The 115,343-nt window shown below is 43.7% G+C and carries 107 protein-coding genes, 1 tRNA gene, 2 pseudogenes and 2 riboswitches (2 of these 112 cut by a window edge); of the genes and pseudogenes, 67 read left to right on the top strand and 43 right to left on the bottom strand.

Going from position 1 to position 115,343, the window contains the following annotated elements:
• From BLW16_RS07805 to BLW16_RS07760, 10 genes are all read left to right on the top strand, one after another.
• Positions 1 to 623, top strand: partial view of a SusC/RagA family TonB-linked outer membrane protein gene (locus tag BLW16_RS07805; RefSeq protein ID WP_090555985.1) — the 3' end only. It extends 2,794 nt beyond the left edge of the window; the window shows 623 of its 3,417 coding nt (coding positions 2,795-3,417); its start codon lies off the left edge, out of view; its stop codon occupies positions 621 to 623.
• A 34-nt stretch (positions 624 to 657) separates the two neighbouring features.
• A complete protein-coding gene (locus BLW16_RS07800; RefSeq protein ID WP_175470509.1) occupies positions 658 to 2,259 on the top strand; it encodes a SusD/RagB family nutrient-binding outer membrane lipoprotein in 1,602 nt (533 codons plus the stop codon).
• A 413-nt stretch (positions 2,260 to 2,672) separates the two neighbouring features.
• Positions 2,673 to 4,388 carry a PQQ-dependent sugar dehydrogenase gene (locus BLW16_RS07795; protein ID WP_090555984.1) on the top strand — a complete coding sequence of 572 codons (1,716 nt, stop codon included), beginning with the start codon at positions 2,673 to 2,675 and terminating at the stop codon, positions 4,386 to 4,388.
• 17 nt (positions 4,389 to 4,405) lie between these two features.
• Positions 4,406 to 5,338 (top strand): SMP-30/gluconolactonase/LRE family protein, encoded by a 933-nt coding sequence (locus tag BLW16_RS07790; RefSeq protein ID WP_217631535.1) that lies wholly within the window; start codon positions 4,406 to 4,408, stop codon positions 5,336 to 5,338.
• A 30-nt stretch (positions 5,339 to 5,368) separates the two neighbouring features.
• The gene (locus tag BLW16_RS07785; RefSeq protein WP_090555982.1) at positions 5,369 to 5,842 is read left to right on the top strand and encodes a RidA family protein; all 474 of its coding nucleotides are present in this window, start codon (positions 5,369 to 5,371) and stop codon (positions 5,840 to 5,842) included.
• A 31-nt stretch (positions 5,843 to 5,873) separates the two neighbouring features.
• A complete protein-coding gene (locus tag BLW16_RS07780; protein ID WP_090555981.1) occupies positions 5,874 to 6,275 on the top strand; it encodes a c-type cytochrome in 402 nt (133 codons plus the stop codon).
• Positions 6,276 to 6,460: 185 nt separating this feature from the next.
• A complete protein-coding gene (locus BLW16_RS07775; RefSeq protein WP_139298282.1) occupies positions 6,461 to 6,703 on the top strand; it encodes a hypothetical protein in 243 nt (80 codons plus the stop codon).
• Positions 6,704 to 6,791: 88 nt separating this feature from the next.
• Positions 6,792 to 7,247: a hypothetical protein gene (locus tag BLW16_RS07770; RefSeq protein WP_090555979.1), complete on the top strand. Its 456-nt coding sequence runs from the start codon at positions 6,792 to 6,794 to the stop codon at positions 7,245 to 7,247.
• 127 nt (positions 7,248 to 7,374) lie between these two features.
• On the top strand, positions 7,375 to 8,547 hold the full coding sequence (locus BLW16_RS07765; RefSeq protein ID WP_090555978.1) for a DUF5009 domain-containing protein: 1,173 nt from the start codon (positions 7,375 to 7,377) through the stop codon (positions 8,545 to 8,547).
• A gap of 64 nt (positions 8,548 to 8,611) precedes the next feature.
• On the top strand, positions 8,612 to 9,757 hold the full coding sequence (locus BLW16_RS07760; protein ID WP_090555977.1) for a glycoside hydrolase family 18 protein: 1,146 nt from the start codon (positions 8,612 to 8,614) through the stop codon (positions 9,755 to 9,757).
• Between the two features lie 11 nt (positions 9,758 to 9,768).
• Here the strand turns inward: BLW16_RS07760 and BLW16_RS07755 are convergent, their stop codons facing one another.
• From BLW16_RS07755 to BLW16_RS07745, 4 genes and pseudogenes are all read right to left on the bottom strand, one after another.
• A complete protein-coding gene (locus tag BLW16_RS07755) occupies positions 9,769 to 10,533 on the bottom strand; it encodes a 6-phosphogluconolactonase (RefSeq protein ID WP_090556153.1) in 765 nt (254 codons plus the stop codon).
• Between the two features lie 263 nt (positions 10,534 to 10,796).
• A complete protein-coding gene (locus tag BLW16_RS07750) occupies positions 10,797 to 11,468 on the bottom strand; it encodes a helix-turn-helix transcriptional regulator (protein ID WP_139298281.1) in 672 nt (223 codons plus the stop codon).
• 9 nt (positions 11,469 to 11,477) lie between these two features.
• Positions 11,478 to 11,633 (bottom strand): annotated as a pseudogene (locus BLW16_RS24000) (triple tyrosine motif-containing protein); the annotation flags it as partial.
• Positions 11,634 to 11,708: 75 nt separating this feature from the next.
• Positions 11,709 to 13,718: a ligand-binding sensor domain-containing protein gene (locus BLW16_RS07745; RefSeq protein WP_090555975.1), complete on the bottom strand. Its 2,010-nt coding sequence runs from the start codon at positions 13,716 to 13,718 to the stop codon at positions 11,709 to 11,711.
• Positions 13,719 to 13,967: 249 nt separating this feature from the next.
• Between BLW16_RS07745 and BLW16_RS07740 the strand changes: the two genes are divergently transcribed.
• Positions 13,968 to 14,732: a ThuA domain-containing protein gene (locus BLW16_RS07740; RefSeq protein WP_090555974.1), complete on the top strand. Its 765-nt coding sequence runs from the start codon at positions 13,968 to 13,970 to the stop codon at positions 14,730 to 14,732.
• Between the two features lie 180 nt (positions 14,733 to 14,912).
• Here the strand turns inward: BLW16_RS07740 and BLW16_RS07735 are convergent, their stop codons facing one another.
• Complete coding sequence (locus BLW16_RS07735; protein ID WP_090555973.1) at positions 14,913 to 15,854, bottom strand: RpnC/YadD family protein; 942 nt, start codon at positions 15,852 to 15,854, stop codon at positions 14,913 to 14,915.
• A 121-nt stretch (positions 15,855 to 15,975) separates the two neighbouring features.
• Between BLW16_RS07735 and BLW16_RS07730 the strand changes: the two genes are divergently transcribed.
• A complete protein-coding gene (locus BLW16_RS07730; protein ID WP_090555972.1) occupies positions 15,976 to 17,331 on the top strand; it encodes a serine hydrolase domain-containing protein in 1,356 nt (451 codons plus the stop codon).
• Between the two features lie 65 nt (positions 17,332 to 17,396).
• Here the strand turns inward: BLW16_RS07730 and BLW16_RS07725 are convergent, their stop codons facing one another.
• The 5 genes from BLW16_RS07725 to thiM all read right to left on the bottom strand — a co-directional run bounded on the left by BLW16_RS07725 (position 17,397) and on the right by thiM (position 21,204).
• The gene (locus tag BLW16_RS07725; protein ID WP_090555971.1) at positions 17,397 to 18,227 is read right to left on the bottom strand and encodes an alpha/beta fold hydrolase; all 831 of its coding nucleotides are present in this window, start codon (positions 18,225 to 18,227) and stop codon (positions 17,397 to 17,399) included.
• 78 nt (positions 18,228 to 18,305) lie between these two features.
• Complete coding sequence (gene tenA, locus BLW16_RS07720; RefSeq protein WP_090555970.1) at positions 18,306 to 18,959, bottom strand: thiaminase II; 654 nt, start codon at positions 18,957 to 18,959, stop codon at positions 18,306 to 18,308.
• On the bottom strand, positions 18,946 to 19,779 hold the full coding sequence (thiD, locus tag BLW16_RS07715) for a bifunctional hydroxymethylpyrimidine kinase/phosphomethylpyrimidine kinase (RefSeq protein ID WP_090555969.1): 834 nt from the start codon (positions 19,777 to 19,779) through the stop codon (positions 18,946 to 18,948). Before thiD ends, tenA begins: the two co-directional genes overlap by 14 nt.
• On the bottom strand, positions 19,776 to 20,405 hold the full coding sequence (thiE, locus tag BLW16_RS07710; protein ID WP_090555968.1) for a thiamine phosphate synthase: 630 nt from the start codon (positions 20,403 to 20,405) through the stop codon (positions 19,776 to 19,778). Before thiE ends, thiD begins: the two co-directional genes overlap by 4 nt.
• Positions 20,392 to 21,204, bottom strand: a complete 813-nt coding sequence (gene thiM / locus BLW16_RS07705; RefSeq protein WP_090555967.1) for a hydroxyethylthiazole kinase — start codon at positions 21,202 to 21,204, stop codon at positions 20,392 to 20,394. Before thiM ends, thiE begins: the two co-directional genes overlap by 14 nt.
• Before the next feature lie 43 nt (positions 21,205 to 21,247).
• Positions 21,248 to 21,340: riboswitch (TPP riboswitch) on the bottom strand.
• An 18-nt stretch (positions 21,341 to 21,358) separates the two neighbouring features.
• Between thiM and BLW16_RS23855 the strand changes: the two genes are divergently transcribed.
• A complete protein-coding gene (locus BLW16_RS23855; RefSeq protein ID WP_262497152.1) occupies positions 21,359 to 21,490 on the top strand; it encodes a hypothetical protein in 132 nt (43 codons plus the stop codon).
• A gap of 102 nt (positions 21,491 to 21,592) precedes the next feature.
• On the opposite strand, the gene BLW16_RS07700 is transcribed toward BLW16_RS23855, so the two are convergent.
• Positions 21,593 to 21,883, bottom strand: a complete 291-nt coding sequence (locus tag BLW16_RS07700; RefSeq protein WP_139298280.1) for a hypothetical protein — start codon at positions 21,881 to 21,883, stop codon at positions 21,593 to 21,595.
• 251 nt (positions 21,884 to 22,134) lie between these two features.
• Positions 22,135 to 22,830, bottom strand: a complete 696-nt coding sequence (locus BLW16_RS07690; protein WP_090556152.1) for a pseudouridine synthase — start codon at positions 22,828 to 22,830, stop codon at positions 22,135 to 22,137.
• Between the two features lie 308 nt (positions 22,831 to 23,138).
• Here BLW16_RS07690 and BLW16_RS07685 point away from each other — a divergent pair, with 308 nt between their 5' ends.
• Both BLW16_RS07685 and BLW16_RS07680 read left to right on the top strand, forming a co-directional pair.
• Positions 23,139 to 24,638: an acyl-CoA dehydrogenase family protein gene (locus BLW16_RS07685; protein ID WP_090555964.1), complete on the top strand. Its 1,500-nt coding sequence runs from the start codon at positions 23,139 to 23,141 to the stop codon at positions 24,636 to 24,638.
• 219 nt (positions 24,639 to 24,857) lie between these two features.
• Positions 24,858 to 28,523 carry a CheR family methyltransferase gene (locus BLW16_RS07680; protein ID WP_090555963.1) on the top strand — a complete coding sequence of 1,222 codons (3,666 nt, stop codon included), beginning with the start codon at positions 24,858 to 24,860 and terminating at the stop codon, positions 28,521 to 28,523.
• A gap of 14 nt (positions 28,524 to 28,537) precedes the next feature.
• On the opposite strand, the gene BLW16_RS07675 is transcribed toward BLW16_RS07680, so the two are convergent.
• Together BLW16_RS07675 and BLW16_RS07670 are read right to left on the bottom strand one after the other, a co-directional pair.
• On the bottom strand, positions 28,538 to 28,945 hold the full coding sequence (locus BLW16_RS07675) for a Dabb family protein (RefSeq protein ID WP_090555962.1): 408 nt from the start codon (positions 28,943 to 28,945) through the stop codon (positions 28,538 to 28,540).
• 67 nt (positions 28,946 to 29,012) lie between these two features.
• Positions 29,013 to 30,563 carry a carboxylesterase/lipase family protein gene (locus BLW16_RS07670; RefSeq protein WP_090555961.1) on the bottom strand — a complete coding sequence of 517 codons (1,551 nt, stop codon included), beginning with the start codon at positions 30,561 to 30,563 and terminating at the stop codon, positions 29,013 to 29,015.
• A 101-nt stretch (positions 30,564 to 30,664) separates the two neighbouring features.
• Between BLW16_RS07670 and BLW16_RS07665 the strand changes: the two genes are divergently transcribed.
• Positions 30,665 to 33,247: a BamA/TamA family outer membrane protein gene (locus tag BLW16_RS07665; RefSeq protein ID WP_090555960.1), complete on the top strand. Its 2,583-nt coding sequence runs from the start codon at positions 30,665 to 30,667 to the stop codon at positions 33,245 to 33,247.
• A 5-nt stretch (positions 33,248 to 33,252) separates the two neighbouring features.
• Here BLW16_RS07665 and BLW16_RS07660 read toward each other — a convergent pair whose 3' ends face one another.
• Positions 33,253 to 34,629 (bottom strand): voltage-gated chloride channel family protein, encoded by a 1,377-nt coding sequence (locus tag BLW16_RS07660; RefSeq protein WP_090555959.1) that lies wholly within the window; start codon positions 34,627 to 34,629, stop codon positions 33,253 to 33,255.
• A 33-nt stretch (positions 34,630 to 34,662) separates the two neighbouring features.
• A riboswitch (Fluoride riboswitch) is annotated at positions 34,663 to 34,724 on the bottom strand.
• Between the two features lie 159 nt (positions 34,725 to 34,883).
• Here BLW16_RS07660 and BLW16_RS07655 point away from each other — a divergent pair.
• Both BLW16_RS07655 and BLW16_RS23210 read left to right on the top strand, forming a co-directional pair.
• A complete protein-coding gene (locus BLW16_RS07655) occupies positions 34,884 to 36,203 on the top strand; it encodes a sensor histidine kinase (RefSeq protein ID WP_245735170.1) in 1,320 nt (439 codons plus the stop codon).
• Positions 36,204 to 36,771: 568 nt separating this feature from the next.
• Positions 36,772 to 36,915: a hypothetical protein gene (locus BLW16_RS23210; RefSeq protein ID WP_175470507.1), complete on the top strand. Its 144-nt coding sequence runs from the start codon at positions 36,772 to 36,774 to the stop codon at positions 36,913 to 36,915.
• 407 nt (positions 36,916 to 37,322) lie between these two features.
• Here the strand turns inward: BLW16_RS23210 and BLW16_RS07650 are convergent, their stop codons facing one another.
• The gene (locus tag BLW16_RS07650) at positions 37,323 to 37,688 is read right to left on the bottom strand and encodes a response regulator transcription factor (RefSeq protein ID WP_090555958.1); all 366 of its coding nucleotides are present in this window, start codon (positions 37,686 to 37,688) and stop codon (positions 37,323 to 37,325) included.
• A gap of 114 nt (positions 37,689 to 37,802) precedes the next feature.
• Between BLW16_RS07650 and BLW16_RS07645 the strand changes: the two genes are divergently transcribed.
• Positions 37,803 to 38,498 (top strand): AcvB/VirJ family lysyl-phosphatidylglycerol hydrolase, encoded by a 696-nt coding sequence (locus BLW16_RS07645; RefSeq protein WP_175470506.1) that lies wholly within the window; start codon positions 37,803 to 37,805, stop codon positions 38,496 to 38,498.
• 110 nt (positions 38,499 to 38,608) lie between these two features.
• Here the strand turns inward: BLW16_RS07645 and BLW16_RS07640 are convergent, their stop codons facing one another.
• Together BLW16_RS07640 and BLW16_RS23205 are read right to left on the bottom strand one after the other, a co-directional pair.
• Complete coding sequence (locus tag BLW16_RS07640) at positions 38,609 to 39,097, bottom strand: PRC-barrel domain-containing protein (RefSeq protein ID WP_090555956.1); 489 nt, start codon at positions 39,095 to 39,097, stop codon at positions 38,609 to 38,611.
• Positions 39,098 to 39,108: 11 nt separating this feature from the next.
• Positions 39,109 to 39,270 (bottom strand): hypothetical protein, encoded by a 162-nt coding sequence (locus BLW16_RS23205; RefSeq protein WP_175470505.1) that lies wholly within the window; start codon positions 39,268 to 39,270, stop codon positions 39,109 to 39,111.
• A gap of 126 nt (positions 39,271 to 39,396) precedes the next feature.
• Between BLW16_RS23205 and BLW16_RS07635 the strand changes: the two genes are divergently transcribed.
• The gene (locus tag BLW16_RS07635; RefSeq protein WP_090555955.1) at positions 39,397 to 40,668 is read left to right on the top strand and encodes an ATP-binding protein; all 1,272 of its coding nucleotides are present in this window, start codon (positions 39,397 to 39,399) and stop codon (positions 40,666 to 40,668) included.
• A gap of 35 nt (positions 40,669 to 40,703) precedes the next feature.
• Here the strand turns inward: BLW16_RS07635 and BLW16_RS07630 are convergent, their stop codons facing one another.
• Entirely contained in the window at positions 40,704 to 41,366 is a 663-nt protein-coding gene (locus BLW16_RS07630; RefSeq protein ID WP_090555954.1) for a peptidylprolyl isomerase, read from the bottom strand.
• A 1-nt stretch (position 41,367) separates the two neighbouring features.
• Entirely contained in the window at positions 41,368 to 41,871 is a 504-nt protein-coding gene (gene lspA / locus BLW16_RS07625; protein ID WP_090555953.1) for a signal peptidase II, read from the bottom strand.
• A gap of 271 nt (positions 41,872 to 42,142) precedes the next feature.
• Here lspA and BLW16_RS07620 point away from each other — a divergent pair, with 271 nt between their 5' ends.
• Positions 42,143 to 42,616: a low affinity iron permease family protein gene (locus BLW16_RS07620; protein ID WP_090555952.1), complete on the top strand. Its 474-nt coding sequence runs from the start codon at positions 42,143 to 42,145 to the stop codon at positions 42,614 to 42,616.
• 95 nt (positions 42,617 to 42,711) lie between these two features.
• Here BLW16_RS07620 and BLW16_RS07615 read toward each other — a convergent pair whose 3' ends face one another.
• Both BLW16_RS07615 and BLW16_RS07610 read right to left on the bottom strand, forming a co-directional pair.
• Positions 42,712 to 43,290 (bottom strand): YciE/YciF ferroxidase family protein, encoded by a 579-nt coding sequence (locus tag BLW16_RS07615; protein ID WP_090555951.1) that lies wholly within the window; start codon positions 43,288 to 43,290, stop codon positions 42,712 to 42,714.
• Positions 43,291 to 43,357: 67 nt separating this feature from the next.
• A complete protein-coding gene (locus BLW16_RS07610; RefSeq protein WP_175470504.1) occupies positions 43,358 to 44,974 on the bottom strand; it encodes a L,D-transpeptidase family protein in 1,617 nt (538 codons plus the stop codon).
• Between the two features lie 250 nt (positions 44,975 to 45,224).
• Between BLW16_RS07610 and BLW16_RS07605 the strand changes: the two genes are divergently transcribed.
• From BLW16_RS07605 to fabV, 3 genes are read left to right on the top strand one after another with little or no spacing between them, the layout of a single operon-like run.
• Complete coding sequence (locus BLW16_RS07605; RefSeq protein ID WP_090555949.1) at positions 45,225 to 45,848, top strand: phosphatase PAP2-related protein; 624 nt, start codon at positions 45,225 to 45,227, stop codon at positions 45,846 to 45,848.
• A gap of 38 nt (positions 45,849 to 45,886) precedes the next feature.
• Complete coding sequence (locus tag BLW16_RS07600) at positions 45,887 to 47,347, top strand: aminoacyl-histidine dipeptidase (RefSeq protein WP_090555948.1); 1,461 nt, start codon at positions 45,887 to 45,889, stop codon at positions 47,345 to 47,347.
• A 38-nt stretch (positions 47,348 to 47,385) separates the two neighbouring features.
• Positions 47,386 to 48,585, top strand: coding sequence for an enoyl-ACP reductase FabV (gene fabV / locus BLW16_RS07595; protein WP_090555947.1), 1,200 nt, complete (start codon positions 47,386 to 47,388; stop codon positions 48,583 to 48,585).
• 104 nt (positions 48,586 to 48,689) lie between these two features.
• Here fabV and BLW16_RS07590 read toward each other — a convergent pair whose 3' ends face one another.
• Positions 48,690 to 49,145 carry a ferritin-like domain-containing protein gene (locus BLW16_RS07590; protein WP_090555946.1) on the bottom strand — a complete coding sequence of 152 codons (456 nt, stop codon included), beginning with the start codon at positions 49,143 to 49,145 and terminating at the stop codon, positions 48,690 to 48,692.
• Between the two features lie 148 nt (positions 49,146 to 49,293).
• Here BLW16_RS07590 and BLW16_RS07585 point away from each other — a divergent pair, with 148 nt between their 5' ends.
• The 3 genes from BLW16_RS07585 to BLW16_RS07575 all read left to right on the top strand — a co-directional run bounded on the left by BLW16_RS07585 (position 49,294) and on the right by BLW16_RS07575 (position 52,602).
• Positions 49,294 to 49,719, top strand: a complete 426-nt coding sequence (locus BLW16_RS07585; protein WP_217631534.1) for an organic hydroperoxide resistance protein — start codon at positions 49,294 to 49,296, stop codon at positions 49,717 to 49,719.
• A 331-nt stretch (positions 49,720 to 50,050) separates the two neighbouring features.
• Positions 50,051 to 51,481 carry a chromosomal replication initiator protein DnaA gene (gene dnaA, locus BLW16_RS07580; protein ID WP_090555945.1) on the top strand — a complete coding sequence of 477 codons (1,431 nt, stop codon included), beginning with the start codon at positions 50,051 to 50,053 and terminating at the stop codon, positions 51,479 to 51,481.
• A 137-nt stretch (positions 51,482 to 51,618) separates the two neighbouring features.
• Entirely contained in the window at positions 51,619 to 52,602 is a 984-nt protein-coding gene (locus BLW16_RS07575) for a 2-hydroxyacid dehydrogenase (RefSeq protein WP_317039945.1), read from the top strand.
• A 7-nt stretch (positions 52,603 to 52,609) separates the two neighbouring features.
• Here the strand turns inward: BLW16_RS07575 and BLW16_RS07570 are convergent, their stop codons facing one another.
• Positions 52,610 to 54,163, bottom strand: coding sequence for a protein adenylyltransferase SelO (locus tag BLW16_RS07570; RefSeq protein ID WP_090555943.1), 1,554 nt, complete (start codon positions 54,161 to 54,163; stop codon positions 52,610 to 52,612).
• Between the two features lie 319 nt (positions 54,164 to 54,482).
• Between BLW16_RS07570 and BLW16_RS07565 the strand changes: the two genes are divergently transcribed.
• Positions 54,483 to 55,079: an RNA polymerase sigma factor gene (locus BLW16_RS07565; protein WP_090555942.1), complete on the top strand. Its 597-nt coding sequence runs from the start codon at positions 54,483 to 54,485 to the stop codon at positions 55,077 to 55,079.
• Positions 55,080 to 55,103: 24 nt separating this feature from the next.
• On the opposite strand, the gene BLW16_RS07560 is transcribed toward BLW16_RS07565, so the two are convergent.
• Positions 55,104 to 56,963 (bottom strand): alpha-L-fucosidase, encoded by a 1,860-nt coding sequence (locus tag BLW16_RS07560; protein WP_090555941.1) that lies wholly within the window; start codon positions 56,961 to 56,963, stop codon positions 55,104 to 55,106.
• Between the two features lie 189 nt (positions 56,964 to 57,152).
• Here BLW16_RS07560 and BLW16_RS07555 point away from each other — a divergent pair, with 189 nt between their 5' ends.
• The 13 genes from BLW16_RS07555 (at position 57,153) to cysM (ending at position 71,455) form a co-directional block, all read left to right on the top strand.
• Positions 57,153 to 57,401, top strand: a complete 249-nt coding sequence (locus BLW16_RS07555) for a hypothetical protein (protein ID WP_090555940.1) — start codon at positions 57,153 to 57,155, stop codon at positions 57,399 to 57,401.
• A 104-nt stretch (positions 57,402 to 57,505) separates the two neighbouring features.
• On the top strand, positions 57,506 to 58,354 hold the full coding sequence (locus tag BLW16_RS07550; protein WP_262497151.1) for a DUF6515 family protein: 849 nt from the start codon (positions 57,506 to 57,508) through the stop codon (positions 58,352 to 58,354).
• A gap of 535 nt (positions 58,355 to 58,889) precedes the next feature.
• Positions 58,890 to 59,855, top strand: a complete 966-nt coding sequence (locus tag BLW16_RS07545) for a Gfo/Idh/MocA family protein (protein ID WP_090555939.1) — start codon at positions 58,890 to 58,892, stop codon at positions 59,853 to 59,855.
• A gap of 262 nt (positions 59,856 to 60,117) precedes the next feature.
• Positions 60,118 to 61,593 carry a SusC/RagA family TonB-linked outer membrane protein gene (locus tag BLW16_RS07540; RefSeq protein WP_317039947.1) on the top strand — a complete coding sequence of 492 codons (1,476 nt, stop codon included), beginning with the start codon at positions 60,118 to 60,120 and terminating at the stop codon, positions 61,591 to 61,593.
• A gap of 187 nt (positions 61,594 to 61,780) precedes the next feature.
• Positions 61,781 to 62,071, top strand: coding sequence for an L-rhamnose mutarotase (rhaM, locus tag BLW16_RS07535; RefSeq protein ID WP_245735169.1), 291 nt, complete (start codon positions 61,781 to 61,783; stop codon positions 62,069 to 62,071).
• Positions 62,072 to 62,107: 36 nt separating this feature from the next.
• Positions 62,108 to 64,891 (top strand): glycosyl hydrolase, encoded by a 2,784-nt coding sequence (locus BLW16_RS07530; protein ID WP_090555937.1) that lies wholly within the window; start codon positions 62,108 to 62,110, stop codon positions 64,889 to 64,891.
• 93 nt (positions 64,892 to 64,984) lie between these two features.
• A complete protein-coding gene (locus tag BLW16_RS07525) occupies positions 64,985 to 65,719 on the top strand; it encodes a GntR family transcriptional regulator (protein WP_317039944.1) in 735 nt (244 codons plus the stop codon).
• Positions 65,720 to 66,016: a hypothetical protein gene (locus BLW16_RS23940; protein WP_317039943.1), complete on the top strand. Its 297-nt coding sequence runs from the start codon at positions 65,720 to 65,722 to the stop codon at positions 66,014 to 66,016.
• 29 nt (positions 66,017 to 66,045) lie between these two features.
• Positions 66,046 to 67,953, top strand: a complete 1,908-nt coding sequence (locus BLW16_RS07520; RefSeq protein WP_090555936.1) for an AAA domain-containing protein — start codon at positions 66,046 to 66,048, stop codon at positions 67,951 to 67,953.
• A gap of 98 nt (positions 67,954 to 68,051) precedes the next feature.
• Positions 68,052 to 68,756: an SseB family protein gene (locus BLW16_RS07515; protein WP_090555935.1), complete on the top strand. Its 705-nt coding sequence runs from the start codon at positions 68,052 to 68,054 to the stop codon at positions 68,754 to 68,756.
• Positions 68,757 to 68,900: 144 nt separating this feature from the next.
• Complete coding sequence (locus BLW16_RS07510) at positions 68,901 to 69,731, top strand: mechanosensitive ion channel family protein (RefSeq protein WP_090555934.1); 831 nt, start codon at positions 68,901 to 68,903, stop codon at positions 69,729 to 69,731.
• Between the two features lie 25 nt (positions 69,732 to 69,756).
• Positions 69,757 to 70,569 carry a serine O-acetyltransferase EpsC gene (epsC, locus tag BLW16_RS07505; RefSeq protein ID WP_090555933.1) on the top strand — a complete coding sequence of 271 codons (813 nt, stop codon included), beginning with the start codon at positions 69,757 to 69,759 and terminating at the stop codon, positions 70,567 to 70,569.
• 4 nt (positions 70,570 to 70,573) lie between these two features.
• Positions 70,574 to 71,455 (top strand): cysteine synthase CysM, encoded by an 882-nt coding sequence (gene cysM / locus BLW16_RS07500; protein WP_090555932.1) that lies wholly within the window; start codon positions 70,574 to 70,576, stop codon positions 71,453 to 71,455.
• Positions 71,456 to 71,611: 156 nt separating this feature from the next.
• Here cysM and BLW16_RS07495 read toward each other — a convergent pair whose 3' ends face one another.
• Positions 71,612 to 73,894 (bottom strand): NADP-dependent malic enzyme, encoded by a 2,283-nt coding sequence (locus BLW16_RS07495; protein ID WP_090555931.1) that lies wholly within the window; start codon positions 73,892 to 73,894, stop codon positions 71,612 to 71,614.
• Between the two features lie 219 nt (positions 73,895 to 74,113).
• Here BLW16_RS07495 and BLW16_RS07490 point away from each other — a divergent pair, with 219 nt between their 5' ends.
• The 5 genes from BLW16_RS07490 to BLW16_RS07470 all read left to right on the top strand — a co-directional run bounded on the left by BLW16_RS07490 (position 74,114) and on the right by BLW16_RS07470 (position 79,059).
• Positions 74,114 to 75,130 carry a fatty acid desaturase gene (locus tag BLW16_RS07490; RefSeq protein ID WP_090555930.1) on the top strand — a complete coding sequence of 339 codons (1,017 nt, stop codon included), beginning with the start codon at positions 74,114 to 74,116 and terminating at the stop codon, positions 75,128 to 75,130.
• A 7-nt stretch (positions 75,131 to 75,137) separates the two neighbouring features.
• Positions 75,138 to 75,599, top strand: a complete 462-nt coding sequence (locus BLW16_RS07485) for a DUF4268 domain-containing protein (RefSeq protein WP_090556148.1) — start codon at positions 75,138 to 75,140, stop codon at positions 75,597 to 75,599.
• Between the two features lie 79 nt (positions 75,600 to 75,678).
• Complete coding sequence (locus BLW16_RS07480) at positions 75,679 to 76,554, top strand: PfkB family carbohydrate kinase (RefSeq protein WP_090555929.1); 876 nt, start codon at positions 75,679 to 75,681, stop codon at positions 76,552 to 76,554.
• A gap of 426 nt (positions 76,555 to 76,980) precedes the next feature.
• Positions 76,981 to 78,294, top strand: coding sequence for a DUF3887 domain-containing protein (locus BLW16_RS07475; RefSeq protein WP_090556147.1), 1,314 nt, complete (start codon positions 76,981 to 76,983; stop codon positions 78,292 to 78,294).
• 99 nt (positions 78,295 to 78,393) lie between these two features.
• Entirely contained in the window at positions 78,394 to 79,059 is a 666-nt protein-coding gene (locus BLW16_RS07470; RefSeq protein WP_090555928.1) for an HAD family hydrolase, read from the top strand.
• A 170-nt stretch (positions 79,060 to 79,229) separates the two neighbouring features.
• On the opposite strand, the gene BLW16_RS07465 is transcribed toward BLW16_RS07470, so the two are convergent.
• Positions 79,230 to 79,490, bottom strand: a complete 261-nt coding sequence (locus tag BLW16_RS07465; protein ID WP_090555927.1) for a hypothetical protein — start codon at positions 79,488 to 79,490, stop codon at positions 79,230 to 79,232.
• Between the two features lie 117 nt (positions 79,491 to 79,607).
• Here BLW16_RS07465 and BLW16_RS07460 point away from each other — a divergent pair, with 117 nt between their 5' ends.
• Positions 79,608 to 80,120 carry a DUF892 family protein gene (locus BLW16_RS07460; protein WP_090555926.1) on the top strand — a complete coding sequence of 171 codons (513 nt, stop codon included), beginning with the start codon at positions 79,608 to 79,610 and terminating at the stop codon, positions 80,118 to 80,120.
• Positions 80,121 to 80,153: 33 nt separating this feature from the next.
• Here the strand turns inward: BLW16_RS07460 and BLW16_RS07455 are convergent, their stop codons facing one another.
• Positions 80,154 to 80,504 carry a hypothetical protein gene (locus tag BLW16_RS07455; RefSeq protein WP_090555925.1) on the bottom strand — a complete coding sequence of 117 codons (351 nt, stop codon included), beginning with the start codon at positions 80,502 to 80,504 and terminating at the stop codon, positions 80,154 to 80,156.
• 562 nt (positions 80,505 to 81,066) lie between these two features.
• Here BLW16_RS07455 and BLW16_RS07450 point away from each other — a divergent pair.
• Together BLW16_RS07450 and BLW16_RS07445 are read left to right on the top strand one after the other, a co-directional pair.
• Complete coding sequence (locus BLW16_RS07450; RefSeq protein ID WP_139298279.1) at positions 81,067 to 81,741, top strand: hypothetical protein; 675 nt, start codon at positions 81,067 to 81,069, stop codon at positions 81,739 to 81,741.
• A gap of 177 nt (positions 81,742 to 81,918) precedes the next feature.
• Positions 81,919 to 82,857, top strand: coding sequence for a sulfite exporter TauE/SafE family protein (locus tag BLW16_RS07445; RefSeq protein ID WP_090556146.1), 939 nt, complete (start codon positions 81,919 to 81,921; stop codon positions 82,855 to 82,857).
• Between the two features lie 91 nt (positions 82,858 to 82,948).
• Here the strand turns inward: BLW16_RS07445 and BLW16_RS07440 are convergent.
• Positions 82,949 to 83,019, bottom strand: a tRNA-Cys gene (locus BLW16_RS07440).
• Between the two features lie 360 nt (positions 83,020 to 83,379).
• On the opposite strand from BLW16_RS07440, the gene BLW16_RS07430 reads away from it, so the two are divergent.
• Positions 83,380 to 83,664, top strand: coding sequence for a hypothetical protein (locus BLW16_RS07430; RefSeq protein WP_139298278.1), 285 nt, complete (start codon positions 83,380 to 83,382; stop codon positions 83,662 to 83,664).
• A 451-nt stretch (positions 83,665 to 84,115) separates the two neighbouring features.
• Here the strand turns inward: BLW16_RS07430 and BLW16_RS07425 are convergent, their stop codons facing one another.
• Positions 84,116 to 86,035 carry an ATP-dependent DNA helicase gene (locus tag BLW16_RS07425; protein ID WP_245735168.1) on the bottom strand — a complete coding sequence of 640 codons (1,920 nt, stop codon included), beginning with the start codon at positions 86,033 to 86,035 and terminating at the stop codon, positions 84,116 to 84,118.
• 295 nt (positions 86,036 to 86,330) lie between these two features.
• Here BLW16_RS07425 and BLW16_RS07420 point away from each other — a divergent pair, with 295 nt between their 5' ends.
• On the top strand, positions 86,331 to 87,440 hold the full coding sequence (locus BLW16_RS07420) for an AI-2E family transporter (RefSeq protein WP_090555920.1): 1,110 nt from the start codon (positions 86,331 to 86,333) through the stop codon (positions 87,438 to 87,440).
• A 309-nt stretch (positions 87,441 to 87,749) separates the two neighbouring features.
• Positions 87,750 to 87,929 carry a hypothetical protein gene (locus BLW16_RS07415; RefSeq protein ID WP_139298277.1) on the top strand — a complete coding sequence of 60 codons (180 nt, stop codon included), beginning with the start codon at positions 87,750 to 87,752 and terminating at the stop codon, positions 87,927 to 87,929.
• A 65-nt stretch (positions 87,930 to 87,994) separates the two neighbouring features.
• On the opposite strand, the gene BLW16_RS07410 is transcribed toward BLW16_RS07415, so the two are convergent.
• Both BLW16_RS07410 and BLW16_RS07405 read right to left on the bottom strand, forming a co-directional pair.
• Positions 87,995 to 88,273 carry a hypothetical protein gene (locus BLW16_RS07410; protein ID WP_090555918.1) on the bottom strand — a complete coding sequence of 93 codons (279 nt, stop codon included), beginning with the start codon at positions 88,271 to 88,273 and terminating at the stop codon, positions 87,995 to 87,997.
• 269 nt (positions 88,274 to 88,542) lie between these two features.
• Positions 88,543 to 88,902, bottom strand: a complete 360-nt coding sequence (locus BLW16_RS07405; protein WP_090555917.1) for an RNA recognition motif domain-containing protein — start codon at positions 88,900 to 88,902, stop codon at positions 88,543 to 88,545.
• A 199-nt stretch (positions 88,903 to 89,101) separates the two neighbouring features.
• Between BLW16_RS07405 and BLW16_RS07400 the strand changes: the two genes are divergently transcribed.
• Positions 89,102 to 89,938 carry a sulfurtransferase gene (locus BLW16_RS07400; protein ID WP_090555916.1) on the top strand — a complete coding sequence of 279 codons (837 nt, stop codon included), beginning with the start codon at positions 89,102 to 89,104 and terminating at the stop codon, positions 89,936 to 89,938.
• Between the two features lie 123 nt (positions 89,939 to 90,061).
• Here BLW16_RS07400 and BLW16_RS23665 read toward each other — a convergent pair whose 3' ends face one another.
• From BLW16_RS23665 to BLW16_RS07370, 7 genes are all read right to left on the bottom strand, one after another.
• On the bottom strand, positions 90,062 to 90,289 hold the full coding sequence (locus BLW16_RS23665; RefSeq protein WP_245735179.1) for a helix-turn-helix domain-containing protein: 228 nt from the start codon (positions 90,287 to 90,289) through the stop codon (positions 90,062 to 90,064).
• A complete protein-coding gene (locus tag BLW16_RS23660; RefSeq protein ID WP_245735167.1) occupies positions 90,271 to 90,555 on the bottom strand; it encodes a hypothetical protein in 285 nt (94 codons plus the stop codon). Before BLW16_RS23660 ends, BLW16_RS23665 begins: the two co-directional genes overlap by 19 nt.
• Positions 90,556 to 90,696: 141 nt before the next feature.
• On the bottom strand, positions 90,697 to 93,162 hold the full coding sequence (locus BLW16_RS07390; RefSeq protein WP_217631533.1) for a TonB-dependent receptor: 2,466 nt from the start codon (positions 93,160 to 93,162) through the stop codon (positions 90,697 to 90,699).
• A 425-nt stretch (positions 93,163 to 93,587) separates the two neighbouring features.
• Entirely contained in the window at positions 93,588 to 93,845 is a 258-nt protein-coding gene (locus tag BLW16_RS23655) for a hypothetical protein (RefSeq protein ID WP_090555914.1), read from the bottom strand.
• 149 nt (positions 93,846 to 93,994) lie between these two features.
• Entirely contained in the window at positions 93,995 to 94,441 is a 447-nt protein-coding gene (locus tag BLW16_RS07380) for a hypothetical protein (protein ID WP_139298276.1), read from the bottom strand.
• Between the two features lie 24 nt (positions 94,442 to 94,465).
• Positions 94,466 to 94,738, bottom strand: a complete 273-nt coding sequence (locus BLW16_RS07375) for a MarR family winged helix-turn-helix transcriptional regulator (RefSeq protein ID WP_394332010.1) — start codon at positions 94,736 to 94,738, stop codon at positions 94,466 to 94,468.
• The gene (locus tag BLW16_RS07370) at positions 94,729 to 94,920 is read right to left on the bottom strand and encodes a hypothetical protein (protein WP_090555911.1); all 192 of its coding nucleotides are present in this window, start codon (positions 94,918 to 94,920) and stop codon (positions 94,729 to 94,731) included. The genes BLW16_RS07375 and BLW16_RS07370 overlap by 10 nt, the downstream gene beginning before the upstream one ends.
• Before the next feature lie 46 nt (positions 94,921 to 94,966).
• Between BLW16_RS07370 and BLW16_RS07365 the strand changes: the two genes are divergently transcribed.
• The 4 genes from BLW16_RS07365 to BLW16_RS07350 all read left to right on the top strand — a co-directional run bounded on the left by BLW16_RS07365 (position 94,967) and on the right by BLW16_RS07350 (position 98,388).
• The gene (locus BLW16_RS07365) at positions 94,967 to 95,158 is read left to right on the top strand and encodes a hypothetical protein (protein ID WP_090555910.1); all 192 of its coding nucleotides are present in this window, start codon (positions 94,967 to 94,969) and stop codon (positions 95,156 to 95,158) included.
• Positions 95,159 to 95,299: 141 nt separating this feature from the next.
• Positions 95,300 to 96,502, top strand: a complete 1,203-nt coding sequence (locus tag BLW16_RS07360; RefSeq protein WP_090555909.1) for a GAF domain-containing sensor histidine kinase — start codon at positions 95,300 to 95,302, stop codon at positions 96,500 to 96,502.
• A 311-nt stretch (positions 96,503 to 96,813) separates the two neighbouring features.
• Positions 96,814 to 97,674, top strand: a complete 861-nt coding sequence (locus tag BLW16_RS07355) for a helix-turn-helix domain-containing protein (RefSeq protein ID WP_090555908.1) — start codon at positions 96,814 to 96,816, stop codon at positions 97,672 to 97,674.
• Between the two features lie 63 nt (positions 97,675 to 97,737).
• Entirely contained in the window at positions 97,738 to 98,388 is a 651-nt protein-coding gene (locus BLW16_RS07350; protein WP_090555907.1) for an HD domain-containing protein, read from the top strand.
• Positions 98,389 to 98,535: 147 nt separating this feature from the next.
• Here BLW16_RS07350 and BLW16_RS07345 read toward each other — a convergent pair whose 3' ends face one another.
• Entirely contained in the window at positions 98,536 to 99,024 is a 489-nt protein-coding gene (locus BLW16_RS07345) for a hypothetical protein (protein ID WP_090555906.1), read from the bottom strand.
• Positions 99,025 to 99,190: 166 nt separating this feature from the next.
• On the opposite strand from BLW16_RS07345, the gene BLW16_RS07340 reads away from it, so the two are divergent.
• Positions 99,191 to 99,613, top strand: coding sequence for a DUF2846 domain-containing protein (locus BLW16_RS07340; RefSeq protein ID WP_090555905.1), 423 nt, complete (start codon positions 99,191 to 99,193; stop codon positions 99,611 to 99,613).
• A 3-nt stretch (positions 99,614 to 99,616) separates the two neighbouring features.
• On the opposite strand, the gene BLW16_RS07335 is transcribed toward BLW16_RS07340, so the two are convergent.
• Positions 99,617 to 100,219 (bottom strand): TetR/AcrR family transcriptional regulator, encoded by a 603-nt coding sequence (locus BLW16_RS07335; protein WP_090555904.1) that lies wholly within the window; start codon positions 100,217 to 100,219, stop codon positions 99,617 to 99,619.
• Positions 100,220 to 100,695: 476 nt separating this feature from the next.
• Here BLW16_RS07335 and BLW16_RS07330 point away from each other — a divergent pair, with 476 nt between their 5' ends.
• The 9 genes and pseudogenes from BLW16_RS07330 to BLW16_RS07290 all read left to right on the top strand — a co-directional run bounded on the left by BLW16_RS07330 (position 100,696) and on the right by BLW16_RS07290 (position 113,674).
• The gene (locus BLW16_RS07330) at positions 100,696 to 101,580 is read left to right on the top strand and encodes an AraC family transcriptional regulator (RefSeq protein ID WP_090555903.1); all 885 of its coding nucleotides are present in this window, start codon (positions 100,696 to 100,698) and stop codon (positions 101,578 to 101,580) included.
• An 11-nt stretch (positions 101,581 to 101,591) separates the two neighbouring features.
• Positions 101,592 to 103,013, top strand: a complete 1,422-nt coding sequence (locus tag BLW16_RS07325; RefSeq protein ID WP_090555902.1) for an arabinose isomerase — start codon at positions 101,592 to 101,594, stop codon at positions 103,011 to 103,013.
• Positions 103,014 to 103,131: 118 nt separating this feature from the next.
• Positions 103,132 to 103,936: pseudogene (locus tag BLW16_RS23995) on the top strand (SDR family oxidoreductase).
• 433 nt (positions 103,937 to 104,369) lie between these two features.
• Entirely contained in the window at positions 104,370 to 107,465 is a 3,096-nt protein-coding gene (locus BLW16_RS07315; RefSeq protein WP_217631532.1) for a SusC/RagA family TonB-linked outer membrane protein, read from the top strand.
• A 10-nt stretch (positions 107,466 to 107,475) separates the two neighbouring features.
• Positions 107,476 to 109,152: a RagB/SusD family nutrient uptake outer membrane protein gene (locus tag BLW16_RS07310; protein ID WP_090555901.1), complete on the top strand. Its 1,677-nt coding sequence runs from the start codon at positions 107,476 to 107,478 to the stop codon at positions 109,150 to 109,152.
• A 43-nt stretch (positions 109,153 to 109,195) separates the two neighbouring features.
• Positions 109,196 to 110,305: a glycoside hydrolase family 43 protein gene (locus BLW16_RS07305; RefSeq protein WP_245735164.1), complete on the top strand. Its 1,110-nt coding sequence runs from the start codon at positions 109,196 to 109,198 to the stop codon at positions 110,303 to 110,305.
• Positions 110,306 to 110,494: 189 nt separating this feature from the next.
• Positions 110,495 to 111,850 (top strand): Gfo/Idh/MocA family protein, encoded by a 1,356-nt coding sequence (locus BLW16_RS07300; protein WP_090555900.1) that lies wholly within the window; start codon positions 110,495 to 110,497, stop codon positions 111,848 to 111,850.
• Between the two features lie 2 nt (positions 111,851 to 111,852).
• Entirely contained in the window at positions 111,853 to 112,896 is a 1,044-nt protein-coding gene (locus tag BLW16_RS07295) for a DUF6807 domain-containing protein (protein WP_090555899.1), read from the top strand.
• Between the two features lie 28 nt (positions 112,897 to 112,924).
• The gene (locus BLW16_RS07290) at positions 112,925 to 113,674 is read left to right on the top strand and encodes a 3-keto-disaccharide hydrolase (protein ID WP_317039942.1); all 750 of its coding nucleotides are present in this window, start codon (positions 112,925 to 112,927) and stop codon (positions 113,672 to 113,674) included.
• Here the strand turns inward: BLW16_RS07290 and BLW16_RS07285 are convergent.
• Both BLW16_RS07285 and BLW16_RS07280 read right to left on the bottom strand, forming a co-directional pair.
• Positions 113,661 to 114,470 (bottom strand): response regulator transcription factor, encoded by an 810-nt coding sequence (locus BLW16_RS07285; protein WP_090555897.1) that lies wholly within the window; start codon positions 114,468 to 114,470, stop codon positions 113,661 to 113,663. The genes BLW16_RS07290 and BLW16_RS07285 overlap by 14 nt on opposite strands.
• Positions 114,434 to 115,343, bottom strand: the 3' portion of a protein-coding gene (locus BLW16_RS07280; RefSeq protein ID WP_090555896.1) for a ligand-binding sensor domain-containing protein. Its footprint extends 2,300 nt past the window's final position; 910 of the gene's 3,210 nt are visible here — the last part of the coding sequence; its start codon lies beyond the right edge, outside the window — the gene reads right to left on this strand; its stop codon occupies positions 114,434 to 114,436. The genes BLW16_RS07285 and BLW16_RS07280 overlap by 37 nt, the downstream gene beginning before the upstream one ends.

Here is a 115,343-nt window from a genome sequence, read left to right as displayed (position 1 = left end):
CCGGTAATAAAGCGAAAACTGATGCCAATGGCAATGTAATTTATAACAGCGCGAACGGAATTCCGCTGCAAAGCGAGATCGTTCCCCTGGGTAAAGGAGTACCACCATGGACAATGGGTATCTCCAATACTATTACGTACAGAAATGTATCACTGGGCTTTTTGGTGGACGGTAAATTCGGAGCAAAAATGTATACTTCTACCAATGCATACGGAACGTATTACGGGCTTGATAAAAGAACAGCGGCAAATGGCGTACGTGAAAACGGAATTACTTTAACCGGAGTTGACGAAACAGGCGCTCCTTTCAATAAGACTGTTTCTGCACAGGATTATTACCAGGGTATAGCCTATACGCTTACCGATCAGTTTTTATATGACGCCAGCTTCATCAAGCTGCGCCAGATTACACTGGGTTACTCCCTGCCGAAAAAGCTGCTGGCAAAAACACCGGTACAATCGGCTACGCTATCTCTGGTGGCACGTAACCTGTGGCTGATCTATAGCAAGGTGCCAAATGTTGACCCTGAATCTACTTACAACAACTCGAATGCACAGGGGCTGGAAAATTTCGGAGTACCTACTACACGCAGTTACGGCCTGAACCTTTCAGTGAAATTCTAAATCAAATATTGTTCACCATTTTTTAGTATTAAATATGACAAACACGAAATATATAAAATGGAACTTCCCGGCTAAAGTGCTGAGAATTGCATTGATGGCTGTCGTTCTTTTATCTTCATGCGATAAAGGCTTTGAGGAAATGAATAAGAACCCGAACGCCTTTACAGAGCCGGTAGTGACCAGTTTGTTCTCTTACAACCTGATCAAAACTGCCGGTGACGGCGACGGAAATACCTTGTACCCGAATGATAAACTGGCTGGTGCAATGATGCAGCTTTTTGCATCCCTCAACCCCTATCAGTGGACCGGAGATAAATACCTGGCAAAAGCCGGATACTCCGATGCCCTGTTCGGCACGGCTTATGGTGTGGAGCTGAAAGAGAACTCACAGATCATCTCGCTGACAAAAGATAACCCTGATCAGGTCAATCTTTACAACATTGCACAGATCTGGAGGGTGTATATCCTGCACCGTGTAACGGATATGTATGGCGATGTGCCTTATTCTGAAGCAGGACTGGGTTACGTAAGCGGGGTCTACAAGCCTAAGTATGACAAACAGTCTGATATCTACCCGGCAATGCTGAAACAGCTGGAAACATCTGCCCTGGCACTGGACGCGACCAAGCAATCCTACGGCACTGCAGATTATATCTACAACGGAACCACGTCTAAATGGAAAACATTTGCCTATTCGCTTATGCTGCGCCTGGGGATGCGGCTGACAAAGGTTGATCCGGCATTAGCAGAAACATGGGTTAAAAAAGCAATCGCCGGTGGTGTAATGCAGAGCAACGCAGATGTGGCAAGGCTGAACCATACCGATGGAACAGAACTCAACTTTTACTGGGATGGCCGCGAATTGCGTGGCGGTGAAGGTGTTCCTCCTTCGGCAAAAGGAACTGGCTACGGAAAAATGGCTCAGACTTTTGTGAGTCACCTGAAAAATACTGCAGATCCGAGACTGCCATTCTATATCACCCTGTGGCCGGGAAATGCTGATCCTGCACAACTGCCTGCCAGTACGATCGCTGCTAACCAGAAAGGTCTGCCTAACGGTTATGACTACACATCGATCAAGACCGTCATTCCGGGATGGACCGACGAAATGCTGGCCGAATATTCTGAGATCAACCTGAATACTATTGGCAGTAATTCCACTCCAAGTGTATTTATCAATTACAATGAAGTGGAGCTTTACCTGGCTGAAGCATCTTTACGCGGATGGGGAACGGGCGATGCAAAAACACATTATGAAAATGCAGTAAGGGCCTCAATGGAAATAGAGACCATTTACCCCGGCGGCAGCAGTATTTCTGCATCGGCCATCAGTGCCTATCTTACAGCTAATCCATATACAGGAGGGTCATTTGATGTCCAGATGAAACAGATTCATACGCAGTTCTGGGTATCGCAGTTCATGAACAATATGGAGATCTATGCCAACTGGAGACGTACGGGCTACCCGGTGCTGACATCAACAAATTATCCCGGAAACCAAACCGGCGGGCAGATTCCAAGAAGATTGCCTTATCCGCAGTCGGAAGCCAGCTTAAACGCCGATAATTACAAGGCTGCTGTTGCGATACAGGGACCGGATCTCTGGACAACCAGGATATGGTGGGATAAACAATAACATACCCACACAACTAAAGATACAGGCCCTGTCATTTCCAATGACAGGGTTTTTTATGTACACAGGATCTGTCTCCTATCTTTTTACCTGTAAAATTTTTAATTTCATTAGTCTGTTTGGGTTTATTGGGTGTCTTTAAGCGGAATGATATATCTAAATTGAATTGGACTGTGATATTCATAACTTTTTGGCTAGAGAGAGGTAATGTAGGGGGAATGATACTTGCAGGAATGAGTTAAAAGTGTAAATTCAACTAATTTCCCGATGAATATTTAGGGATATTTTTAAAGACTAACCGGTTTACAATGAACTACAAACACACAGCGCTTAAATTGACTGTTTATTTCAAGTCAAAATTCCGTTTTCGGATACCAAAAGTTTATCTCGTTTGCTTTTGGCTTTTTCTAATTGTAATGGGTTTTTCCCAGTATAAGCCTGGTACGGGGCTACCGCCTGCCGATCCTGACAATGGTGGGCTTTTTTTACCGGGCGGGTTCCGTGCAGTGGTCGTCGTAGATAGTTTGAAAGGGCAGGCAAGGCACATTGCCGTCAGTGACAACGGAGATATTTATGTAAAAGCCCGGAACCATGTACGTAATGATGGTTATGGCAATATCGCATTGCGCGATACCAATAATGATGGAAAAGCAGATATCATCCAGCCCTTTGGAAAATATGAAGGCCGCACTTACGGAACCGCAATGAGAATTCATAACGGGTATCTCTATTACAGCTCTGAACTTGTGGTATACCGTAATAAACTTACGCCAGGGCAATTGGTGCCGGACAGTAAGATGGACACGATCGTTATTGATAATCCTCCTTACCACGAACATCAGACTAAACCCGTTGCTTTTGATGACAGCGGACATATCTATGTAGGATGGGGTGCAGGATCCAATGCAAGCCAGGTAGCCAACAGACGGCCGGGCTCTCCCGGAACAGGAATTCCGGATTCGGAAACCGAAGGTAGCCCTTTTCTGGTAGACCACGGCGGAATCTGGATGTTTGACGAAAATAAACTCAATCAGAAACAGGAAGAAGGTGTGAAATTTGCTACAGGCTTAAGAAGCATCGTAGCCCTGGACTGGGATCCGAACAGTAAATCACTCTATACGATCAACCACGGGCGTGATGACCTGAGAATGTTATGGCCTGCTATTTATACACCATGGGAAAGTGCAATTTTGCCTGCCGAGGAATTCTTTAAGGTAAAACAGGGGCTGAACGGGGGATGGCCATATTATTACTATGACCAGCTGAAAAAGAAAAAAATTCTTAATCCTGAGTATGGCGGCAATAAAATTAAAGAAGGTAACGGCGCTAAACTTACACAGCCGCTGATCGGTTTCCCAGGGCACTTTGCACCAAACGACCTGATGTTTTATAAAGGTAACCAGTTTCCTGCACGTTACAAAAACGGCGCTTTTATGGCCTTTCATGGTGCTACCAACCGTGCCCCGTATCCGCAGGCAGGCTATATCATTGCTTTTGTTCCGTTTAAAAATGGCGTGCCTTCAGGCCCCTGGGAGGTATTTGCAGACGGTTTTGCGAAGGTTGACCCTATTGTGAATGTAAGTAATGCAGTTTATCGTCCTATGGGACTTGCAGAAGGCCCTGACGGGTCTCTGTATGTAAGTGATACCGAAAAAGGAAAGATCTGGCGCATCATGTTCAAAGGGAATAAAAAGACCTTTGGCCCTCTGCAGCTGGCCACAATGGCAAAACGTAAGATCACTAAATCTAACATTAAAACGCCAAATGAAATTACTGATAACCTGGACAGGGGGAAAATGCTTGCAGCAGCAAAGGTTTATACTACCTACTGCAGTCCTTGTCACCAGAGAGATGGAAAGGGCGATGGCAACCGTTATCCTCCGGTTGCAGGTTCTGAATGGGTAAATGGCGACAAAACCAAGCTGATCAGTGTCATCCTGAATGGATTGCAGGGGCCGGTACAGGTGAAAGGCTTACCTTATAATGAAGTGATGCCTGCACACGGCTCCTTCTTAAAAGATGATGAAATTGCACAGGTTGTTACCTATATAAAGAGTAATTTCGGAAATACACCGGGGATAGTTACTCCTGACGAGGTGTCTGTAGTAAGAAAGTCGACCTCAAAACAATAATTTATACAAATAGTATCATGCTTAAAAATAATAGTTTCCTGTTCATACGCACTCAAAAATTGTCAGTTCTCTCCGTTTGTCTTGGTTTTTCAATGACCGCCAACGCGCAGGCGCCGGCTGCAGGATTGTTCACATCATCTGTTCTGACACCTATTCACAGTTTTACAATTGGTTGTGAAGGCCCCGGAGTAGATAAAAAGGGAAACCTGTACGCCGTAAACTATGCCCGTGAGGGTACGGTCGGGATCGTGACGCCTAAGGGCAAAGCCGGGATATTTCTTGAATTACCGGAAGGAAGTGTTGGGAACGGTATCAGGTTTGACAGTCATGGAAACATGCTGATAGCCGATTACAAGATGCACAACATTCTGAAGGTGGACATGTCTACCAAAAAGATAAGTGTTTTTGCGCATGAAGGGCGGATGAGCCAGCCGAATGACATTGCAATTGATGATAAAGACCGTTTATATGCAAGTGATCCGAACTGGAAAGCCGGCACTGGCAGGATCTGGCGTATTGATACGGATGGAAAGTTTACTTTGCTGGATAGTATGGGTATAGTGAACGGCATTGATGTAAGTCCTGATAACAAAACATTGTATGTCAATGAAAATCCAAAGTTATGGGCGTATGATCTTTCTCCTGACGGCGGCATCAGCAATAAGCACCTGGTGATGCAGTTTCCTGATCCTGGAATGGATGGACTGCGTGTTGACGTGGATGGCAATATTTATCAGGCCAGATACGGAAAAGGTGTAGTGGCTAAGATCTCTCCTGATGGAAAAATTTTACAGGAGATCGTATTAATAGGAAAGAAACCTACCAACGTAGCCTTTGGGGGCAAAGACGGGCGTACGATGTACGTCACTTTGCAGGACCAGGGTAATATAGAAACGTTCCGTGTAGACAAACCCGGACGTGAATGGCTCAGAACTAAGAATAGTAAATAACATGAATATAATCATTAAACCCTAAATCAAATGAGAACAGAAAGAAGATCTGCACTAAAAAAATTATTATTATCTGCTGTTGGTGTTACAGGATTCGGATTATTTGCAAGTTCAACTGCAAGCGCGAATGATTCAGCACCGGAAAAAGAAGCAGGCAACATCACTAAAATGGATGACGTTCCATTGTTTTCAGGTCATACTAAACTTGGAAACATGATTTTTATCGCTGGTAAAGGTGCCCACGTTGCCCCCTTCACCATTGGAGCACATACTGATATTGTATTGAAAGAACTGGAAAGTGAACTGATCAAAGCAGGTTCATCTATGGAAAAAGTGGTAAAGGTGACCGTATTTCTTAATGATATTGCTGATTACAAAGGCATGAACGAAGTTTATAAAGGCCGTTTTGGAAAGAATCCTCCTGTACGTACCACTATTGCCGTAGCTAAAGGTGGCGTTCCGGGAGATTCTCTGGTGGAGATGGACTGTATCGCATATATCTAAGTCGTATTTTAATTCTGTTGATCAATTTTACATGAAGCTAAAGTTTATTTTTTCCTGTTGTCTTTTTATTGCAGTACTGGGCAGTAATGATGCGGTATTTTCCCAAACAAAAAAAACTGCTAAGACAGTTACTAAAGTTACCACTACAACCCGTTCAGCTGCCGGCAAGAAGGATATTGAAGCCGGGAAAATGCTGATTTCCAAATCAGATTGTATGGGCTGTCACAGCCTGGAAAATAAAATGGTTGGACCCGCTTACATAACTATAGCGCAAACCTATCCGATGACGGATGCAAATGTGACGGCATTGTCGCAGAAGATCATCAACGGAGGCAGCGGTAAATGGGGACAAATTCCTATGACACCTCATCCGGGTATCACCTCTCCGGATGCAAAAAAAATCGTGAAATATATTCTTTCGCTAAAGAAATAGCGAAATCATCTGATTAAATTTTAAAAAGCTAATGCTGTAAACGGCATTGGCTTTTTATTTTTTGGCTTTTTTGGCATAATTATATAGTTCGTCCCAGTAAAATGAACATTGGTGTAATATATTTCATCGTACGGGCTTGAATCTATAAGTTTATGACCAGATCATACCAGCTAAATCAAAACGATATGAGATTATTGTACTACTACCTTCAGATCATTTTGCCAATACCATTGCTTTTAATCTTTCTTCAGCTTGGACTAACCTGGGTATTCGGGGCCGGACTCCTGTTGTATGTCTGCATTTACCGGCCATTCATTACCGGTTACAGGTTGCTTGCAATGGGACTGATCAGACGGGAAGATTTCAGTAAACTGTTTATCCCCCTCTACAGTACCAGGTATTTTTATGACCTTCATTTTAAACCGTAGTCTTTACCTAAGCAAAATTATCTTTACGCTTTTAAATTGATCGGAATTAGTTAATTTGTTTGTACATTTAACTAAACTCTCATCAGTATTGGCAGATCATGCTCCATATCCGGAATTTGGGTCAGGTTATCCATTTAACGTGTACCTGTTAATAATTATTCCTACATTATTACTGGGCCTTGGTTTGCTCCGTCAAACTGACCTGACTTATCTGATGATGAACCTTCCTATTGGCATGCTGACGTTTTATATTCTCCTTGCGCGTTTTTCCAGCAAGATTGAGATTAACGATATCAACGAGTTTAAAGTTGTATATTTCTTTCCCTGGGATGATGATGTGCAGATTGATCTCGAAGACTTTGAGCACCTGTACTATGCAAAAGGCCTGGGTTATGATGTGCTCAGATTTACCGGTAACGCATATGAAGTACAGGCTGTAGTGATTAAGGTAAACACCAGGATCTCAGATATGCAGCGAATGCTCAGCTTTATTGAAAAACAAACCCATCTGAAAGTGGTTACTGTGGCTTCCGGGCAAAATTAAACGATCTAATATCACCCTGTGTAATCCTTCCTTTTTCATAGAACTATTCCGTTTTTTTCTTTTCCGTAGTGGTAATGTAGTGCCTTTTTTATTTGGTTGGAAAGACTCCAAAGGTTAGTTTTGTTAGATGCAACAACTACCAAAGCGCCTGCTATCCATCGATGTCCTCCGGGCGGTAACCATGTTCCTGATGATCTTTGTAAATGAATCAAACGGAGTGAAGAATGTTCCCTTATGGATAGATCATGCAGAGGCCAGTGCAGATGCGATGGGCTTTGCCGATACGATCTTTCCGGCATTTCTTTTTATTGTAGGTTTGTCCCTTCCTTTTGCCATTAACAATAAGATAAAAAAAGGGGAGTCTTTTATCAGCATACTGTTGTATATCCTTACGCGCAGCGCCGCATTGCTGATCATAGGTTTTTACCATGTGAACCTGGAAGATTATAGCCCGGCCGCTACATTACCGAAAGCCGTATGGGCACTGACCATAACTTTCAGCTTTTTCCTGATCTGGCTGGATTACCCGGAAGCGATGAACAAAACAAAGAAGTATATATTCATCGGAACAGGCATCTTGCTGCTGATCATCATGGCTGTAATCTACAAAGGCGGCAGCGCCGAAGCAACAACCTGGATGAGGCCTTCCTGGTGGGGTATTTTAGGGATCATCGGCTGGTCATACCTGGTCTGTGCCATTCTTTATCTGATCAGTAAGGGAAAACTGAGCCTGCTGATTCTATTCTGGATTATATTTGCAGCGATCAACATTGCCGTACATATGGGGATACTACAGGGACCCATCTGGCTGATAGGAGATGGCGCCCCGGTCACCTTAACCATGGGAGGGATCGTGATATCCGGCATTTATGCCTGGCTGACCGGAATCGGTAAAACGCAACGTTTATGGGCCATCTTTACTGTACTAGGCCTGACTTTAATTGCTGCAGGTTTGTTTGTCAGGCCTTTTGCAGGAGGGATCTCAAAAATACATTCTACTCCGGCCTGGGTATTTATCTGTAGCGGCATTACAATTTTGTTTTTTGAACTGGCTATTTACCTCATTGATATTCAGGGAAAGAAAGACTGGTTTAAATGGATTGCCCCGGCAGGAACCAGCACACTTACCTGTTACCTCATGCCATATTTTCAGGTATTTATCATGCGTTTATTCCATGTACACTATCCCTTGTTCCTGAATACCGGTGCCGCGGGCCTGATCCGTTCATTTGCGATATCATTTATCCTGATCGCGCTGGTGGGGCTCATGGAAAAACGAAGAATAAGATTAAAACTTTAATTCTCTGGCTTTATCTAACAATTAACCGCTGAAGGCAGGCTGAAGACAAAAAACAATAAAATAAATGAAAAACCTTTTAAAAATTACGGTATCATCAATAGCACTTTCCTGTATGCTGCTTTTCAGCGGGATCAATCCTGCCTATGCCCAAAAATCAACACCAAAGAAATACGTTGTTATTGGTTATGTCGGCGGTTACAGGGGCCTGATCGATACCACCCTGGTCAATGCCAGTAAGCTTACCCATATCAATTATGCTTTTGTTGACGTTCGGCACAACCGTGCCTGGCTTACAAACCTGAAAACAGACTCTACGAACTTTAGAAATCTAAACCTGCTGAAGAAGAAAAATCCTGACCTTAAAATCATGATCTCTATTGGAGGCTGGGCATGGAGCGGTAATTTCTCTGATGCTGTTCTTTCCGATACCTCACGCAGGGCTTTTGCCGCAAGTGCCGTTGACATCATCAGGCAGTACAACCTTGACGGAGTAGATATTGACTGGGAATACCCTGCCCAGGTAGGCGTCGGGAATAAGTTCCGCCCCGGGGATAAACAAAATTATACACTGATGTTCCGGGACCTGCGTGAGGAACTGGACCGCATGGAGAAACAAACAGGTAAAAAACTCCTGCTCAGCACAGCCGTGGGAGGGTTTAAAAGATTTTTAGACCTGACCGAAATGGGAAAGGCACAGGCCTACCTCAATTACATTAACCTGATGACCTATGATTACTTCCAGGACAGCCTGGGCATCTCTGTGCACCATACCAATCTTTATCCTTCCAAAATATACCAGGGTGAAGACAATGCCGATAAAACTGTTTCCGAATATATGGCCGCTGGTGTGCCTGCCAGCAAACTGGTAATGGGTTTGGCATTTTACGGCCGTTCTTCCCTTGTGGAAGAAAATACGCAGAACGGACTGGGCATCAAAACTGCCGGCAAGACAGAGGGCGGAGGTTATACCATGCTGAAAGACAGTCTGGTAAACAAGAACGGATTTAAATATTTCAGGGATAAGGACGCCATGGCGCCCTATCTGTATAATGCCACCACGCGGCAGTTTATTTCCTTTGATGACGAATGGTCGGTACAGCGCAAAGCCGAATATGTAAAAAAGAAACATATGGGCGGTGTAATGTTCTGGGAGTACTCCAGTGATAAAAAGGAGTATTTGCTGGATGCGGTAAACAAGACTTTAAAGTAAGTTCAATTGGATTATCCCCGGAAACTGTATCCGCGTTGCTCTGCATAGGCGGCAATTTCTGCACCGGCCTCTGCATCAACCAGGATCTCGCAGTTTGGGTGCAGCTGAAGCACGGAAGCCGGAATATCGGTGGTCACGGGGCCGAGCACAGCCTGTGCAATGATTGACGCCTTATGGCTGCCTTTTGCAATAAGGATGACCTTCCGGGTATGCATGATGTTTTTGATTCCCCTCGTTAAGCCACCTGGTTTTGTTCCCTGCTTAAGCTGTGTCTCCCGGCAGACACGGGCTTCAAGGTCAGGATCCAGTGCAGCTACCCATGTTTCGCTTTCGAAGGGTGTACCGGGCTGGTTGATGCCTATATGTCCATTGGTGCCTATACCCAGCATTTGGAGGTCTGCACCTCCGCGTTCCAGCAGGCGCTTTTCAAATAGGAGGCATTCCTTTTCAAAGTCGTAAGACAGGGTGGGGGGCATGATGAAATTCCTTTCGGGGATTCCCAGAGGGGCTGCAACCTGTTGGAGTATCCTGGTATAACAACTGCCTGCATATTCCCTTGGCAGGTTGGTGAGTTCATCTACATTGAAAAGCGTGATGTCCGAAACATCAAAAGGGTACTGCGCGTGGATCTCGCTCAGGAGTCTGTGCATATCAATAGTAGTTTGCCCTGTAGAAAGCCCAATTACCGCATTTGGTTTCTCCAGCATCTGCGCAATTATCCGCCATGCTGCGGTAACATTGAATTCTTCCTCGTTTTTTGTGATCGTTATTTTCATGGTAAGGTATTTATGTGGCTTCCCCACGGTATATGCTCTTAGCTGCAACACAATAATTATTAAAATTTTGATAAAAAAAAGAATAAGGACAGATTAAATCTCTTTTTAATGTTTATATTAACGCTATCAAATTTTGCAATCCGAAATTTTATACCCGCAGGGGGCTGTCCACCTATAAAAATTGATTTTAACGCTCCATTAACTGGAACAATCTATATAAGAGCTTTTCGTCAGGAAGTTAACGGGGAAATCTATGTGACAGATTAAGCAGGGTTCTGTGTAATCCTGATTAAGAAATCATATAGATTTATCTCTGTTGAAAGCTCTAGTTTTTTACGGATACGGTACCTGCTGATCTCCACGCCCTTCAGAGAGATATTCATGAGCTGTGCAATCTCCTTAGAGCTGAGGTTAAGACGTAAGTAAGCGCATAGTTTCAGTTCCGTGGAGCTCAGAGCAGGATATTTGGTTTTTAATATGGACAGGAAATTGTTGTGTACCTGGTCAAAATAAATCGCAAACTGACTCCAGTCGTCAGCTCTTTTCTCGATCTCATCCAGTATCCTGAAGACACTACGGAACTCATGTTCGGGATCTGAAATGCTGGTCTTTTTCATCATCGTCAGTAAAGCCTGTTTGATATTCACCAGTATGCCTCCCCGTTCTACCAAATGCATCGTTACCGTGGCCAGTTCTTTGTTTTTAAATTGCAGTTCTGCCTCCAGGTTTTCTTTTTGCAGGGTGATGATCTCTTTTTCGTTTCTGTCCAGCTCTAAACTATACAGATAATTCAGTTTTGCCTGTTCCTCTTCATGTTTTTGCTGATGAAGCGCAAACCTCTTTTTTTGCCAGATCAGGATACCGTATACCAGACAGGCGGCGAGTATAAGGTATATCAGGTAGGCCCAGATGGTTTCATACCATGCAGGATTCACTATAAAAGTATAACTAACTGCAGACGATGCTTTCCCTACATTGTTTCTTGCCCTGACGGAGAACGTGTACCTCCCTGAGGCCAGGTTGGTGTAGTCTTTTTCAGTTCTGGGCGACCAGCCAGACCAGCTTTCATCAAAGCCCAGCAGTTTGTAGCTAAACTCGATCGGGCTGTTCTGTGCCGACAGCGTGGAAGAGTACTCAAAATGGAAGGAGTTCCACTGGTTTGGCAGGTCTGTTACCTATTTGTTCTTCCTGCCGGAAATACCGGAATAATCAGGAGAAAAATAACCTCCAAATATCAGGCTGTCCTTTTCCGCAATAGCTTTCACTGAACTCAGCAATACTTTCAGCTGCGTTTTTGATGCCACATACTTAGCATAGTTCAAATGGAAAACGCCGTCACCGGAGCTAATAAAAATATTGTCATCATTGTAAGGATAGATAAATTCATCCCCTTTTACCGTTTGTGCAGTGAGTTCCGGAAAGTAGATCTGGAAATAAGCCTGCTGAGCTGAGGTTTTACTGAAATCAACTACGCCGACCCGGTGATTGCTCACGAACCAGATATTATGGTGAAGGTCTTCTGTCAGATATTCCACTGCATCCTGTTTGAACAGGGATTTGTAAAATGAAGATGGAACTACTGTATTCCGGCCCTTATCAAATTCATATATTCCTTTCTCGGTCGTGATCAGTATCTTATTCCTGATGAGGTAAACGTGATTATGCAATTTGGAGGGCAATCCGTCAGCCGTTGTAAAATTCTTTACGCTGAGCACCTTCTTCCGGTCGGCAGAAATTTTAATCCTGTATATTCCCCGGAATGGGTGAGAAGCCCATACCGTACAGCTGTCTTCAACCAAAATATTGCTTAGCGATTCGTAGATGCCGTCAATTTTCCCGGCTTCCTGCAATTTACCCTGGTTATCCCTCAGTATTTCCAGCCCGGTGTAGGTACCTGCAATGATGTCGTCTCCCGGAGGGAAAGGTTTAAATCCCCATACGCCCTGTTTGGTCATCACCGGAAATGCAGTATTGCCTTTGATCACATGTGCACCATCCTCGTGGGCCAGTAACAGCCGGTGATCGGTCTCAGTCAGGCTGAATACTTCTCCACGGGTATTCTCAACCTGGCTGAACAGACCCTTGCTGGTACTCAGGTCTTTTTTTGAGAAGTCGAGCGCTGTACTGTACAGACCGTTGGAAGTACCAATATACAGTTTGCCTTCAAAAATCCTGACTGCATTGCTGACGCTCTGAATTTTGTTTACGGGATGGATATGTTTAATTGCCGTATTGTAATTGATAAAAGAGATTCCATTTTCCAGGCCCAGCCAGATGTTCTGATTATGGTCTGACAGGATGCCAAGCACATTCGAATTCTGAAGCCCTTCCGCGGTAGAGAAGCGCTGGATGAGCTTACCCTCTTGATCCAGGATGAAAAGGCCATTTGCTGATGTACCTATAGCATAGCGGTCATTAGCTATCTTTTTTGAACAGTTGATCAAATCATGATGGAATAAATCGTCGGCCCCGGTGTTCTTTTTGACGATACCGGAACGCGTTAGGCTGTAGAGCCCGTTTTTAGCGGTGCTGACCAACAGGGTATCTTCTTTATAATCCAGGATTCCGTTGACCTGAAGCGTCTTGGTTTGTACCCTGCTGAAGGGCTGCCATTTCTCATCTCTGATGATCAGCAGTCCGCTGCCCCTGTCCACAGCGAATACTTCTGTTCCTGCTACACTGAGGGTCCGCCAGCCACCAACGGTGTCAAAAACCCTGATCCGGTTATTTTTTAGCTGAAAAATGGCTTCTACTGTACGGAAGAAGATTCCGTTTTTGGAAATGACGATGTTCCATATATCTGCAAATTGCCTGGCTTTCAGGGGAAGGAGGTGTTTGAGGGAGTGGAATTTTAATACGCCTCTTTTATCGGGAAAGAAATATCCGAGTTCGTCCTGCCCGCCCACATAGATCCTGCCGTCATCATCAATTGCCAGGGATTTCACAGGCGTTCTGTTTGGCATTGCATACAGCTTCCAGTAATTGCCGTCAAAAGTCAGGAGGCCGTCGTTATTTGCGTGATACAAGATTCCCCGGTTATCCTGTATCAGGTCCCAGATCTCCGTTGCAGCATTGTAATCAGCACTTTTATAATTTTTTATAGCCGGCAGGCCAATGTTGGGCTGTGCAAATGCCGTGCTGAATAATATAGGGCAAAAAATAATCATAAAAATGATTTTCTTCATTTTGGTTAGACGTTGATCATTTGTTCAGTTCATCAAATCTATAGGAATAGCTGACTAAATGTGCATGTTAAATTAGTTAAAGAATTCGCAAAATCAGCAGGAAACGGCGATTATTAGTCGTAAATAGCAGATTGTTAACGTTGTATTATTGTTTTTGATGTTACAGCTATAATTTGATCTGGCAGTGTCGATGTAGTACCGGATTTATATGTTTTCGTGATACTTTTGTAAATAAATATTAATTTCAATATGAAAAAAATCCTGTTCCTTTCAGTTATTTGCCTGTTTTCTATTTGTACCGTATGGGCGCAGCAGAAGACCCCAAGATTTAAAGTGATTGCATTGTGTGAAAACGGGGGGAATCATGTGGAGTATTCAAAAGCCGCCAGGGTATGGCTTGACCAGCTGGCGGCCACCAATAATTTCGCGGTAGACTATATTCAGAACACCGACCAGATCGACGATGCTTTCCTTGCGCAATATCAATTGTTCATCCAGCTGGACTATGCGCCGTACGCCTGGAAAGAAAAAGCGGTAACTGCCTTTCAGAAATATATTGAACAGGGAAAAGGGGGCTGGATAGGTTTTCATCATGCCACCCTGATCGGGGAATTTGATGGTTACCCGATGTGGACCTGGTTTTACCGTTTTATGGGCAGAATCAAGTTCCAGAATTACATCGCCACTTTTGCCAGAGCGACCGTTAAGGTGGAGGATAAAAAACATCCGGTAATGAAGGGTGTTTCATCCTCTTTTCCTGTGGCGAAGGAAGAATGGTATGTCTATGATCAAAGTCCGCGTCCTAACGTACACGTTCTGGCTACAGTTGATGAATCTACCTATGAACCGGCATCAGAGATCAAAATGAAAGGCGACCATCCTGTAGTATGGACCAATCCTGAGTATAAGGCGAAGAATATTTACATATTTATGGGGCATGCCCCGGAGTTGTTCCAGAATAAAGATTATACAACATTGTTCAGGAATGCCATTTTCTGGGCTGCAGGTAAATAAATCATATTTAAACTGGTACCATAAGATAGCGGCAAAATTGCCGCCAGTTATTCAACGTGCTGCTGCAAATGCTGTCCATGCCGGTTTGCTGAACAGTATCTTTAAAGACAGCCCGGAGCTTACCGCTTCAGTTCAAAAATAATTGTTTAATTTATTCTGTATCCATACACGGGTACAGGATCAATTCAATTCTGATCTTACCTTCCTCACCAGGCTTAAGGGCACTTCAGCAAAGTCAACTATTTCTTTGTCAGTAAAACCGTGTTTGGTAATCAGTCTGGTAATTTCATCTTGCTTCGCCTCTCTTTTACCTTCCCTTTTTCCTGCCTTTTCACCAATCCGCCTGCCCCTGATCTCGGCTTGCCCTATTAATATCTCTTCAATAGTCATATTATTAATATTCTTATTTGTTAACAAATTAATCTCATGATCAAATTTAACTTTTGTTTCTGAAAGTTCAAAACTTATATAGAAAAAAAGAAAATTCATCATGAGCTTTTCTTTTCGTTCCGGGAGTTTTCTGTCGAGGACCGATCTGGCAATCTTCAATTTATACTCCAGCAGTGCATGATCAAACCCCTGTTTATCTTTATAGATTTTCTTTAGTGTTGTGGCCTTCGCAATCAGGATGATCAGCGCAAAAGGATTCCCGTGCTGCATCAGGTAATCGTTATCCTGAACAGCTATTTTGTAGGGGTTGAATTTATAGATCAGGCTAGTCCCATTACAATTGATTTTGAATGCATTTGTACGTTTAATCCCGTTTGGCTCTGTGAAGATTGAATAAGCCGTGATTGGCTTTTTGTATTTGTCATACAGCCTGTTAAAGTAATTGTACGTGCGCTGGCTAAAATCCCTGGTGTATTTATCCTGGACTTCCAGATGCAGGAGTATCCATTCTTCTCTTCCTTCGTGCGTATAGAGCTTGACGAGTTTATCAACTGTTCTCTGTTCATAGATCCCTTCATCGGACGGAAACTCCTGATGAAGCTCCTTGTCCATAAATACAATTTCCCTGTCCGCATTAATAGTCAGCGCTAAAACCGGATCTATGAAACGGAGGAAATCCCTGAAAAATGGTTCCAGAATCCCTTTCCATAAAGTGTCGTTTTGCTTTCTCACAGGGGCAACTTAATACGGAAAGGGTATAATGTGGTTATTTATTTTTTAACACTATATTTATTCCCTGATCATAAATCAGGGAATAGGGCGTTCTGTCAGTGTTCCCTTATAACGCTAAGTCATGAAGAAATTTGTTTTAACCCCTTTGCTGTTTGTTACCTGTACACTCATTACAATACTTGCAGGTTCCATAAACACTACGGGTCAAACGCTAAACAAAGTAAAAATAGATAGCCTGCTGCAAGCTGTTGCAGGTGATAACCAGGCAATGGGCAGCCTTGCCATCGCACATAATGGCAGCCTGGTATACCAGAAAGCAATTGGCTATAGTGCAATAGCCGGTGCAAACCACACGGCGGCTAATATCAAAACACATTACCGCATCGGATCCATCAGTAAAATGTTTACTGCGGTAATGGTATTTCAGTTGATAGAAGAAAGAAAAATAACACTGGATACCAAACTATCTTTTTTTTATCCGCAGATACCGAATGCAGATACCATTACGATCAGCCAGATGCTGTCCCACCGGAGCGGTCTGTATAATTTTGTACTTGATACCGCTTACCAGACTTATATGGTTAGCCCCCGTACGCAGGCAGAGATGCTGGCTACTTTCGCGGCCCAGCCTTCAGTTTTTGCACCAGACAGCAAAGCGGAATACAGCAATACTAACTTTGTCCTCCTGGGTTATATTGTAGAAAACCTGACAAAAAAGACTTATGCTGAGGCACTCAAACAACAAATCACGCGTAAACTGGGGCTGACAGATACTTACTATGGCGACAAAATAAATGCTGTCAAAAATGAAGCTTATTCCTACCAGCCCAGAAATGGCTGGCAGCAAATGCCTGAAACAGACATGAGTATTCCCGGCGGGGCGGGAGCTGTTGTTTCCACACCATCTGACCTGGTTAAGTTTATCGGTGCTTTATTTTCGGGTAAGCTGATCAGTGCCGAGCATGTTACATTAATGAAAACCCTGAATGACAGTTACGGAATGGGGATGTTCCAAATTCCCTTCGGTCCTAAAAAGGCCTTAGGCCACAACGGGGATATTGATGGCTTTTCTTCTGTAGTGGGTTATTTTCCCGAAGAAAAGATGGCCTACGCATATTGTGCCAATGGTATTGATTATAGAGTCAAAGATCTGATCAATGGCGTACTGAGGATATATTTTAACATGAGCTATACGATTCCCACATTTAAAACACCTGTGCTTACCAGTACCGATCTGGACAAATACCTTGGAAACTATTCAAGCCTGCGCATACCAATAAAGATTAAGGTCACAAAAGATGGCAATACGCTTATCGCCCAGGCAACCGGGCAGGCTGCATTTGCACTGAAACCTTTGGATAAAGACAAGTTTGGCTATGCCCTGGCGGGAATTGTGATGGAATTCAGGCCTATGTTTGGTGAGTTCACACTAAAACAGGGCGGCGGAGTATTTCCGTTCATTAAAGACGAACAGTAGGGCCTGCAATAGATGAACACACAGGCGCTGGACTGACCGTAATTTTATTGCCTGACGCAGCGAGTTTATTGTTTCGCAAATTGCAGTAACTCAGCATTGAACCTTTCATATGCCAGCAGAAAGTACCATTGCCCGCCTGTTTCAAAAACAACCAGTTGCGAGTTACTGATCCATTCATGTGCCTGCTCAGCGATAGTAAATGGGATCACGCTGTCGTCTTTTGAGTGCATGATCAGGGTAGGGATGTCAATGCTGCTCAATAAAGGCCGCAGTTCTATTTCTCTCAGTAATCCCGGTCTCTGCTTAAAACCCTTCTCAGCCGTTTCGGGAAGAATATTGTTCAGCCAGTGGTCTGCCTGTGATTTTCCGGCTTCTTTAGAAGGCTGGAGAATGGGCCCAAAAACATCCTCTATGCTTCCCTGATCCTTCTCGAAAGATTTGATCAGCCGATTCAGTTCGTTGACGCTCAGTCCATAGGGATAATCGCCATGTCTGATATATAAAGGAACATTTGAGCTGATCAATGCCAGCTTACTCACCCGGGAAGGACGGTATCTGCTTAGATAATACGCTGCGATTACACCTCCAAAGCTATACCCGCACAAGACGACTTCTTCCAGCCGCAATATTCTCAAAATCTTATTGATATCACGGGCATGCAGTTCCACATCATAATTATCCGGGCTTTCGAATTGTCCAAAACCCCTTAGTGTAATACCTATGGCACGATATCCATTTTCGGCCAGCATATCGTAAGTATATTTGAATATCAGGTCACTCAAAGGTAAACCCGGGATCAATACCAAAGCTTTTCCCCTGCCTTTATCAGTTATATGAAGTTTAACACCCGGTTCAACCTCAATATATCTCTCATCGCTATCAATCGACGTGTTCATATCAGTTAAATTTTACAAATAGAACGTTTCTTTAGGTGTAAAATTATACTTTAAATAAATGTTAATGTCTCTTTAGTATTAAATCGGCCACTTTTCCAGTTGGTATGCGCTATCCCAGAACATCCATTCCAGCCTGGAAGCCATTACAAAAGCTTTTGTCATCTGTTCCCGTTGTAAATCAGAGCACCTGGAAGCAACATCGTCACAAATTTCAATTGCTTTTTCTACCAGCAGGCCAAATTCTTCCCCTGCATAGGTATCTATCCAGTCCTGGTAGGGGTTGTTTTTACCATCCTGGTACTGATAGATATGATCACCTACTTTTTTATAAATCCAGAAGCAGGGTAATACGGCAGCCATTGCTACTTCTACCTGATCGAGACTGGCTTTAGTGAGCAGAAATTGCGTATAGTTGTGGCAGGTAGGCGAGGCCTCTGCATCGCCGGTCACGTTGAACTGCCTGAAGTAGCCTTCATGTAGCGACCGTTCTACCACTACGGCTCTTTCCGCAAAGCGAATAAAATCGAGGGTATAAGGATGGTTGAAACACCTTGCTGCAATCAGTGCGAGCGCCCTGCTGAATTCAGCCAGATATACCCCGTCCTGCTGCATATAGAAGCGGAAACGGTCCAGGGATAATGTGCCGGACATCAGTTCCTGGTTAAAAGGCATTTCAGTAACACTGGTATAGATTCCCTCTATTTCTTTCCAGGCATTTTCAGTCCACTTCATATTGTGTTAGTTTTTGAGGATTAAAAAAATGATTTAAGGGGCCGTGGCCATGGCCGGTTTTCACGTCCTTTCCCTGCAGTATAGCCTGATAAACATAGGCCCTTGCTTTTGATATCGCATCTGCCAGGGTATGGTTTAAGGTCAGATAGGCAGCAATAGCCGAAGAAAGTGTGCAGCCTGTTCCGTGTACATTATCGCTTTCTATATAATCCGATTCAAAGACCTGCTCTGCACCCTCCCTGCTGGTATAAAAATCGTAAACTTTCCTGCCTTTCAGGTGGCCGCCTTTTAAAAGAACCGCAGAACAGCCCGTTTGCAGCAATGCTCTTGCCGCACTTTGCATTTCGGCCAGATTACTGATCTTCTGCCCGGTTAAGATCTCCGCTTCGTCTACATTTGGAGTGATTAGTGCCATTAATGGAAACAGGACTGTTTTTAAAACAGATACCGTATCATCGTTGATCAGCTTGTCTCCGCTTGTGGCCACCATCACCGGATCAAATATCACTGGTATATCCGGGTATGTAGCTAAGGTGTCATGAATAGCGATGGCCAGTTCAGTACTGTGCACCATACCTATTTTGATAGCTGATGGTTGAATATCATCCATTACTGCCTTGATTTGTCCCTGTACAATCTCTGCAGGGATGCTGTGGATGTCCCTTACGCCCATTGTATTTTGGACGGTAACGGCAGTAATTGCCGAAGTTCCAAAACAGCCCAGGGCGGAGAAGGTCTTCAGATCTGCCTGGATGCCGGCGCCGCCACCGCTGTCTGATCCTGCGATGGTCAGTACCGATGGATATTTATATCGTTTCATATTGATTTTTCAATTTCATTTCTAATCACTGCGGCAGCCTTTTCGGGATCATCCGCGGAACAGATCGCCGATACCACTGCCAGACAATTGGCACCCGCATGAATGATCGCTGCTGCATTCGCGGCATGCACGTTCCCTATGGCAACCAGGGGATACTTTGTGAGTGAACGTACTTTAATGATCCCGTCAAGTCCCCATTCAATGATCGTATCCTGTTTGGTAGGAGTTGCAAATACAGGGCTTAAAGCGATATAATCAGCTACCATTGCATTCGAAGTACTCAGCTGATCGAGATGCTCCAGCGAGTATCCCAGGACAGACTCCGGCCACTGCATTCTGATCATCACGGGGGACAGATCAGAATTTCCTACATGGATACCTGCTGTGCGGCCGTGCATCGCCACAGAAAGCACATCATTGACGATCAGGGGAACATTATATTTGTCCAGCAGTTCCTTTAACTGCAGGGTCTTTTTTAAAAAATCTTTTTCCTGAAGTTCCTTTTCCCTGATCTGTACGATGTCAACCCCGCCCTTAACGGCTGATTCAACCACCTTAAAAAAATCTTTTCCGAGGCATGCCTGCTGATCGGTAACGAGGTAAAGTTTATGATTAAATGCCGGCATTTTCTTCTTCTAAGATCAGTAACTCGTTGAATTCTTGTTCGGTGATCGTGGCCAATACATCTAAAAAGTGCATTTGCAGGCTCCCCGGGCCTTTGGCTAACGCTGCAGCTTTTTCGCCGGCTACGCCCATCAGTGCCATGGCAGCTACGGTTGCCTCAAAGAGGTTTGCCGGGTTTGCTGCACAAAAAGCACCTGTCAGGGCAGTTGCCGTACATCCCATTCCTGTTATTCTGGCCATTATAGGATCACCATTTTTTAACGAGACACACTTGCCCTCATGAATAATGCTATCTGTTGCGCCGGAAATGCATATCACGGCGCCGGTGGTTTTATTCAGATACCGGGCAGCTTCAGGTGCTTCTTCGGTTTTATTCACACTATCCACACCTTTGGTTGGTGTACTCACTTGTGCCAGTGCCATGATCTCAGAAGCGTTAGCCCGGATAACTGAGGGATGATAAATACTGATCAGTTCCTTCAGTACGGTATCACGGTAATGGGTAGCACCTGCGCCAACGGGATCCAGGATCCATGGTTTTTTCAATGTTTCGGCCTGTCTGATGGCCAGTCGCATGCTTTCCACCCAATATTCGTCGAGCGTGCCTATATTGATCACCAGTGCCCCTGCAATACTGACCATGTCTTTCATTTCAGGATGCGCATGTGCCATAATTGGCGATGCACCGGCAGCCAGTAAGGCATTTGCCGTATTGTTCATCACCACATAATTGGTAATGCTGTGCACCAGGGGCGAAGTATTTCTTAAGCCCGAAATATAATTCCAGAGTCTCTGCTTCATATCAAATAATTTACAGCGATAGCAGCGCTTCCGAACGGAAGATTTGAATTCATTTGCTTTTTCCTACGCCGGTATGAACCGGATCAGGTGCAAAGTGTATGATCTCAGTCCGTTGCGGACACCACTAAAGCCATGACAAGTTTAACGATTTTTTATGAGATTAATTACATCTCCTAAGGCAAAGCTTAACTATCCGTTTGCAGTGAGAATCGTCACCATGCTACCGCGCCTGAAATACGATATCAGGATCGTTCCGGCTTCATGGAAGTATGGATGTCTATGGTAAAACTGACATTGGTCTGAGTTAACTTCGAGTTTAGGGTTCAAATTACGAAGTTAACTCAGACCAATGTCAATTTTACCTCAGAAGTAAGTAAACATATGTATATTATGAGCTGACTTCATTTTTTGCTGCCCGGTAATGCTGGCGAAGAAAATAATCTCCCAGTAAAAGTGTGCAGGACATAAACAGGGTAATGATATAAACCGACGGAATGTGGTTCAAAAAAGCCAGGATCTGAGAATAAGTATTGTTTTGGGTGGTATAAGTATGTTGCCCGTCATTTAGCAACAACAGCAGGATGACTGCCGCTACGGTTGCTGCAATAGCAAATCCGGATTTTTTGCCGATGATTGGCTTATAGACCGCCCAGTTCTCCATTTCCTGTAGCTGGCTCATCACCATATTGCTAAAGTTTGCCGGCGCTTTCTCTATTGCATGCAGACTTATCAGAGGGGGTATTTGTTCAAAAGGAACTGCTTACTTTTGCAGCAAATGTATTAACCGGGTACAGCCCTGATCCGGGCTGGCGGCTGAATGGGGCCCTGAATATAATGGGCAGTAACCCAACAGGTTTTCTGGGGACAACGAATGGTATAGTCAGTTCGTCTTTTAGTTGAACAAAGACCTGGTTAAAGATAAAGTCTGGCCTAATCGTTGTCAGACAGTTCCCATTTCATCAGTTCCATTACCCGTTTAAACTCATCCTGTAAAGTTGCGGTAAGATGAAGCTCCTGTTTGGTTACCGGATGGACGAAGGAGAGCTCGGAGGCATGAAGTAACATGGTGGTCATTTCCCATTGTTCCTTAAAAAACTTGTTCTGCTTGTTGCAGCCATGTTTTCTGTCGCCAATAATGGGATAGAATATATGTGCAAAATGTTTCCTCAACTGGTGCATTCTGCCAGTGGTAGGTGTAGCCTCAACGAGTGAATATCTTGATGTAGGATGTTTACCGAGCGAGATATCCAGTTCTGCCTGTTTTAGGGTGACAAATGAGGTGAATGCATCCTGGATCATACCGTTTTCCTTTACCAGCGGATAGTCAATGTCCATACTTTCGGGCGAATATCCCCTCACAACAGCTTTGTATTTTTTCTTAACGAGGCCCTCCTGGAATTGCTTATGCATGGCTATCTCCACCTCTTTTTCGAAAGTAAACAGCAGCAGTCCGCCGGTTTTTCTGTCCAGGCGGTGTACAGGGCTGACATACCTGTTCACCTGGTCCCTTAAAAGCTGCAGGGCAAATTCTTTTGCATCATTTGCGATCGGGGAACGGTGAACCAGCAAACCATGGGGTTTATTGATTGCTATTAAGTGTTCGTCCTGGTAGACAATATCCAGCATATTATTTTTAGCAAAGATAACATTCCCCCGCATTTTAATAATTAAATCCTCAAAATGGGAGTTATGAAGTCAAAAAACTGATTTTTACTATTTAGTATGATTATAAATAATATATTTGCAATATTTATAGTACCTTACGTACTTTATATGCGCTGTGGCATATAAATGAGTGACGATACCAAACAAAATATCTTAAAGGATTTTAAAATGTTTCCGGAAAGATGACCAAAATCACTTAATACTTCAGGTGGCTGGGTTATCTTCGAATTTCGTTCTCCAATAGATCTACTAAGATAATTACACGATATATGACACTGACCGACATCAAGTTTTCAGAATTCCTAAAAGACTTTGAAAAAACACTGAAATATTTATTTCACGAAAAAGAAAACATCAATACGCTAAGTTTAAAACGAGGGCTGCCACCTGAGTTAATGAATGAGATCCTCTCCGAAAGACCACTTTCTGTAGCCATCCCGGAGCAATTCGGCGGCCGCGGCAGCAAGGTTAAGGAATGTCTGGGCATTTTAGCAGCAGCTTCTTACGAGTCGCTTCCTTTGTCGCTTACTTTCGGAATTAATATTGCCCTGTTTTTAGAGCCTGTTTCTAAGTATGCTGATGAATCGGTGAAAGAAGGGATATTCCACCGCTTCCTGGAGAACCAGAATATGGGTGGATTAATGATTACCGAGCCTGATTACGGCAGCGATGCCCTGAACATGAAGACCATGAACCAGGAGGTGGAGAACGGTTACAAAATTAAAGGTACCAAACACTGGCAGGGATTAACCGGTCTGGCTGATTACTGGATCATTGCCTCCCGTAAAGCACTGGATAACGGAGAACTGGGAAGAGATATCGATTTCTTTATCAGTGACAATTCAATAAAAAAACAACAGGTGGTAGTAGAGGAACTGTATGACAATGCGGGATTATATATGATTCCCTATGGTTTAAATAAGCTTGACCTGGAGGTGCCTGTGAATTTTAAATTACAGCCTGAAACTACCGGCATCAAAATGATGCTTGATATTTTGCACCGAAGCCGGATGCAGTTTCCCGGAATGGGTATGGGTTTTATCAAAAGAATGCTTGATGAAGCGATCTCGCATTGTACCAGCAGAATAGTTGGCAGCGGCAATCTGCTGGCGATAGACCAGGTGCAGTTCTCGATCTCAAGAATGCAGTCTGCCTATACGATCTGTTCTGCCATGTGCGCAAAGAGCAGTGAGATCAGCGGAATTGCCCATAACCTCGCTACTGAAGGCATGGAGGCAAACACAATGAAGGCTGTTGTTACAGATCTGATGCAGGAATGTTCGCAGCTGCTGGTTCAGCTTTCGGGTGCCAACGGGTACAGGATAAGCCATATTGGTGGCCGCGGGATCATGGACAGCAGGCCTTTCCAGATCTTTGAAGGCTCCAATGAAATGTTATACGCGCAGATCGCAGAGATCATTACGCGTTCCATGAAAAAACAAAAACAACTGCATTTATTTGACTTCCTTAAAGAACTCAGCCTTACCGCTGAAGCCTGTCTTCATTTTAAAAATGATCTCAGCTTTACACTGAACCAGGTTCTTTCTCAGCGTAAACTGGTTGATCTGGGTAAAATCCTCGCGAGGATCATCTGCATCAGTTATGTGCTTGATCTGGGAAAAAAAGGATTCAGAAATGATCTGGTACAGAATTGTATTGATACCGTAAAACAGGAAATTGCTGCCCTGATGTGTTCTTTCAAGTTTGATAACACCGTTCAGGTAGTGGAAGGATATACCGAACAAAGCTCATGGCTTAAATTCGCATAAACCAAATTTATTTTAGCAAAGCCGGTTATTTCCACAATGGAGATAGCCGGCTTTGCGGTTTATACCTGTTCTGTGCGTATAAAATGGATAACAGGTATGATGTGTTCAGTTACCGTTAATTAAAGTTACCTTTAGCTCATCCTACCACATGATATAAGCTATGGCTTATCTTTAATATTAAAGAGACATCTCATTTTAATTTTATCTTAAATCAATTTAATGAGCAAAGTAAAAGGGTCGGCTGACGACTCTGTATCGTCCAATCAATTCCCTGTTGTTGGAATTGGAGCATCTGCTGGTGGACTGGAAGCTATCAGCCAGTTTTTAAAGGCTATTCCAAAAAAATCGGGCATGGCCTACGTTTTTGTACAGCACCTAAGCCCGAACCATACGAGCGTTTTGCCGGAGATATTAAGGAAAATCTCAAAAATACCTGTTCATCAGATCACAAATAATATCCATCTTGAAGAGGATAATTTTTATATTATTCCTGCCAATAAGATTCTTACTTCTACTGATGGGGTGCTTCAGCTGGCTCCTCTGGATGACAAACATTTTAAGGTGAAGATCATTGATCTTTTTTTCTCTTCCCTCGCAGTGGTCCATCAGAGTTACGCGGTGGGCGTTATCTTATCAGGAACAATGACTGACGGAACGTTGGGACTGGAAGTCATCAAGGCCTATGGTGGAATTACTTTTGCGCAGGACGAAGCCTCTGCAGCCTATGACGGCATGCCGAAAAGTGCCATCAGTTCCGGCCTCGTGGATTTCGTACTTCCGCCGGCGGAAATTGTTGAACACCTGATGACCATCAATCATCCTTTTCATACCGATTATTCGGACATCGGGATCGCCAACACCACCCCTGAACAGGATGAAAATGTTTTTAAACAGATCCTTACTGTTTTGCGTGTGAGAAGAGGGGTAGATTTTACCTATTATAAATCCAGCACTTTAAAGCGGAGAATTGTGCGCCGGATGGCAATCGCCAGGATGGAACAGCCACAGGATTATCTCGTTTACCTGCGTGAACATAAGAAGGAACAGGATGCGTTGTATAACGATATGCTGATCTCCGTTACAGATTTTTTTCGTGACCCGGTAAGTTTTGAACTGCTTTGCAGTATTATCCTGCCGGCATTGCTCAATCAGAAAAGTCCGAATGAGCCGTTAAGGATCTGGATAGCGGGCTGTGCAACAGGTGAAGAGGCATATTCCTTTGCCATATGTTTACAGGAATTCCTGGGTGATAAAGCAGCGCTGATAAAAATCCAGATTTTTGCTACTGATATCTCGGAAACTGCCATTGCAAAAGCGCGAACAGGGATATACAGGCCATCCGATATCAATGGTCTTACGCCTGAACGCCGGAAACGTTTTTTTACAAAAATTGACGACAATTATCTGGTCAATAAGAACATCCGTGATATGTGCATATTTGCACACCATAATCTGTTGAAAGACCCGCCTTTTTCAAAAGTAGACCTGATCAGCTGCCGAAATGTGCTCATTTATCTTGAACCGGTTTTGCAGAAAAGGATATTTAATACTTTCCATTACTCCCTGAACCCGGAAGGATTTTTGATGCTGGGTAAATCAGAAAGTATAGGGAAAAATGAAGATCTGTTCAATGCCTATAATAATCTGGAAAGGATTTTCAGACCGAATCCCCTGCGGAAAAGATTTATGCAGGTAACCATGCAGGATCACATCCGGAATTTTAAGAATGCGGATATGCATGTGCCGAAGGAAGGCGGTGCGCAGGATGTGTTTAAGCTTGCGGACGATGTGATCTTGTCAAAATATGTTCCTGCGGGAGTGCTGATCAATGAAAATTTTGATATTGTCCAGTTTCGTGGTATCACTGATCCCTGGCTTGTACTTTCACCGGGTAAAGCAAGCCTGAACCTGCTGAAGATGGCAAGGGAAGGCCTGGCATTTGAGTTAAGAAATCTGCTGCATGAAGTGAAGCGGACGAATGCCCTGGCCAGGAAGGAAAATGTACTGTTCCGCTTAAACGGGGCACAGCGGTACGTGACGATAGAAGTAACGGCATTAGCAGGGGCGCTGGACCTGCATTATCTGATTATGTTTGAAAATGGGTTCGCAGCAGATACACAGTTACCCAAACCCGGCAGCGGAGGAAAGAAAACGGCTGATCCCAGAGACCTGAGGATCGAACAACTGGAAAAGGAACTGGTGCAAAGCCGTGCAGACATGAGAACAGTGAGCGAAGAACAGGAGGCCGTGAATGAAGAACTGCAAAGTGCCAATGAAGAGATGCTGTCTGGCAGTGAAGAACTGCAAAGTTTAAACGAGGAACTGGAAACCTCCAAGGAAGAACTTCAGAGCACCAATGAAGAGATCAATATCGTAAACAGTGAATTGCTGGACCGCAATGAACAACTGAATAATTCCAGGAGTTATACCGAAGCAATTATCAACACCATACGGGATCCCCTGATCATATTGGATAAAAACTTAAAGGTTAAACGTGCCACGGGAGGTTTTTACACCAAATTTAAAGTCACCAAAAAAGAAACCGAAGGGCGTTATTTTTACGACCTTGGTAATAAACAATGGGATATTCCTGCCCTTAGGGAGCTTCTGGAAAGTATATTACCTGAGAAAAAAGTATTTGCCGATTATGAAGTTACCCATGTTTTTCCAACCATCGGGCGCAGGGTCATGTGCGTAAACACCCGGCAGCTGGATAATGTGAATGGTGAACAGCTGATCATACTGGCTATAGAAGACATGACCGATAAGCGTAAGGTGGAAGAAGGACTGGCAGAGGTGGAACTGCTGTTTAAAGAAAGTAAGGAAAGGTTAAAGCTGGCCGTTGAGGCGGCCGGACTTGGCACCTGGGATTATAGCCCTTTAAATGATGAACTGATTCTTGATCAACGCAGCAATGATATGTTAGGTCTGTCCTCTGCTGATGGAATTGATTATAAGATTTTCATTAGCCTGATCCATGATGAAGACAAGGGGCAGCTTGATGAGGCCTTAAAAGCCGCGCTGGCAGGCGTGGCTGAGGGCGAATTTGAGCGGGAATTCCGTACGGCGGAAACGAAGCAAAATAAACTGAAATGGATAAAATTTAAAGGTAAGGCCTATTTTACCCAGAGAGGTATTGCGTACAGGTTTGTAGGAACATCACTGGACATCACCTCTCAAAAATCACATGATGAGTCAACTTTAGAACTGTTGAAACAAAAAGATGATTTTATCAGTATTGCCAGTCATGAACTGAAAACGCCCATCACAAGTTTAAAGGCCTCTCTTCAGCTCATTAGCAGAATGAAGGATAATCCTTCTCCAAAGATTCTGAATTCGCTGATAGATGTTTCTATGCGGAGCCTGGACAGGGTAGGTATTCTGATCGAAGACCTGCTGAATGCAAGCCGTTTTAATCAGGGGCACCTTCACCTGAACAGAACAAAGTTTGTATTGTCACACGTGATCGAAGATTGTTGTCAGCACGTAAGGATGGGAGGGAAGTATAACATCATTACTACAGGTGAGCTGTCACTCGAAGTTTTTGCAGATGGAGAGCGGATTGATCAGGTAATGATCAACTTTGTGAACAATGCCATCAAATATGCACCAGACATGAAAGATATTCATGTTGTTATTGAAGAGATCAATGGGATGGCTAAAGTTTCAGTGATTGATAGAGGTCCCGGAATTGCTGCTGAGAAATTGCCTCACCTGTTTGACCGTTATTATAGGGTAGATACCAGCGGCCTGCAGTATTCTGGTTTAGGCCTTGGATTATATATTTGTGCAGAGATCATCAAGAAAAATGATGGTGAAATTGGTGTAGATAGTGTTGAGGGGGAAGGAAGTACATTCTGGTTTACTTTACCGCTTGCAGATTAAAAAAGTAGAAGCTGTTAAGCTTCTACTGCATCATAAACGATCACCTTTTCCCAAAGGTGGCTACAGTTTTTCACGAATTCCAGGTGTATGGGATGCGTTTGGTAGGTTGCCTGTCCGGCAATATCTTTGAAAAATATCAGTTCAGATACTGCCCAGCCATTGTCTACCACCTCTCTTTTTTCAGTGCTGGCCACAACGCCTACACGCATTTCGTGTACGGTCTCAATTTTGGCAAGTGTTTTTACACCGGCAATCAGTTTAGCACGGTCTTCTGCAGATCCGGGGTTTTTCAGCCAGAAAAACACATGATGCACAACGGGATATTTCTGTTCCATATTTGTTAGGGGTATTGCTGATGCAGCTGTAGCAGCGGTTAAAATTGCAGCGGTTCCAATAAATTTTCTTCGGGTTGATGTACTCATGTTTTTATAATTATTCCCCTTAAATTAATAAATAGTTGTGAACAGGCAAATCTTTCAGGATAATATTTTAATTCAGAACAAAACCGGAAGAGGGATAGTCCGGGTCATTATACACCTCCTTCAATTGCTCCGGTTGTGCAACCCGGTCAAACACCATTATCGTTTTGTTGTTCTTTCGATATAAAGGCCATTCCTGCTGGCTTACAGGGCCTGGATTTCCGCCTTTGATAAAATTTACCCATGAAAGGTGAATCTGCCTGGCAAGCTGAACTTCTTCGGGGTTGAAGGAGCGCTTTCCGTCAGAGAACCAGACGTAATCCAGTTCCTGCCCGTGATTGGCACCTGAATGATTCCTGCTGTAGTCAAAGCGGTACATCCAGAATGGGGTATCATTTGCTGCTAATACTTCAGCCAGGCGGTAAGTGTGCATCTGATACATGTATTGGGTAAACAAAGTAATGACCGGGCTGATGTTATCCGGATGTACTATTGGCTTTCCCAATGCTGAACTGACGTAAGGGGAATTGTTTCCAAACCAGTCTCTCAGCACTTTCTGATCAGGCTGGTAAAGCCTTTTATCAGCATTCATGAAGATTCTGCTCTCCGCACTATTCGTTCCGATGAGCAGCCTGACATGACGGTCAGGACGCTGTTTAAGGTATTGATACGGATCTTCGGTAATCACCTCCCCATCCTGAACAGGGCCGAAATAATTGGTGCCCTGAGCACCGCTGCAGACCTTGTTTTGGGCATCGATCAGTTGTGCAGTGCTCAATTTCAGGAGTGCTGCAGGACTGTTCAGCTGTAGCGTATCCAGTAGCCTCTGCCTGATGTTTTTGGCCGTGGTGCTATCCCTGATGCACTGTACGGCACCGCTCTCAAGAATCAATTGACTAAAATAACCTTTTGCCAGCGGAGAAACCAGCAGGGTGCTCACCAGTTTTGCGCCGGCAGATTCCCCCATTACGGTAACCTTTGAGGCATCCCCGCCAAATGAACTGATATTTTGCCTGATCCATTTCAATGCCATGATGCAATCCAGTAAACCGTTATTGCCCGAATTGCGGTATCCTGAATGCTGATCGCCCATATACAGGAAGCCAAAAACGCCAAGCCTGTAGTTAATGGTAACGGTAATAATGCTGTCCTGATCAGCAAAGGCATGCCCGTCCATCCCCTTCCCGGCACCTGAGGTCATCGCCCCTCCGTGCACCCATACCACTATCGGAAGTTTGGTCTTTCCTGATGTAAATGGGGTATATACGTTCAGACTTAAACAGTCCTCACTGCCTGTTGCCCCTTTTTTCGAACCACTATACTGTGATGCGATATTACCGAACTGTCTGCAGGATAACGTATCCTTCCATTGATCAGCAGGCTGCGGCGCTTTAAACCGGAGGCTGCCTACCGGAGGTTTTGCATACGGAATGCCTTTAAATACAAGAATGTTTTTTTCCCTGGTGCCCCCGACATATCCATTATTCGTTTTTACGGTCACACTCTGGGATGCTGCAGGTATGGAACAGCCGCAGAAAAAAAACAGGACTGCAAAGAAGCAAACTGCGGATAATGCTTTTTGATATTTAATGTGTGGAAATGCAAGATGAATGTTACGCATGTATAATTTTGAGTTAATTATTTTGTATTTTAGGTATAACAATGCAAGAGCGCGACTGTTTAAATGGATTTTAATTAAATTCACGCCGTAAATATAACCTTATGCTTAAAAGATTACCCTTAATATTACTATTTACCTTGTTTGCAGAATATGTCCAGGCACAAAATTCAGCGAGAGTAAAGTCATCCGCCGGTCAAAACTTCTCTGATAGTACTGTGGTTAAAGTTCACCCTGTGTATGCTGATGTTTCCGGAACCCATAAGTGGTTCTTTGGGGAAAACTACAGAAAAGAATGGGCTGCATCTGTTAAACTGCCATTAATCAAAATATCTAAGTTATATGGCGGACTGTCACCGGTAAAAGAGGGGGGAGGAATGCAATCCAAATCATTGCGGCTCGCAGCCCCGGACGGGATGGAATACGTGATGCGCAGTGTGGAAAAAACACCTGATAAATTGCTTCCGGAAGGCCTCCGCGAAACTTTTGCGCTGGATTGGGTAAGAGATGCAATGAGCGGGCAGCATCCTTTTTCGGCATTGATCGTTCCGCCGCTGGCGGATGCGGTAAATGTCAGACATGCCAATCCGGTGATTGGAGTGGTAGCGCCTGATAATGCGCTGGGCGAATACAATAAAGAGTTCTCAGGTATGGTTGTGCTGCTCGAAGAAAGAGAGCCGGGAGGTGAATCAGACAATACGCCTAAAATGATAAAAGAGCTGAATGAAGACAATGACCATCATTTTGACGGCAAACAGTTTTTGAGGGCCAGGCTGCTGGACCTGCTGATTGGCGACTGGGACAGGCACGAGGACCAGTGGCGCTGGCTGGATGTAAAGGAGGGCAAAGACAAAATATATGAGGCCATTCCGCGTGACCGTGACCAGGTATTTCATGTGAACCAGGGCCTGTTTCCTTCCATCGCTGCATTGCCCTGGATAGATCCGCTGCTGGGAGATTTTGGACCTACGCTTCCCGGTGTAAAGTATTCTTTGTTTAAAACACGGTTTATGAAGGGCTTCCCGGATGCACAGCTGAGCTATACTGATTATATGCAGGTAGTGAACGACTTTGTCAAGGCAGAAACCGATGATGTACTGGAAGCAGGCCTGAAACGTATGCCCGTTGAAGTATACCGTATGCGCCATGAGCAGCTCTTCTCCGAACTGAAACAACGCCGTGATCATATACCGGCCGCAATGAGCGGATTTTATCAGTTCATCAACAGGATCGTAGACATCCGGACGAGTGATAAAAATGAGAAGGTCACCATTACAGATGCGCCTGACCGTGGCACCAGGGTGGTGATCAATAAAATAGATAAAGAAGGGCAGGTAAAGGACCTGTTAATGGATATGACCTATCAGCCGGACATCACCAAAGAACTCAGACTTTATGTGGCTGGGGGGGATGACCAGGTGACGGTCAATACCGCTGCTTCGCCAATTAAACTGAGAGTAGTAGGAGGCGAAGGAAATGACCTGTTTGATGTGAAGCAGGCCGGCCGGAAGGTTAAGGTTTATGATCAGAAAGAGCATACCCAGTTTACCGGGGACGTAAAAAGATTAAAAACCCATCTTTCTGCTGATACCCTGAACAACAAATTTATAGCCACCAATCTTTATAATGTATGGATCCCGCTGGCTACAGCAGCCCTGAACAAGGATGACGGATTTTTACTTGGGCTGGGTGCCAGGTTTGTGAAAAAAGATGGATTCAGAAAACTGCCTTATTCCAGTTCACAGCAGATCATGGTAAGCCATTCATTTGCTACTGATGCTTTCCGCATCAAGTACGACGGGGAATGGATGCAGGCAATAGGCAAGGCCGATATTACTTTACAGGCATTTATTCAGGCGCCTGACAATACCATGAACTTTTTTGGAAGAGGCAATGAAACGGGCCTTGTAAAAGAAGGCAATTACCGCAGGTTTTACCGCACCAGATTTGATACTTACCAGGTAGATCCTGCATTGCGCTGGTATGTGGGAAATGGAAATACAATTAGCGCCGGCCCGTCCATACAGTTCTATCACCTGAACTTTGACGATAATGACGGAAGGTTTATCAACCAGCAGTCGCTGATCAATTCGTACGACAGTGCCACTGTAAACAGGGACAAGGCACATGTGGGCTTTCTGGTAAACTTTAACGCTAACCACAGGAACAGCAATTTCTTGCCTAGCGAGGGCTATTATTTTAATGTTACGCTGCAGGGATATACCGGCCTGAACCATTATTCCAAATCGTTCATGCAGATCAGGCCTGAGTTTACCTACTATCAAAAGCTGAACTCCCGCGGTACAATAGTGCTGTCAGATCGTGTTGGCGGTGGTGTTACCGTTGGTGATGCTGCCTTCTACCAGTCTATGTTTTTAGGTGGGCAGGGCAATTTACTGGGATATCTGCAAAACCGTTTTGCAGGGGAACATATGGTTTACAACAACCTCCAGGGAAGGATCAAGCTGTTTAATGTGGCCAGTTATATCTTACCGGGGCAACTGGGCTTAACCGGGTTCTATGATGCAGGAAGAGTATGGGAAAAGGGCGAGCACTCTGATAAATGGCACCAGGGCACCGGCGGGGGAATCTATTTCTCACCTGCCGGACTGACGATCATACAGGTGATAGCCGGGCATTCTAACGAAGGCTGGTATCCATTCTTTTCGATGAATTTCAGGATATAACAGGATTATTCTGTTCCGGACCCGGGGAAACGGTATTTCTCGATTTTAGAATGAAGGTACCCTCTTCTGCGGCTGGCTTGGCCCGGGGATGTTTCGCTTTCATCAGCTGTTCCTTCAAATTTTGGAACAGTGATGGTCTGGGCAGAATAGATTCCTGAATGGCCGCTGAAAAAGTAAGCTGTAAAACAGGCTATGGCAAACAGCAGGGCATACTCGCCTCCAAAGAGCTCTATGCCCATAAAAGTACAGGCCAGCGGTGTATTGGTTGCTCCTGCAAATACTGCAATAAACCCCAGGGCAGCAAACAGGCTTACCGGTGCGTCCAGCACCTGAGCGAGGGTATTGCCCAAAGTAGCGCCTATATAAAATAAAGGAGTGACCTCTCCTCCTTTAAACCCTGAAGCAAGTGTGGTGGTGGTATAAACGGTTTTCCATAACCAGCTCCAGGTGTCTGCTCCTCCTGCGTGAAATGCCGAGGGGATGGTGATGGCGCACGGGTATTGCGGGTCTACACCGAGGCTGAGATAATCCTGTTTTCCATTGATGTATGTTAGCCCGATAATGATCAGCCCGCCGATCACCGGAACCATCCATCCGGCAGGGCTCACTTTAACAAATATTACTTTCAGCTCCTGTACCATCCCTGAAAAGAGGAAACTGGCCAGGCCAAATGCAATGGCCGCAACGGTAACCTTAAAGACCAGTAAAAGGTCTGCAGGCAACCAGACAGCGCCGTGGTAAGTGGTATGGGCAAATACATCAATATGGTAAGCCGTATGGTGTATGCCCCATGCAGCAACCGTAATATCGGCAATCACACTGGCAACCAGCGCAGGGAATAATGCATTGTAGCGGATGCTTCCAATGGTCAGCACCTCTAAGGCAAAGATTGCCCCGGTAAGAGGTGTTCCAAAGACAGCACCAAAGCCGGCAGCTATGCCTGCGGTAAGCATTACGCGGGTATCCTGTTCATTCAGTCTGAACCACCGTCCGAACATTCCTGCAATGCTTCCGCCAATTTGTACGGCAGTGCCCTCACGCCCTGCCGATCCGCCAAACAGATGTGTGATCACCGTTGTTGTCAGAATAACAGGGGCCATCCTTTTTGGAATGCCTGCACCGGCCTGGTGTATCTCTTCAATGATCAGGTTATTTCCCTTTTCGGAATTTTTTCCAATGGAATTATAGGTCATGTAGATGGCTATTCCAGCTGCAGGGAGGAAGAATAGCAGCCATTGATACTGAAAGCGGTAGTGTATGGCAAGATTTAACAGCCATAAAAACAATGCGATAATGCTGCCGGTTACAATTGCAATAGGTAAGACAAGGATGATCCAGCGGATAAGCTGTTTAAGAATGGAGTAATGTTCAAATTTTTTCACCTACAAAATATTAGGCACAACGCATTGTGCGGGTTAATTGCAGGCGTCATCAGCAATGCGGTTTTTTAAAGGAAGACACCATTTCCTCTTCAAAAGTAAGTAATTTTCTTAAAAATGATTCGGTGTTTTTTAATTTTTTTAATCAGTCCCCCTGCATTAAAAAATGCAATATAATGTATATTATTATTGGCTATATTTGAAACACAGTGACATCCGCGCATCTTATATACAGGCTTAGACGTATTCAGGTTAGATTGACCGGGACTGATGCTGCATTTTCATTGGAGGCACGTATCTATCATTCCATCTGTATTGTTGCCTTTATTGCATTGGCGTATAACGTTCCCTTTAATTATTTTGTCGGCTTGCCGAGAGTTGCTTTTGTGAGTTTTGTTGCGCTGATCGGTTTTGCCTGGCTGTATTATATGTCACGTATCCGGAGAGAATTTATCTACAGCGTAATCGGAATGGGGGTTCTCGGAAATGTCTTCTTTGCCGTGGTGTACTTTTTAAATTCGGGTATTGACGGCCCTACACTCATTCTTTTTGCCTTATTCTTTTACCTGCTGTCATCCACTGCGCCTAATAACCAGCAATGGCCCTGGTTATTGGTGAATATCTCTTTCGTACTGGGAGTCTGTGTGACGCAATATTATTTTCCTTTCCTGGTACCATCCACTTACCCTACACTGACCAGCCGTTTTACAGATGCGGTATCTGCTTATATCGTGGTGATCTTCTCTTTGTTCTTTTCCCTGAAATACCTCAGGCAAAATTATGAGACGGAAAAGAAATCGGCGATCAACAGGGCCCTGGATATTGAACTGAAGAATATCCAGCTTGAATTGCTGAACGGGGAAAAGAACAAACTTTTTTCTATCGTGGCGCATGACCTTAGGAGCCCGCTGGCTTCCATACAAAGTTACCTGGAGCTTTTAACCGCCTATCCTTTAAAGGAAGAGGAGAAAAAAGAAATTGAACTTAAACTGTTATCGCTCACTAAGAACACCTCCAACATGATGGGCAATTTATTATCCTGGTCAAAATCCCAGCTGGACGGTGTAAAGGTAAATGTTCAGCCAATGGAGCTGTTGAAGGTGCTGCGCGATATGCTGAAAGTTGAAACAAGTATTGCCCAGGAGAAAGGGCTGGATTTAAAATGCGACATCGGTGAAAACATCTATGTTGAAGCAGATGCCAATATGTTGCTGCTGGTGATCCGCAACCTGATCAGTAACGCGATCAAGTTTACGCCAATGGGAGGAACTATAGACGTGATGGCTAAGGTTGAAGGTAATTGTAAAATCACTATAGCAGACTCAGGAATGGGGATAGAGGAGGGCGACCAGAAATATGTTTTTTCTTTGAAAGCGAAATCTACTTTTGGTACGAACAATGAAAAAGGCGTCGGACTAGGTTTAATTCTGTGCAAAGAATTTACAGAACTGCAGGGCGGTTCTATCAGCTTTACCAGTACACCGGGAAAAGGAACAGCCTTCACCATATCAATACCCGTATTTAATAAAAATATTGCAGCCTCTTCACAACAGGGGGAATTGAGCGATCAGCTTTAATTATTAAAATGCTATTTTTTAGGATTAAATATTTCCAGAACCTGCGTTACGGTGTTATTTTCGATGTTTTATGGTAGTTGTCTGACCGTTAAGTGATTATAATTATTTTTTTTGTTTAATTTCTGAATTATTAATATATTTGATTAGTCCTCATGACTACATTAATTCTATACGATTGATGCATGAAGCCGGGTAGACTGAACAATGCCCGGCTTTGTTTTTTACAGGTCTTTTTATCATTACCAGTCAGGAATTTTTCTTTATCAAAATATTTCACCGGGTTTTCGTGTCAGCAGGTCCCTGGGTTGCCTGTTGCGCTAAAAGCATTTAATTATCCATAGCAGTTTCTCTTTCCGTTAATTTTTTAGCTGTGGTATTCAGTACAAAAAAGCCTAAATTGGTGTTGAAAATACACTTAGTGGGAAATGCTGCTTTCTCTGAACTTAAAATTTAGGTTTCAGAACAAATAAATGTTTAAAAAAAAGAATTTTATCTGTTTGTATATTTGCTATATTAGTAATATCAAATTATAGGTCGAGTAAAATTAGATGATATAATCAATAAAATCATGGAAGATAAAACAGCACCAAATACAGAAAGCCCCCTAACAACAGAGCCAATCCTGGTAGATGCAATCATCGAAACCCTTTCCAGGGAAGGAGAAAATATCAAAGAGCTCCTTAACCGGAAGAATCTGTTGGAAGAGAATTAGCGGAGAGGCGGTAATAGCCTGGAAGTTCGATGTGATTTTACAGGACGGGCACTGTCCTGCTAATTGCATATTTGTTTATTATCCTTAAAGGGCCTGTTTCCAAACTCCCGGGAACGTGTGTCTATATGATGAGGCAATTTCTTCAGGGATTAAAATTATTCCCGGGCGGGATCGTGTCGCATTGAGGGGCTATACACATCAACATGTGTCTTTTTTTTGTCGGATAGGAGATTAATCGATTTTTTATACTGTATTATAAAGAAACCGTTTGATTTCGTTCCTATGCAAGCGCTATTTATTCATTCGAACCAATGTATCAAAGAACCCCCGGACTAACCGGCAGGGATGTGCAGCAGGCTTTGTAGTTAGGTTGGTTAATACTCCAGTCTGCTGTACCTACCATTTTCTCAATGGAGTTCGATCTGTTTATTGATCTTACTTAAAATATCATTAATATCGAACGGTTTACTGATAAAATCATCGGCGCTGCACTGCCTGAATATAGTTCCGGCCTGCGCATTTGCAGACATCACAATAATCGGAATATCCTTTATCATCTGTGTTGTTCTGATCTCTTTACACAATTCAATTCCATTGCCGTCCGGCAGCATTACGTCCAGTAAAAACAAATCAGGGATGGTTTTTGCCATAGCGGCATGGAAGGAAGTTACATTGGGAAAAAGTTTTACCTGATATCCTTCATCTTCAAGTAAGAATTCAATGATCTGCCTGATGTCTTGGTCATCTTCAACAACGTGTATTTGCTTCATCATTTTCGTAGGTTATAATAGATATCATCCTAGTACTGACAAACCTTATACCAAATACTTTGTTTTCTGAATAAAAATACGGTTAATTGTGAAGGTTATTCCGAGACACAAATGAGAATGAAGAAATCAATGATAAAACCGGCCCTTTGCCTGTTTCTACTGAGCGGTTTTTGGAATGTGAAGGCGCAGCAGGCACAAAACCTGTCAGATTACCCTTTACATGTGCAATATAAAAAATCTGTTAAGCCCATCCTGGTTTACCTCACCGGGGACGGTGGCTGGAATGGCTTTTCTGAGGGGCTGGTAAACGAACTGGGCAAAAACGGATATGCAACGGTCACACTGGATACCCGTAAATATTTTTGGAATCAGAAAACTCCTGAAGGGTTTGCAAAAGATATGACAGTGATCTTATCTGCATACATGAAATTATGGAATAAGGATTCCTTTTCTATCATCGGATATTCTTTTGGTGCAGATGTAGGCTCCTTCCTGCCTGCGCATCTGCCTGATGAGCTGTCGGCCAAACTTGTTTCTGTGGTGCTGCTCTCCCCGGGGCGTTCCACAGGGTACGTTGTGAAGCTGAAAAACCTGCTGAATTACGGCCCTACGGATAAAGAGAAATATAAGGTTTATCCGGAGCTGACCAAAGCGATCGTTCCAATCTGGTGTATTTTTGGAAATGAAGAAGAAAGTGATTTTTATGCGCTGATCAAAGAAACCTCACAGCTGCATAAGGCAACCATTCCGGGCTCGCACAAGTATGATGACAACTTCCCTGCTGTCATGAAGGCGATACAAAAAGGCTTATAAAAAAGAAGCGGGGATATATCCTCCGACATATCTCCACTATCTAAATTAACGCTCTCATATATACAGACGCTCTAAAATCTGCTTTATTGTGTTTCGTCTGAACTATTTTATTAAATCCCGTCCCCGCCTGTAAACCTTCGGCCGTAAAAGTTACGTTCATTGTAATGATCATGTTCATAAAATGTCCGCTCGTCCCAGGTTTGCTGAATATCGATATTATCTGAAAACGCATCGCGGACAATGGTTTCGTCTTCAGGTTTGAAAGTTTCCCTGATATAATCCGGTGCCGCGGCAAGCTGTGCGATAGTAATTGCGGGCAGATACACTTCGTCTTTGGTGAGGTGCAACTCAGCAAGGCCGATAGGAATCAGTACTTCTCTGTTTTCTACACCAAATACCCTGGCCTCCAGGTTGGCGATCAGGTACCTTACCTTTCGCGTGGCAGGATTGAACAGCAGGTCATGTACCTTGCCTATGGAAGCACCGGAGTGCTCTTTGATATGCCATCCCTTCACATGAGGCTCACCGTCAGCGATCTCATAGTCGCTTCCGTCCAGTTCCTCAAGGCGGCGGTTGTCGTCTATATTTTCGGTTGCCATAAAATCTGTTTTTAAGGTGTGGTAACTATTGTGGAGTCTTTGATAATCTTATCTGATGTTTTATGATCGTCTTTATGTATAGAGAAATACACGATTGCGATACCCACCAGGATAATAATCAGCCAAAGCCACCACAGGCTTTTTTGTTTAGGTTGTACATTTAAGGTTGCCATAGTAGAGAATTGTTTTAAATGTTTTCATGATAACCTTATCGGTAAAGAATTGTTTCGCAGAATGAATAATTAGGGACATAAGTCGTGATTATTTATTAATTTTATCTATCGATTCTTCTTCTTTTTATGGCAAACAACGTAAATATCACCTCCAATGGCATCCAGAAAGTATTGCGTAATTATAATGAAAAGCAAGCACTTGCAGAATATGTGTGGAACGGTTTTGATGCCCACGCCGATACCGTAGAGATCAGCTATACGTCAAACGAGCTTGGTTTTATTGATGGGCTGGAGATATCTGACAATGGTCACGGCATAAATTTCGAAAATCTGAGTATTAAGTTTGATCCTTTTTTTGAATCTGAAAAGGCTACCTATCTGCCCCTGAACAAAAACAGGTCTGTGATGCACGGGAAAAATGGAGTGGGCAGGTTAACCTTTTTTAAATTTGCCAATGATGCAGAATGGCAGACTACCTTTTTACAGGGCGGATCACTGCAGAGCGGCAGGATCACAACCGGGGTACATGCACTGAACAATTACCAGGCAGGCCTGCTGGATATTCCCCTTAACGATAAACCCGGCACAAGGGTGCTCTTTTCAAACCTGAGGATCTCTGCTGAGGAGCTTGAACAGGAGATCATCCCGTACCTGAAATCTGAGTTCTGCTGGTTCCTTGAACTGAATAAGAAAAATAACTATTCAATCCTGGTCAACGGCGTCATCCTGGATTATACCGATAACATCCAAGATTACGAAGACGGCCTGCTGATCAGGTATGAGGATAGTAGCACCGTATTTAAGCTGAAATTTGTTCAATGGAAAGAATCCCTGCACAAAGAGCTGTCTAAAGCTTATTTCATCAACGAAAAGAACCTGGAAATGCACAAGGAATATACTACGCTGAATAAAAAGGCCGATGAATATTTTCACAGCGTTTATATAGAAAGCGAGTTCTTTACGGACTTTGATTTCAGTGGCTCCGAATTTGATACCCAGGTAAAATTATACCACCGTTCAAAATCCTCTCCGGAGTTTAAATACCTGCAGAAAAAGGTGAATGAACTGTTAAGGGCAAAACGAAAAGCATTCCTTAAAGAGTATTCATCCCGGCTGCTGGAACGTTATGAGAAGGATGGTATTTTATTGCCTGCCGGAACAGGCCTTGTTCCTGGTGTAAAGCGGAATAAAGATCTGCTGAGTATCCTGAAGACCTTTTATGAAATCCAGCCCAGGCTGTTCAGTAACCTGAGTATTGACCAGAAGAAAACTATTGTTGCCCTGCTGGACACGCTGCTGTTTTCAGATCAGCGGAAACAGATCGTTCCGATACTTGAAAACATTGTAGATATGGAAGAAGAAGAAAAGGCGGAGCTGAATTCGATATTGTTAACTTAAGTGTTTACCGACAGGAAATCTGTTTGGACAACCTGTTATTTTTTTAACTTTTTAATCTCAGCTTTTGTCAGTATGCGGAGGCTGAACTTCAAAAGGCTTAACGGCAGGTCAGTTGAACTGGTAGGTACGCTGTTGATTGCTTCAGCCACGCTTATGCCTTCTACGATTTCGCCGAAAATAGTATAGTCACCATCAAGTTCAGGTGAGCCGCCTATAGTTTTGTAGGTCTCCCGCTGCACCGCAGAAAACTTACGCCCGGTTTTAGTTTCTATCCGGTCCAGTTCAGCAGCTGTTCTCTTTTTTCCTTCTACCAGATAGATCTGGTCCAGGTAGGATTTCTTTTCCGGATTGTCATTTCTTCCCTGTCCCAATGCACCTTTTTTATGATAGAGATCAGGCCTGATCTCGGCTTCTACCCTTTGAAGGGGTACCTCAGGATGAAGTTTTTCCCTGTCCAGAATGGTTTTATCCAGTTCACCGGCCTGACTTACAAATCCTTTAATCACCCTGTTGAATCCGGCGCCATTGAATAAACCTGTTTTGATGGCCATTAAAAAGTTGTCCCGGTGTTTTGGTGTTTCGTCATATAACATCAGGGTGATCTTTCCTTTGGCAGTGGAAATCTGCACATAGTTTGTTTGTGCTTCAGCTACGGAAATAACCAGCAGAAGCAAAGGGATAAGGATGAATGTCTTCATTTTATTCTTTTATAAGTGTGTTGTCTTCAGGTTTAACATACAGATTGATCAGGATCAGGATCATGCCCACCATAATAGATACGTCGGCAAGGTTAAAGATCCCCGTTTTGAAAACGAAAAAATCAATATGTACAAAATCTGTTACCGAGCCATAAATCAACCTGTCGTAAAGATTCCCCAATCCACCGCCAATCACAAAACAAATGCCCAGTACCAATAGCCTGGGCAGCTGCGTATTGGTGATTAAATAATAGATACCATAACAAAGGGCAATGAGCGGGAGCAGGGATAAAAAGATGAATTTCACCGAGCCGGCCAGTGAATCCCCCGTACTTAAAAAGGCACCTGAGTTTTCTATTTTGGTGAATACCAAATGTTTTCCTATGACCTCTATCGTTTCCTCATAACTAATGTTCTGTCTTGCAGCATGCTTGGAAATCTGATCGCAGCCGGCATTGGCGATGACCAGCAGTAAAATAGAGGTGTTTCTCAACGTATTGTTCATTAGCCATTTAATTCAGCTGTAAACATAAAGTCTTTTGGGAGTAATTTCAAATAAAGGCATGCTTTAATTATTCAGGATTTGTTTCCTGCAGGTTAATGTGGAAATTTTCCGGTGCGGCATAAGAGGCTGGCGATGATCAGCGTGCAGGGATGTCATAAAAATAATTCAGTTAATTGTCTCAAACAGAACGCCCATGTTGTTGTTATTGGCATAATACCTGCGGCTGGAGGACCAGCAGTAAACACATCCGTCAAACCTATTTAATATCTATATGGAAAAGAAGAAAGAGTCATTTTTCGAGACAATGGCTACGAAGATTACCTGCTGGACGGGCAGTTCCCCCGCATTCGGGATTGCCTTTGCGGTAATTGTTATCTGGGGGATAACCGGGCCAATTTTTAAATATTCAGATACCTGGCAGCTGGTAATCAATACCGGAACTACGATCATCACCTTCCTGATGGTCTTTTTAATCCAGAAATCACAGAACAAAGATTCCAAAGCCATTCAGCTCAAATTAAATGAACTGATTGCGGCAAGCAGGCATGCGAGTAACAGGATGGTTGATATTGAAGACCTGACGGAAAAAGAACTGGATGTGCTGCATAAATACTATCAGCGGCTTTCTGATATTTCTGAAGAGGATGATGATATCCATCATTCACATTCGATAGATGCTGCGGACGACCTGCAGGACTTTAAAATCAATGAGCGTTTGGGAGGCGGGGCTAAGCAGCCAGACTAAAAGCCCGCTTTCCAATAAAAAAGCCAGACTAAACTTTTATGTTTAGTCTGGCTTTGGCAATCAGGTTTCAGCTTTAAAGCTGAAACCTGAATTCACTATTCAGCAGAAGCCTGTTCGTTCACAAAACCTTCTGCGATCGTTGTCAATGCCACATCTGTAGATTTTTCATTCTCCAGTGTTTGCGCCAGCAGGTCTGCCACATCAGTATGGCCCATATTCTCTGCGAAAGTTTTCAATGTACCATAAGTAGCAATTTCATAATGTTCTACTTTCTGTGCAGCAAGGATCAGTCCTGCATCCCTGATCATTGTTCCTTTTTCAGTCTCAGAGATAATGCCATCTGCTTCTTCCAGTAAACCGGCCATTGCATCACATTTTTTTGCAGCTGCTTTTTCATCAAGCAATGCAAACACCTGTTCCAGTGTTTCAATGTGGGTTTGTGTTTCCTGGGTATGTTTTTCAAAAGCTGCCGCCAGTTCCGGGCTTGTTGCTGCTTTTTTCATTTTTGGAAGAGCTTTTACCAGGTGTTTTTCAGCCCAGTAAATGTCTTTCAGTTCGTCAACAAAAAATTCATGGAATTCTGAATCTTCCATTTTTCCGGTATTACCAGCAGGTTTTTTTTGAGCTGCTTTTGGAGCAGATTTTGTCGGTGTTGTTTTTACTGTAGTTGCCATAGGTTGATATTTTTTGTTTGTTTTTCTTGATTATTAACCTATAACCCAACAGCGATTGAAATGTTTATTATTTTTTTGATTCCTCTGATTTAAACATTTGCCTGGCCATCGCCTGGTCATGGCCATAAAGATCTTCCCTGAAATTCAGGAGCCCGTCCTTGTCCACCCAAGAGGTAAAGTAAGTGATAAACACTGGTACAGGCTGTTTCATGTTCACCCATATTTCGGTTTTTGAATTCATCGCCCTGTCAATTTTTTTACCTGTCCATTCAGACCTGTCTGCCAGCAGATATCCGGCAAGTTTTTTTGGCTGCGCCAGCCGTATGCAGCCATGGCTGAAAGCGCGTTTTTCTTCGGCAAATAATGATTTTGCGGGCGTATCATGCAAATATATATTATAGCTGTTGGGAAACAGGAACTTTACCCGTCCAAGGGAATTGGTGTTTCCGGGTTTTTGTCTTATCAATGGCAGCCCTTCGCTTGTACCGTATTGTTCCATATTTTTTTCGGCCAGATAATATTTGTTTTTACGCATCTCCGGCAGGATTTCTGCACGTACGATGCTGGGCGGGATATTCCAGTAGGGGCTGAAAACAATGTTCTTCAGTTCATTGCTGAAGATCACGGTTTTGTTGGCTGCCTTTCCAACTACTATACCCATATTCAGCACTTCCTTTCCTGATTCGAAAACATGAAGTTTATACTCAGGGATATTTACAAGGATGAACTTGCTTTCCGGGATCGAGGGAGTCCATTTCATCCGTTCCAGGTTGATCAGCAGCTGCCGGATACGCAGTTCGGCAGGTATGTTGAGTGCAGCGATCAGCGTGCGGTCTATTCTGCCGCTTTCGGTGAGCCCGAATTGTTTCTGCGCTTTTTTAACAGCCAGCCCAAGGGCCTCATTAAATACAGGGGTACTGTCAGCAGGGTCCAGATCTCCAAAGTCTGCCAGGCGCTGTTTAATCCTGCTGATGACCATACAGGTATCTCCGGCGATGTATTTGGTTTTACCGGGACTGATCTTTTCCCAGCTTCCCCTTTGCCTGATCCCGTACCAGCGTAACAGTTCTTTGTTCAATGTTTTATAATACAGGTTCACCGGTTCCCAGTTTTCAAGGCTGGTACCTTTTTTTGCCACCAGTGAGTCTAGCAGGGCTACTGCATCCAGTTTTCTGCGGGGAATATACCATTGTAGTGCTGCGGGGTCCAGTTTCCCGGCGTAAGCATAGGTTACGAAATTGAAAAAGTGTTGTGTAAGTGACAGCTCCAGATTCACCAGTTCGGCACTGGCAGACCGGATAAGGGTATCTTTACTGATCAGCGTGCCGAGTTGCCGGTGCAGGGCCTGATCTGCATCCGTACTGTCACGGGAAGCAGAAATGTAATTCTTATCCAGTTCATAAAATACCTTTGCCTGTTCTGCAAGGCCATTTTCAGCCAGCCATGCAAACTGGAAGTTCCTGCTGTTGTAAAAGTTTCTCAGCCTGTTTGCCGAACTGTCCTCCAATCCCTGAGTGCTGATGTATTTCTCCATCTGCAGGCTGTCTATCAGCAATTTGGTCACCGCATTCTTCGGCGTAATCGTAAGATCTCTTTCTACCTTAACTTCTTTCTGCCGGCAACCTGCAAACAACAGCAGCAACAGGATTATTTTCGGCGACAGGGTTTTTATATAGCGATTCATTGAGCTCAATATAATCAATATACCTGATTTCCGAATTCCTGTATAAATTTTCTGAGGAGAAGTACCGGAAATTGTTTTGTGCTGGCTACCGCGGTAACCCGTCATGTTTTACTATTTAAAAATAAAATGTATCAGAAGTGAGGACGGGCAATATTTTCTGCTATAGATTTTAATGACAATTTAATTCCCAAAATGCACCGGACAGGAAATGTAATATTATATTTGTTGCCGATATCACTAACCAATATGAATGCAAACTAAACAGCTCACCTGGCGATTTGCCTGGGATTACCCGCTTTTTAGGGTAAAACTCGTTTTAGGCCTGTTCGTTATGGGCCTGATCGTCTTCTATTTACAGGACTTCTTTTTATTTGTCCAGAAAAGGAATGGCGGAATACCCATTCATGACTGGGTGTTAGCCGCGCTTCCTGCGCATGACGTTTCGGTGTATATATTTCTTATCCTTTACCCTGCCTCCGGACTGTTTTTCTGGAGAATGAGAAAAAATACTGAACTTTGTATTACCGCACTCTGGGGATACATTTTTCTTTGTCTGGTCAGGATGCTCACCATTTCCCTGGTTTCTCTGGAACCACCGCTGAACCTGGTGCACATGACTGACCCGTTTTCGATCATTTTCTATGGTTCAAACATGATTACCAGGGATTTGTTCTTCTCCGGGCACACGGCAACGCTGTTTCTCGTAGGCCTGTGCCTGGAAAATAAAAAGGAAAAGGCCATTGTTTTCTGTGCTACTGCCATATTGGGTCTGCTATTGCTGATTCAGCATGTACATTATACAGCTGATGTGCTTGCAGCACCATTTTTTAGTTACCTCTTCTGGTATATGGGAAAAACTATTGCAAGGATTTAAACGAGAATCCTTAATTTGGCGGCTTATTAATTTATTTAATGGAAGTCAATAATTTAGAACCTCAGGGGCTCTGGCAAAATTTTGTTCATCTGAACGCTGTTCCGCGTGCCTCGAAAAAAGAGGACCGGGTAATTGCTTTTATGATGAATTTTGGTGAAGAGCTGGGCCTTGAAACGATTAAAGATGCAGTCGGGAACGTAGTCATCAAAAAAAATGCTACCCCGGGCATGGATGATCGTAAAACAGTTGTTTTGCAATCTCACCTTGATATGGTACATCAGAAAAACAGCGATACAGCTTTTGACTTTGATGAACAGGGCATCGATATGTTCGTAGAGGGCGACTGGGTGAAAGCCCGCGGCACTACTTTAGGTGCCGATAATGGTATTGGTGTGGCTGCCATCATGGCTTTGCTGGCATCTGACACAGTTGAACACCCGACGCTGGAAGCCATGTTCACCATCGATGAGGAAACCGGCATGACGGGTGCCAAACAGCTTGACCCTGCAAATTTCACAGGCAGCATCCTGCTCAACCTCGATACAGAAGAAGATGACGAACTAACCATCGGCTGCGCCGGAGGCATAGATACAAATACAAGATACAACTACCAGCAGGAAACTACAGACGTTAAAAGCACCGCCTTTGAGGTGAAGGTTAAAGGGCTGGTTGGCGGGCACTCCGGGATAGATATTCATAAGGGCAGGGCAAATGCAAACAAGCTGATGAACAGGTTGCTGTACGTGATAGCCCAGACCATTCACATCCAGCTGCACAGTGTGGATGGGGGGAGCCTCAGAAACGCAATTCCAAGGGAGTCTACTGCTGTTGTTGTGGTGCCATACGGACAAAAGGAACTATTTATCCTTCTTTTAAAGCAGTTCTCTGAGTTACTTACCGAGGAATACAGTACGATTGAACCATCAATGATCATCAGCAGTGAAGAAACTACACTGCCATCCAGGGTAATGACATTTGTAGATTTTAAAAAGATCGTCAATGCAATTTATGCCCTGCCGAACGGCGTGTTCAGAATGAGCCCCGATATCAGCAATCTTGTAGAAGCATCTACCAATTTGGCCAGGGTAATCGTTAAAGACGGAGAGTTTATTACACAATCACTGCAGCGGAGCAGTGTGGAAAGCACCAAAGCCGATGTATCCAGTGCGGTAAGTGCAGCCTTCGAAAATATTGGCTGTAATGTACAGCATGGAGGAGATTATCCCGGATGGAAACCTGACCCTGATTCGGATATTCTGAGACTAATGACAGATCTGTACCGGCAGATATTTGGTAAAGATCCGAAAGTTGAGGCCTGCCATGCCGGTTTGGAGTGCGGCATTCTGGGTGCCCACCTTCCGGGAATGGATATGATCTCTTTTGGTCCCACCATCAGGGCTGCGCATTCTCCGGATGAACGTGTGCAGATCTCTTCAGTGAAAAAGTTCTGGGTTTACCTTACAGCGATATTGAAAGAAATCCCCAAAGACAATAAATAAAAAAGAATTACTATTTTAACCTTCTATAAAGAATATATATGATTATTGCACCAAGAATACGTGGATTTATCTGCGTGACCTCTCATCCAAAAGGATGTGAACAAAATATCGTCAATCAAATTAATTACGTTAAATCAAAAGGAGCTGTCGATGGTCCTAAACGTGTATTGGTGATTGGTTCTTCTACAGGATTCGGACTGGCATCAAGAATTACTGCGGCTTTTGGCGGAGATGCAGCTACAGTTGGTGTTTATTTTGAAAAACCCCCTGCACCTGGAAAAACAGCGTCTGCAGGATGGTATAATACTGCCGCCTTTGAAGCAAAAGCCCATGAGGCAGGACTATATGCAAAGAGCATCAATGGCGATGCCTTTTCTGATGATATCAAAAAACAGGTGATCGATCTGATCAAATCTGATCTGGGCCAGGTTGATTTGGTGATCTATAGTCTTGCTTCCCCACGCCGTACCCATCCTAAAACAGGAGTCATATATAATTCTGTTTTAAAACCAATAGGACAAGTTTTTACAAATAAAACGGTAGACTTTCATACAGGTTTGGTTTCCGATATATCGATCCAGCCGGCAAATGAAGAGGAAATAGAAAACACCGTTGCTGTAATGGGCGGTGAAGACTGGAAGTTCTGGATAGAAGAGCTGAAGGCCGCAGGTTTGCTGGCTGAGGGAGCAACAACTGTTGCCTATTCTTACATCGGCCCTGAGGTAACTGAGGCGGTATACCGTAACGGAACAATCGGCCGTGCAAAGGATGATCTGGAAGCCACTGCATTCGTGATCAAAGACAAACTGAAAGACCTGGACGGCAAAGCCTTTGTTTCCGTCAATAAAGGACTGGTGACCCAATCAAGTTCTGCTATTCCCGTGATTCCTTTATACATTTCCCTGCTGTATAAGATCATGAAGGAAAAAGGAATACATGAAGGATGCATCGAGCAGATTCAGCGTTTGTTCCAGGAGAGGCTATTTACAGGTGCTGAAGTTCCGACTGATGAAAAAGGAAGAATCCGTATTGACGATTTGGAGATGCGTGCAGATGTACAGGCACAGGTGGCTAAATTATGGAAAGAATCTACTACAGAAAGCCTTCCTGAGATTGGTGACCTTGCCGGTTACAAAAATGATTTCCTGAATTTATTCGGATTTGAGGTTGCTGGTGTTGATTATGATGCAGATGTCAATGAAATGGTAGAGATACCGGGACTTGTGAACAACGCATAAAATTGCAGACAGGGGTGTGCCTCCGTATATGAAAGCAGCCGTATCATTTTTATGATACGGCTGCTTTATTTCAGGGCTTTGCTTATAATTTCTGTTGAAAGGTTTTATGACTTGCGCTGCAGCAGTAAAGATTCTATTTCCTTTAGTGCTTCCAATACGCCATCCCTTTGTTTTTTCAGCAGGTCAATGTGATCTGCATGATCTGCATAATCACTGATGTACTCGTCGTACTTATCGATTGCAGCTTTTTCGCCCGTTACAATAGCTTCCAGTATTGCTACGTCCTCTTTGCTGCTCAATGCCTGCTTGATGTCTATCCAGGTACGGTGTAAGGCGCCAAGCACACCACCGCTTTCATTATCAGCATCGCCGCCATGTGTGGCGATGTGCGCTCTTAACTCTTCTGCATATAGTGCACGCTGAGCTGCATATTTTAAAAATACGCCCTGTAATTCTATTTTCTCCGATGCTTCGGCCGAAGATTCATATCCTTCTTTTCCGTCATTGACAATTGACAAGAGTTCTTTTAAATCACTGATGATTTCTTTGTTGGTTTCCATAGGTAGATGGTATTAAATTAAAATTTATACCTCTTATAACCGGGACTTCCGGAAATAGTTTTTGAATTTTTATTTGATCAGCGTATTGCAATAATTTGAAACGGGCGTCTTTATCAAAACATAGGATTTAGTTATATGTTTAAACAGCATGGAGAAGATAGAGAAAATATATACTGCTGAAGCAACAGCCACAGGCGGACGTAATGGAGAGGTAAAATCATCAGACGGTGTACTTGATATAGAAGTGAGAACCCCAAAAGAAATGGGTGGTGCAGATGGTGCGTACAGTAACCCGGAACAGCTTTTTGCAGCGGGTTATTCAGCTTGTTTTGACAGTGCATTAAGTTTAGTGATCAGGACGGAAAAAATCCAGACAGGAGAGACAAAAGTAACTGCACAGGTCAGCATTGGAAAGAATGGTTCCGGCGGATACGGACTGGCTGTAAAGCTGCAGATTTCTATTCTGGATGTTACGCAGGAGGTTGCCCGTTCCCTTGCAGAAAAAGCCCATCAGGTATGCCCTTATTCAAACGCGACGCGTGGCAATATTGAGGTTGAATTAGAGATCATATAATTTAACTGCGGATCATGGTTTTTGCCTTGATCCGCAGTTGTTTTGCAGATTTTCCCTGCGCAAACAGGTAACAGGACAGTTACCGAATGTGGGGATATGTGTATCTTAACGTGTCTATTCACATACTTATTCACACGGTATTCCCGTTGTTTATAAGTTATTAACAAAATTTTTAGTTTTATTCATCGTATTGGTTTGCCTGTTAATGACTTACAAAATAGATGAAATTTTATCTTTTTTTGTTAGTAATTTTTTGGATATTCGCCCTCCCAAAACGGCAGGAATGTTGGCTGTAATTTAATTCGAAAACCTCTAGTTTATTTAAAGAAATATGCAAAAAACTTGTACCGAAGTATGGAATAATTGTCTTCAGATTATCAGGGATAACATCCCGGGCCAGAGTTTCAAAACCTGGTTCGAGCCTATCTCTGCTTTAAAGCTGGAAGACAATGTACTGACGGTACAGGTGCCAAGTTTATTTTTTTATGAATGGCTTGAAGAGCATTATGTAGGATTATTACGCAAGACAGTTAAACAGCAAATGGGAGAAGAGGGCCGTCTGGAATATAATATCGTAGTTGATAAATCGTCTAACAGCGGTTCCCCATATACAACCAGTATGCCATCAAATGGCAATGGGGCAGCTTCAAAAATGCAATCTATGCCGGTTCCTGTATCTATCAATAAGGATATCAAAAATCCATTTATCATTCCGGGTCTGAAAAAACTGAATGTAGACCCGCAGCTGAACTCCAATTATACTTTTGACAGTTATGTAGAAGGTGATTGCAACCGCCTTGCCCGTTCTGCGGGTTTTGCCGTAGCAGCGAAGCCGGGAGCTACATCGTTTAATCCGCTGATGATCTATGGCGCCGTGGGATTGGGGAAAACCCATCTTGCACAGGCAATAGGCAATGAGATCAGGCGGACCCTGCCGGATAAACTGGTGATCTTTGTCTCCTGCGAGAAGTTCTGCCAGCAGTTTGTAGAATCTTTGAAGAACAATACGATCAATGACTTTGTGAATTTCTATCAGGCTATGGATGTGATCATTATGGATGATGTACATAACTTTGCCGGCAAAGAGAAAACACAGGATATTTTCTTCCATATTTTTAACCACCTGCACCAGTCCGGCAAACAGATCATCGTTACTTCTGATAAGCCGCCAAAAGATCTTTCCGGTTTGGAAGAACGCCTGCTCAGCCGTTTCAAATGGGGGCTTTCGGCCGATCTTCAGATTCCCGACCTGGAAACCAGGATCGCTATCCTGAGAAAAAAAATGTACGCCGATGGTATTGAGCTGCCTACCGAGGTAGTGGAATATGTGGCAAACAACATTGACAACAATGTGCGTGAACTGGAGGGGGCAATGGTTTCCCTGCTGGCACAATCCACTTTGAACAGAAAAGATATTGATCTTGCCCTGGCTAAGTCGATGCTGAAGAACTTTATCAAAAATACAACGAAAGAAATTTCAATGGATTACATCCAGAAACTGGTATGTGAATATTTTGAAGTTCCAGTTGATATGGTGAAATCTGCTACCAGGAAACGTGAAATCGTGCAGGCACGCCAGATTTCGATGTACCTGTCTAAAAGCCTTACCAAATCCTCATTGAAGAGCATTGGTGCGTTTTACGGGGGAAGAGACCACTCTACGGTGATCTATGCCTGTCAGACGGTGGAAGACCTGATTGATACCGATAAAAAATTCAAAGGATATGTAACGGATATCCAGAAGAAATTAAAAATGAGCTAAGGGGCTTTTTGCTGTTCCGTTTCATTCCCGCTTTCCCCGCAATAAAATCATACTGCAGACAATGACCGGCATCACTTCAATCGCTGATTATCTTTAATTCATTTGGAGATTTAAAGTTTATCTTTAGGCAAACTTTAATGATGAGAGTAGCTATTTTCAGTACCCAGTCTTATGATAAGCAATTTTTTAACCTGGTGAATGCCAGTTTTGATCATGAACTGACCTTCCTTGAACCCGCTTTAAGTGCTAAAACTGCTATACTAGCGGAAGGTTGTGAAGCCGTTTGTGTATTTGTAAATGACCTTGTGGATGCAGAGACTTTAAAGGTTTTACACCAGCAAGGCATTCATACCCTGGTATTGCGATGTGCCGGTTTCAACCAGGTAGACCTGCAGGTAGCGGCAAACCTGGGCATCAATGTATTCAGGGTGCCCTCATATTCTCCGGAGGCCGTTGCAGAACATGCCGTAGCGATGATCATGACGCTGAACCGTAAGACCCACAAAGCATATAACCGTGTCCGGGAAGGGAATTTCTCGCTCGAACGCCTGATCGGTTTTAACCTGTCGGGTAAAAAAGTGGGGCTGATCGGCCTGGGACAGATCGGTATTGCCTTTGCCCGCATCATGCGGGGTTTTGGTACCGAAGTATTGGCTTATGACCCTGTCGTAAGCGATGTTCCCGCTGGTATCCGGCTGGTGGACTATGATACCCTGATCTCAACTGCCGATGTGATCTCTATCCATTGCCCGCTCAATGAACATACACGGCATATGATCAACCAGCAGGTTTTTGAGAAAATGAAAGATGGCGTGATGCTGATCAATACGAGCAGGGGCGCTATCCTGGATAGCAGTGATGCGATTGAAGCGCTGAAACAGGGCAAACTAGGTTACCTCGGAATTGACGTTTATGAGCAGGAAGACAAGCTCTTCTTCAGGGACCTGTCCGAAAGCCTGATTGCTGATGAACAAATCCTGCGGCTGATGAGTTTTCCCAACGTGCTGATCACCGCGCACCAGGGCTTTTTCACCACTGAAGCCCTTACTGAAATAGCACATACCACCCTGCAGAACCTGAGTGATGCGCAAAACGGAACCGCTAACCAAAATAAATTATAACCTGTCTTTAGGAACTGCAGGAGAGCGTTGAACTTCCCGGCTGTGTAACCGCCCATTCAGGCCTGAGCTTAAAGAACTCATCGTGCGCATCCGAATACGGGTCTTTCATAGCCTCTTTTAATTTCAGGAAGAGGCTGTTTTGTCCCTGTTCCATCTCCTGTATGGCCTGGTGCAGCAAGTAATTCCTCAAAATGAAGCGGGGATTATTTACCCTCATGATCGTTTTAGAGGCTTCCCGCGTAATCTCATTTCTGCTGATCCTTTCCAGGTAAGATTGGATGGTGGTATTCAGTTTCAGGATCGCTTCTCTGGTAGGTTCCCCATAAAATGAAGGTTTAAAATGCCCTGCAATATCTTCGGTCTGCAGATCGCTGGGAAGGGTAATCAGCAGCTGGAAAAAGATAGTCATGTCCGGTTTGATCATATCCATGGTCTCCTCCACATTATCAATCAGCTGATGATCTTCTTCCCTGAGTTTATCCAGCCCCAGTTTACCAGCCATCATGCCAAAGTATTTGTCCAGATAGATGGTTTTGTATGCTTCGAGGATAGCTACAAGTTCATTGGTGTTTTCAAACAGCGGCGCTATGGCACTCGCCAGGCAGCCTAAGTTCCAGTAAGCTACGGTATGCTGCCGGCCAAAAGCATATCTGCGGCCGGGGAGGTCCGTGGTATTCGGCGTAAAATTCGGATCGTAATCATCAAGAAATGAATAAGGGCCATAGTCAATGGTTAAACCCAGGATAGACATATTATCGGTATTCATCACCCCATGCACGAAACCTACTCTTAACCATTCAACGATCAGTGCAGCTGTTTTGTCTACGATTTCTTTAAACCAGATGAGCGTTTTCTTCTCACCCTGAATATGAGGATAGAACTGTGCAATAGTCCAGTCGGTAAGTTTTTGTAACTGATCGGTTTCCTGTCTTGCCGCCAGCATTTCAAAGCTGCCGAAACGCAGAAAGCTGGGTGCTGTGCGCATCACTATGGCGCCGGGTTCGTAAGCTGTCCTTCCATCGTAAAACATATCACGCAGTACCTGATCACCGGTTGCAACCAGGCCCAGTGCCCTGGTGGTAGGTACGCCAAGGTAATACATGGCTTCACTCATCAGGTATTCGCGGATGGAGGAACGGAGAACTGCCCGTCCGTCGCCCCGGCGGGAGTATGGGGTAGGGCCTGCACCTTTTAATTGCAGTTCAACTGTTCCTTTTGTGGCGGTAGGCCATTCGCCAAGTGTAATGGCGCGTCCGTCGCCCAATTGTCCTGCCCAGTTTCCAAACTGATGGCCCGCATAACAGGCCGCGTAAGGATACATGGTAGGAGAAACTAGGTTACCGCCCAAAATCTCAATATCCTGCGCGTTGGGGGCAGCGATATCCAGTTCCGCGGCAAGTTCATCAGACCAGGCCAGGAGTTCGGGCTGACGGACCGGGGTAGGTACTGCTTTGCTGTACAAAACGCCCGGTGTTTGCCTAGGCTGAAGGTTACCTGTATAATCACCGTCAAAGGTAGAGACAAATACTTTTTCAAATGTTTTTGTACTTAAGTTATCCATAACGCTAAGGTAAGGCCATTTTGGCGCAAAAGGGTTATTTTACTGTCAAATCAAATGGCCGATGTATAGTGAAGTGATGGCCTGCACCAAACTATGGTACAGTTAAATTGCGGGGAATAAAACCTTAATGCCTATCGGTCTGGTTTAATTAAAGATACTAAATGTTTATGTTTTCAAATTACAATTTTAAAATAATTGGGATAATTTATCAATTTTTCTTCTAAGAGAAAAATGAATGGAATGAACGGCAATTTCCTTTTGGATTCATCCGATTAGGGGTTATTTTTACGACGGTTAAATTAATTAATAATTTAATGTTATGATTCTAGCAGAGTTTGAACCTATTCATGTGACTAACAGTTTCTGCGATGATCCTGATTGCCACCATTGCCTGGATGCAAAATTTGTACGAGATCTTCAGGAGCGTAACCAAGTATCTTTCAGACAACTATATAGTCTCTATGCTTCTCCTTTACTGGGGATTATCATGAGAGTGGTTCCTGAGAGAGAAATTGCGGAAGATATTCTGCAGGATTCTTTTGTAAAGATCTGGAAATCCATCAATACGTTTGATCCTAAAAAGGGAAAGCTCTTTACCTGGATCGCTAAATTGGCCCGCAATTCGGCAATTGATTATAAAAGGGGCAAAACCTTCTCCAAAAGTACACGGAACGAGGATATCGACAGTGTTTTTTGCCAGGTTGATAACTTTCATTATGTGCCGGACAAAACGGATTCTATTGGGGTGAAGGAGTTGATGTGTGTGCTGACCGCCTCACAAAAGCAGATACTCGATCTGGTATATTTTCACGGATACACACAGGCCGAAGTATCTGATGAGCTTCAAATTCCCTTAGGAACAGTAAAATCGAAGATCAGGCTGGCGGTAAAAGAGCTGCGCAATTACTTTATGTAGCCTGTTCTTCAATTCCGTTTAATGTTATTTGTAAATTTCAATCTGTGCGCCGTTCAGCTGCACTTTTCCATTGTTTCCCGGAACAGCTTGTTTTGATACGATTTTTATATATCTGGCAGCTATTGTTTGAGGCAATACAATGCGCTGAAGAATAGGATTGGCTTCGATATTAGAGAATTCACCGCTGCTTTGGCTTTTCCATGATCTACCGTCTTCACTGGTCAGCAGTTCATATTTTTCAATTGCCCCGGCCGAAGATTTCTCCTGGTCTGGCAGGTAACTCAATGCGGAGAAAGTCAGTGTCTTTCCCGGGTCAATGGTGATGGAGTTATTATCGTTCACCGTTTTCCATGAGGTTTTATCATAGCTGTTGTCATCTTTTTGTGTACCAACAGTTTGCAGTTTTGGTTGCAGGTAAAGCCCGATTTCACTTAAGGCGATACTTACTGGTGCATATACATGGATACGTACTTTAAGGGCTGTTTCTTCCTTTGGCAAACGGATGATCCTGTTAGCGCCGATACTGGTGGCTTTTGCAAGTTTAAACCACTGGCCATCTTTAAAAGCCTCTACTGCAACGCTGTCTATACGCTGCCCGAGTTTAATATTTTCACGAAGCTGGATGAGCGAAAAGCGAACAGGCTGTTTAAATGTGAAGTTAACGGCAGCCTGGTGAACGTTATCATCTGTAGCCCAGTACGTGTAACGGTCTCCGTCTGTTAAATTGGCTGTACCGAATGTTTTTTGCTGTTTTCCGCGTAAGTTACTTACACTGATGGCTGCCTGTCTGGTCAGGTTGACCGCAAAGACCTCGTTGAGATATTTTCCGAATGCGGCAAGTGCGGCTACGTCATTCTGGTGCAGGATTCCTTCTGTTGTTGGAGAAAGGCCAAGGTCAAGTGCTCCGCCGCGGCCTACTGAGCTGCAATAGATGTTAAATAACTCCGCGGTAGTTTTTAACTGGTTGTCCTGTTCAGGATGATAAAACCATCCCGGTCTGAGTGCAACATCACCCTCAAAAGGGATCCATTGTTTTCCGTCCCTGGTGCCGCTGCCCAAGTTATTGTCGTCCATAAACCCCGGCATTGGTGCTTTGTCTTCTTTTCCTTTAATGGTGATGGTAGACCAGCTGGTCTCCGGTGCCAGGCCCTTTTCATTGCCAACCCAGCGTACATCCAGTCCGATATCACTAAAGACAGACGCATTGGGCTGCAGTTTCCTGGTGATGGCCCAGGTATTCATCCAGTCGTAATAGGACGACTGATCAACTTTTCTTTTCTCGTTCTTTCCGCCATAGAAGCCGTCACCTCCGTTGGCGCCATCATGCCAGCTCATAAACAAATCGCCATAATTACTATACAGTTCCGTAATCTGCTTACGGTAAACATCAACATATTCTGGTGTCCCATAAGTGGTATTGCTCCTGTCCCATGGTGAACAATAGATCCCGAATTTCATACCTTCCTGTTTGGCGGCCATTTGGAATTCTTTTACCATATCGCCCTTGCCATTTTTCCAGGGGCTCTCGCTGATATTATACGTAGAAGTTTTTGTAGGCCATAGTGCAAAACCGTCATGATGTTTGGCAACATATACTATTCCCTTAAATCCTCCCGATTTCGCTGCAGCCACGATCTGGTCTGCATTAAATTTTAAGGGGTTAAATATTGAAGGATCGGCATCGCCATAACCCCATTCTTTATTCTGAAAAGTTGTTGGCGTGAAATGAACAATACAATACATTTCCGTTTCCTGCCATTTGAGCTGTCTGTCGCTCGGAAGGGCACCGTAAGGGGCCGGTGCGGACCTCTGTGCATAGGAGGAAACTGTAGTAACAAGTATTGCAGGAATGAATAATAAATTACGCCTTTTAAATATGTTCATTTTAAGATTGATGATGAATTGACATTCCGAAAGTACAATTCTTTTTTTATTTCCATTAAAATAGCAGATGAAATATACTTGTTGCAGGCAGTGTTGAGCTAATGTGCTGTTATGCGGCTCAGTTTAATACTTTTGAATTAAAACTTATTGGTAAAATGCTTGTTTTAAGTAGATAAAAACATTATTCTTATGAAACACAGCAAATTATTTATTGCCTTTACTCTTGCCGGAATGGTTTTAGTTGCCTGCGGTGGAAACAACAAGGAAAAAACGGGTGCAGATTCTTCATCTACAAGTTTGATGACTGACAGCACTGCTGCAACTGATACATTGGGAAGTGATACCAGCGTGAAGCCTGCAGATAGTACACATTCATTTAGAAACGACCGGGGTACCGATAGTATAAGCGCCGGGAAATCTGTGCCTGCAAAGCCTTAAAGGCATCTTTTATCATCGTTATGTCACCTTTAGGTGATTCTGTTAAACACGAATAATCCTTTTCATACCTTAAAAGTCATACACACAAATTGACTTATTTAATTATGAAAACTCTAAGGTTTAAATCGGTAATTATATTAGCATCTCTGCTGATCGTCAGCGGATTTTCTATAGATAGTGCTTTGGCACAAGGACGTGGTGGTCGCGGTGGTGGCGGAGGTTTCTCTGGCGCTTCCCGCGGTGGCGGTGGTGGTACTGCCTTCCACGGAAGTCCGGGCAGAGGTATCTCCGGTGGATCGGCTTTCCGCGGCGGTAGCAGCAGGTCATTCCACGGGGGTGGAGGTACAAGGATTGCAGGCAGGGGCGGAAGAGGCGGCTTTTACGGTGGTGGACATTATGCTGGCCGCGGGGGTTTTGGACGTGGATATTACGGTCATGGCTTTGGCAGACCATACTACGGCTACTATAATTACTACAGGCCATATTTAGGTTTTAGTCTGAACATTCTGCCTTTCGGTTATTATCCTTTCTTCTGGGGAGATGCACAATACTATTATTCTGGTGGTTTATATTACAGACAATATGATAATGAGTATAAAGTTGTAGTGCCTCCTGTTGGGGCAGAAGTGCCAAAATTGCCTTCAGATGCACAGGAAGTTACGATTAATGGAGAGACTTATTACGAATATAAAGGTGTATACTACAGTCCGGTTGAGAAAGCCGACGGGAAAACTTCGTATGTCATTGCCGGAAAAGATGGTGTTTTAAACACTCCTGATGGCGATATCAGTGCGGGCAATGGTGCTAAACTTGGTGATGTAGCCAATGAACTTCCTGAAGGTGCAAGAGAAGTTACTGTAAGAGGTGAAAAGCTGTATGTTTCTGAGGATGGAGTTTATTATGAAGCTATACAGGACGGGGATAAAACTACTTACAAGGTCGTAGGGATATAATCTCCGTTCGTTTGCAGGTTGTTCATTTGCAGAGCTGGATTGCTCATTTGCAGGGCTGTTTCATTTGCAGGACGAAGTAATCTTTAGGATCATTTTCTGCTGAAAAAAGGTAGAGTTACTTTGATGCTGCCGGCTGCTGAAGCGCAGCCGAGAAGGCATCAAAGTAACTCTACCTTTTTTTTATAGATTATATAAGGGATCGTCTATGCCACCGCCAAAGATGATCCTGCACCTGCAGATCAGTAATACACGCTGTTCTGCAACCAAACCGGAATACAACCATGCCGGTATGCAATTTAACCGGCCACCATGTATTGGATAACCTTAAAAAAAATAAGGTATGCTGTTTCGATGCCTTCTCGGCTGCGCTTCAGCAGCCGGCAGCATAGAAACAGCATACCTTATTTTTCAGCGAAGCCAGCAATCACTTTCATGAAACCGGTGTAGCAATCACTGTTATTAATCCAATGCAGGAATCCTTCTTTAGGAATCCGATATTTTTTATACCTTATTCCGGTTTTTAAAAAAGATAGATATGATCAACTGGGGTATAATAGGATGCGGAGATGTAACCGAAATTAAAAGCGGTCCTGCTTTTAGTAAAATACCGGGAAGCCGTTTGGTTGCTGTGATGCGGCGTGATGCGGCTAAGGCTGCCGATTATGCGGCAAGGCATAACGTTCCCAAATGGTATAGTGACGCTGATGAGCTGATGAATGATGAGGAAATCAACGCCGTTTATATTGCTACGCCACCGGCCTTTCATTTGTCTTATGCAATTGCTGCACTTAAAAAAGGATTACATGTCTATGTGGAGAAACCCGTTACGCTGAATGCAGATGAAGCTTTGGCCATGGCAGAAGCGGTAAAAGAAAGCAGCGCTAAATTGGTGGTAGCTCACTACAGGCGTGCGGTGCCTTTGTTTTTACGGATCAGGGAGTTGATTGCCAGTGGCACTGCGGGCGACATCAGAACCCTGCAGATCAGGATGTGGCAGGCCTCCAACCCGGCATTGGTGGCCAGTACCGCTGATAACTGGCGTTTACAGCCTGAGCTTTCAGGCGGAGGGTATTTTCATGACCTGGCCCCGCATCAGATAGACCTGCTGTTATTCTACTTTGGTGAACCGGACAGGTACCAGGGCTATTCGCTAAACCAGTCTGGCCTCAGCGCGGCAGATGACCACGTTTGCGGGCAGATCGTGTTTAAAAATAATATCGTGGTAAACGGCTCCTGGTGTTTTAACGTAGGAGAAGGACAGCAAACTGATACCTGTGAGATTGTAGGTACCGCAGGAAATATCACCTTCGCATTTTTTGGAAACTATGTGAGCTGGAAAACTTTGGAAGGTGAAAAAACAGAGATATTTAAGCATCCTCAGCACATTGAGCAGCCCATGATCAGCCAGGTGGTTGACTATTTTAATGATGTGCAGGGCAACCCATGCTCCATTGAAGATGCGATAGGAACGATGAAAGTTATGGATGGATTTATAAAATAAGGGCAGGACACTACAGGTTGCGAGTGATAAACATTAAAATTAGTTTTAGCCAACCAAATATAAAAACGGTGTCCTATGTCCAAAATTACACTATTGTCACGCTTATGTGGCAAAAAGCTATCTACTCTCTTCTTTTTTTATCTGCTCAGTATAACAGCTATATATGCCCAGGAAAGCATAACGGTTAACGGAAAGATAACGGACGAAAAAGGGCAGGCTATTCCTGCTGTTCTGTTAAAATTAAAGGTACCACGCAAGGCTTATCTACCGATGTGAATGGATTTATGCCATTAAAACCACTATCGGATCAACACTGGTATTTCAGTATCTGAGTTATACGACACAGGAAGCAGTGGTTAGTAAAGCAGGTTTGTTAAATATCAAACTTGCTGAAGCCGACAACAAACTTGATGAAGTTGTGGTGGTAGGTTACGGTACCCAGAAGAAAGGTAACGTAACGGGTGCCATTGCAACGTTTAAGGCCGACAAACTGGAAGAACGCCCGATCGTTAGGGTAGACCAGGCGCTGGTAGGTCAAATGGCAGGTGTTTCTGTAAAACAAACAAACGGAACACCAGGAAAGGCCTTTAGCATACAGGTGCGGGGAACAGGTTCCATCTCAGCCGGTAACGAACCGCTGTATGTACTGGACGGCTTTCCACTGGCTTCGGCAAGTCCGAACGGATCGGGAAACTTTTCTACCGGAAACCCGCTTGATAACATCAATCCCAACGATATCGAATCCATACAGGTATTAAAAGATGCTTCGGCAGCTGCTATTTACGGATCAAGAGCTGCCAATGGCGTCGTGCTGATCACTACTAAAAGAGGTAAGAGCGGCAAACCTACCATTACGCTGAATGCTTATACGGGAACCGTAGAACGGAGTAAAAAACTTGATCTGCTGAACGGTGCGGAATGGATTGACCGGGCTACGGAAATGATCAATGCACAATGGGTAGCATCGGGAACAGGCAGAACCGCAAGCCAAACCACTGAGCAGCGCCGCTCAATCTTAGGTTTGGGTGCAGGCCAGTTTAATGTTACTTATATGCTTGACGACCGCTGGACGCAACCGGGTTACGGCGGACTGAACGTGATCGACTGGCAGGATGAGATTTTCAGGACAGGGCTGACACAAAATTATCAGTTGGGTGCCAGTGGTGCCACTGAAACGGTAAACTACTACGTGTCTGGTAACTATACCAAACAGGAAGGTATGGTGACCGGTGTGGATTATACCTCTTATTCTGCAAGGACCAATGTGGAGATCAAAGCCAATGACCAGCTAAGATTCGGCGTAAATCTTGCGCCTACCTATTCCATTACCAATGATCCAGGAGTGGAAGGAAAAGATAATATTCTGCACCAGGCATTATCAATGTCGCCCATCCAGCAGGATCTTGCCGGAAACGTCAATGTTTTTAATTCCACACAATATATCTGGTCGGTAACTACCAATGACCCGCTGGCAAAACTGCAGAATACCATCGGAATGACAAAGAAATTCCGTACGCTGGGAACAGTCTTCGGAGAATATAAAATTCTTGACGGCCTTACTTTTAAGACCACTGTCAACCTTGATAATACAGACAATACATCGAAAAGTTATACTCCTTATACCATCACAGGTTCTTTAACCACCAGGAATACCTCTCCGAATGTGGGTACATCTGGTTCTTACGGAGGATACCGCAAACGATTACGGACTGGGTTGTTTCCTGCTGGCCGGAAATGAAGTTTACAAGTTGAAGAAATAACGTATAGGCGCGTTTGTTCCTGGCTTTTAGCTATTGCTTGCCGCAGGGCGAAACCAGCTCTCGGTTCATCAAACGCTCCATCTAAAAACTAACCGAAGGCAGGCTGAAGACAAAAAATACAACTGAAAAAAACAGTAAAATCAACAGATGAAAGCAGCTTTTAAAATGAAACTTAAACCTGGTTTTGCGGCAGAATATCAGAAGCGCCATGATGAGATCTGGCCTGAAATTTCGGCCCTGCTGAAGGAAAACGGGATCAGTGATTACACGATTTTTCTTGATGAAGAGACCAATATCCTCTTTGCCGTGCAGCAGGTAAGCAGGCAGGGTTCACAGGAACTCGGACAGAAAGAGATCATACAAAAATGGTGGGCTTATATGGCAGATATTATGGAAACAAACCCGGATCATTCACCGGTTGCTGTTTCGTTAAAAAGGGTGTTCCATCTTGACTGAAGATGGGGCCGGTAAGTGTTTAATTAAAAAATATAAATGAAAAGATCCTTATTAGTTTTAACCCTGCTGGCTGCCTTACTATCGGCCGAAGGACAGGGGATAAAACCAAAATCAAACCCCTGGCCTGAAATACAGCAGCAGATGCGTCCCTGGACGCGCTGGTGGTGGATGGGAAATGCCGTAGATGAGAAAAATCTTTCAACGGCGCTCTCTGCCTATGCAGCGGCAGGCATCGGAGGGGTAGAGATCACACCAATATATGGAGCCAAAGGTTACGAAGACCGTTATATAGATTTTCTCTCTCCCAATTGGATGGGAATGCTTGATTTTACGATAAAAAAGGCGGCATCACTGGGTATGGGCGTGGATATGAATACGGGTACAGGCTGGCCGTTCGGCGGTCCGCAGGTCACTCCCGGATTTGCTGCGTCTAAACTGATCGTGCAGCAGTACCGGATGCCCAGAGGACAGTTGCTGAAAGAAGCCATTGAAATCAAAGACAATACACAGCAGAAGGCAGGAGCTAAGCTACAGGCAGTTACCGCCTATACGGCAGATGGTCAGGTTTTTAACCTCACGGATAAAGTAGATTCCAAAGGGCAGCTGAACTGGCAGGCCCAGGGGGCAGATGCCGAGATCTATGCGGTTTTCTCCGGAAGAACGTTGCAGCAGGTAAAAAGAGCGGCGCCATCGGGTGAAGGCGATACCCTCGATCACCTGGATAAGCCCTCTGTAAATGCGTATCTAAAAAGATTTGACCAGGCATTTGCCGGGCATTCCCCATGCGTAAGAGCTTTTTTTAACGACAGCTATGAGGTATATGGCGCCACCTGGACACCCACATTTCTGAAAGAATTTAAACGGTTAAAAGGGTATGACCTCAGCGACCATATCAGGGAGCTGATCAGTAAGGATTCCCTGAGCCAGGAAAATGGCAGGTTAAAGTCTGACTACCGGGAAACAATGAGCCAGCTGCTGCTGGAGAACTTTACACAGAACTGGACAAACTGGGCGCATCAGTATAAGAGCATTACCAAGAACCAATCGCACGGCTCTCCGGGCAATCTTTTAGACCTGTACGCAGCGGTTGACATTCCTGAAACAGAGACCTTCGGCTCCAGTCATTTCGATATTCCGGGTTTGAGGCGTGACAGTGCAGATATTCGCAACGTAGACCCCGACCCGATGATGAGCAAGTTTGCCAGCTCTGCGGCGCATACCACGGGTAAAACACTGGTATCCTCTGAAACGTTTACCTGGCTTACCGAACATTTCAAAACTTCATTTTCACAGGCCAAACCTGAAGCTGAACGACTATTTCTTGCCGGAATCAACCATATTTTCTACCACGGTACAACCTTCACGCCCTCGGATATCAAATTCCCGGGATGGTTGTTCTATGCGTCGACGAATATGGTACCTGCAAACAGCCTTTGGCCTCAGCTGAAAGGTATGGACAGCTACTTCAGCAGGTGCCAGTCGCTCCTGCAATCCGGTAAGTCTGACAATGAAATCCTGATTTACTGGCCTGTTTATGATGCCTGGAGTAGTCCTAAAGGTCTGGATATGCCTATGAAAGTGCATGATGTAGACGTATGGCTGTATCCTACTGAGTTTTATAAACAAAGTATGTTACTGGCAAAAAACGGTTATTCTTTTGATTTCGCTTCTGATCATATGCTCGCCACTGCCAAAGCAGACAAAGGACAGCTGGTTACCTCGGCTATGGCCAATCCATACCGCACGCTGGTGGTCCCTGCCTGTAAATTCATGCCGCTGGCAACACTGAAGGATATCTTGTCGCTCGCGCATGATGGGGTTACCGTCATTTTTCAAACCTTGCCTGAAGGCGTACCAGGACTGAGCAACCTGGAAAAAAACAATGCAGAATTTAAAAGCCTGATCGGTGGCCTGGATCTAAAATCCTTATCCAATGGGTTGAAGGGCATCAAATGGGGTGAAGGTGAGATCCTTGTTACGGGTGACGTACAGCAGGCCCTGTCATTTAAAAATATAGAAGGAGAACAGCTGAGCAAAAGCGGACTGAAGTTTATCCGCCGCAAGCTGGATGACGGCAAATACTATTTCCTGGTGAACCACACCGCGAAAACCATTGATGAATGGGTGCCGCTAAACCTGAACAGCCCTTCAGTGGCACTGCTTGACCCGCAGAGCGGAGATTATGGGCAGGCGCAAATACAGCTAAAAGATGGGAAAACCTGGGTAAAGGTATATATGCAACCCGGAGAAACGTTCTTTTTGCAGACAGGCGATAAAAAAACAGATAAAAAATGGGTTTATCTTTCAAAACCAGGTAAACCAATGTCTTTAGACCAAAACTGGAAATTACACTTTACGCAGGGAAGGCCCGCTTTGCCATCCGACAAACAATTGGATCATCTGGTTTCCTGGACTGCCCTGAATGATACCGCAGCTACCGCATTTTCCGGAACCGGTGCTTACTCCAGAACGTTCATGCTGCCGGCCAAAATTCGCGGGGAGTATGTACTGAGCCTGGGCACAGTGGATGAAACTGCGCATGTCTGGATCAACGTCCAGGATGCTGGGATCGTCTGGAGCATTCCATTTCAGACCAGGATAGGCAAATTCCTGAAGCCGGGGAAAAACACGATCAGAATTGAAGTGGCCAACCTGATGGCCAACCGCATCAGGGATATGGACATCAAGGGAATCCCCTGGAGAAATTACCATGAAATCAATTTTGTGAATATCAACTATAAACCTTTCAATGCCGCAGGCTGGACACCTGTGCCTTCCGGACTGCTGGGGCCGGTGCAGATTACAGGGTATAATAGATAATAATTGCGTTCCGGGAACGTTTGCGTACTTTGTGCAAAGTTTAGCTGCCCTGTTTTAGCTAAACTTTGTACTTTGATCGGGCAATTAGAAGTTATGAAATTAAATAATTTTTTCAGCTATATTCAGGTTGACGGATATTCTGCGATTCCCAAATATTTACAGTTAACCAAATCAGTGTTGGCTGCCATTGAACTGGGTAAATTAAAAAAGAACGATACCCTTCCATCTATCAATGAGGTAAGTTACGAACTGGAGATCTCCCGGGATACCGCAGAAAAGGGATACAAACATCTTAAAAATCTGGGCATATTAGGGTCTATCCCGGGTAAGGGATACTATATTCTGAATGAGGACTATCACCAGAAACTGAGAATCTGCCTGATGTTCAATAAGCTGAGTAACCACAAGAAAATTATTTATGATGCCTTTGTAGATGCAATTGGCGAAAACGTAGCGATAGATTTTTATATATATAACAATGATTTTTCCATATTTAAAGAATTGCTGACTGCTAAGAACGAGCAATATTCACATTATGTGATCATTCCGCATTTCATTGAAGCCAGTGTAGATGAATACGAGATCTTAAACACGATCCCGAAAAGTAAACTGATCCTGATGGATAAAATGATCCCCGGTATTGACGGGGAGTTTGGTTCCGCCCATGAGAACTTTGAGAAAGATATCTTTCAGGCCCTGGAAAAAGCGCTTGTACCACTCCATAAATACCATACCCTCAAACTGATCTTTCCTGATCACAGTTATTTCCCAGAGGAAATTAAGAAGGGATTCTGTAAGTTCTGTACTCAATATGGTTTCAATCAGTAAGTGGTGAACGATGTGGTGTATGAACCGATCAGCGAAGGCGAAGTGTTCATCAACCTGATGGAGGACGATCTGGTTACCCTCATCGAGAGAATTAAAACGCTGAATTTCAAGATCGGTAAACAGGCGGGACTCATCTCCTACAATGAAACCCCATGGAAAAAGATCATTCTGAATGGGATCACTACCATTTCCACTGACTTTCAAAAAATGGGACATATCGCGGCCGACCTGATCCTCAGGAACTCCAGGGAACAGGTTGAAGTACCCTTTTATTTAACCCTGCGGGACTCACTCTGATCTTCCCTTAATCTGCTACCTTTGCAGAAATGGAATATTTCAAAAAACTTCTCGGCCTGTTAAAGACGGAGCGGGAAGAAGATCAGAATGCTTATTTAAAATTGACGGAATCTTCATCCGTTGCCGAACGCAGGGCTAACGGATTAACCTGGTACCCGATAGCAATCAGGGGTTCTGAAATGAGCAGGGGCGACTATGTTACGGTAGAGCTCGAACGTACTTCACATCAGGACATTAGCCACCAGCTCCGGTTTGGTGCGGCTGCAGTGCTGTTCTCCAATCACGATCCGAAAAATGACAGGCTCGAAGGCGTAATTGCTCATCAAAGTGCTAACAAGCTAAAAATAACGCTGCGCACAGATGAACTGCCCGACTGGGCACGGGATGGAAAGTTGGGCGTAGACGTGCTTTTCGATAACAATAGTTATGATGAAATGCAAAATGCCCTTAAAACCGCTGATGTCCGCCTCGGGCAAAAAGAAGAAGGGCACCTGGTGAGAATTTTGACCGGCGCCTCAAAACCTTCATTTGATCACACAATTTTTACCTATGCAATCCCCCAATTGAATACAATGCAGCAACTTGCTGTTGACCGCATTCTATCCGCAAGCGAGCTGGCTATTGTTCACGGCCCTCCGGGTACAGGGAAAACCACAACACTGGTACAGGCCATCAAAGCCCTGATCAAAAAAGATCACCAGCAGATACTGGTAGTAGCGCCAAGCAATACGGCTGTTGACCTGCTCAGTGAGAAACTTGCAGATGAAGGATTGAACGTACTGCGAGTAGGGAACCCGGCACGCGTTTCTGAACGCCTGATGTCGCTTACGCTCGACAATAAAATGGCCGGACACCATAGTATGAAAGAACTCAAAGACCTGAAAAAGCAGGGCAGTGAGTATAAAAAGATGGCCCATAAATACAAGCGCAATTTTGGTAAGGCCGAGCAGGAACAGCGTAAGGCTTTATTCAATGAGGCTTATAAGATCATGAAGGAGGTGGGTAATACCGAACAATACATCATAGATGACCTGTTGGCGAAAGCCCAGGTGATTACAGCAACGCTGGTTGGGGCTAATCACTATACGGTAAGGGGGCGAGAATACCATACGGTGGTGGTTGACGAGGCAGGGCAGGCACTGGAACCCGCCTGCTGGATACCTCTGCTGAAAGCAAAAAAGGTTGTTTTCGCCGGAGACCACTGCCAGTTGTCGCCCACCGTAAAATCAACTGCAGCTGCCAGAAATGGGCTGAGCAGAACATTACTGGAGAAAAGCGTGGCTCTCCACCCAGAGGCAGTAGTGCTGCTGGAAGAGCAATACCGCATGAATGAAAAGATAATGGGATATTCTTCAAGGGTCTTTTATGAGGATAAGCTTAAGGCCCACCCTTCAGTGGCGCAGCGCGTACTGTTCCCTGAGGATGCCCCGCTGGCATTTATTGATACTGCAGGCTGTGGTTTTGATGAGAAAAACGAAGGTACCAGCAGCACCAATCCTGAAGAGGCCGTGTTTCTGCTGAAACACCTGACGCAGCTTGTAGCGCAGCTGGGGCCACATTATCCCCTGGAGCAATTCCCTTTAATCGCTATCATTTCGCCCTATAAGCAACAGGTTTACCTGTTGAAGGAGCTATTGCTGAACGCTCCTGAACTGCAGGCCTATCAGGAGAAGATATCCGTCAATACGATTGACAGCTTCCAGGGACAGGAAAGAGATATCGTATATATCAGTCTGACCAGAAGTAATGCTGAAGGAGTAATCGGGTTCCTCTCGGATATCAGGCGAATGAATGTGGCGATGACCCGTGCAAAAAAGAAGCTGGTGGTGATCGGCGATAGTGCGACACTTTCAAGATCGCAATTCTATTCAGATTTTATCAGTTATGCAGAAGAAAATAATGCCTGGCAGAGTGCCTGGGAGTTTATGGAGACCTGATCTTTAATTTAGCCGGAGTTAAATCATAAAATGACTTCCTGTATTTTGTAAAATTGTTTATATTAGTGTTGATATTTTTAGCTGTAAAACTTTAACATATGGGAATATTCGATTTTTTAAATAATAATGATGACCTCAGTAAGAATCACTATTCCTCATTCCCAAAGGATATAAATAAAAGCTTCACAGACAATCTTGTAAGGGTACTGGCCGCAAATCCGGCGATTGAAAAGGCATATTTTGGCCTGCTCTATGACGAGCAGCACAGAGATGAAAACCTGTTTCTCGGGATAAAGCATTGGGGAGGGGCAGATGATATACAAAATATGACAGACATCGTGAGGCAAACATTCCTTCCTGGCAGGCAGATCTTTTTTACCTCCACTGGATTTCAGCCTGAAATCTTTGGGTTTATCGAAAAAAGTAACTTTCCGTTTTATATTAAGAACAAGTCCCTTCCGCTGAACATGGCAATCATGAACCATTGGTTTGATCCGGCAACCTACAGCAGCAGTTTTATCTATCAGGTGAGAAACGGCATATTCACCTCTCTCTTTAAGGATTTCGATCCGCTGAGCAATGTCCTTAATTTTCAAACCTTTGTCAGGGATGGAAGGGAGTTTATTCCACTGTTCTCAGAAAAGGAGATGATCTATAAAAGCGGGATGACAGAAGTACCATCAGACCTGACGGCCATTGAGTTCGAGTGGACAAGGATCGGGGATGCCGTAAACAATAAGATGAAACATCATTATTATGTGCTCAACCCGGGGACTTCTTTTGAGATGGAATTCAACGCCTGAGAGTTACGGGCCTCTGCGGAAGGCGTCATTCCTTGACAAAGTGATTACATCCTTTCATTTTGAACAAAAAAATAGATCTGTATCTTTAAAAAATCTTAATGGCCCGGGGTACGGACCGTTTAAGGAAAGTTTAAAGAAAGAAGAATGAATAAAATACAACTTTACGCAGATCAGTTCACTGTTAAAATCTTAGATCTCCTGCCGAATTTTTTCCTGGCCATCTTTGTACTTTTAGCGGGCATCTGGGTAATCAAACGTTTTGTCCGGTTCCTGCACCGCCATTTCCACAGGAACAGTATAGATATTTCATTAAGCGAGTTCCTCATCAGTATCATCAACGTGGTACTCTATGTATTGCTGCTCATTTCCTGTGCCTCGATGATCGGTATTCAGACGAGCTCCTTTGTGGCCGTACTGGGTGCAGCCGGTCTTGCCGTAGGCCTGGCACTTCAGGGTAGTCTTTCCAACTTCGCAGGTGGTGTCCTGATCCTGTTGTTCAAACCCTTCAGGGTAGGGCACAATATCAGTTCCAGTAACAATGTCTCCGGCCTGGTGCTGAAGATAGACATCTTGTATACTACGCTGAAAGCAGGAAATGGTACAACGATATATGCCCCGAATGGGCCACTGGCAAATGCAGTGATCAATAATGTGTCTGATAATGAAACACGGCAGGCAGAATACAAATTAAATGTTGCTTATGACACCAATATAGATCATGCCCGTAAGGCGATATTAGCTATATTAGAGCAGGACGAACTGGTGTTGAAGGATCCCAAACCGGCGGTATTGGTTGGCTCACTCGGCGAAACAGGCATTGTGCTGATCGTCAGGGCGTGGATAGAGAATGCTAATTTCTGGAAAGCATATCACGCCAACTATCAAAAGCTTATAGAAACCCTGAGCAGCAGCGATATAAAGCTGCCGAATACAACGCCCCAGATCAATTTGATCAGCAACCCGGTGCAGAATTAGCGCATAATTTTATTTACAACACAAAATGAACGAAGAATTTTACCGCCATATTTTTAACAAACAAAACCAGCTTGAGCCCATACCTTCCAATAAAGTTATAGCCGACTGGGCGGTGAACTTATTGAACCTGGTCTATCCTGAACGCCTCACTTTTCCGGAATACAGCCTGTCTCAGATCGAGGGAATGTTCAGCGATTCACACCGCGAGCTGCTGGACATACTGAATGCCACAAAAGCCTGTAAGGATTGTGATAAAGAAGTGATTGCAGCAGCTTTCTATAAGGAGCTTCCGGAACTGTACCGGAAGATGAATACCGATATCGCTGCTACGCTGAACGGTGACCCGGCAGCACAGAGCGAGTTTGAAATCATCCGGAGTTATCCGGGATTCCTGGCAGTTTCATTTTACAGGGTTGCCCATTACCTCCTGATGCTGGGTATTCCATTGATCCCAAGGATCTTAACAGAGTACGCACATTCTGTAACAGGAATAGATATTCACCCCGGGGCAGAGATTGGAGAATATTTGTTTATAGACCATGGCACCGGGATTGTGATTGGTGAAACCACTGTGATCGGTAACCACGTCAAACTATACCAGGGAGTTACACTCGGCGCACTGAGCGTAGATAAATTTATGGCAAATACCAAAAGGCACCCTACCATCGGCGATCATGTGATCATTTACTCGGGCGCTACAATACTAGGCGGGGATACGTTCATAGGGCGGAATAGCGTGATCGGCGGAAACGTATGGCTGACGAAAAGTGTAATGCCTGATTCGACCGTTTACCATCAGTCGGCCATGAAAGTAGTAGAAACAAAAAATAAGAATTAGTAACATGGGAAATATCATAGACTGCATTGGGAATACCCCACTGGTAGAGATCCGGAAGTTAAATCCAAATCCAAATCCAAATGTCCAGATCTTTGCGAAGCTGGAGGGGAATAACCCCGGTGGCAGTGTAAAAGACAGGGCTGCCTTAAACATGATCCGCAGTGCCATGGAGCGTGGAGAAATCAGCAAAAGTACAAAACTCATTGAGGCTACCAGCGGAAATACGGGAATTGCCCTTGCCATGATTGCCGGAATTTTCGATCTGGATATTGAATTGGTGATGCCGTCAAACTCTACCCGGGAGCGTACCCTGACAATGGAAGCCTATGGAGCAAAGGTTACGCTGTTGGAATCCATTGAGATCTGCCGGGATTATGCGGAAGAAAAGAGCGCCCAGCCAGGTTATTTCCTTCTGGATCAGTTTGCAAATAAGGACAACTACCTGGCACACTATAAAACTACCGGACCAGAGATCTGGCGTGATACAGATCAGCAGATCACCCACTTTGTCAGTTCTATGGGGACCACGGGAAGCATCATGGGAAATTCTTTATTCCTGAAGGAGCAAAACCCGGAGATTCAGATCGTAGGCTGTCAGCCTACCGAAGAATCATCTATTCCCGGGATCAGGAGATGGCCGGCAGCCTACCTGCCAAAGATCTTTGATGCAAAAAGGGTAGACAGAACAATGGATGTTTCTCAGGAGGAGGCTTCCCACTACGCCAGGTTAATGGCGAGGTCAGAAGGTATCTTTGCCGGAATGAGCAGCGGAGGCGCATTAGCATGCTCACTGAAACTAGCTGCTGAGCTTTCATCCGGACTGATTGTTTTTATTGCCTGTGACAGGGGTGACCGGTACCTGAGCAGCGATTTGTTCATAGGTTAACATTTTGATTGTCTGCTGCGTACGGTGGATAAGATTATCTGTTATATCTGGTAACAAATGATCTTATCCACCCAGTAAATTATGTATCCGGCAAGTGATGCATCCTGTGAAACAATAAGCATCTATCAACCCTATAACGCACAGGATCAGCTCCCGTTACTTCTTCTTAGCAGCATAAATCTGCGCATCAACCACAGCAATGGTTACCATGTTTACGATCTCCCTTACTGAACTATCCATTTGCAACACATGCACAGGTTTGTCCAGTCCGATCAGGATCGGGCCAACAGCTTCCACATTTCCCAATTCCTGTAACAGCTTATAGGCAATGTTACCAGATTCCAGGTTAGGGAAAATCAGGGTATTTGCCGGACTTCCTTTCAGGCTTGAAAAAGGATAGTTGCCCTGCAGCAGGTCTGAGTTCATGGCAAAGTTGGCTTGCATCTCTCCGTCAACGATCATATCGGGATATTTCTGCTTCAGCATTGCTGTTGCGAGTCTTGTTTTTTCCGGAATAGTACCATTGTTGGAACCGAAATTGGAGTAGGACAGTAATGCTACTCTTGGAGTAACATTGAAGCCTGTCACCGTTTCATGGATCATAGCGGTGATATCTACCATGTCCTGCGCTGTAGGATCCGGATTTACCGTTGTGTCACCCAGGAATACAGGACCCTTTTTGGTGAGCATTAAGTACATACCTGCTATTTTTTTTACACCCGGTTTTGTACCGATCACCTGTAAGGCAGGTTTTAGCGTAGATTTATAGTTTTTGGTTAAACCGGATATCAGGGCATCAGCAGAACCGAACTCAATCATGCTTGCGCCGTAATAGTTACGGTCGCGCACCAATTTTCTGGCTTCATATAAGGTAATGCCGCGTCTCTGGCGGCGCCCATAGAGATGTTCCGCAAATTTTTCGGAGTCATCCGTTCCCTGCCATGGATCGATGATCTCAATATCACCAAGTTCAATTCCATGTTCAATGATGATCTGCTGGATTCTGCTTACGCTTCCCAGAAGGATAGGAGTAGCAATGCCTTCGTCTTTAACGATCTGGGCAGCTTTTAGTATTTTATAATTGTCGGCCTCCGCAAAAACTATCCGTTTCGGGGCCGATTTTGCTTTATTGGCCAGGTTTCTAAGGATCTTATCATCCGCACCTAATCTCACCCTTAGTTCTTCTTCGTAGGCCACCCAGTCAGTGATTGTTCTGCGTGCTACTCCTGAATCTATTGCAGCTTTGGCTACAGCGGCAGAGACAATAGTGATCAGCCTGGAATCGATTGGTTTCGGAATGATATAGTCTTTACCGAATTTCAGGTTCTTTGCTTTATAGGCAAGGTTTACTATTTCCGGTACGGGCAGTTTTGTCAGTTCGGCAATTGCCTTCACTGCTGCGATCTTCATTTCCTCATTGATTGAAGTGGCACGTACATCCAGCGCACCGCGGAAGATGTAAGGGAAGCCCAGTACATTATTCACCTGGTTAGGGAAGTCGGAGCGTCCTGTTGCCATAATGATATCTTTACGGCAATTGATGGCCAGGTCATACGCAATTTCCGGGTCAGGGTTTGCCAAGGCAAATACGATCGGGTTTTTGGCCATAGACTGAACCATTTCGGCCGAAACTACGTTGGCTGCAGAAAGACCAAGGAAAACATCTGCACCTTTCATGGCCTGGGCGATGTTGGTGATGTCTTTTCTCGATGTGGCGAAGTCCATGCGGATAGGATCGAGGTCGGTGCGGTCTATATTGACGATGCCGTCCTTATCAAACACCAGCATGTTCTCTTTTTTCACACCCAGTTTCAGGTACAACTTAATGCAGGATACTGCTGCGGCACCTGCGCCGCTCACGACCAGTTTGATTCTTTCAAGTTTTTTGTTTTGCAGTTCACAGGCATTGATCAGTGCGGCGCTGGTGATGATCGCAGTACCATGCTGATCGTCGTGCATTACAGGAATATTCATTTCTTCCTTCAGGCGGCGTTCAATTTCAAAACACATCGGGGCAGCAATATCTTCCAGGTTTACCCCACCGAAGGTAGGCTCCAGTGCTTTTACTACTGTGATAAATTCATCGACGCTGGCGGCATTGACCTCCAGGTCAAACACATCAATATCTGCAAAAATCTTAAACAACAGTCCTTTACCCTCCATTACGGGCTTGCTGGCGGCAGGGCCGATATTGCCTAAACCAAGTACCGCGGTACCGTTACTGATTACAGCTACAAGGTTTCCTTTGGCGGTATACTTATATACATCTTCAGGATTTCTGAAGATCTCCATGCATGGTTCCGCAACGCCGGGTGAATAGGCCAGTGCTAAGTCTCTTTGTGAATTGGTAGGTTTGGATGGCACGACCTCTATCTTACCTGGTCTGCCATTCGCGTGATAATCTAATGCGTCCCGTTTGCGGTTTGTTGTGTTACTCATCTTGTCTATGGATTCGTGTTTTTTGTTAAAAAGGCCTGTTGCCTAAACAAATTCAAATAAAAGTTCGAAAGTAGGCATATGTTTAAAATAATACTAACATTGAAGCCGGAATTTCCAAATTAACATTATTTAACATCATATGTACTAATATTTATTCTAAATAGTACGTGAAATACAGAAAATGTACCGTACTTTACACATTCAAATAATTGCATTTTTATGACATTTCTGAATGTTGTGTTAGATCCCCCGGCTTACGGATGGACAGATACTAATGGTAATCTCTCTAAACCTACCCCTAAACAGATTTTAACTGAGTTTTTTAGCAGGCTAAACATCTTTAAGAATAAAAAAAACTGGCTTCCGTTCATGAGCTGGTCTAAGGTAATAGTGTCTGTTCCTTTTCTGATGCTTTTTATTTTCGAGTATTTCAGCTGGAGCCTGCTTGCTGTAGCATTTGTTTATAGTATGATCATTATGGGTACGCACGGAACGATCTGGCACCATAGGTACTGTACGCATAATTCCTATACGTTCAAAAATAAATTCTGGCGTTTTATTACGCAGAACCTGACCATATCTATGATCCCTGAAGAGATCTATGTCGTTTCACATCATGTGCACCATGCAAAATCTGATGCCCCGGGCGATCCTTACAATGCTTCAGGAGGTTTTCTTTATTGCTTTCTGGCCGATGTAAATCATCAGCCAATTGCGAAAAATCTGATTGAAAAAGATTACCGCAGTGCTGTAAAACTAATGGTAAATACGGGCGTTACTGCAAATACCTATGAACAGTATCTGAAATGGGGGTCAATTGCCAATCCATGGAGAACAATACTTTCATGGTCACTGAACTGGTTGTTCTGGGGAGTTGTGTTTTTCCTCATTGGCGGTCCGGGATTGGTGTGTGCCGTGTTTGGCGCAGCCGGTGTATGGGCAGTAGGGGTAAGGACATTTAACTACGAAGGACATGGGAAAGGCAAGGATATGCGCAGGGATAACTATGATTTCAGTCGTGATGACATGTCTATAAACCAATTATGGCCGGGTTATGTAGCAGGGGAGTGGCACAATAACCACCATTTATACCCGGTAAGTGCAAGAACGGGCTTTTTGCCGCATCAGTTTGATCTGGCCTGGTGTTATATATGGACGATGCATAAACTAGGGCCGGTTTCAAGTTTAAATGATTCTAAAGGTGAATTTCTGGAAAATCATTTCAATAAAAAGTAACCTCTCTATGTATTCTAAGGAACAGGCTTCAAAATTAAAAGAGGCATTCTGGACCACATTCGGGCAGTATATAGCACCCCATCCTTCTGCTGAAGGACAAAAGATAAACTGGATAAACTATAAGACAGGTATCAGGCATCTTCATTTTAAAATGCAGGCTGATAGCCGGTCTGCTTCTATTGTTATAGAAATCTCTCATCCCGATTCTGGGATTCAGGAATTAATATTTGAACAGTTTAGGTCTTTCAGGAATATTTTGAAGGAGAAGTTAAATGAGGACTGGGAATGGCAGCTTCATATTGCCGACGAAAATCACAGGACCGTAAGCAGGATCAGTAAAACCTTAAGTGCTGTGAGCATTTTCAGAGAGGAAGACTGGCCGGCGCTGATTTCTTTTTTTAAGCTGCGGATTATTGCGCTTGATGAATTCTGGAGTGATGCCAATTATAGTTTTGGCCTGTTCAGATAAATCTTGCGATAAAGCTGCTATTATCTACCTTTGCAGTACGGCACTATAGATCAGCTGTTAATTCATAAAACAAGGATAGATGTACGATATTTGTTGCATAGGACATATTACATTAGACAGAGTTGTGACCAGTACCGCCGAAAAACATATGGCCGGAGGTACTTCTTTTTATTTTTCCAACGCATTGCGCCAGATGGATGTAAACTATGGTCTGGTGACTGCTATCGCAGAGAGCGAAATGGCCTTTGTAACCGAATTGCGTGATAAAGGTACTGAGGTCATTGTATTTCCAAGTGTTAAGACTGTCTATTTCGAGAATATCTACTCGGCGAAACTTGATCACCGTACACAGCGGGTATTGCAGGAATCAGACCCTTTTACGGTTGAGCAACTGAGCGATATTGATGCGGAAATATTTCATCTGGGGCCCTTACTGGCCAACGATATCCCGGTTGAACTGATCAGGGAGCTATCAAAAAAAAGCAGGGTATCCCTAGATGTTCAGGGATACCTGCGGGAAGTAAGCGGGCAGCGTGTTTGTGCTGTAGACTGGTTTGAAAAGAAAGAAGCCCTTCAATATGTACACATCGTAAAAGCAGATGAGGCGGAACTGGAGGTACTCACCGGAATCAAAGGAATTGAGGCCGGTGCCCGTGAGCTTGCTGCCTGGGGTGTTAGGGAGGTGGTAGTCACCCGTGCAAGTTTAGGCTCAGTTATATATGCTGAAGGTGTATTCTACGATATTCCTGCGTATGAACCAGCTGTCGAGACCGATGCCACAGGATGTGGCGATACTTATATGGCAGGATACCTCTATCAGCGCGTAAAAGGTGTGGGGATTCAGGAAGCAGGAGAATTCGGTGCGGCAATGGCCAGTTTAAAGATTGAATCTTCAGGTCCGTTTAATGGAACAAAAGAAGACGTAAAAAAAAAATTAACTGTTAATAAGGTGTAAAATATGGCTATAATAAGTTATTTAGGCAGTTTTTCGAAGTTTTCGGTTATTTTTAATCGTCATGGGAATGTTTTTTTTAAAAAAATTTAATAGTGTAGTTTGTACACTATTAAATTGTTTGTATATTTGTATCAACAATAAGAGATAAACAATTTCAATATTCTGCTAAATCATTTTAGTATTTTGAAATTTAAAGGAAAACCCGTTCATACAGGTTTATATTTGGTTAGAATAGGGATGCTTCGTGGATGCGACAACCCTTTCTTTTTTTTTATACGCATCCCATTTCCTTTAATTTTCCGCTAAATATTCATCAAACCTTTCATTTCTTTCCTTATTTTTTCAGAATCCTTTTTACAACAATTTTATCTGAATGAATTAATACTAACTTTGGTCATACGCTATATAATTTAGCTAATGATTGATATGAAGAAATCTATACTACTATTTTTATTGCTGTTGGTTACCACGGCATCGTTCTCTCAGGGAATGTTAAATCTCTTTGGCCGTGCAAATGATTTTTTTCAGCTTATGGACCAGCAAAAATTTACTGAAGCCCATGATTTGTTTGACACGAATCTTCAAACTAAGGTTCCGACGGCGGAACTGCAGAAGTTATGGGGAGAATTAAATTCTAGGTTTGGGAAATTTGAATCCGCCGCAGCGGTACAAGGGAAGACCCAGGGTGAGTTTTTTACGGTTATTGTTGATGCAAAATTCGCGAATGATACACAATCGTTTATCATGGGATTCGACAAAGCACAAAAAATAGCGGGATTTTTTCTTAAACCACGCTCCACAGTAGCGGTCTACCTCAACCCTGCCTATGCAGATACTACCCTGTACAGCCAAAAAGAAATCTATATAAAAACACTGGCACATAATCTTGTTGGTCTGCTGACTACTCCAAAGAAGATCGTAAATTATCCTGTAGTGATACTGGTGCATGGTTCAGGACCGAGTGACATGGACGAAACGGTTGGACCTAACAAGCCTTTCAAAGATCTTGCGGCCGGTTTAGCCGCCAAAGGAATTGCCAGCATCCGTTATGTAAAAAGAACCATGGTTTACTCGGGTGAATTTGGCGGTGTTTTCACGGTTAAAGAAGAGACTGTAGATGACGCACTGGCAGCTGTCGCGCTAGCAGGAACCCTGCCGGGCATAGATAAAAAAGAGATCTATTTATTCGGCCATAGCCTGGGCGCTATGCTTGCGCCAAAAATTGCTGCGCTTGCCCCCTCCATAAAAGGGCTGATCCTGGCAGAAGCCCCGGCCAGGAAATTCACAGATATCATGGTAGAACAGAATAAGTATATGTATGACATGGCTAAGGATACGACACAGGCAGGGAAGAAACAGCTTGCCGGGATCATGACTGAACTGGACAGGACCAGGATCACCCAGGCAGGAACAATGAAACCTGATTCAAGTATTTTAGGCTTGCCAGTTTCTTATTGGGTAGATCTCAATAACTATAACCAGGTAGATGCCGCCAGGAAATTAAATAAGCGTATGCTGATTATACAGGGAGCGAACGACTTTCAGGTACCAGTTACTGATTATAATCTCTGGAATACGGCCCTGGGCCAAAAAGGCAATGTTACCCTTAAGCTTTATCCTGATTTGAACTACCTGTTAAGTTCACAGCTGGAAAAAGGATCTTATGCGCAATACCAACAGGCCTCAAGCGTATCAGAAACGCTGATCAACGATATCGTTACGTGGATAAAGCAGAAATAACAGGGAAAGAATGAATATAAGAGGCTGATTAAATCAACTTCGTGTAAAAATAACACAACAGATGAGGGGCAACCCTCATTTTTTTTTAATTTGTAGCCGATGGCAAAATTTAAAGCACTACTCTTCGATCTTGATGGCACTCTTGTAGATTCAGAACACTTTCATTTCAATACCTGGAATGAACTGCTGGCCGAATCCAATATTCAGCTGGAATACTCAGATTTTCTAAAAAATTATGCAGGCATCCCATTGCCTGGAAATGCGCAAAGGCTAAAAGAACTTTACGAAATTGAATCACCGTTGGAACTGCTGATTTCCAGAAAAGAAGACCTGACGGTGGAGCGCTTAAAGACCAGTGTGATTGACCTGATGCCACATGTGCAGGACACGCTTGATTTTTTCAGGAGTAAAGGGATCGTGATGGCATTGGTTACAGCAAGTAAAAGGGCAGATGTAGACGAGATGTTCAGGAAAAACGGGCTGGATAAATACTTCAGTTTACTGATCACGCGGAGCGATGTAACCCATAGCAAACCTGATCCGGAATCGTATAACCTTGCCGTAGAAAAACTGGGGCTTCAAAAATCAGAATGCCTGGTGTTTGAAGATACCTTAAATGGGTTACGCGCCGCAAAAGCCGCAGGGTTAACCTGTTTCGCCATTCAGGCAAATACTGATGATCATCTTAAACTATCTGCTGCAGATAAGATATTCCTGGATTTTCAGAGTGTAAAAGACTTTTTGAAAGAGAATGACCTGATCTAGTTCAGCAGAACAGGCTGATCATATGACCGTATTTAGGCCTGGTCGCGCAACCGTATTACCTGGGATGCCCCAATAGACCGGGAGCAAAAAGAAACGGGGATAAACTTAACGCCTATCCCCGTCATCTAAATTAACGCTCTCAGTATATAGACGCTGATTTTATCGGTTTATTATTCAGCAGCCTGATTATTTTTTAAATTTTGCAGGTAAACTGTCAGAATACTTTTCAAATAAAGTTCTGGTTTAGGCATTGTGATCACCGTTCCGGGATCTTTATCCTGCGATTGTTTGATATAATTTGCTTTTATTTTCCCCCAATCCTTTGAATAAAGCTGTATAAAGGTCTCTACAAACTGCTTATCGGTATAATCTTTTGGAAGCTTACTTAGCACAACTTCAATTTTCTCTTCTTTTTTATGTAATACTGCCATGATAATTTTTTAATCTTCCAAAGCTACAAACTAATTTGTTTACCTAAACTTTTATCTTTTCGAATTGTTTATATCACGTTGGATTATTGGGGGATTGTTTCATTAAGATCATATTTTATGGCAGATCAATTGAAAGAGCGGGGATTATTGAAATTCTTCATTGAGTGTTTACAGGATATCTACAATGCGGAAAAGAAAACTGTTAAATGTGCGGCAGCCTTATCAATTGCAGCCTATACAGAAGAGCTGCAGACTGCATTGGTCTCCCAGTCTCATGAAGCAGAAAATCATATAGAAAGATTAGAGCTCGTATTTAAATTACTCAGGATCAGTCCGGGACTGGGCAAATGTAAGATCATAGAGATCCTGAGCGATAAATCAGCAGAAATTGTAAAAACGGTTGAAACCGGTACTGCCCTGCGGGATGCAGAGATTATCTATGCTATGCAGCTCGTGGTTCATTATAAGATTGCCTGTTATGGCAGCTTGATCTCGCTATTGGCCGAAATTGAGGAGGATAGTGCCCAGGTATTGCTTGAACGTTGCCTGACAGAAGAAAAAAATGCTGATGCTTACCTCGCTCAGATCGCTGTCAATGTGATCAATCCGGCGGCTAGCAGGGAAGGCTGACAGCCTGGTAGCAATTAAATCTTCCGTTAAAGGTCAGCGTTTATTTTGCTGCTGCAGACATTTATGAAACAGCTCTGCTACCTGAAAATACTTTTCTTTCCAGCTGTCCCTGTCTTTTTCCAGTTCCTCATAACTCATAGCCGCTTGTGCAGGTTGTTTACCTTCAGTTTTCATTTCCGGGAATTCTTCGGCAAAATCATGATTAAGTACTGCGCCATATTTAGCCAGTATAGCAAATGATAGATTAGGCTGTTTAATATGGTTGTAAAAAGTAGACCTGTCAAAGCCCGCACTCTTAGTGAGCACCTTAATCTTAATCCCTTTTCTGCGGACCAGCTGGTTTAAATATTCGCCCTTATGTTTCTTGAAATCATCGTTTTTCACTAGAAACAAGGTAAATGTTTAATTAATAATAAAAATCTACATTTTATTTTTATTATTCTACATTATTGTAGATATTTGTTTTGTTAATGTAGAAAAGTTAGATTATATTCAATTACATACTCTACATTATTTAAGATAACTAACCAAATAAAATGTATTTAAGATAGCGATTGAATCAAAATTTATAATTTAGCAGTCTTCAGAATGATATTGAAGCATTGCTTGACGAGCCTCGTAACAGAAATCTGGTAAATTTCAATACCCTGCGAGTTAAGTCAGGCAGCTGGACCCTATAAATTATGGGGCCGGTTGCTTGCTTATGTTTATTGTAGGGTGTATTTTGAAAAAAATACAAAGGTTTACCAGAACCTCTGTTACATTAGACAAGCAAGTGGCCGGCCCTGTAATATTGATCAGACCTTCCGCTTGCCCTGGGGTACAATCTCCACTTGATATTGGCTGAAGCGGTCGGCATAAACCTAGCAATCAAACACAACTTGTTGCCGGCTGCCCAGCCTTTTTCTGTACCGGGTTCAATTAGAAAGAGCTATGGGGTATGCAAATGAATAAATATTTAATTAAAGGAAGTCTGTTTACAATTACCAGTCCTGAATCGGTAACTGAAACCGTTAAAAGGATTTGGGTTGATGGGATTGAAATTCTGCCTGAAGTAGGCCATGGGCTCCGGCCATTTTATGAATGTGGTTTCGACTGGGGCGATGCCGGCGGGAACCGCTCATACACTGCAGCATTAACGATTTGTCTGTCTGTATTTCGTGAAGAAAGACTTGCCGAAAATCTGTTTGTGTGTTTTAGGGAAGAGTTTGTACGGCATTTTCCGGCTCAGGGTTTTGAACTGTATATTGATCTCACTGCATTTTTAATCACATACAAATCCAGGCTGAGGCCCAATTTGTACAGCCGCTTCTGTTTCTCCTCCACGATCAATTCACGGGAAATTCTTTTGTATAAAGATCCTTTGTCCGGCGAGGTCATTGCTGATCTTGCAGAGAATTATACCATGCACAATATGATGATCTCTAATGAACGACTGCGAAAGCTGAATGAAAGAAAGCTGAGGCTGATGTTCAGGTTCCTTATCAGGGACAGGTACAGGATTAAAGGCAATGATTTCAATGAAGTGGTACAGAAGGCTGAGGAGATCATGTCCGGTTTTTACTGGAGATCCCTGGAAAAAGTGCTGAGGAGGAAGTATATGGAGAAGTACAGGAATTAACTATGGTTTTATTACCTGGTTGAGTGCTGAATAAACCGCCGTTTTCGGGGAGAATCTGTAGCTCTCAAATATACTACTAAACAAGTAGTCTTTAATTATTTATTTTATATTTGCGGATATACACGAAGCCACAAATATAAAATGAAGGATCATAAAAACCCAGCTGCTGATAGACTAATGGAAGAAAACAAAGCGGAAGCAACACAACATTATCCAATCAGAGATGAAAAGTACTGGCGTGTGATTGCAGGAAGGTGTTTATTCGCACTTGGGTTTATGATCATCGGCCATCTAATCGCTTCGTTCTATCCTATGACAAACCTGATCAATGCATTTAAAGCATTTGGAGACACTCTGGGACTGGAACCTGCATTTGGCTGGATGTTGCTGGCCGGTTTTGTAGCGCAGCTTGTAGACGGTGCCCTTGGAATGGGGTATGGTGTGATCTCAACTACGGTACTGCTTTCTACGGGATTGAATCCTGCGTCGATCAGCGGAAGTATCCATACTGCCGAAATGTTTTCAAGCGGGGCTTCTGGTTTTAGTCATTACAGGTTTGGCAATATCAATAAAAAGCTTTTTAAAACACTGTTATTACCGGGGGTTACCGGGGCAATTATAGGAGCTATATTATTGTGTTATCTGGGAGAAGCTTATGGCAGCTGGCTCAGGCCGTTACTGTCCGTCTATACTTTGCTATTGGGTGCCCGTATCCTGTTGAATGCGTTCAGAAAGAAGAATGAATCCCGTAAAGTTAAACATGCCGGATGGCTGGCCGGAGCCGGAGGTTTTCTTGACTCTTTTGGTGGCGGAGGCTGGGGGCCATTAGTTACCAGTACTTTAATTGCCAAGGGGAAAACCCCGAGATATATTATCGGAACTGTAAGCCTTACGGAGTTTTTTGTGACTTTAGGAAGCGCACTTACATTTTTTATCATTTTAGGAACAAGCCATATTCAAACTATTGCAGGCCTTATCATAGGTGGTGTGCTTGCCGCACCAATCGCTGCAAGGCTTGCCGGTAAGCTTAATACCAAAACTATTTTAATTGCTGTAGGTATCCTGGTGATCGTTTCCAGCACCCGTACATTACTCAAAACCGCAGGAGTAATTTAACAAATAAGCCAGGCTATCCGGCCTGGCTTATTTTCAACAAAACTTTCGATTTAACCAAAAATCTGAAATAAACGTATCCTATTACGTTTTGACGTCAAGAACGGGATCGAACCGCCGTAAGAGGTTTTGCAGACCCATACCTAACCACTCGGCCACATGACTAGGTTTAAACTCCAGGATAAATCAGAGTACAATTCATTCCTGATGGCACAAATATAATAAAGACTATTAAAACAGTATACTATAACTTGTGTTTTTTTTACCTGTTTCTTAACTTGCTTAATTATAGTGAACCGGTATACCGCAGAATGCAGATTTTTACGCGCATTCTATTTACTTCCAGCTTGTGCGTTTGTATGGCAAAGTTTGCCAGTAATTTAATTGTTGCCAGCTTTCCTTCACACCTCGTTCCTGTAGCGTCATGCCTATTAACTTTATCTGAGGTATACCGATGTCCTGATGATGAAAGCTGAATGTATCCTGCATGGAGCAGGAGGTACATAGGCGGATGCAGACGCCATTGTGAACAAAGATCGGGCAAGAGCAGGAGGGGCATTGGCTGCACTGACGACTCAGCGCCAGCACGAATTCATGGGAGAAGGCCTCCGCTGGAATGACCTGATCAGGGAAGGGCTGGCTGTAACCCAGATAAACGCATCGCGTACAGCGGATGCAATTACTAAGATCAATGAGGTTTCCAAATTATGTGATCTACCCTGTACCGGCTTCAGAACTGCAGACCACCGCAGGCTTCTTCACCCAAAATCCTGGTTACAACTAAGTATTAAGCCTGACAGAAGTAATTGAATGTTACCGCAATTCTCGTACGTTGTTGCTGGTTCCTTGCCGATGAGTGCGTGCCAGCTACGCACCTTCTGCTTATCTATGTCGGACGCACAAGCATCTTTGCGGCAGGGAACAGGTCAAAACCCAGCGAGAAACAGATTCCCGGAAATCAAATCTCTTGTACTATCACATATAAACACTAGCGTGCTTTTTCGTCAAAAAAAGTAAATCCTATTCATTTTAAATTTTTATAATTAAGATTTTAATTTAATCATTAAGAATTTATTTATAATTTAATAAAACTGTTATGTTTGCTTTATAATTTAAATCACGTGGAATATTAAACAGGCCGGTATATCAATCTGCTCATAGATTTTAGTTTTAAAAAATATTTGGTCTGGAATCGAATAAAGCGCTATTGATCGAAGTGAAAAACATCTGACCCTTGGATATACTGAGGTAATTGTGCAGCTCAAAACAGCTGAAGATTAGTCGGAGCTTGCTGGCTTCCGGAAGATGAGCCCGGTCTGGTCAGCAGGTGTGCCTTATGTTTGTTGATCCAGTCAGTATAATACCCCACTCTGATTGGTTCTTTCAATAATAGAGATGCAGTCTGAAGCAGGTGTATCCTGGTTTCAATCACTTGCCTGTACTTCTGGAACAAGTGCTGAATCTGCTGCTCAGCCTTGTTTTTTGGCTTGATCCTGATATTCTTATTAACATGGTTTAGCAGTAGCAGGTTGATCTCTTTGGTAAAGTATACTGCTGCTGATGTTATTCTGTCCTGCAGTATCTGCTGATCTTTGAAACCATTTTCCTTATGCAGGTTTTTCACCTGTTGCTGAAAGCGCTCTGCCACTGCCATCAGGTCCGTAACAGATTTTTTAAGCTGCGCCAGTAAGGCCCTGAATTCCGGCAGATTTGATTTCACCATTTCGGCATTTGAAACGATAACTTCCAGTCCGCTCAACATTTGATTAAAAGAAAAATGGTTCAGTACCAACTGAAGAATGAATTTCTCCTGTTCGCTAACCAGCAGATGATCCATTTCATCCTCACCGGCCGGTTTCATATAGCTGATGACTTCCTGGTTTGATCTTAGGCTCTCCGTATTGATTTTCGATCTCAAAATAAGCCCGTTGAGGGTTCTGACACGGCTTAAGGCCACATAAACCTGTCCTGCAACAAATGATTTTCCTGCATCAATAACAGCACTGTCAAACGTCAGTCCCTGACTTTTATGAATGGTTACCGCCCATGCAAGTTTGATGGGATATTGCGAAAATTCACCCACCTGCTGCTGCACAATGGTCTGCTCAGGATCGGTTTTATATTCAAAGGATTGCCATGAAGTTTTTTCAAGCAGCAGGTCCTCATCCTGCGGAAAGGAAATATAGATCTCCCCATCACGAACAGACTTTACCTTCCCAATTTTTCCGTTATAAAACTTCCGGTCATCACCAGTGTCATTTTTGATAAACATGATCTGTGCCCCCTCTTTCAATTTGAGTACCTGTTCTGCCTGAAGGCCGGCTTCCCTGAATTCACCGTTTACCTCACCATTAAATGTAAATTCCTGGCCCGGAAGCTCATCCAGCTTTTCCTTATTGATCGCAGTTGCTTCAGCATTATGAGAAGTAATAATGATAGGATTTGACTCCTCCAAAGCACTAAATTTGGGGGAATATCTCTTATTCAACAAAGCTAGCGTACTTTCGTCAATCTGGTTGTTTCTGATGGAATTCAAAATATTTATAAATTCCGGTTCAGTTTGCCGGAATACGGTAGTTAGCTCTATCTGTAAAAGCGGATGTCTGCGGATAACATGGCTTTCAAAGAAATAAGGCGAAACGTAGGCCCTGCTTAAAAATGTCCATTCTTCTCTTTTGACCACGGGAGGCAACTGATAAAGATCTCCAATGAGCAATAACTGCACCCCACCGAATGGGGCGTTGTTTTTTCTGACATACCGCAGTATGGCATCTATCACATCCATTAAATCGCAGCGCACCATAGATACTTCGTCAATGACGAGCAGCTCCAGTTCATTCAGCAGGTTCGTCTTTTCCCGGTTATAACTAGAGTCGGAAACCATTGACTGGATAGACATAAACCCGGCCTGCAGATTCTCCAGGCTGATGTCACCAGGGAAAAAGGAGCCTGTTGGCAGCTGAAAAAATGAATTGATGGTAGTACCTTTTGCGTTCATCGCCGCAACTCCTGTAGGGGCTACGATCACCATCTTTTTGGAACTTGTTTCTTTGATCCGTTTAAGCAGGGTGGTTTTCCCTGTCCCAGCTTTTCCGGTAAGAAAAATATTCTGATTGGTGTAATCTATAAAAGATAAGATCTTGTCGAAAATTGAATTTGCAGGCTCTACATTATGCATCATACAAATTTAATCGAATTTTTCTTCTGTTGCGCCTTTTTTGAAACCTATGATCAGTTCTTTTGAAATATAAATGCCAGGCTGTGCAAATCGGTATGTAGGGAATAATATACATTATTTCCGGGTATTTTTCTGATGGTTATTCTGTAACTTGTTGATTCATAAATCAATATTCCCTGATAGTTACATTTGGTAAAGCTTCAGGTTGTATGGCTTATTTATTTCTTATGAGCAGAGGCTGATCCTGTTAAGACTTTACCGATGATCTGCCTGCTCAATCTATTATATATCGCTCATTATGGACCTAAAACAACTGAAGAGTTTACCATTCCACATTAAGTTATCATCAATACTTATTAGTCTGGTCACACTTTGTTATATTACCATTGTTGCCAAAGAGATTCTGTCTCCTTTAATTTTTTCTTGTTTGTTCTCCATTTTGCTGCTCCCGCTGGCTGCATTTCTTGAAAATAAGATGAAGTTACCCCGTAGCGCTGCATCTATGGTATCTATATTGCTGTTATTGGGATGTATCGGTTTTATTCTGTACGTGATCGGATCGCAGATGTCTGATCTGGCGAGCGACTGGCCCCAGTTTCAGCAACAGCTGCTGAGAACGCTAGACGGCCTGCAGGATTGGATAGCGGGAACGTTTCATGTCAATGCAAATAAGCAACTGACCTATGTTCATTCTGCTACCAGCAAAGTAATGGCATCAGGAACAACGATGTTGGGAGCAACCCTGTTATCCTTATCCTCGCTAATGCTGTTTTTTGTATTCACATTTATCTACACATTTTTCTTTCTGCTGTACCGCAGGCTGATCATGAAATTTTTAATCGCCGTATTTCTTGACGAAAATTCAGCAACTGTATATGAAATCATTGAACGTGTGCAGTACATGATCAGAAAATATATCATCGGACTGCTGATTGAGATGGCAATTGTATCATTTGTTGTTTGCCTGGCTTTCTGGCTTTTAGGAATCAAATACGCAGTTCTGCTGGGCTTAATTACAGGCTTGTTTAATATTATACCTTATATAGGTATATTTTCAGCATTGGTGATTAGTTCTCTTGTTACATTTGCCACCGCTACGGCATTCTCAAAAGTGATACTGGTTATTGTTACACTGATCATAACGCACCTGATCGACAGTAATATTTTACTGCCGGTAGTTGTGGGCTCTAAAGTCAGAATTAATGCACTGGTGACCGTGCTTGGCGTAATTATTGGCGAAATGATCTGGGGAATACCAGGTATGTTCCTTTCAATCCCTGTTATCGCTGTGCTGAAAATTATATTCGATCGTGTTGACGGATTAAAATCATGGGGCATTATCCTGGGAGATGAGGAGTATAAGCAAAATAAATTGGCCACCAGACTCAGTACCAAAAGCAGAAAGTAATTTCTGACCTTCTTTTTAACTATTAACCCACTCTTCATTGCCCTTTATGTAATTACATAGCCGCTGCCTGTTTTACTTTGGAATCTTTATTGTTGTCGCTTCACTCATCCCCAGCATAAAGAATGATTACTGGATATTCCGGGTGTTTGAATTTCCAGGGCTGCAGAAACTGGCTGCCAATATTGTGGTTTTAATATCAGCGGGTTGCTTGATCGAGGAAAAGGAAAAGGATTTTTCAATAGCTTTAATGCTAAATACTTCTTTTAATGTTTTCCACTGGATTATGTGTTTTATTCGGTTGATTTTACTTTGACAGCTATCGAAAGAAAGCTGAGCTGCGGATCGGATCATTTTCCAATGTATATTAATTTGCAATTTAATCCGGCCGCGGAGATGAAAAATGAGGTGCCGCTGCCTGACCAGGATGACATTGAAATACAGGATGACATTGAAATATTTAAAGAGAAGGTGAACGCAGAAACAGGTTAATCATTAACTCACTAAAACTCTCTGCTATATGGCAGCCCTGCAATGAATGCTAAAGCCCGTGATGATTAGGCAACGGCACTACCATATTGAAGGATAAGTGAGGCAACGCTTTTTTCGATGTCGTAATAATCACTGATCGCTTTACTTAAAGCCAGGCGGAAATTGAAATGATCATCGTCAGTCCTTCTTGCCTGAAGAACCAGGTCATTGTTATTGATGAATTCCAGTGAAATATTGTAAGATCCTGCTAAATGTGTAAATGGAACTTGCCTGTCGATACTTGCTTTCAGATTTTGCCTGATTGAAAAACATAATTTTTCAACTTCTCTTTCAGAGTTATACATATAATCAGCTTTTGATACTACACATATTACAATATCTTTGCCAATTTAAGAATCCGAATAAATCGCGTAAAAAGGCATAGCTATCCGAAGAATTGTATAGAAAATACTACATTAAGGCATTTGGTAATACCATTTAGCTGATGCTGCCGGCGCATCATGAAGCTATTGTGCTGCTGATAAGCCCGATGCGTGCAGCCTACCCGATTTGGGAACTGAATTGCTCAACCAGCTGCGGGAGATAAGATAACGGGCATCCCTGTAAAGCGGGGTCAGGACTTTCTGGGCCTTTTCTTTTTAACGATAGCTGAAGGCCCTTCAATTTTAACATATTTTGGATTGGGGGATGGAATTTGCGCTGGCTTGGCTTTAGTAGCTGCGGGCGCCACTGTCTCCTTGTTTATTTTTAAACTTAAGGCCTGCCCGTCTATAACCCGGCCGTTCAATGCTGCAACTGCATTGACTGCATCTGTCATACTTTTCATCTCCAAAAAAGCATAACCTTTGCAGATACCCGTTTTTTTATCTCTAACGATCTTGACAGTACTCACCGTCCCATGCAAACTAACTAATTGCACCAATTCAAGTTCTGAAATATTGAGAGGAAAGCCTCCTATGAAGAGTTTGACCATTGTCGTGGTAGTGATTAACTTAATTTTTCAATGAATTTCGTTTAACGCTGCAAAACTAAGAATATTAATTATAGATTGTAGCGCTGAAATTATTTTTAACCAGATTTGGTTAGGTTTTTATCATGCATAAATATTAAATTTGAATTTATATCGTTTTCATTTTGAATAGTATATTTAAGCGTAACAGCGTCAGAATAACATGAATTATACAACTTTTATTACCATTCAGGAAGCCGAAAGAAATCTTCAGAATCCTGATGTTCTCTTTATAGATTGTTCATTTTCATTGGCAGATGAACAATGGGGCTTAAAGGAATACAGCGAAAAACATATTCCCAATGCTGTTTATGCAGATCTGAACAAAGACTTGTCCGGCAAAATAATTCCTGGAGTAACCGGTCGTCATCCGCTGCCCTTAAAGGATGAACTGGTAGCCACGTTTTCAAAATTAGGAATTGGCAGCACTACCCAGGTGATCGCCTATGATTCACAGTTTGGTGCAATGGCGGCTGCAAGATTATGGTGGCTTTTGAAATGGAGCGGGCATGAAAATGCAGCGGTTCTCTCAGGCGGCAAAAGCTACTGGGAAAAGAATGACCTTCCGCTGGATTCAGAAAAGGTAGAGAGGACTGAAGAGTCATTTTCAGCCAGTTTTAATGATGCATTTTTGGCTGAATCAGATGATATTCTGGAGAAAATTAACGGGAATAGTATTTGCCTGGTTGATTCCCGTACCAATGACAGGTATCATGGGCAGAATGAAATTATCGATCCTGTTGCCGGTCATATTCCAACAGCAATATCCAGGCCTTTCAACAGCCTTGTAAACCAGGATGGCCTGGTTAGGGATAAAGCTGAAATTGAGGAATATTTTAAGGATATCACCCCGGAAAATGCGGTTTTTTATTGTGGTTCCGGCGTTAGTGCTGCATTTAATGTTTTGCTTTTTGTACATATTGGCAATGTTTTCCCTAAAATGTATGCCGGTTCCTGGAGTGAATGGATAACAGATCAGAACAGGCCGGTAGAGGTGTAGGCTGAACAGATCATATCAAAAGGTTTAAAACATACGCATTCCGCGGGCACAGCTGTACACGCATGAAGACTGTATGATATTGGTCATGCCTGCTGCTTCGTTTTTTAGCTGCAGGCATGACCATTACAATGCCAATCTGAAACTTGAAGTCACCTGTGTCGTTTGTTTTTTAAAGAAGTGGTTAAAGTGTGAAGGGTCTTCAAATCCAAGGCTGTAACTGATTTCAGAGATGCTCCAGTGTGAATGTTTGAGTAAGGCTATTGCCTCCCTGGTTAGCCGTTCTGATATATGTTCAGTGGTTGTTTTTCCCTTTACTGATTTTACCGCGCGGTTTAGATAATTGACATGTATGCCCAGCTTTTCGGCAAAGTCGCTTGCGGAGCGGAGTCCGAATTCTTCAGTGACCCTCCGAAATTACTTTCTTCCAGCATTTCTCCCGTGTATGGAATATCTGGATTGAAGAATACAAGCGAAGTTCCGTCAACCTCAAGGCTTTTGTCTCCATAATGAAGTAAAATCCGGCCTTTAAATAAAGACACCTTATAGAAATCGCGGCGCCGGTAAAGCATAGTTGCGCCATTAGCATATTCATCGTTGCTTAAGATAGCAAACTGCATGTTTTTACTATCTATGCTCCCCGGGCGTATATTGACTTTATCCTTATAGAAAGCTTCAAGAGTTTCGGTCTTTTCTATTATACTAAATTAACTAATTCTCTTTTAAGACGAATGATTGCCGCTAAGGTTTTTTACCCTGTACTAAAATGGGAAAATCGCTTTAAAGCTTAGATTCCTGCCGATATTGTAAATTCCGAGGTGTCCGTTTGGAGAGACTGTATAATACTCAAAATATTTTAACCGGTTGAGATTAGACTGATATGCCTTATCAAAGAGGTTATCTATCTGGAAAAACAGCTCGCAGAAAGTTTTTTCTGATTTTCTTTTGATCGTTGTACCAGCGCCGAAATTGATGAGGGTATATCCGGGAGTAGCGGTTTCAGTATCATCCAGGGCATAAAAATGATTTTGAGCGGTATAGGCATCTGCTTCAGCTTTAAAATAGATCTTCGAAAATATTCCGTATGCCTGCTGTAAAGTGACCTTTAGCTCAGAGCGGATATGGAACGGAGGAATAAAAGGCAGGTATTTTGCAGCACCGCTGGACGCAGCGATCAGCTCCTGGTTTTTGTTGATGCCGTTTACATAGGCTAGGCTATTGTTAAAGGCAAGCCATTTTAAATTACGCGGATGAAGGTTGACAGTAAATTCTGCTCCGTAAAGTTTGGCTTTGGACTGCTGGTATTGATATGTACTGTTACCCGGAACAATCACTATTGGATTGCCGTTAGCATCGGTCAGTTTCGATTGATAAATATAGTGATCGATCTGATTGTTAAAAAATTCTGCGATCAGGTCTACATCTTTCAGATAGGCGATGACACCAATATCTTCCTGCAGGCTAAATTCAGGACTAAAGCTGCGGTTCCCCAGGTAAACAATATGTGCACCGGGATCAAGCCCGTTGGAGCCAATTTCGGTGATGTTCGGCGCCCGGTATCCCCTGGCGATGTTCGCTTTTAGTAATAGCCGCTCGCTGACGTTGTACGTTGCCCCTAAACTTCCCAACAGGCCTTTGTATACATGTTTGAATGCCGGGAATTGCAAATGTGCGCCAGCCGTATCGGGTAGTCTGACCTGCTGCTCAAAACCGTTTTCAGCATTTGGACCTACATAAAAGTCGTTCCATTTCATGTGGCGGTTATCATACCTGATCCCGCCTGACAGGTCAAGTTTGCCAAAAGTTTTTTTGGCAAAAAGAAATGCACCCGCATCAAACAGGTTGTAATCAGGAATGGGGAAATCTGTACCTGTCTTGCTGCGGTTGGTCTGATACATCCCGTTTACACCTATCGTGCTTTCTATGCCTGCAATGGAGGGCAAATTATATTTGAGATCATAATTAAGCGTGTTCAATACAACGTATAAGCCGGCCTGCTCAGCCAGGGTAGGGTGGTTGTATTCTCTTCTTGCGCTGCGCTGTAAACCTACTGAAGCCTGCAGGCTGCCTTCCCCAAGTTTAAAATCATTGCGTGTATACAGCCGGTAATGTTGTATCCGCTGATGGAGCGGGGCAATAGTATAAGAGCGTAATTCATCGTTGCTGACCAATGGCCTGTTTCTGATATTATCATTACCCGCTTCGTTTACCTGTTTTGTAAAACTCCTTGTCAGTGAATCACGGCTGCCATCAGGTATTTCCTGTTTATTATCGTATAAGGTTGCCGTAAGCTGCGAGGAACCCCATTTTTTATCGACCCTTGCAGTTCCCGACAAATTGAACTCCCTGAACCCGGTGTTATAAACAAAACCGTCAATCTTATTCTGATAATCATGTGCCGACTTGACCGTTGCCCTGAAGTTATACCTCCAGTCATTTTTTATATAGGCCAGGCCCAGCGAAGTGCCGACCATGCCGTTGTTGGTGTGGTAGTCTGCCACGTAATCTCCTTTCAGTATACCTTCGGCCCCGTCAGCTACAGCCGGAATCAGGTTAATGACCCCTGCAAGGGCGTCAGAGCCGTAGGTTAAACTTGCAGGCCCCTTAATTACCTCGGCCCGGCCAATCCCATACTGGTCGATCTCGATACCATGTTCATCACCCCATTGCTGCCCCTCCTGCCTGATGCCATCATAGAGCGTTAACACCCGGTTGTAACCCAGACCCCGGATAAAAGGCTTTGATATATTTGGGCCTGTAGTCACTGCATTGATGCCTGGCACACCTTTAACAATCGCATCAATGATATTATTGTTCACATTTTCATTCATTTCCTTTTTGGTCATTACAGCAATAGGCACAGGATTACGGCGTAATTCCGTAGCTCTTGATACCCCGGTTACCACTACCTCATTGAGTTTGGAGCTATTCTCTTTTAAATTTCCGTTTAGCACGGCAGCCTCGCCGTTGGGGATTGTTATTTTAAGTTTCTCAGTCAGGTACCCCACTGCAGAAAAGGAAACTTCATATGTACCGGGAACAATGTTTTTCAGTTCATAATAACCTTTTTCGGTACTTGTGGCATTTGCCGAAATGCCTTTGATGACAATATTTACAGCGGGCAGCGGCTCCCCGCCGTTGGTCAGCCTCCCTTTTAAAGAACCCGTCTGGGCTAAAGTAACGGCAGGTATGAACAGTACTAAAATCAGGTATAACGTTTTCATCATGTTTGTATATTCTTCTTATCTGAAGGCAAAGCAAATAATAATAATTTTATAAAGCAAATTATAATTATTAGTTTAAACTAATTATTATAATATGTTACGTCTGTCATTGTTGCTGAAGCAGACGGTTCAATCTGTTACACCAGCAGGAGGCTGTTATATATCTTGATGGGGGTTTACAGAAACAGGAGTTTCTCCTCTTCCAGATCCGGGTAATGGAGGTGTTTGCGTATAATGCCTTCGTTGAGCAATTCTTCTTCGGTATTTTTTTTCAGCAACCATTTCCTTTGCTAGTCTAAAAGATTGAGGTAAAATGTTTTGACTTCTTCCGGGAGGGTAGTTTCGTTATCTGACTGAACTTTCAGCTCCCATTTACCGGCAAGTTGCAATAGAAAGGGCTGTCTGTTTAACTCCTCGTTATAATTTGTCTATAAATGCAGGAGCATATAGTCTGCCAGCTCCCTTTGTATCCTGCTTTCTGTCTCTTCTTCAGGGCTGGCATCATCAAGGTCGGGCAAATCGAATCTTTTGATCAGATAGGGTAGTGTCAGTCCCTGCAACAATGAGGTTAACAGGATCACGATAAAAGTGATAAACAGGATCAGGTTCCGCTCCGGGAATGCTGAACCATCGGCGAGTTGAACAGGAATTGATAAAGCGGCAGCAAGTGATACTACACCGCGCATGCCTGTCCAGCCCAGTACCAGTGGATTAGTTTAGATCTTTACTAAAATATGCATTGCATGCATCTCTATTGCAACAAATATGAATAGTTTTATTACATATTGCCAGGCCTGAAATAAAATGAGCCGTCGCCACCGCTGAACCGTTAATCTTAGTTTCCGCTAAGGCATTTTTTTAAAACAAACTTTGGATGCTGATAATCGATCGGGGTGCTTTTTGTGAAAAAGGTCATATTCATATAGATCTCCATCGATCCGATACCCATGATTAAGCGGTCATCTTTTTTTAACAGCGCTATTGGAATCCTGTACCATTTTTCAATGCCATAACTTTGGTAATGAAAAGTTCCCATCAGGGTATCACCTTTAATGATTCCGTTTACATCACCTGAATCTTTATATACCCCGGCATAATTGATTTCAAACTGCCCGTGAAACTCTTTTTGGGTAAAGTAGACTTTAAAGCTGGCAGTATCCCTTTTGTCTACAGCACGATACAGTACTTTTGGCCCGCCCTCACCAACAGCATCGCTATTGCAACCGGTAAATACAAAGGCCAGGCCGGTGCAGAGGATGATTATTGCTTCTTTCAGCTGCATTGAAATTTGGTTGATCTGTGTCATTTAGATAATACCATCCTCCTTATTTTCATGCCATTTTGAGATTTTAACGCAGGTACTTATAAACTGTTCGTATTTTTTTGCGCCAATCAGGTTGATATATTTTTCAGTCATCGTATCTGCCATTTTACCAATAGCTGTGTATAAGTTTTTTCCTTCTTCTGTTAAATAGATCATGATCGATCTGGCATCTGTTTCACTCTTACCAGTATAAACCAGGCCCAGCCGTTCAAGTTCCTTTACCGTCTTACTTACGCCCTGTTTGGTTACCATGATTTTATTGACCAGTTCATGGTTAGTGATTCCTCTGCGATACTCATGAAATAGGGCATAAAAGTTATATTGAAATCTCCCGGCACCAAGGCGGCCAGTTTTGCAGTGGCCGCCCTGTCTGTATGGCGTCTTAAAATATAAAGCAGTTTGAAAATTACCCTGTCAGGATCTTGAACATGTTCCATATCGCAAATTTAAAATAAAAATCAGGTAATAAATGATTCCTTATAAATGCCATTTAAATCTAAAATTGACATCAAAACCCGGCGCATGATTGCCAAAGGAATGAACCTGTCATTAGCTAAACAAGCTGCTTATGGCGCATTAGACCATAGCCTGTCTAAACATGCGCAGATGCAGGCTTACCTGGATGGCTTCCTGCTGATCTCGATTTTCTTTGTCTGCACCATTTTATGCAGTTAGCGAAGCGTGTTAATCCGCTAACTATTTTAATCATAAGACTTTCTGATAAAAACTTGTCCTATGGCTTTTAAAGCTTCCAAGCTGAACAATTACGTGGAAATGAGTTATATTTGAAATCATCTATTGTCTAGCTTATCACGAATGAAGAATATTCCATTAAATAATGCCGAAGCCCAAAGACTGGGCGCTCTGGATACTTATGATATTTTTGATACGGAAAGCGAACAGGAATTTGATGACCTGGCATCTCTGGCATCAACGATCTGTGAAGTACCGATAGCGTTAATCACCTTTATCGGTGCTGACCGGCAGACATTTAAATCGCATTTTGGAACAGACCTGAAAGAAAATAGAAGGGATATGTCATTTTGTAACCACGCGATTGCATCAAGTGATGATATCATGATGGTGCCGGATGCCAGTCTCGATGCCAGGTTTTCGGATAACCCGGTAGTAACCGGCGTTACACAGATCTCTTTCTATGCCGGGGTACCCATTATCAATGAAGATGGATTTGCCCTGGGAACAATTTGTGTATATGATCAGAAAGCCAACAGCTTATCACCTAATCAGGTTAATGCACTTAAATCCCTGGCCAAACAGGTGATGGACAAGCTGGAACTCAGAAGAAAGATCAGACAACTGGAAAAGACCAACCATAACCTGCTGAACTCCAATGTGCTGATCCAGAAATTTGCATCGATGGCTGCTCATGATATTAAAAATCCGTTGAGTAACGTATTATTGGGCTCCCAGGCATTGAAAATACGTTATGAAAAACAACTGTATGAAGGTTGCTTAAAGCTGATAGATCTCAATATATCCTCAACGCAGAACTTACTTCAGCTGGTAGACGAAATGCTGGAGTATTCCAAATCGCCCTCCTCCCTTCTTGCCAATAAAAGGCAATTCAGCCTCAATGGCCTGCTAAAGAAGATCATCAACATGCAAATCATTCCGAAGGGAATAAAGATCAGTATCCCTGAGGAAAAGTATGAAATTTACACCTCATTGATTGCGTTCGACCAGATTATTCTTAACCTGCTGAACAATGCAATCAGGTATAATGACAAGGAAGAAGGACTGATCGATATCCGCTTTGAGCAGGATGATGAATATTACAAACTGGAGATCGAAGACAATGGCATCGGTATACCTGCCGAATACCATGAAAAGATCTTTACTTCCAATTTCACATTGGGACAAACAGACAGAAATCAGCAAAAAGGGACAGGAATAGGTCTGTCAACCGTTAAGGATCTTGTGACGGCGTTAAACGGATCAATTGATGTGACTTCAGCACCAGGTACCGGGAGTACATTTTTTATCCGGATTAAGCGGTAATCAGCAACGTTTTTCTAAAAAAAAATATTACTGGCTTCAGGAAGTCAGACTAGCAGTCCTCCATTGAAAATTATAACCCACCGAGATTCTCAGATTTGCAGGTGTCTGCGGTATCCAGTAATACAATCAGGTACACCGGAGCGTTTAACCAGAAAATGTCTGGAAAGAAATTTTTGTCATTTATGTGATCTTAAAAGCAGGCTGGTTCATTTAGTCAGTTGGCCGTCACATCATAACAGCTTCACGTTTGAAAATAAACGTTCATCTATATTTGCCAGCCGGGGCGTATCAACAGTCAGAAGGATGAATCTATGTTAAACGATGAAAAATTTAGCGTAACTGATCAGGAATCAAATTATGCTTTCTCTATTAGTGATTACGCAGACCAGGTATTTGAGGGAGAAGCAGCATTGCGCCTGCTTCATAACCGGATTCTGTTTGTCCGGGAAGGGAGCGGTGTACTGATGATTGACAATTATGCTTATAACATCAGTGGTCGCCAGATTTTTCTGATGGCCAAAGACCAGTCTTTTCACATTCGGAAGGGAGCATCCATCACCGGCTATGAACTCAACTTTGATGAATTCTTCTGGGAAAAGGCACCGGCCAGCGCCAGTAACTGTAAGTCTGTCCTTTTTGATAACGCTGCGGTCAACCAATTGTTGCCATTAGACCGTGGGGATTTTAAAGAAATTGCGCCCATATTCCGCGCCTTATGGAGAGAAGACCGGAAGCCGGACTACATTAACAAACCTGATGCACTGGCAGCCTATCTGAAGATCATGATGATTAAAATGGCAAATATCAATGCCGCTTTAAAAGCAGGATTTGATAACTATGAATACCAGCAGTACCGCCAGTTCTATGACTTGATCGGTAAAGACTTTATGGTTTCCCGAGAAGTGGATTATTATGCGGCAGAACTGAATATTTCATCACGAAAACTTACAACATTGTGCAAACGTTACAGCGGGAAGGGGGCAAAGGAATTGATCAACAGTAAACTCATGGCCGAGGCAAAACGCTACCTCCAGTTCTCCTCAAATCCTGTTAAAGACATCGCCTTCCGGCTAAGGTTCTCTACTCCGGAACAATTCAGCCATTTTTTCAAGAAAAATGCCGCGCAATCTCCTCAGCATTACAGGCGCGGGCTGGTCAAAACTGACATGTGATCTTCCTTTTTTAACATTCTGTGTGCCATCTTAAGGGGCTAAGTTTGTATAAAAAATATACATATGTCAGTAAACAGATTAAAATCACTTGCCGGGATCAGCATTCCGGACAGTGCAATAGCCATCCAGGCTACCGAGTTACTTCTGGAACATGGAACTGAATTTATCTACAACCATTCGTTACGCGTTTTCCTTTTCGGCTCTCTGAACGGACAGCGCAACAACAAGATATATGATCCAGAGCTGCTGTATGTGAGCGCGATGTTTCACGACCTTGGTTTAACTCCTCATTACAGCAGTCCCGATCTGCGGTTTGAGGTGGACGGAGCCAATGCAGCCAGAAATTTTCTTCAGGGGTACAGTCTTCCAAAAGAGTCATTACAATTGGTCTGGGATACCATCGCCCTCCATACCACTATCGGAATAGCCGAGCATAAAGAGCCTGAAGTGGCACTGATGTATGCCGGGGTAGGATTAGACGTGATAGGAGAGGATTACGAAAATCTCAGTGATGCCCACCGCGAAGAAATTATTGCTGCTTATCCCAGGAATAACTTTAAAAACAAGATTATTCCTACTTTTTTCTCAGGTTTTGAGCACAAAACGGATACTACCTTCGGCAATATCAAAGCAGATGTCTGCGCATTTATGATTCCGAATTTTCACCGTAAAAACTTCTGCGATTGTATCCTGCATTCTCCATGGAGTGAATAGAGGTCAGTGAAAATCCCCGGGAATTATTCACCCTCCCGGGGATTTTGCGGATGGTGCAGGTAAACATCCTGCTGCGGAAAAGGCATGACAATGCCGTTTGCCCTAAATATTGCTGTAATAGCGATGTACGCTTAGCACTGAATTTAACTAGTGCCGGAACCCGATAAGCTGTTCCTGGTGACGGTCAAGCCAGGCCTTACTGGTATTTGCCTTGTTCAGCAGCTCAGTCAGGATTTTTGCCGTTGCAGTTAAGTTGCGAAATGTCTGCACTTTGCCTTTGTTCGTAAACACTCCGTTTCCGGCGGTCACGAAATTTTTTTCGGTCATCTCCAGTTGTGCCCTCGTACCAATTGTGTCAACGTTCGTTTTCAAGTAGATCTTTGCTTTGTGTACGGTCTTTTTGATCTGTTTAAATATGCTGTTCTGCGCTAATGTGGCTTTATCTGCCGCAAATTCATCCGCGCTTTTCCGGGCTGATGTCTTTGCAAAAGCCTGCATTTTGATCACAAAACTATTGATGGTACTATCTTTCCCGTTCCTCACCCGCGTGGTATCCCTACTTTGTGCATATAATACCATGCAGGCACACAGGCATGCGCCAATAATAATCAGCGAACGGGATAGAAATTTTATCATTTATAAAAGCAGCGGTTATAATTTTTTTATGAAAAAAATTATATTTTGGTGGCTAAATCATTCTTTATGAAAAAAAGTTCAGTAAAACGGATAAAATAAATTGGGTTTTTTATTATATTGAGTGATAATTGAAAATAAACAGGTCTGAAAATTTCACACTAATACTATGAAAGCATTTAAATTAATCGCGCTATTCGCATATCTTATTACCGGATCTTTTACTGCTTTCTCACAAACAAACGCCGGGCAGGTTTATTTGATCAGGTCCACAGGGTACACCGGATCTGCTGTTAATTACTCATTTTATATCGATGATCAATTAATTTGCAAACTGAAAAATAAGTCGTTTTCAATACATGATTTAGGTGCGGGCGAACATACCCTTAGCGTCGTTAGCGGGGGCTTATCCACCGGAAAAAAATCACCACCGTTGAAGATCATGGTGGCTGAAGGTAAAACGAACTATGTCAGTGTAGTGAGTACTCAAAGCGGATATGCTAACAAGATTACCTGTCAGGAAATCACACAAAATTCAGCTGAACCGGTTCTAGCAAAAGCTAAAGAAAAAAAGGATTGCCTGTCTAAGTAGGGTCTAGGCACAGTCAAGTGTGCTGATCACCCCTGCAATGGCTTTCTTCAATACTTTATTGTTCATTGCCGGATCTATATCTTTGTAATAGCGATTTAAGGCTGCAAGGCCATGCACAAAAGATACGCATACCAGATAGCTACACCGGAAATTGCCTTCCGTAAATGTATCTTTTTTTGCTACTAACTGTATTTGTTCCCGGAAGAGATTAATAAATGTTGCCAGTGCCGGGAAAGCTTTCCCCACGTCTGTAACACTTGCACCTACCGTGTACATCAACTGGTACAGCTCGGGCTCTTTCGTTGCAAAATCCAGGTAGGCCATTAACATGGCTTCAAACCTTTCTTTCGGACCGGTAACCATTGCCAGCTCTTGTTGCATAATATTGATCAGCATGGTATATCCCTGTTTTGACAATTCAATCAAAACGGCTTCCTTGTTTAAGAAATAGGAGTAGATGATCGGAGGGCTGTATTCTATGATGTCGGCAATTTTCCTGATACTTAATGACTCGCTTCCCTCATTTTTTATGATTCCCATTGCGGCTTCGAGGATCTGTTTATGGACCTTCACCTTTAGCCTTTCCCTCCGCTCTTTACTGCTCATAACGATTTATAATTGATAGTGTTAAAGTTAATGCTTTTATGAACAACATAGTCCTGAAATAGATATTGCTGTAGTTTAAACCTTATCCGCATATAATTCTTGCGTATTCAGGACGTACCAGGTATACCTCATCTAAACGCGGGGCATACGCTAACTATACGGCACCGGTATATCTGAGGTATTTTTGGTATATAGCTGCAGTGTTTGTGGAGTATACATGGTATGGAGCAGACAGGGTTAAAACAGACGGGAATACTTTTAAAATAAACCAGATATCGTGCCTAAATGGAAGGAGAATAGGGAAAACAACATCACTGTGTTCATTCTCCTAACCTAAATATAGACCTAAAGACAAGAATTACAAAAGTAAAAGATATGAGATTTTAAATGCACTTATTGATATCATTTAACAAAATGATACAAAGAGTGCCTGTGTTTATTTATTTTCGATGATCAGTAACCGGCACTAACCAAATATGGAAGCTTTTAGAAAGTATATTGATGCAGACCATTCAGCGCATATTGAGCAACCGGATTTGGGTGTTAAAGTATTGAACGTTGGTCATTGTATTCATGATCCGGGTTCTGTTTATCCCGATCCTAAACATCCGGAGGATTATTTCTTTAAATGGGAGGAGGGCCGGGTGCTTTCAGAATACCAGTTGGTCTATATTGCATCTGGTACAGGTGTATTTGAGACGGAGTCCTTAGGCCTGATAGATATTCAACCAGGCACCTTATTTTTTCTTTATCCGGGTATCTGGCACCGTTTCAGGCCAAATAAACAAACCGGCTGGACAGAGTATTGGGTAGGATTTGAGGGTAATTACGCCAGCCACCTGATGAAACAGGATTGCTTCAGCCCCGAACGTCCGCTTATTCAAATGGGGTTTAACGCAGAATTCATTGATATCTTTATTCGCCTTATTGATGCCATGAGACAGGGCGGCCTGGCTTGTAACCAGCTGGCCGCCTGTTTCTCCATACAGATGCTTGGCCTGGTATATGCTTCTGCCCTGTTAAAAGCACAGAGCCATAGCCGTAAAATGCAGCTGATCAATAATATCAGGTACAGCATTCACGAAAACCTGTACTCCAATATTTCTGCTGAAGACCTGGCTGCAAAACACAATGTGAGTTATGCCTGGTTTAGAAAAGCTTTTAAGGAGATTACAGGCCAGTCCCCTGGTCAGTATCAACTCAACCTTAAAATCCAAAAGGCTGCTAAAATGCTGAAGGAAACCGGTCTGAGCGTTGCAGAGATTGCCTTTCAAAATGGATTTGAATCTGAATATTATTTCTCCAGGGTGTTTAAAAGCAAAATGTCACTTTCCCCCTCCAAGTTTAGAAACACCTTATAATTCTTAAATATATGACTCACCGCCTTTTTAAAATAGGTTTATTTGGTATAGGCCTTGACACTTACTGGCCTCAGTTTGATGGCCTGGAACAAAGGTTAACCGGCTATCTGGAAGAGGTAGAAAATAAACTGAAAAACTATGGTACTGAAGTGCTGAACCTGGGGCTGATAGATAATGCCGGCAAAGCCTTCGACGCAGGGCATGATTTTAGAAAGGGTGATGTTGATATCATCTTTTTATATGTAACTACCTATGCTTTATCGTCAACTGTATTGCCGGTAGTGAGAAGGGCAAAGGTTCCGGTAATTATTTTGAATCTCGCACCGGGAGAAGCTATTGATTATAAATCCTTTAACCAGCTGAACGACCGTACTCAAATGACAGCTGAGTGGCTGGCTTACTGTTCTGCCTGCCCTGTTCCTGAAATTGCCAATGTATTCAGGCGCTCAGGGATCCGTTTTCATCAGATCACAGGAGTTTTAAATGATGTGTCAACCTGGGAAGAGATCAGCGAATGGATAGCGGCAGGGAAAGTGGCACATATCATGAGCCATAATACGCTTGGTTTGATGGGTGGTTATTATAGTGGGATGCTGGATATTTATGCTGATATCACGCTGCAATGTTCCGTTTTTGGGAATCATGTAGAAATTATAGAGCCTGATGAATTGACTGCCTTAAGAGAAAACATTCCGGATGAGGAAATCGAATTCAGGATTGATGAATTTCAATCGGTCTTTGAAATTGATCCGTCCTGTGAGCAGCAGGAGTTGTACAAGGCAGCGAAAACCGCCCTTGCACTGGATAAGCTGGTTGCACGTTACAATCTGGGATCGATGGCTTACTATCATAAGGGAACCGGGAATACAAACGGAGAAACCATGAGCTCTATTATTTTAGGCAATTCCCTGCTGACCGCGAAGGGCATCCCGGTAGCAGGGGAATATGAAGTGAAAAATGCACAGGCGATGAAAATCATGGACAGTTTTGGGGCGGGAGGCTCATTTACGGAATATTATGCCATTGATTTTATGGATGATGTAGTGCTGATGGGCCATGATGGCCCTGGCCACCTGGCTATAGCTGAAGGTAAAATAAAGGTGAAGCCGCTGCAAGTCTATCATGGCAAGGTTGGAAGCGGGCTATCGGTTGAAATGTCTGTTAAAGTGGGCAAAGTAACCTTATTGTCTGTTGTTGAAAATGATGGCAAAATATTCTTCCTGGTGGCCGAAGGTGAGTCTGTTGCGGGACCAATTCTCGAAATCGGCAATACCAACAGCAGATATAAGTTTGCGGTTGGATCAAGAAAATTTGTTGAGGACTGGAATGCCCATGGTCCGGCACACCACTGTGCTGTGGGTATCGGTCATTTGTGTTCAAAAATAAGTAAGCTGGCAAGCCTGCTCAACATTGAATTGATAAAAGTTTGTTAGCGGTTAGTTACATTTATGATACCACTATTTGCCTTTAGTTACAATGTTGAAACCACCAATTCAGCCGGCAAACCTGTAGCGTATGGGTTCTTCTAGTTTCTTTGTGAAACAAAAGTAAATGATATACAAAATGGAAAACGCTCAGTATGTAAATAAAGATCTTGAAGGCAAAATTGCACTTGTGACTGGTGGAACCCAGGGAATAGGAAAAGCGATTGCTGACAGATTAGCCCGGGCTGGGGCCAGGGTGATCGTAACTGCAAGAAACCGTCCCGGAGACATGGAAATTAAACATCATTTTATTGCAGCAGATTTCTCGGAGGTCACGAACGTTGCCCGGATGTCAGTTGAGATCAATGAACAATTTGGCGGCGTGGATATCCTGGTCAATAACATGGGCGCAAATATCTATCCGGGTGGAGGGTATGGTACACTGACAGATGAGCATTGGGACCAGGCATGCAGGTAAATCTGTTATCTTCAGTACGTTTAGACAGGGCCTTATTGCCTAAGATGCTGCAACAAAAAAGTGGCGTTATCATCCATATCTCCTCAACCAGTGGTAAGTTTCCTCTCTGGGACGCTACAATGGCCTATACAGCCGCTAAGGCTGCACTGAATGCTTATAGTAAAACACTGGCCACTGAAGTTGCCCCTCAGGGGGAAGAGTAGTGACAGTTTCTCCCGGATTAAACAAAACCCAGGCTATGGCTACGTTTCTGGATGATCTGGCTAAAACTGCAGGTATTACTTCTGACGAGATAGCTGCTAACCTCGTGGCAAGACTTGACGGAATACCGATGGGAAGAATGGCACAGCCTGAAGAGACGGCAGAGTTAGTTTATTTTCTAGTTTCATCACGGGCATCTTATATCACAGGTGCAGATTATCATATTGATGGCGGTAACTATCCGGTTGTTTAATGATGCGAAGATGACGGTATAACACATTCATGTAAACCCCTCCTGCAATAGGCAGAGAGGGTTTTTTTGGCTTTACATCAGTTCTGCCCGAACGCTGCTCATGCGGTAGCAGCATACAATTACCGGCCTGCAAAAATTGAGACGAATAGTCAACAGGTTGAACAGTAAATGTTAATCTCATTCGGTTATTTTGAAATCAATAAACCGAAATATAAACCATTATACATCTATGCCTGATTTCGGGCATATGTTAAAGATCTTGTCCGATGTCATGTTGTTCAGATGCTTTATGATTAAGAAGGGAGGCCATCACAAAAATCATTTACTCTTCAATATTCCCTGCAGATCTTAGGATCGGCATGCAGCCAGGTTAACCCGGCACATGGTGATCTCCTGTCTGAACTTTTTGTCAACCGAATATAAAACATATAGAATGTATAGAATATTTACCCCTTATAAACACGGGAAGAAACTGAAATATATCAAGAAAAGCGTGTCCATGACAACATTGATTTCAGGTGTAATCTTAGCTGTTCTCTTCCAGGGAGAAGCCTGGTCAAAAGAAAGAATCTATCACGGAAATGCCCCGGACCTGACCGCTCTGAGCGGATACCCGGCCGCCGGACATGACTCATCGCTTCAGCAAATTGAGGTCAAAGGTAAGGTAACTGACGCCAAAGGTGCTGCCATACCAGGTGTTTCCATCAAGATAAAAAATACCAGTACAGCTTCCGTAACGGACGGAAACGGTGAATTCAGGATCAGGGTTGCTGATCAAAACGTGAGGCTGATCTTTAGCTACACGGGCTTCGTCACACAGGAGAAAGACCTGAGCAGTGGTACGGTGCTGAATATTGTGCTCATCGAGGACAATAAAAACCTGACCGAGGTAGTGGTAGTTGGTTATGGCCAGCAACGCAAGGCGACGGTTACAGGTTCGATAGCGAGGGCCAACCTCGAATCGTTCAGGGATGCTCCGAATACCAATATAGGACAATCCCTGCAGGGAGCAGTGGCAGGTTTAAACGTCGGCCCGGTAACGGGAGCCGGCAATACGCCAACGATCAGGGTGAGGGGCCAGAATACACTGGGCGGAAATCAGAATGCGCTGATCATCCTCGACGGGATACAATTTAATGGTAACCTTTCGGCTATCAATCCTGATGATATTGAATCCATCGATGTACTTAAAGATGCAAGTTCAACTGCAGTATATGGTGCCCAGGCGGCAAATGGCGTGTTACTGGTGACAAGCCGCAAAGGTAAAGGTGAACCCAGAATAAATTTTACCACTTCTTATGCTACGCAGACCCCTACGTCAGATTTACGCCCTATGAACCGGGCCGAGCAGCTGGAGTACATTAAGGCGCTGGACTTCACCAAGTCTTACACCAACCCTTCATACGTTCAGCCGGATATCACCGTGATCGCTGATGGTGGGTTGAAGAATGCCAGCGGACTTTTACCCAATGATTTTAACTGGTATGATGCCGGAACCAACCGGGGATCTATCAATGAATATGGTTTAAGCGTATCAGGAGGGGCAGACAGGATCAACTATCTGATCTCGGCCAACTATACGAATCAGTCGGGTTATATCATTAATGACCAGTTCAAGCGAAAAAGTGCAAGGGCAAACCTGGAAGGCAAGATCAATGACTGGCTGACAGTGGGTGTGCAAACGTTCGCCGCATTTAATAATGAAGACGGAGCTCAGCCAGACAGGACTTCTCTGATCAGAACTTCCCCGCTTCTGGTACCTTATGATGCCAGCGGGAACCTGATCGTACAGCCTTACAGTACATCTCAGGATATCAACCCTTTCAGCAGCTCTGATGTTGATAATTTTGACAGACATAATTTCTACTTTGCCAATCTGTATTCGCAGGTAAACTTTCCCTTCCTTGAAGGATTATCCTACCGGCTTAATTTTGGTAATAACGGACGGACGGATAATGTTTATATCGCAAACCCATACGGGGCCAGTCAAACAGGTAGTGTATCTAAGGCTACAGAACAATACTATGATTATACCCTGGATAATATCCTGACCTATAACAAAAAGATAAAAAAACATGGCATTACAGCTACCTTACTTTACGGTGCCATTGAGCGAAGGGATGAGTCTACAAAGGCAAATGCCACCGGCTTTAGCCGCTTAACACTGGGATATAACAATATCGGTCTGGGTGCCGTGCAAACCGTCAGCTCTGATGGTTACCGGGAGAGCCTGAATTACCAGATGGCCCGTGTAAATTATACTTTTGACGATAAATATATTTTCACCGGTACGGTGAGGCGCGATGGCTATTCCGCCTTTGCTGAAAATAATAAATATGCAGTCTTTCCTTCCGCATCGCTGGGATGGATCGTGACGGATGAGCCTTTTTTTAAAGTGCCTGTCATCCAATACCTGAAAATCAGAGCAGGATATGGAATCAGCGGCAACCAGGTTCAGCGGTACCGATCACTGGACCAGGTGCGTTCCAGCGGATATAACTATCTCTTTGGCGACGGAAATTCCAATACGCTGTTCGGACAGCGCGTCTACAACCTGGGCAACCCGAACCTGCGCTGGGAAAAAACACGGGAGATCAACGTAGGGGCCGACTTTACTTTATTCAAAGGGCGCCTGAGCGGTGCGCTGGATGTTTATTCCCGCAAAACCAAGGATCTGCTCTTCAACGTTAACATTCCTAACGTTACCGGATTTGAAACCATTACCAGCAATATAGGTGGTGTGTCAAATAAAGGAATAGAGCTAACACTGACCTCTACCAACATCAACAGCGGCGGTTTTAAATGGAATACCACGTTTAACTTTTCCAGGAATATCAATAAAATCACTGATCTGCTCGGCAATGGTGACCTGATCAACAGCAACCTGTTCATCGGCCATTCCATCAACAGTTTCTATGACTACAAATACAACGGTATTTATGGTTTAAATGAAACTATTCCGGCAGGATATTACCCCGGAACACGCAGGGTGGTAGATACCAACGGTGATGGGGTGGTGAATACAAACGACCGGGTGATTGTCGGTTCTGCAGATCCGGCATTCCGGTTCAGTGTGCTGAATTCATTTGACTATAAAAACTTTACGTTCAGCTTTTTCATCAACTCTATCCAGGGTGGCGGCAGCGGATATATGGGCGACAATTCAGTGTCCCTCATCCTCAATGATAATAATATAAGATATAACAATTTTGCAGGGATCGACTGGTGGTCGCCCTCAAACCCTAACGGAGAATACCCGAGGTCACAGGTATCGCCCACCTTTAACCCCAAGTACTTCAAGTCCCGAAGTTTTGTGAGGTTACAGGATATCACATTGAGTTATAAATTTCCTCAGCCGCTGCTCAAAAGCATACACATGAAAAACTTAAGCATCTTCGCCAGCGGCAAGAACTTATACACCTGGACCGACTGGAAAGGCTGGGACCCTGAGATCACCGACGGTGGTCTGAACATGGGTGCCAGTCCATTGCTAAAAGGTATATCAATTGGACTAAACGCAACATTTTAAAAAGCAAGTCATGAAGAAGTTATTAACCATATCAATTCTACTTATACTCGGTACCGTTTCCTGTAAAAAGGATTTCCTGACCGAGAAACCAATCTCGTTCCTCAGCAGCTCGAATGCTTTTATCACCTATAAAGATTTTACGGCATCCATGATTGATCTTTATGTGCTGACACGGTCTGAATTTTACAGTAGTGGTGAATCCCGGCCGTTTGATTATCTGTACGGAACAGACCTGGTATTTGACGGAGAACCAAGTACAGACAGGCATACCAATATGATCGCCGCTTATAATCCTACCGGAAATATCACAAAGGACCACTGGAGCCGCCTGTACAAAATTGTTGCTGAATCCAATACCATTATTGCCCGGATGCCGGCCTCTGAGTTAACCGATGCTCAAAAAACGCTGGTGGAGGCCCATGCCAGGTTCTTCAGGGGTCTTGCTTACCGGACGCTGACTTACCTATACGGCGGTGTTCCGCTGTCACTGGAAGAGGTTTCCACCCCGAAAACAGATTATGTTCGTGCCACTAAAGACGAATGCCTAGCCCAGGTTATTACAGACCTGACTTTTGCGGTGACAAATTTACCCGCTATTACTGCTGTACGTGACGGGGAGATCAGCAATGTTGCCGCCTCTCATCTTTTGGCTGAGGTTTATCTTGCAGCAGGCAAATACCAGGATGCTGTTGATGCTGCCACGACTGTTATCGGAAATGCCAATCTGACTTTAATGAAAACACGTTTCGGATCAAGATCAACCGTTACACCGGGCGATGTATACTGGGATCTTTTTCAGCAAAAAAACCAGAACAGGTCTACCTACTCGAACCGGGAGGGGATCTGGGTGGTACAATTTGAAACAGACATTATCGGTGGGAGTGTGCTTTCTACTACGAGGGACTCAAGTTATATGCTGGAAAGGCACCATGCACCTTCTGTCCGTGATATTTTTGTGAACTCAGCCGGTACAACAACTTCTGTTCCTACCTTCTTGTGGCCCAATAATGATTATTCAGGCGGAAGGGGAATAGGCTGGGCAGTGTCTACTGCATACTTCATGAATGATATCTGGCAGAGTGATTTCAAAAATGATATCCGTAATGCCAACAACAACTTTGTCCGCGATTATATCTGTAACAACAGGGCTTCTGATATGTATGGTAAAACCATCTCGACTTCAAACCCACCCAAAGGAATTACCGTTCCCTCACGTGCTTTTTATGCTTACCAGACCAAATGCACCACACCGTTTGACCATCCCTCAAATCTGATCCAGGATGCAGCAACGGGGCTTTTGAAACCAGCTGCGGGGGCAACCTTTACAGATCAGTATATGTTCCGGCTGGCAGAAACTTATCTGCTGCGTGCTGAAGCTTATATGCGTTTGAACAATCTGGGCAATGCGGCTGCAGATATCAATGTGGTCCGGGCAAGGGCCAATGCTTCGCCTGTGGCGGCTGCAAGTGTGAATATTGATTATATACTCGATGAAAGAATGCGGGAGTTGGGCGTCGAAGAAAAACGGAGGTTAACACTGGGACGTCTGGGTTTGTTATATGATCGTGTAAAAAAATGTAATCCTTACTATAAAGATATGCTGCCTACATATAACCTATGGCCAATCCCATCAAGTGAAATTGAACGTAACAAGGACGCAACGCTGGCTCAAAACCCCGGCTATTGATAAAATTAAAACTGCTATTTTTGAAAATTACCAAATTGAATATATGTACAAAATCACCGGCAGACAACGCTATATGAAGTCTCTGTTTAACCAAATACCGCTTAGATTTTCCGGGATGCTGCTTGGCCTCTTTGTCCTTGCTTCATCACCGGCATGCACCACTGCGCAGGGCCTGAAAAAGGCAACATTCACCAATCCGATATTGCCATCAGGTGCCGATCCCTGGATAATTTATAAAGACGGATTTTACTATTTTACCAGCACATCGGGTAATGCACTTACTTTACGTAAGACGCGGAACATTGCAGATTTGTCAGCTGCAGCCAGTAAAACAGTCTGGACACCCCCCTCAACCGGACCCTATTCCAAAGAGATCTGGGCGCCTGAGATACACTTTCTGCAGCACAAATGGTATATGTATTTCGCCGCAGACGATGGCAGAAATGATAACCACCGGCTGTATGTCATAGAGAATGCTTCGGCTGATCCTATGCAGGGCGAATGGGTATTCAAGGGGCAGATCACTGATGACACCAATAAATGGGCTATTGATGGTTCTGTGTTTACACATAAAGGACAATTGTATATGATATGGTCGGGCTGGGAGGGCGACCGGAATGGTCAGCAAAACATCTATATCGCTAAAATGAAAAACCCATATACTATTACCGGGAAAAGGGTAAAGATCTCTTCGCCGCAATTTAACTGGGAAAAGAACGGCGACCTGCATAATGCCAATAACCCTCCGCATGTGAATGTGAACGAAGGGCCTGAAGTGCTGGTACACAACAATAAGTTATTTCTGATCTTTTCAGCGAGCGGCTGCTGGACGGATGATTACGCATTGGGTATGTTAACAGCGTCGGCAAATGCCGATCTGTTAGCGCCCGGCTCATGGAAAAAACATCTGCAGCCAGTATTCAGAAAAAATGAAAAGAATAGTGTATACGCTCCCGGACATAACAGTTTCTTCCAATCGCCTGATGGTAAGGAAGACTGGATTCTGTATCACGCCAATCCTGCCCCGGGCTGCGGTTGCGGCGGTAAACGCTCTCCCCGTATGCAGAAGTTTACCTGGAATACGGATGGTACGCCAAACTTCGGTATACCTGTAAGGGAAGGCGTTCAGTTACCCATCCCCTCGGGCAGTTGATCCCTGAGTACTGATCCCGTAATATAATTGAATATAAATGTGATGAAAAAAATTAGCGGGAGGGTAAAAATGAGTTGTAAAAATGCTGTATCATATACCGTTATGTATATAATATTGCCGATATTTAAGAAAGCGCTTCAAAGGCGTATAACCAAATTATCCTGTAAAAATATTTAACCTTTTATAAAGATGGAGAATTCTCGTCGTACTTTCATCAGGCAGGCATCCATAGCCGGACTGAGTGTAATGCTTCCAAAAACCAGCTGGAGTGCCAAAAGTTATAAGCGTATCATTGGCGCAAATGACCGTGTACAGGTAGGTGTTGTTGGTTTTTCAGACAGGCACCGCAGTTCACATATGCCTTGTTTCATGAACCATTACAAAGAACTGAATTTTGAAATTGTGGCCGTGTCTGACATCTGGAAGAAGCGTCGGGAAGAAGGTGCCGCTATGTGGAAAGAAAAGATGCAGAACGATGTAAAGTCCTACCGTAACAACGAAGAACTTTACAATAGCAAAAGCGTAGACGCTGTGTTTATAGGTACCGCAGATTTTCAGCATGCCTCCCACACGATAGAGGCAGTACGGGCAGGCTGTGACGCCTATGTTGAAAAGCCTTTTGCCGAAACAATGGAAGACAATAAAGCTGCGCTGAAAGCTGTCAGGGAGTCAGGAAAAATTGTACAGATCGGCTCACAGCGCCGGAGCGGCACGAATTACCATGCCGCTTACGAGTTTATTAAATCCGGTAAGTTCGGGCCCGTGACCATGGTAGAATTGACCTGGAACGTGAATCAGCCCGGCCGCTGGCGCCGCCCCGAGCTGCTGAATGTTTTAAAAGAGCAGGATACAGACTGGAAGCGTTTCCTTGGCAACCGCCCCTATGAAAAGTTTGATCCGCGGATATACCTGGAGTACCGCCTGTTCTGGCCATATTCATCTGGCTTGCCTGGCCAGTGGATGAGCCATCAGATTGATACCGTACATTGGTTTACAGGCTTAAAACACCCGCGTAGTGTGGTGGCTAACGGAGGCATTTACCAATGGAAAGACGGCCGCCGTAACTGGGATACTATTCTGGCCGCTTTCGATTACGGGCCGCTGGATGACCTGTCGCAGGGATTCCAGGTGACATTTGGTTCACGTATGCACAATGGCGATGAACATCCTGCCGAAATCTATTACTCCAATGGTGGCGAGCTGAACCTGATCACAAACAAAATATCGCCGAAAGGCGGTTTAACCGAAAAGATGGCCGCAGCGATGAATATGAAAGCCAATCTGCTGCCCGAAATCAGCCTTGACAATTCTGAACAGGTGGTGGCATCGGCCAATACCGGCGGCGATCAGCTTACCTCTAATCACATCCGTAACTGGATGGAATGTATACGCAGCCGCAAACAGCCAAATGCACCGGTTGAAGCAGGCTACAGCCATAGTATTGCCAACATCATGACCACCGCTGCCGCGCATACCGGCGCAAAGGCCACCTTTGATGAAAAAACTCAGGAAGTAATGGCCAATGGTAAGATCTTTAAATACTGATAATGATGATCAAACTGAAACTATTAAGTTGTGTGGCATTAGCGGCCGCATTTTCTTCATCCGCTGTAGCCCAGGAAGCAACAGTGACTTTCAAAAAATATGATAATCAGAAAAAAGTGAATGTACTGATCGGCGGTAAACTGTTCAGCACGTTCATGTTTCCGGATACTCTGGAAAAGCCTGTGCTCTATCCGCTGACCACCGCCGGGGGCACTGTGGTTACCCGCGGCTTTCCACTTGATCCCAAAACAGGTGATCCCACAGACCATCCTCATCACATAGGCCTGTGGTTTAACTTTGAAAATCTGAACGGCCTGGATTTCTGGAATAACTCTTACGCCATAGCTGCTGCTAAGAAAGCACAATACGGATGGATCCGTACCGACAGGATCACTGATCTTAAGGAGGGGAAGAAGGGAATATTGGCCTATCATGCCAACTGGACCAATCAGGCAAAGGAAATTATACTGGAAGAGAACACCTGCCTGGAATTCAGCGGTAATGCTACCCAGCGCATAATTGACAGGGTAACTACATTAAAAGCAGCTCAGGAAGCAGTTTTTACCGATGCAAAAGATGGCATGCTGGGTTTGCGGCTGGCGCATGAATTACAGATGCCCAATAGTAAGGATGAAAAATTTACCGATAGTAAGGGTAATGTAACTACTGTAAAAGGAGGCGCAGATAAAATACCTACAGGCAACTACCTGAGCAGCGAGGGCAAAACGGGTGACGCGGTGTGGAGCACACGGGGTACCTGGTGTAAGGTGTATGGCAAAATGGGTACCGATTCGGTGAGCATTGCTATGATCGATCATCCGCTTAATCCTAATTACCCTACTTTCTGGCATGCAAGAGGTTACGGACTTTTTGCGGCGAACCCGCTGGGCGAAAAGATATTTACCAATGGCGCTTCGGCTAAAAATCTGACCTTAAAAAAAGGTGAATCTGTTACCTTTAGGTACCGGGTGGTCATCAGTAACGGGGCGGAGACGCCAAACGCGGCTCAACTGAATACGCTTGCCGGCAATTTTGCCAAAAAATAGTATGATCATTAAAGAACAAAACCTTATTATGAATTTAGAAAAGTTATATAAAGTATCAATTTTTGCCCTCATGTTACTGGTAATGAGCACTGCTGCAAATGCGCAGCTGAATTCGCTGAGCCCTAAAGAAAAAAAAGAAGGATGGAAATTACTGTTTGACGGCAAGACCAGTAAAGGCTGGCGCAGTGCCAGGGCGGATACTTTCCCAACCGCAGCAAATGGCTGGGTAATAAAGGACGGCGTATTGACTATACAGTCTTCCAATGGGGCAGAATCACAAAATGCCGGTGATATTGTAACCGTTGCCGAATATGGTGCTTTTGAACTGAGCTTTGATTTTAAACTGACCAGGGGTGCCAATAGCGGTGTGAAGTACTTTGTTACACTGAAAGAAAATTCAGGTGCATCGGCTATAGGGCTCGAATATCAGGTACTTGACGACGATGTACATCCTGATGCCAAACTCGGCCGTGACGGCAACCGCACACTGGCTTCACTATACGACCTGAAAACATCAAACAAAGCCGGTGCTGTAAAACCCATTGGCGAGTGGAATACCGGCAAGGTGATCGTTTACCCTAATAACCATGTAGAACATTGGTTAAATGGGGTAAAGGTACTGGAATATGAGCGCAAATCACCTGAGTACCGTGAACTGGTAAAAATGAGCAAGCACAAAGTCTGGAAAGATTTTGGTGAAGCCGATAAGGGGCACATCCTGCTGCAGGACCATGGCAATGAAGTAAGTTACCGTAATATCAAAATCAAAACACTTTAAGTTCATCTGTAGGTGATTGACTGCGCAGCGTGTTGATATACTCTACGGGGGTAACCTTAAAATACTTCTGAAAGTTACGGGTGAAAAGGCTTTGTGAACTGTATCCAACCATCCGGGCGATCTCAAATAAGGTGAACTCATTCTGTGCAATGAGCTTAGCCGCCTTTTTAAGACGTGTGATATCGATAAGTTCTTTTGGTGACAGTGAAGAAAGAGATTTTATCTTCCGATAGAAGGTAGGGCGACTCATATTCATATGCTGGGAAAGTTTGTCAATATCCATGTTCGGCTCTTTGAGGTTGATGCGGATATATTCATCGAGCCTTTTCAGAAAGTTTTCATCTGTTTTTGAGTGCGCCATTACCCTAACGTCCTCAAATGGCGAACTTGCAAAATGATCCTTTATTTTTAAACGGTTTTTAAGCAGGTTCGCTATCTGGTGCCGCAACAAATACGGCGAAAAAGGTTTTTGGATATACGCATCCGCACCCACTTCCAAACCTTCAATCTGAGCGCTGAAGGTGTTTTTTGAGGTCAGTAAGATGATGGGTATATGGCAATAATCAACGTTTTCCTTTAATATCCGGCAGAGTTCAAAGCCATCAATGTCTGGCATCATGATATCTGATATCACAAGGCTGATGATCTCTTCAGACAGGATGTTTTGCGCAATTTCGCCGTTAAGCGCCAGATGCAGGGTATAGCTATCGCCGAGCACCTGTGTTAAAAACTCAAGGATATCTTCGTTATCATCAATGATCAATATGGTGTCTGACCTGTTTTTATCTTTTTCCATGTGCTTAATTTAAATTCAAATCTCTGGTGTACGGGTAAACGTAATTCAAAAACGGTGATGTCACTGTTGTTTCTTGCTAACCTCAGCGAACCATTATGCAATTCGGTCAGCGATCTGGCCAGCGAAAGACCAATGCCTGTTCCGGCGCTGCCATTTCCTTTGAGCCTGAAGAAGGGCTCAAATATTTTCTCGGTAAATTCTTCGGGTATGCCCTTGCCGTCGTTACTAAACCTGATGGTAAACTGTTCGTCTGTTAGGTTAAATTGGGCTATGCTGACGGTAACACTGGCAGCTGCGTATTTTATGGCATTTGAAATCAGGTTACTGCAGATTTTTATCGTAGCTTCCCTGTCTACAAAGGCAATAACATGCGGCTCAGTCGAATCAAAGTTCAGGTCTATACCAGCTTTTCCGGCCTGTTGTTTAAATATTTCCATCTGCTCCCTGAGTAACCTGGTCATGTCGGTTTTTACAAAACTGAGACCGAACTGATGCATTTCTGTTTTACGGAAATCCAGCAGCTGTGCAGTAAGATCGGCCAGGCGTTTTGCGTTTTTTTCGATCATCAGCAGGCTTTGTCTGGCAACTGATGGTTCTAAGGCTTCTGTAATCAGCATTTCAACCGGCCCGACAATAAGTGTTAGCGGAGTTTGTATCTCATGTGCGATGTTGGTGAAAAACTCTATTTTGGCCTGGTAAATTTCCTTTTCTTTTTCATGTTCAAATAACTGCAACCTGTTCAGGTTTTTGCGTTCCAGGTATTGATGATAATAACGGACCGACAGGTAAAGGCTGATGCTGAAGCTGAACAGGTAAATAAAATAAGCAACGTTATTTTTCCAGAAAGGGGGCAAAACCCTGATGAACAGGCTG

The sequence above is a fragment of the Pedobacter hartonius genome, assembly GCF_900107535.1.
Taxonomy (GTDB): Bacteria; Bacteroidota; Bacteroidia; order Sphingobacteriales; family Sphingobacteriaceae; genus Pedobacter; species Pedobacter hartonius.
Note: the sequence above shows the minus strand (reverse complement) of the source record. Positions and strands in the feature narration are given on the sequence as shown.

What these genes read in the sequence shown, in the direction of transcription:
- BLW16_RS07700 (WP_139298280.1), bottom strand. Translation starts at nt 21,883, where the DNA reads ATGAGCCAGCTACAGGAAATGGAGAACTGGGCGGTCTATAAGCCAATC.
- BLW16_RS23660 (WP_245735167.1), bottom strand. Translation starts at nt 90,555, where the DNA reads ATGCAGTTTGCTATCTTAAGCAACGATGAATATGCTAATGGCGCAACT.
- lspA (WP_090555953.1), bottom strand. Translation starts at nt 41,871, where the DNA reads ATGAACAATACGTTGAGAAACACCTCTATTTTACTGCTGGTCATCGCC.
- fabV (WP_090555947.1), top strand. Translation starts at nt 47,386, where the DNA reads ATGATTATTGCACCAAGAATACGTGGATTTATCTGCGTGACCTCTCAT.
- BLW16_RS07410 (WP_090555918.1), bottom strand. Translation starts at nt 88,273, where the DNA reads ATGTATAACTCTGAAAGAGAAGTTGAAAAATTATGTTTTTCAATCAGG.
- BLW16_RS07585 (WP_217631534.1), top strand. Translation starts at nt 49,294, where the DNA reads ATGGAGAAGATAGAGAAAATATATACTGCTGAAGCAACAGCCACAGGC.
- cysM (WP_090555932.1), top strand. Translation starts at nt 70,574, where the DNA reads ATGGGAAATATCATAGACTGCATTGGGAATACCCCACTGGTAGAGATC.
- BLW16_RS07790 (WP_217631535.1), top strand. Translation starts at nt 4,406, where the DNA reads ATGCTTAAAAATAATAGTTTCCTGTTCATACGCACTCAAAAATTGTCA.
- BLW16_RS07685 (WP_090555964.1), top strand. Translation starts at nt 23,139, where the DNA reads ATGACACTGACCGACATCAAGTTTTCAGAATTCCTAAAAGACTTTGAA.
- BLW16_RS07675 (WP_090555962.1), bottom strand. Translation starts at nt 28,945, where the DNA reads ATGAGTACATCAACCCGAAGAAAATTTATTGGAACCGCTGCAATTTTA.
- BLW16_RS07345 (WP_090555906.1), bottom strand. Translation starts at nt 99,024, where the DNA reads ATGATAAAATTTCTATCCCGTTCGCTGATTATTATTGGCGCATGCCTG.
- BLW16_RS07760 (WP_090555977.1), top strand. Translation starts at nt 8,612, where the DNA reads ATGAAAAACCTTTTAAAAATTACGGTATCATCAATAGCACTTTCCTGT.
- BLW16_RS07290 (WP_317039942.1), top strand. Translation starts at nt 112,925, where the DNA reads ATGAATTTAGAAAAGTTATATAAAGTATCAATTTTTGCCCTCATGTTA.
- BLW16_RS07560 (WP_090555941.1), bottom strand. Translation starts at nt 56,963, where the DNA reads ATGAACATATTTAAAAGGCGTAATTTATTATTCATTCCTGCAATACTT.
- BLW16_RS07745 (WP_090555975.1), bottom strand. Translation starts at nt 13,718, where the DNA reads ATGAAGAAAATCATTTTTATGATTATTTTTTGCCCTATATTATTCAGC.
- BLW16_RS07365 (WP_090555910.1), top strand. Translation starts at nt 94,967, where the DNA reads ATGCCATTTAAATCTAAAATTGACATCAAAACCCGGCGCATGATTGCC.
- thiD (WP_090555969.1), bottom strand. Translation starts at nt 19,779, where the DNA reads ATGAAACGATATAAATATCCATCGGTACTGACCATCGCAGGATCAGAC.
- BLW16_RS07740 (WP_090555974.1), top strand. Translation starts at nt 13,968, where the DNA reads ATGAAAAAAATCCTGTTCCTTTCAGTTATTTGCCTGTTTTCTATTTGT.
- BLW16_RS07680 (WP_090555963.1), top strand. Translation starts at nt 24,858, where the DNA reads ATGAGCAAAGTAAAAGGGTCGGCTGACGACTCTGTATCGTCCAATCAA.
- BLW16_RS07460 (WP_090555926.1), top strand. Translation starts at nt 79,608, where the DNA reads ATGGCAGATCAATTGAAAGAGCGGGGATTATTGAAATTCTTCATTGAG.
- BLW16_RS07305 (WP_245735164.1), top strand. Translation starts at nt 109,196, where the DNA reads ATGTACAAAATCACCGGCAGACAACGCTATATGAAGTCTCTGTTTAAC.
- BLW16_RS07450 (WP_139298279.1), top strand. Translation starts at nt 81,067, where the DNA reads ATGAATAAATATTTAATTAAAGGAAGTCTGTTTACAATTACCAGTCCT.
- BLW16_RS07340 (WP_090555905.1), top strand. Translation starts at nt 99,191, where the DNA reads ATGAAAGCATTTAAATTAATCGCGCTATTCGCATATCTTATTACCGGA.
- BLW16_RS07725 (WP_090555971.1), bottom strand. Translation starts at nt 18,227, where the DNA reads ATGAACACGTCGATTGATAGCGATGAGAGATATATTGAGGTTGAACCG.
- BLW16_RS07665 (WP_090555960.1), top strand. Translation starts at nt 30,665, where the DNA reads ATGCTTAAAAGATTACCCTTAATATTACTATTTACCTTGTTTGCAGAA.
- BLW16_RS07640 (WP_090555956.1), bottom strand. Translation starts at nt 39,097, where the DNA reads ATGGCAACCGAAAATATAGACGACAACCGCCGCCTTGAGGAACTGGAC.
- BLW16_RS07690 (WP_090556152.1), bottom strand. Translation starts at nt 22,830, where the DNA reads ATGCTGGATATTGTCTACCAGGACGAACACTTAATAGCAATCAATAAA.
- BLW16_RS07480 (WP_090555929.1), top strand. Translation starts at nt 75,679, where the DNA reads ATGTACGATATTTGTTGCATAGGACATATTACATTAGACAGAGTTGTG.
- BLW16_RS07285 (WP_090555897.1), bottom strand. Translation starts at nt 114,470, where the DNA reads ATGGAAAAAGATAAAAACAGGTCAGACACCATATTGATCATTGATGAT.
- BLW16_RS07315 (WP_217631532.1), top strand. Translation starts at nt 104,370, where the DNA reads ATGTATAGAATATTTACCCCTTATAAACACGGGAAGAAACTGAAATAT.
- BLW16_RS07495 (WP_090555931.1), bottom strand. Translation starts at nt 73,894, where the DNA reads ATGAGTAACACAACAAACCGCAAACGGGACGCATTAGATTATCACGCG.
- BLW16_RS07475 (WP_090556147.1), top strand. Translation starts at nt 76,981, where the DNA reads ATGAAGAAATCTATACTACTATTTTTATTGCTGTTGGTTACCACGGCA.
- BLW16_RS07670 (WP_090555961.1), bottom strand. Translation starts at nt 30,563, where the DNA reads ATGCGTAACATTCATCTTGCATTTCCACACATTAAATATCAAAAAGCA.
- rhaM (WP_245735169.1), top strand. Translation starts at nt 61,781, where the DNA reads ATGAAACTTAAACCTGGTTTTGCGGCAGAATATCAGAAGCGCCATGAT.
- BLW16_RS07610 (WP_175470504.1), bottom strand. Translation starts at nt 44,974, where the DNA reads ATGAATCGCTATATAAAAACCCTGTCGCCGAAAATAATCCTGTTGCTG.
- BLW16_RS07370 (WP_090555911.1), bottom strand. Translation starts at nt 94,920, where the DNA reads ATGGAACATGTTCAAGATCCTGACAGGGTAATTTTCAAACTGCTTTAT.
- BLW16_RS07420 (WP_090555920.1), top strand. Translation starts at nt 86,331, where the DNA reads ATGGACCTAAAACAACTGAAGAGTTTACCATTCCACATTAAGTTATCA.
- BLW16_RS07520 (WP_090555936.1), top strand. Translation starts at nt 66,046, where the DNA reads ATGGAATATTTCAAAAAACTTCTCGGCCTGTTAAAGACGGAGCGGGAA.
- BLW16_RS07785 (WP_090555982.1), top strand. Translation starts at nt 5,369, where the DNA reads ATGAGAACAGAAAGAAGATCTGCACTAAAAAAATTATTATTATCTGCT.
- BLW16_RS07650 (WP_090555958.1), bottom strand. Translation starts at nt 37,688, where the DNA reads ATGATGAAGCAAATACACGTTGTTGAAGATGACCAAGACATCAGGCAG.
- BLW16_RS07465 (WP_090555927.1), bottom strand. Translation starts at nt 79,490, where the DNA reads ATGGCAGTATTACATAAAAAAGAAGAGAAAATTGAAGTTGTGCTAAGT.
- BLW16_RS07630 (WP_090555954.1), bottom strand. Translation starts at nt 41,366, where the DNA reads ATGAAGACATTCATCCTTATCCCTTTGCTTCTGCTGGTTATTTCCGTA.
- BLW16_RS23855 (WP_262497152.1), top strand. Translation starts at nt 21,359, where the DNA reads ATGAGATTAATTACATCTCCTAAGGCAAAGCTTAACTATCCGTTTGCA.
- BLW16_RS07470 (WP_090555928.1), top strand. Translation starts at nt 78,394, where the DNA reads ATGGCAAAATTTAAAGCACTACTCTTCGATCTTGATGGCACTCTTGTA.
- BLW16_RS07605 (WP_090555949.1), top strand. Translation starts at nt 45,225, where the DNA reads ATGCAAACTAAACAGCTCACCTGGCGATTTGCCTGGGATTACCCGCTT.
- BLW16_RS07800 (WP_175470509.1), top strand. Translation starts at nt 658, where the DNA reads ATGACAAACACGAAATATATAAAATGGAACTTCCCGGCTAAAGTGCTG.
- BLW16_RS07590 (WP_090555946.1), bottom strand. Translation starts at nt 49,145, where the DNA reads ATGGAAACCAACAAAGAAATCATCAGTGATTTAAAAGAACTCTTGTCA.
- BLW16_RS23205 (WP_175470505.1), bottom strand. Translation starts at nt 39,270, where the DNA reads ATGGCAACCTTAAATGTACAACCTAAACAAAAAAGCCTGTGGTGGCTT.
- BLW16_RS07350 (WP_090555907.1), top strand. Translation starts at nt 97,738, where the DNA reads ATGTCAGTAAACAGATTAAAATCACTTGCCGGGATCAGCATTCCGGAC.
- BLW16_RS07295 (WP_090555899.1), top strand. Translation starts at nt 111,853, where the DNA reads ATGATGATCAAACTGAAACTATTAAGTTGTGTGGCATTAGCGGCCGCA.
- BLW16_RS07635 (WP_090555955.1), top strand. Translation starts at nt 39,397, where the DNA reads ATGGCAAACAACGTAAATATCACCTCCAATGGCATCCAGAAAGTATTG.
- BLW16_RS07575 (WP_317039945.1), top strand. Translation starts at nt 51,619, where the DNA reads ATGATGAGAGTAGCTATTTTCAGTACCCAGTCTTATGATAAGCAATTT.
- BLW16_RS07615 (WP_090555951.1), bottom strand. Translation starts at nt 43,290, where the DNA reads ATGGCAACTACAGTAAAAACAACACCGACAAAATCTGCTCCAAAAGCA.
- BLW16_RS07510 (WP_090555934.1), top strand. Translation starts at nt 68,901, where the DNA reads ATGAATAAAATACAACTTTACGCAGATCAGTTCACTGTTAAAATCTTA.
- BLW16_RS07755 (WP_090556153.1), bottom strand. Translation starts at nt 10,533, where the DNA reads ATGAAAATAACGATCACAAAAAACGAGGAAGAATTCAATGTTACCGCA.
- BLW16_RS07390 (WP_217631533.1), bottom strand. Translation starts at nt 93,162, where the DNA reads ATGATGAAAACGTTATACCTGATTTTAGTACTGTTCATACCTGCCGTT.
- BLW16_RS23655 (WP_090555914.1), bottom strand. Translation starts at nt 93,845, where the DNA reads ATGCGCGGTGTAGTATCACTTGCTGCCGCTTTATCAATTCCTGTTCAA.
- BLW16_RS07530 (WP_090555937.1), top strand. Translation starts at nt 62,108, where the DNA reads ATGAAAAGATCCTTATTAGTTTTAACCCTGCTGGCTGCCTTACTATCG.
- BLW16_RS07485 (WP_090556148.1), top strand. Translation starts at nt 75,138, where the DNA reads ATGTATTCTAAGGAACAGGCTTCAAAATTAAAAGAGGCATTCTGGACC.
- BLW16_RS07730 (WP_090555972.1), top strand. Translation starts at nt 15,976, where the DNA reads ATGAAGAAATTTGTTTTAACCCCTTTGCTGTTTGTTACCTGTACACTC.
- epsC (WP_090555933.1), top strand. Translation starts at nt 69,757, where the DNA reads ATGAACGAAGAATTTTACCGCCATATTTTTAACAAACAAAACCAGCTT.
- BLW16_RS07405 (WP_090555917.1), bottom strand. Translation starts at nt 88,902, where the DNA reads ATGGTCAAACTCTTCATAGGAGGCTTTCCTCTCAATATTTCAGAACTT.
- BLW16_RS07400 (WP_090555916.1), top strand. Translation starts at nt 89,102, where the DNA reads ATGAATTATACAACTTTTATTACCATTCAGGAAGCCGAAAGAAATCTT.
- BLW16_RS07765 (WP_090555978.1), top strand. Translation starts at nt 7,375, where the DNA reads ATGCAACAACTACCAAAGCGCCTGCTATCCATCGATGTCCTCCGGGCG.
- BLW16_RS07360 (WP_090555909.1), top strand. Translation starts at nt 95,300, where the DNA reads ATGAAGAATATTCCATTAAATAATGCCGAAGCCCAAAGACTGGGCGCT.
- BLW16_RS07565 (WP_090555942.1), top strand. Translation starts at nt 54,483, where the DNA reads ATGATTCTAGCAGAGTTTGAACCTATTCATGTGACTAACAGTTTCTGC.
- BLW16_RS07545 (WP_090555939.1), top strand. Translation starts at nt 58,890, where the DNA reads ATGATCAACTGGGGTATAATAGGATGCGGAGATGTAACCGAAATTAAA.
- BLW16_RS07525 (WP_317039944.1), top strand. Translation starts at nt 64,985, where the DNA reads ATGAAATTAAATAATTTTTTCAGCTATATTCAGGTTGACGGATATTCT.
- BLW16_RS23210 (WP_175470507.1), top strand. Translation starts at nt 36,772, where the DNA reads ATGGAAGATAAAACAGCACCAAATACAGAAAGCCCCCTAACAACAGAG.
- BLW16_RS07380 (WP_139298276.1), bottom strand. Translation starts at nt 94,441, where the DNA reads ATGCAGCTGAAAGAAGCAATAATCATCCTCTGCACCGGCCTGGCCTTT.
- BLW16_RS07620 (WP_090555952.1), top strand. Translation starts at nt 42,143, where the DNA reads ATGGAAAAGAAGAAAGAGTCATTTTTCGAGACAATGGCTACGAAGATT.
- BLW16_RS07600 (WP_090555948.1), top strand. Translation starts at nt 45,887, where the DNA reads ATGGAAGTCAATAATTTAGAACCTCAGGGGCTCTGGCAAAATTTTGTT.
- BLW16_RS07325 (WP_090555902.1), top strand. Translation starts at nt 101,592, where the DNA reads ATGACTCACCGCCTTTTTAAAATAGGTTTATTTGGTATAGGCCTTGAC.
- BLW16_RS07780 (WP_090555981.1), top strand. Translation starts at nt 5,874, where the DNA reads ATGAAGCTAAAGTTTATTTTTTCCTGTTGTCTTTTTATTGCAGTACTG.
- BLW16_RS07515 (WP_090555935.1), top strand. Translation starts at nt 68,052, where the DNA reads ATGGGAATATTCGATTTTTTAAATAATAATGATGACCTCAGTAAGAAT.
- BLW16_RS07550 (WP_262497151.1), top strand. Translation starts at nt 57,506, where the DNA reads ATGAAAACTCTAAGGTTTAAATCGGTAATTATATTAGCATCTCTGCTG.
- BLW16_RS07490 (WP_090555930.1), top strand. Translation starts at nt 74,114, where the DNA reads ATGACATTTCTGAATGTTGTGTTAGATCCCCCGGCTTACGGATGGACA.
- BLW16_RS07555 (WP_090555940.1), top strand. Translation starts at nt 57,153, where the DNA reads ATGAAACACAGCAAATTATTTATTGCCTTTACTCTTGCCGGAATGGTT.
- thiM (WP_090555967.1), bottom strand. Translation starts at nt 21,204, where the DNA reads ATGAAGCAGAGACTCTGGAATTATATTTCGGGCTTAAGAAATACTTCG.
- BLW16_RS07425 (WP_245735168.1), bottom strand. Translation starts at nt 86,035, where the DNA reads ATGATGCATAATGTAGAGCCTGCAAATTCAATTTTCGACAAGATCTTA.
- BLW16_RS07335 (WP_090555904.1), bottom strand. Translation starts at nt 100,219, where the DNA reads ATGAGCAGTAAAGAGCGGAGGGAAAGGCTAAAGGTGAAGGTCCATAAA.
- BLW16_RS07300 (WP_090555900.1), top strand. Translation starts at nt 110,495, where the DNA reads ATGGAGAATTCTCGTCGTACTTTCATCAGGCAGGCATCCATAGCCGGA.
- BLW16_RS07645 (WP_175470506.1), top strand. Translation starts at nt 37,803, where the DNA reads ATGAAGAAATCAATGATAAAACCGGCCCTTTGCCTGTTTCTACTGAGC.
- tenA (WP_090555970.1), bottom strand. Translation starts at nt 18,959, where the DNA reads ATGAAGTGGACTGAAAATGCCTGGAAAGAAATAGAGGGAATCTATACC.
- BLW16_RS07795 (WP_090555984.1), top strand. Translation starts at nt 2,673, where the DNA reads ATGGGTTTTTCCCAGTATAAGCCTGGTACGGGGCTACCGCCTGCCGAT.
- BLW16_RS07445 (WP_090556146.1), top strand. Translation starts at nt 81,919, where the DNA reads ATGGAAGAAAACAAAGCGGAAGCAACACAACATTATCCAATCAGAGAT.
- dnaA (WP_090555945.1), top strand. Translation starts at nt 50,051, where the DNA reads ATGCAAAAAACTTGTACCGAAGTATGGAATAATTGTCTTCAGATTATC.
- thiE (WP_090555968.1), bottom strand. Translation starts at nt 20,405, where the DNA reads ATGCCGGCATTTAATCATAAACTTTACCTCGTTACCGATCAGCAGGCA.
- BLW16_RS07570 (WP_090555943.1), bottom strand. Translation starts at nt 54,163, where the DNA reads ATGGATAACTTAAGTACAAAAACATTTGAAAAAGTATTTGTCTCTACC.
- BLW16_RS07310 (WP_090555901.1), top strand. Translation starts at nt 107,476, where the DNA reads ATGAAGAAGTTATTAACCATATCAATTCTACTTATACTCGGTACCGTT.
- BLW16_RS07330 (WP_090555903.1), top strand. Translation starts at nt 100,696, where the DNA reads ATGGAAGCTTTTAGAAAGTATATTGATGCAGACCATTCAGCGCATATT.
- BLW16_RS07775 (WP_139298282.1), top strand. Translation starts at nt 6,461, where the DNA reads ATGAGATTATTGTACTACTACCTTCAGATCATTTTGCCAATACCATTG.
- BLW16_RS07355 (WP_090555908.1), top strand. Translation starts at nt 96,814, where the DNA reads ATGTTAAACGATGAAAAATTTAGCGTAACTGATCAGGAATCAAATTAT.